Source organism: Bacillus sp. URHA0034 (assembly GCF_056280405.1).
The window spans coordinates 1-115343 of sequence record NZ_JBWCDK010000001.1 but is presented as its reverse complement, the minus strand read 5'-3'; the positions used below and the strand labels follow the sequence as shown (position 1 = coordinate 115343).

Genomic DNA, 115343 nt, shown 5'->3' with positions numbered 1-115343 from the left:
ATACGTTTATCGTTCGCATCATAAAGCAAAACATCTAGACCCAAATAATCTCACTCCTAAGGACTCGTTAATTCTATACTTATTGAGCTGCCTGTTAGTCGATAATAAAGAGCTACTACCAGGACAAACTGGGTATCCTAACAGATCTTCATAAATCATTTGTTTTAGTATAATTTCTTTAGTTCTTTCGACAGGATAATAACATTATCAGGCCGGACCACACCTGGCAAAAGAAGTGTATCCATAAAGTTATCTTTAAAAGGTAAATGGTTCCATGGCTTTATCTTAAAGTACGCTTCTATAAAATCACTGAGTATTGATTCTTGGTAAATCTTCGAACCAATTCCTGGCTGGGCCAGATGATCCATAGGGACCTTTGATTTTTCTATCACTAATGAATGATTACCTATTACTTTCCACTTACCACTGTTTAAATCAAATAAATTCTTTAGCGTCATAATGGATATAACCGTTGAACAAATAATATCCTCTATTGGTTTGATTTCTTGACTGCGACAATCAAATACAGTACATGCAAGAGTTGACTTTTTATTTTGATGAGATGACACTTGTGCATATCCAAATGTACTATCTGATAACGGTATGGTAAATATATCGCCTTCTTGCCATTTTTGAGGTTTAGGGCGTTTCCAAGAAGTTAAGACTTTTTTCGCCTCTTCAATCTGCTCTGAGGTAAGTTCTTGTCGAAATGGTTCTATGGCCAATTGATTAATGATAATTGCCACTTCAAGAATGCTATCACCTAGTTTTGAATTTGCATTTATAAATACACAGCCACTTTCAGCGTCAATTTTAACTTTCTTATAGTCTTTACCTGTGTTTTTTAAAGCGTGGCGTAATTTTTTTTCGGCTTCGTCATTAGTTTCTAGACCAAATTCCTCGCCTAAGCTTTGTGCAATCATAAAGTTGGGATTATTTGCATCGGGAAGATGAATTTTAACTATTCCGATATTTATTGTTAAATTAATATTATCAATCATACTAATCCTCCCAATATAATTAGTTTAGTCCTAAAACATAAAAAAGTAGTAAAAAACAGGGAAGGTTAAGGAGCTTACCGATAAAAAAAGAAAAACTGTCTAGATGACAGCTCTGATCCTTAACTTTGGCCCTTAAAGTAAAGTGTTTTCTAGTATATATCCATTCTCATAAGTTCCTATAAGTAAAAAACGGTCATCAGTGCTGAATTCTCCAAAACTAGCAAACCTGTTAGTACAATTAGAAAGGGGATCGCTGCAGATAGCCCAACCTTAACTATTGTACCCGTTGACGTAAGTATATTTTTCACAATCCTCCCAAAATCTTTTAACATTATTAGATTTTTCTCACTTTATCGTATCTTCTTTTTAATAAGATAAAGATTTCATTAGTATTCAGTTCAGGAAATTTATCAGTTACAGTATTGAAAAAATCTTGGATTGATTTTAACGCTCCATCTAAGAATTCCTCTTTATCGATAATAAAGTTACTCTTTATTGGCATATTTTCTTCAAATAAAATATTCTTACCGTCATACCAATGTACTTTTATATCTTCTTCAACTTCCTCAAAATCGGTGTGCATAAACAATTGAATTTGGTTATTTTCATTTACCAGGACTAGCTTATAAATGTTAGGTGATTCACCTAATTCGTATAAGCCAGGTTTATCTGATTCTGCTAAGAAATACAACAAGTCATTAACTATATTAACAATTAGATACCTCATTTTGGTTTCAAAAGGAATCCTTCCTTCCAAAGGTGTTTGCAAATAATTCAAAAAGAAGTTATTTTCTCTATAAGATATATCTATATATCCATTTAAATGTAAATATGGGTCAAAATCTGGTTCGGTTAACCAACTTCTAAGTGTAGGAGAGTCCTCTATTTGAAAATTAATCCCAAACATTTATTAACCCCTTTTCGACGAACTTCGTTACTTACTGGAACTACTTTCTATATTGTAATTAATTATTTCTTCTTCAACAAATCTGCCCCTTTAGTTGAAGAAGCCATTGAAATAAGAGCTGCGCAGCAACTCATTACGATCTTCAACTCAAGCACCCTGTAGTTTAAGTACAATCTTTCACAATCTTGTCTTTGCGTAGTTTTACAAAAAAAATTCATTCTTTAGTGGAAGTCTTGTTATTCCTGCTTCTAAAATAAAGTGGTAGAACTATAAACAAAATGATTGCACCAATAATGAAAAATACAATCTTTTTTAGCAAAAGCCCAAAAGCCAAGGTTAGGAAAAGAACGATAAATCTTACTAATTTTTCAGCTTTTTGATTAGACATTAGCTATACCTCATAATTTCAATTTAATAAATTTTAACAACTGACTATTATTTTTATCCTGAGCCTTTAGTTCAATACGATAATGAAAAAGGACTGTCGTAAACAGCCAGTTGGTTGCGAAACTTAAGCACCTGTTCGTCTTATAAGGTCAGCCAGATATTTTGGTGGCCAATTATAAATAGGGTGTTACCTAAAATGATGCAACACCCTTTCCCTTCTTAATTTGATTCATGTTTGTACTCTAGCACTTCTACTTTGAAACCATGACTACATCCTATTTTAGGGCTTTCGCAGGAAGGAGATACTCGTACTTTAACTAGGTCTTGTGCATAGTTGCCAGGGATATCTCTTTCGTCAGGAACTTGAAGCCTCACGGAAACATCGTAGGAATGGTTATTGTTATAAACAATACCAACAATCCTTTGTGACTGCCAACTAAATAGTCCATCTCCATATTCTTTTATTACCCTTTTATCAATAGCCGGAAATACAATATCCAATACAATATCTTCTGGTGTAACATACCAGTCTTCTGCATATGGTTTAATTTCTCTTGGCTCTGGAGGCTTAGCATAAGCTAAGTTTCCTGTGAACAAGATCAAAAAAATGGTGAAAAAGGCAATTATTTTCTTCATGATGCGAGCCTCCCATAATTTTATAGTTAGAATTCGCATCCTCAAATAATATTATCCAAAACACCCAATAACTCCGTATAACATGCTAGTTAGTGGAATGAATGATGCGATTACTCTTATTGAACAATCCCTTCGTTATTCAAACCTATTTTTAATAAAAAATGCTTTCACACGTTCCAGTTCCAATCCCTAAAAATGAAAGGAAAGATATTAGGATTATTAATAACCCTAATAGGACCATTCCTCCTTCAGTAGAAATAAGTGAAAGAAACTTCAAATGCTTTGGGTATTCTTTTGTATTGAAATATAGAAATAAACCACCTAGTAAATCAAAAAACAGTCCGATACCGATACCAACTAAATTGCACATTAAAAGCCTCCGAAAATAAGTATCTTATTCGTAGTCTATGTTTTTAATTTCTAAAATAAACTTGTGAAGAATCGCACCCTTTAGTTGAGTAAGGATTTTTTCTGTATCTTCTTACAAAAACTAACATCGATTTCAGAACATTGTTCTATTTCAAAATCATATAAGATATATCCAAATCCAAAATAAACTTTTTACCTTTTACCTTTGCAATAACTGTCAATATATCACGATTAATTCATCTCATCTCATAAATTTTACTTACCTGTCTCGTAAACAAAAAAGACCGCCTCAACAATCACATCTTTAGATCTTGCACCCGTTAGTTATCATGAACGAAACTAGCTCCTTACTCGTAACATCGTAGATTAATTTGGTTACACTGTTTACTGAAAAAAACAAACCAAATCAGAGCTACATTACGGAAGGAGCTAGCTATTATGAAGGATACCATTAAATATGTAGGTTTAGACGTTTCAAAAGAAAAAATTGCCGTTGCCATTGCAGACGAAGGTCGTGATGAGCCAAGGTATTGGGGAATGATTCCAAACACACCGGAATCCATTAGAAAGTTAGTAAATAAGCTGGGAGAAAAAGAGAATCTTCGAGTGTGTTATGAAGCTGGACCAACTGGCTATGGTTTATTTCGACTTTTTCTTAGCCTAGGAATTGAGTGTAAAGTGATCGCACCATCTTTAATCCCTAAAAAACCTGGTGAGCGCATCAAAACTGACCGTAGGGATTCGATTAAACTAGCAAAGTTATTTCGCTCCGGCGAATTAACTTCTGTTTATGTGCCAACGGAAGATGACGAAGCTCTTCGGGATTTAGTTCGGGCTCGTGAAGACGCCAAAGAAGATGAATTAAGAGCAAAACACCGATTAACCAAATTCCTCTTACGTCACGATATTCGTCCCCAAAAAGGTGTGAAAAAGTGGACAACACGATATTGTGAGTGGTTAAATACATTAAAATTTGAGCGCTCTGCTTCAAGAATTGTTTATGAAGAATACATGCATCAATTAACTGAAATTCAACAACGATTAAATCGTTTGGAAGAAGAAATCGAACGGCAAGCTATAATAGGTGTGCACGCACCAATGATTCAAGCCCTTCAAACACTACGAGGAGTAGCTGTGGTTACAGCAGCTAGTTTAGTAGCAGAAGTCGGATCATTCCAACGATTTTCTTCTCCTAAGCAATTCATGGCATATGTAGGTCTTATTCCGAGCGAAAGTTCAAGTGGGGAACTTAGACGACAAGGAAAGATCACAAAAACAGGAAACCGTCATGTCCGAAGATTGTTAATCGAATCAGCTTGGAGTTATCGATATCCACCGGCTGTGAAAGGAAAATTAAAAAAGAGACAAGAAGGGCAACCACCAGAGCTACTTCAGATTTCATGGAAAGCCCAAACCCGTTTGAATAAAAGATATTTTCGTTTACTATCCCGTGGAAAAGTTGCCGGAAAAGCCATAACAGCAGTAGCGAGAGAATTGTCAGGATTCATATGGGCAATTACACAAGAAGTAGAGAAAAAACAAAAAAAGAATATATCATAAATCTATTACCAAACGCTTAGTTAACAAAGAAAATAACCATAAATCCAAACTTTTAAAAAGAAATGTGATAAGAATAGGGCTCGAAGGCAAAGGTTAAAACCGGAAAGGAGAACCCACGGCTTAAACTTGTGCTATGTCTAAATAGGCTAACGCACGTCGTTAGTTAGTGGAAGCTCCTTTATACGGAAAGATAAAATGTGAGAACCCACGAATATCAGAGTGATAACCGTTGTAGAGATCTTTTGCCTTCGTGCCGTGTCCTTATCTATTATCATTAAATGAAAAGGAGGAAATTAATCATTTCTCAGCTTTCAAAAGCATCTCAAATCCTAGAATGGTCGTCAAGGAAAGCACTTGACAACCATTCTAGGATTTGAGGGAAAGTTAGTAAGCTGAGAAGGAGATTCCCTAGCCTTAAAAGGCTGATCTCAAATTAATAATGAAAAGAAGCCGAAATTCGCTTCTCTTCTTAGGGTTGCCCAAAAACCAAAACCAAAATCAAATTGTGTAGGGGGCATTGACAGTTTCGTTCATATCAGTTTAAGTGAATAATCTTTATTAACTAACAAAAAAAAAACCACCTTACCCCTGCTTAACGGGTTCTCCTTTGGGAGAGAAAACAATAAAATAAACAGTTAAAAGACAGACCAATTAGCTTAATATGGGTCTGTCATTTTTATTGCTAAATAAAGGATTTAGTTGAAATTAGAAGGAAAATAACAGAAAATTAGCATATAAAATAACAGTGGACAATAACCATTGTCATTGCCGATTAGAGTGCTGTTTTTATGACGATATGGGGTGTTAGTTTTGATTAAGATGATTAAACAATTCGATGATGAGGTTTTGTATTGGGAAGTTTGGCAAAATGGTAAAACGCTTGTAATTCATTATGGAGCTGTTGGAGATACTGGTGAGAGTGAGGAAAAGAAATTATCACTATTTCAAAAGGCTGCGAAGTTGATGGATGAATTAGCCGAAGAAAAAGCTAATGAGGGATACGATTATCTAGATGAAGAAGAACTATTCGAACTTGTTGTTCAATACAGCTATGAAGAAGACCAGATGGAAGCAACTCTTGAAAAGCGACATCATGTTGAGGACTTAATGAATGAATGTTTAGGTTGGACAGGCAACGGTTCGTGTGATGGCGGAGATATAGGTAGTGGTACAACTAATATTATCAACTATGTTATAGATGTTGAGAAGGCAACACAAACAATAATAGAAGAGTTAAAGAGTAACCACCTTCTTGAAGGTGTCAAAATAGCTTATTTAAACCCTGAAGACGAGGAATATATTGCTCTATATCCAGAAGGAACCAATTTTGATCTAATGTAAAAGCATTGAGACATCTCAATGCTTCTTTGAGTTATTTATTGTGTTAATCGTATTGCTAAAACAGTGTGATTTAAACTATATAAAGTAACTTTCTCTCCGAAAAGAGAACCCGTTAGACCCTGCTCAGATGTCTTTTTTATATTTAATCAGTTGAGTTAGCGATCTTTACTAATATTTCGGGTGTAACTTTGTTTGATACCTTTTTGTCAATGCCGAGAATATATTGCCAATTATCTTTTTCAAAAACTAGAAAATTCATAATTGGAGTATTATCCGTATAAATTGCTTTTTGTCCATTTTGAAGTGTATATACTTTTTGATTAACCTTGTCTTTGAAAACCACTTTATTTTTTAAGGGTCGAATATCAATTTTATAATTATTTTCCAGTGATTTTTCATTCACAAAACGAATTGACAGGAAATCATTCGTGTCATATTCCTTATCTTCATAAAATCTTCCGAATTCATGGGTGAAAGAAATAGAAGGTTTTATTTTGGGAAATTTCACATCTTGTTTAAAGTGATTTTCAAATTCCTTTACTGCATCTTTAACAGGTTTATATCCAACATCAGTGAACTTTTCCTCAAAAGAAGGAGGTGTATCCTTTGGACTTGCAAAGGCTATCTCATTTATTGGTACAAAACAAGCAATACAGAGTATTAAACAAATAAAGTTAATTCTTTTATTCAATGTTACATGCACCCTCTTTATCCTTTTAATAAGTATTCTTCCCGATCTATGAAAGCTTATTTATCGCGAGTGAACTACCCAGTTACTTCAATAAGAAAAAGCATTACCTGTGTACCAGTAATGCCCCCAGTTTGTTTAAGAAGAGAATTGGTTTTTTTCTTCAAAACATTGTTTTCTTAAATAATAAAAAATAATTACTAAAGGGTGTTCTAACTCATTAAGTTGAATTTTGTCAAATCGCCTTTTTCCTAAACGTCGGTCAATCAAAGAAAATGCCTTATATATAGGATTGTTAGAGGAGAGGGCTTCCTCATAAGGAGTATTGATATAATTCCAAATATTATTTGTAATGTGGCTTGTTTCATGAACGCCATATTTCATTATTTCTTCAATTTTTTTTGATTTAATTTGAACGTTATAAAAATCTTCGTGAAAGGCATGATGTTTTGAAAAATCATTAATTGAGTTTGTAGGTATTGGTGTTACATACCAATGATAATAACCGCCTCCGAATATTTTTTTTCCGTCCAACGTTATCCACGCCTCACCATAATCATCATGTGCATCGTGATAACCTGTCATGTGGACATCAATTCTTTTTTTTAATTCAGGCGTAATAAACTCCATAAATTTTTTTCTTAATTTTGACCACTTCATTTTTCATTAAACCCTTTCAAAATGGCTCTATTTTCTATTCTATATGTATTATTATTTCCTGCCCCATTGCATTTCCTTCAAAAGGAGTTTCCTTTTCTCTAAATATAAAATTCAGACCAGAAATATCGTCAGGCAGCCGAGGAGAAACAACGAAGTTATAATTTAGGTGTCCTTCCGTACCTCCTCCGCCAGTTTCTCTACAATCATATTCCTCACCAATCCATAATTTCCAACTATTAAATCTATCTTCTTCTTCTGATAACCAATCAATATTAAAATTAACAACACTGGCATTTGCATATTGTCGAATAAATGTAATTGAATATATACATTGTTCCTTTTCCACTGACTTTAAGACGGGTACATACTTTTGAAAATGGGTTGGTTCAACTTGTGGGCGAAAATGGTCTTCATTTCTTAAAACGCCAAATATTGACCTTAATAGATCTTCATAAAGGTCATACTTTTCAGCCCATTTTAAAATATACTCAAGTGGTGGATAACCTGGGTTATGATCTGATGTGTCTTTTCTTTGCTTTAATAAAGAACATAATTGCTCATCAATTGGGTATAACCGTTCATCATAATGCTCGTTCGGTCGCTCAAATGGTATTTGTTTCATTACATTCCCACCTTTAAGTAATATTAGCTGGATTTATATTAGCATATTTTGGAACAAGAAGTTGTCCATCCTTGTTGAACTAACCCTGCCCAGTTACCGAATAAGAAAAAAGCATGACCGAGTTTCAGTAATACGCCCTTTAGTGAAAGAGCCGAAAATAAAGTGCGATCAGATAATTAACAATTATAAAAATGCAATAAATTTTAAATATAGATGTAAAGACGCCTTTGTCTTTTCGGGTGAAAATTAAGTAGCCCATACACAATATCAGTTGAATAATATACAAGGGAGCTACCGCAAGTTTTGAGTATAGTTCTGGTAAGTTTCCATCAATTTTGTTCCTTCCCGCATATGTTTGTTACCTATATTCTTCGTCATTTAGTACCTTACGACATGCCGCCCAAATGACAGCTTGAACTACAATTATTGCCTCCAAAGTTTAAGTGTAGTATCTCACAAACTGTATTTTCCACAACTATTAGACGGTGCCATAAAAAAGAATGGTCTTTATATAGTCCTAATTTTTGTACTTTAGATATTTTGGTATGGTACTTGGGAGTTATCTATTAATCTGCCAAACTATTCTCGTTTCGAAAGAGGTAAAATGTTTTTTAGCTCTGTTTTAGACAAAATGAAAAATCTTTATATAGGAGGAATTCCATGGTGAATCAAAGTAAAAAAAGGACCCGAAGGCCCTTCTTTATTTACTTTAAATCTGTTGTTAGTTGGTTCAGCAAGACTTCATTAGGATCTTGACTGATCTCCCAAATCATGGCGCCTGCTAGTCCTTTTGATTTTATAAAGGCTGCTTTCTGATCCATCGATTCAGCATCGTCATAACTAATAAAGGTAGATCCGTTCCATAAATAAGGAACTTGGGAATCTTCGTTCCAATAACGGACGAATCCATTTTTTCCGACAAAGCTTTTCTCTATTGTACTATAAGAAACTGAATCAACGCCTGTATAAGATTGACCTAATCCATTATTAACATTATTAACACCGTTATATTCATATCCGTAAAATGGGACACCCATAACGAGTTTATTTGCAGGAACCCCTTTGTCTAAAAATAACTGCACAGCTTGCGCGTCATTCGGCGAATAGGAAGTTTCTCCAGAGCTGGCATTTAGAGGGGAGTTAAAGCCGGTAAGGCTCTCCCATGGGCCATGAATATCATAGGTCATAAGTTGAACATAATCTACGATTTTACTTATTTTATCCAATTCCGTGTTTTCAGCAAAGGAAGCTGAAGCACCGGCAGCAATCGAAATGGTATATTTCTTCCCATCTAAAGCTTGCTGCGCATCCAGTTTTTCACGAACCTTTTGCAAGAGAAGCGTATAATTGGTCTTGTCGATTGGACGAGTAACATTCGTTTTTAATCCTCCCCCAACCGGATACTCCCAGTCAAAATCAACGCCATCAAAACCATACGTTACTAAGAACTTAACAACGCTATCCGCAAAGACAGTTCGGGAGGAGTCGGTCAAAGCCACATCCGAAAACTTACTGGACCAGTTCCACCCACCCACTGAGATGACGGTTTTTAGATAAGGGAATTTTTGTTTTAATTTTTTTAGTTGATTGAAATTCCCTTTAAACGCATCCGTTGAAGAATCTCCTGGGAACGATTTTTGTATATCTGCATAGGGATCTCCTATCTGCATTTTTAGATCGTCCCCAATATTTGCAAAGGCATAGTTGATTTGTGTTAACTTAGAAGCGTCAATGTTAGATACATCAAATCCGCTATAGGTAGACCAGCCTGCATAGTAACCAGAAACCACATAACTTGGAGGCGTAAGCACCGGTGAGCCAGTCGAAACTGTTAACTTTTGACTCGCAGCTGATTCTTGGCCTTTTGCATCCTTTGCCGTAACGTAAAAAGTATATTGGGTATTCGGAGTTAGTCCGCCTACAACAAAGTGGGTACTTGTCGTATCCATAATTTTTACGTTGTTCTGATAAAGGGAGTAACTTGTTACACCATCACTATCTGATAAGCCGTCCCATTTCAAAGAAATGGAATGTTCGGTTTTCCCTGTCAGACTGAAATTCTTAGGTGCATGAGGTCCCATTTGATTATGAACGTATACCGTTTTTGATGTTTCAGTTTTTTGACCTGATTGATCATAGACAATCGCCTTTACGACCTGTTCTCCATCAGGAACCCATGGATTAGTTGCCCAAGTGACGGAATAGGGTTCAGACGTCCTTGTTCCAATCAAATATTGTCCATTTGAACTGTAGAATTCGACCTTTGAAATCCCCGTATCATCTGTGGCTGTGATCGATAAATTAATATTGCCTGATACGGTTTCTCCATCACTCTCTACTGGAGATACCGCTAGAGGACTCACAGATGGTGGCAGGTCCTGGGTAGTCTCATTAAATGTACTGCTTGCAGCTGAAACATTCCCGGCCCCATCTTTTGCTTTTACAGATAAATGGTACGTTGTTCCTGGAGTTAAATCGTTCAGATTTATACTCGTGCTCGTAGAAGTCCCGATTAGAGTCTGATCATTGTAAATGTCATAAGATACCACGCCAACATTATCGGTAGAAGCATCCCAAGCTAACGAAAGGCTTTTATTCGTTTTGGCAGTGGTGTGCAAATTCGCTGGTGCTGAAGGTGCACTTTTATCATTCTGAACGTAAACCTTTTGAGAGGACTCGACTTTTTGCCCCGATTTATCGTAGGCAATCGCCTTTACAACCTGTTCCCCATCAGGAACCAACGGATCGGTTGCCCAAGTAACGGTATAGGGTTCAGATGTTTTCGTCCCAATCAGGTACTTACCGTTGCCACTATAGAACTCAACCTTTGAAATCCCGCCATCGTCATTTGCTTTGACGGAAAGCACCACATTGCCTGATACGGTTTCTCCATCCTCACCTAAAGGAGATATCTCTAGGGAACTTACAGTTGGAGGCAGGTCGTCAGTCGTCACATTAAATGTACTGCTTGCAGCTGAAACATTCCCGGCCCGATCTTTTGCTTTTACAGATAAATGGTACGTTGTTCCTGGAATTAAATCGTTCAGATTTATACTCGTGCTCGTTGAAGTCCCGATTAGAGTCTGATCATTGTAAATGTCATAAGATACCACGCCAACATTATCGGTAGAAGCATCCCAGGCTAACGAAAGGCTTTTATTCGTTTTGGCAGTGGTGTGCAAATTCGCTGGTGCTGAAGGTGCACTTTTATCATTCTGAACGTAAACCTTTTGCGAGGACTCGACTTTTTGCCCCGATTTATCGTAGGCAATCGCCTTTATAACCTGTTCCCCATCAGGAACCAACGGATCGGTTGCCCAAGTAACGGTATAGGGTTCAGATGTTTTCGTCCCAATCAGGTACTTACCGTTGCCACTATAGAACTCAACCTTTGAAATCCCGCCATCGTCATTTGCTTTGACGGAAAGCACCACATTGCCTGATACGGTTTCTCCATCCTCACCTAAAGGAGATATCTCTAGGGAACTTACAGTTGGAGGCAGGTCGTCAGTCGTCACATTAAATGTACTGCTTGCAGCTGAAACATTCCCGGCCCGATCTTTTGCTTTTACAGATAAATGGTACGTTGTTCCTGGAATTAAATCGTTCAGATTTATACTCGTGCTCGTTGAAGTCCCGATTAGAGTCTGATCATTGTAAATGTCATAAGATACCACGCCAACATTATCGGTAGAAGCATCCCAGGCTAACGAAAGGCTTTTATTCGTTTTGGCAGTGGTGTGCAAATTCGCTGGTGCTGAAGGTGCACTTTTATCATTCTGAACGTAAACCTTTTGCGAGGACTCGACTTTTTGCCCCGATTTATCGTAGGCAATCGCCTTTATAACCTGTTCCCCATCAGGAACCCAAGGATCGGTTGCCCATGTAACGGTATAGGGTTCAGATGTTTTCGTCCCAATCAGGTACTTACCGTTTCCACTATAGAACTCAACCTTTGAAATCCCACTATCGTCATTAGCTTTGACGGAAAGCACCACATTACCTGATACGGTTTCTCCATCCTTACCTAAAGGAGATACCTCTAGAGCACTCACAGTTGGAGGCAGGTCCTGAGTAGTCTCATTAAATGTACTTCTTGCAGCTGAAACATTCCCTGCCCGATCTTTTGCTTTTACAGATAAATGGTACGTTGTTCCTGGAGTTAAATCGTTCAGATTTATACTCGTGCTCGTTGAAGTCCCGATTAGAGTCTGATCATTGTAAATGTCATAAGATACCACGCCAACATTATCGGTAGAAGCATCCCAGGCTAACGAAAGGCTTTTATTCGTTTTGGCAGTGGTGTGCAAATTCGCTGGTGCTGAAGGTGCACTTTTATCATTCTGAACGTAAACCTTTTGCGAGGACTCGACTTTTTGCCCCGATTTATCGTAGGCAATCGCCTTTATAACCTGTTCCCCATCAGGAACCCAAGGATCGGTTGCCCATGTAACGGTATAGGGTTCAGATGTTTTCGTCCCAATCAGGTACTTACCGTTTCCACTATAGAACTCAACCTTTGAAATCCCACTATCGTCATTAGCTTTGACGGAAAGCACCACATTACCTGATACGGTTTCTCCATCCTTACCTAAAGGAGATATCTCTAGGGAACTCATAGTTGGAGGCAGGTCGTCCGTTGTCACATTAATTGTATTGCTTGCGGTTGAAATATTCCCAGCATGATCTTTTGCTTTTACAGACAAATGGTACGTTGACCCTGGGGTTAAATCGTTCAGATTCATACTCGTGCTCGTTGAAGTCCCGATTAGAGCTTGATCATTGTAAATGTCGTAAGACACCACGCCAACATTGTCGGTAGAAGCACTCCATGCTAGAGAGATGCTTTTATTCGTTTTGGCAGTGGTGTGTAAATTCGTTGGTGAAGATGGTGCAACCTTATCATTCTGAATGTAAACTGTTCTGGTTGTGCCAGCTTTTTGCCCTGACTTGTCGTAGGCAATAACTTTCAAGATTTGTTCTCCATCGGAAACCCATGGAGCGGTCGCCCATTTTACAGTATAAGGTGGAGAACTTTTCATCCCAATTAGATACTTCCCATCGGCACTGTAAAATTCTACTTTGGATACTCCCTGGTCATCCCCTGCGTTAACAGAAATTTGTACATCCCCTGATAGTGTCTTTCCGTCAGTAGCTAAGGGAGATACCTGTATGGGACTTACCCAAGGAGGATTGTCTGCTGCTTGGGTAACCGGTATAAACACATTAGACAATAATCCTACACATAAAAATCCGATGGAAAAGGGATAAACCTTTTTCGATAATTTCTTAACCTTTCCCTTCACCTCTATCAATCATTCCGCTCTCCTTTTATACTGATTAAGTTGATTCACCTAACAATGAATCACTAATAACTAGTATAATATATCGATATAACAGGAGAATAGTAGGTACTTGTTGGAATTTTTAATCAAAGGTGACTATCAACCGTAAAATTAATATTGCCTTTTAATATCTATTAATTTAACTTCGCCTAAGAGTCTTATGCCATTAACCTGCAAAATTCTCTTTTACTTTTCAACAATATTGCCACGATTTGTGGGAATAGAAAAAAAGTACCGCAGCAACCCTTTGTTCATTTAAGCACCGTTACTATTAGTACATTTTTTCACAATATAATTTATGGTATAGAAAAAGGCGACCATCTTCTGAAGAATCGCCATCGGATATTATTTAATGTTGAATTATGTTTAAACCTAAGCTTTCCAACAACGCAAAATACTGAGGACAAGTTTTAGAAACACATCCTGGATCATTTATTTGTATCCCATCAACTCTTGAACCGATAAGTGCTAATGACATTGCAACTCTATGATCATCATGCGTATTTAGTAAAGTTGGTTTCGGGTTACCTGGATAAATTTTTAGTCCATCTTTAAATTCCTCCACTTTAATGTCTAACCTAGAGAGTGATTCGCATATTACACTAATTCGATTCGATTCATGATGACGAATATGTTCAACATCTTTAATGGTTATTGGTCCATCTGCGAATGGAGCAATTGCTGCTAACGTTAATGTCTGATCAGACATCTCCCTCATAGAGATTTCAAACCCACCTTTTAATTGGGTTACCCCCTCTAATTCAATGAAAGACGAACCCTTTGTTACTTTACATCCCATTTGTTCAAGGACATGAACCATTTTAATATCTGGTTGTTTTGTTTCATAAGTTAAATTATCAATTCGGATTCTACCATTTGTCACTGCTGCAAGGGCTAGAAAGTAACAAGCAGTTGAAACATCCGCTTCTAAATTTACATCTTGCGGAGTGTACCTCGAAGGGTATACTACTATTTTCTTTAGTTGGTTATCATATTGAACTTTTGCACCAAATTTTTTCATTAATTCTAAAGTTAAAAGTACATATGAATGCTGAACTATATGATCCTTAATATTGACCGTGAGCGTATCTTTTAAATAAGGTGCTGCAATCAATAGACCACTTATAAACTGACTAGAAATATTACCCGAAAGGCTAACCGCACCTCCAGTTAATTCTTTTCCTTGTACTACCAAGGGATAGTAACCTTCATTACTTAGATATGTTATTTCAGCACCAAGTTCCCTTAATGCATCTACTAAGGGTGCAACAGGTCGTTTACTCATACTTTCACTGGCTTCTAATTCCCATGTCCCTTCACCAGAAACTACTAACGCTCCAGGCAAAAATCGTGCAATAGTTCCAGCCGCACCAATATACAAATTACCTGATTCCCATTTGCCGTCATTTCCCTCAATGATAACTGTCTCACCCTGGATTTCTATATTTACACCCAACTTTTTCAAGGAATCTAAACACCAAAACGAATCATCGCTTCTTAAAATACCTTTCACTTTTGACTTACCATTAGCTAAAGCACTAATAATTAGTGCTCTATTAGTGAAACTTTTGCTCCCAGGAATAGTAATTGTCCCATCTATTCTCCTTTTACTTGGTGATACACTTATAGTATTTACACCTTTTAATGGTGTCCATGGGCTACGGGCTTTTTCATCAAAATTATACCTTTTCAATACCGAACTCCCCTTATTAACAAAATTACTTTTTATTTTCTGTATCTTTATTATAATTACGATTAGGATATAAATGAAATTAATATAATCCATAACAGTTATAGGTGGTATCTATATCATGCAATTAGATTTGTATCGTGTTTTTTATGTTACGGCTTTGGAAAAGAACTTCAGTAAAGCCGCAAAAAAGTTATATATAACACAACCAAGCGTTAGTCATGCAATCAAACAGTTGGAAGAAAGCCTTGGGATTCAATTATTTGTTAGAACCTCAAAAGGCGTTACAATGACACATGAGGGTGAAACTCTATTTGGATATATTAGCCCAGCTTTTGGATTAATTGATAATGCTGAACAAAAGATTTCAGAGTTAAAGAGTTTAAAAAGTGGCCATGTTTCAATTGGTGGTAGTGATTCAACATGTAAACATTTTTTGCTACCACATATACAAACATTTCAAGACCTTTTTCCAGAAATTCAGATTAAGCTGCAACATGGCTCGACACCACAGATAATAGACAAATTAATCAATGGACTTATTGATATTGGTGTTATTCATTTACCAATTGACGAAAATCAAATAAAAGTAACCGATTATTTAAGTATAAGCAGTACCTTTATAGTGGGAAAAAAATATCACGGGTTGGCTAAAAAATCAGTTTCTCTTGAAGAGATGTTGAATTACCCAATAATCTCTTTCTCTGAAACAAGCAGTTCAAGGAGATTTCTTAATCAAGTGTTTTATAGAAAAGGATTGGAAGTAAAACCTGATATTGAAGTTGGTAGTGTTGAATTGTTAATTGAATGTGCAAAAATTGGAATGGGGATTGCATTTGTCACTAAAGAATTGGTTTTGAAAGAATTATCTGAAGGGGAATTATTTGAAGTGTGTTTAAATGAAAAAATAGAAAACAGAAAAATTGGGCTAATAACAAGACAAGAGATTCCTTTGTCAGTGGCAGCAAATAAGTTTTTTAAACATTTAGTTGATACAACCCATTAAAAGACCTGCCCAGTTAGTGCAATAAAAAGGGATCGCCGTAGTCATCCCAATCTTAACTCTTGGACTCGTTACTACAATAAGCGTTTACCTAGAATATTTCATTGAAGAAGGTGGTATATTGTCAGTGAATAATCTTAAACCAAATTGTTCATCACATTTAATAAATAATCAAGCCACTCGTTTTGAGGAGAAACAATCTGGGGCAGGTTGTCTAATGGAGACCAAAATAATTTAAAGTTGTGATTATCTGTCTCTATTTCCCATTCATCCAGCTGACTATTTGATTGGAGATGATAAAATTGTCTTGTTACTTTTGATGCTAAATTCGATTTTTCCGTCCAACCAGTTATTTGATATGTAATGTAATTGGGTTCTGGAAATTTATCTCCTTCTTTATAAGAAATTTGCACAAATTGTCCTTGACTACGCTCATAAAGGACAGTAATACCTCTTCTTATATCTGCCCATTGGAAACTTGACATGACTGGTCTTGAATATATTTTTGCCTTTTCGTAAATGATGTACTTTCCTTCTAAATTTTGTTCTTGCTTTCCGATAATTTTACATGAAAAAATTCTCTAAGACCAGTTTCTTCCCTCGCTTCTCTAATAGCAGCTTGATAAAAGTCCTCATTTATTTCGACTGTACCAGCTGGTAATTGAATACCTGAATTTGGATGCTGAATAAGAAGAAGTTCTTGATTGTTATCTTTTTTTCTAGTAATAAAGCATGTAACCTTTCCTAGTACGTTCTCCATGGTACCCTCCAAGGAAATATTCAGGTGAACAATCTTATACTCACTCTTAAATTCTATGCTAATAAGCCAATCTCCTTCAATCACGACCCTGCCACGTTACTTTAAGTACATTCCTTCAAATCTTATGCACGGAGAAAAAAATTTCTACGATTCTGTTTAGTGGCGCACAAAAAGATCGTCTTTTCCGACTGTCCTTAGGATTATAATAACCACTAACATTTTAATTGTTTTAATAGCCTTTTGTTTAATTCCCACAATGCAGTTTTATTGCTATCCCACTTCAAAAGTGTTTCTGCATCTGCAAAAGATAACCATTTATAGTTGAGGTGTTCCTTTGATAATGAAATATCTTTTGTAGGAACTTTAACACCAAAAGAATATTCTTTTATTATATAAACCTCTTCCCCCCAAAGGAAATTTCCAACAACATCCTCTACTGGTAGTGAGGCCACAGAATCCAGTTTAATATATGGACATTCTTTTGAAATCCCAGCCTCTTCAAATGCTTCCCGTTTTGCAGATTTGATAGGCGTTTCACCATCTTCTCCACCACCAGCTATTCCTTGCCAATACCCGTAATCACTTCTGTTAAAAATCGCATATTGGATTGATTGGTTAGTTATTATATATGGAAATATCAATACCTGATATGGTGCCCTCATTGCTAATCCTCCCCCTTTTGTAGAATAAGAAATAGGCTGCCGCGACACCCTAAATAATCCTCTTACTATTTATTCTTGTATTTTATATTAATTACACCAGCTACCAAAACACAAACCCCTACAACAATAGGCATAATAATTTGTTTGGCGTTTGATTCTGGGGTTAGGCGACCAATAATTAATACCAATATTCCAACAGATAGTCCGGCATATAAAGCTCGCTTCAAAAAAGAGCCCCCTCAGATAAATTTAATAATTTTTTTATTTTAACTTTGAAAAATCCATGATAAAATTCCACAGAACACAACAAAATACAATGATTCTATAAAATTTTCAGTCCAAGAAATTGAATGGTGCCTAGTATAATCAAAAATACAATGTACGATAAAAACTGCTATAAGTAATATAAAATTAAATTTAAAAATTCTTTTCATGCGATCCCTCAACTCGAATCTATTATTTACCTGACTATTCGATATAACCAACCGTTAGTGTATTTGAAGAATTATTCTTCTGATTACAGTATTATCTTATACAGAGTAAGCACTCGATTAGTGGTCTTACAATACCTACCTTTTTATTAGTTCCTATGCATTTTTCCAGAAAGATCAACTAGTACATTTATTAAGGTTTAGCAATAAAGTCTGTTTTAACTCCTCTGGTAAACCCGACATTCTCATAAAAGTTCAATATACCCTCTTCCTTCGAACCTGTTAGGAGCATTACTTTATAACAATTTTGTTCTTTAGCAATTTTTAAAGCTTCCAAAAGTGTTGTTTTTCCAAAACCTCTTCTTCTGAAGTCCTTATGTGTTACTACGTTTTCAATTAAGCCATATGGGCTGGCATTCCTAGTTAAATTTTGTATGATAACTAAAACACAGGAAGCCACAATTTGCCCTTCATGTTCAACCACTATGTAGTGGTTATTTTTATCATTATATATCTGCTCCCACAAAGCCTTTATTTCTGTGTTATCCCTTAAGATAGGGTCATTACGATGTAAATGAGTATAGAGTTCGAGGAGTTGTTCTAATTCATCTTTTTTTATCAACCTTACATTTGGCTGCATTTGTATCACCGCTTCCAATTTCAATAATAAATAATTCTTTATAATTTTTGATATTCCTTTTGATTCCATAGGCATGATTTATTATTTTTTTTATTACATGAGCCTTTAGTTCTATCACGAAAAAACAGGATCACCTAAGTAATCCTGTTGTAATCTTAAATTTTAGGGAAGGAATCGATCCATTCTTCTTATTTGAATTCAATTTTCGTTTGGTTGACTGCCTCATTTTTATTGTATTCTCTTGTACTAATCGTAACATGTTTATCATCCTGCCAGGTTATTTGGAAAAAGTCCATCTCGTTTTGATATTGATTCGAAGGAATTACTAAAATACCATTCATCTTTATCTAACTTATCTTTCCATCCGACATATATTTCTAATAGCCTACTATCCGTTTTAATCATACCCCAACCTCCACTTTATGCATGTATCCTTAATAAAAATAACCCAAGCATAGATATCGCTTTTCTACAAATTATTCATAAACAATTTCAAGATTGTCCACCTTGTAGCCCTCTGCTATAGCACGAAAATTAAATTGTTTTTTTTGAGGGGGAAGATATTCTTTTGCTAAATATAATTTTCCTTCCTTACCATTAGCATCAATTCTATCTATAGTGTACCCTTTCTCAACATAGATGTACCAATTATCATCTAGATGTAAGAGGGTAGTTTTGTTGGGTTTCTTCTAAGCTTCATCCCATTGCATTTTTAATTCTTCAGGAATTGATTGGTCTACGTCTCCAGTGTTTATTCTTGGTTTGCTGTTGTCCATCTTTGTTAACCCTGCTAAATTGGGTTTGAATTTTGTACTATCAATCGGGACGTTAATTTCAAGTTTCGAAGGATATAAATAATCGACTACTTTTCCAGCGGAATTATAGGTCTCATACTTTACCAAAATTCCTGTATCCTTATCTACCCAAAAACGAAAAGACTTTCGATCTCTTATGTTTATTTTTCCTTTAATAACAAGTGTATTATGTCCTAATAGTTCTTCATTTTGTTTTTCAATATCCCAGGAATTTAAGTTTCTTATATAATCAGAAGCAACTCCATAAAAAGGATATAGTGAAAATTGTGCCTCCCCCATATAAGGTCTTTCCAAATTATCTGATACGGTAAATCCCTCACTATTTACCAAAAATGCGTCCTTAATGGTTAAAGTTTTAGATTGTGTTCCTTTTGTTTCTTGCTGATATGTCCCTTCCCCGTAGATTCTATCGTTTTCATCAATTACCCATTTGGTTCCATCTTTATAATAATAACTTATTGCCTTTTCTGCTCCATCAGTTATTAAAGTATTTTTACTATAACTACCAGCTTTATTGTTTAAACTAAGTTCATACTCTATTAAATTTTCTCCTAGAGTATCCGCGTCCTTTATTTTAAATTCACCTTTTGCAGTTTCAAAATTTGCAACTGTATTAAGCATTTTTGTAAGAATCTCTTCTTTTGTCATATCTTTATAATTTTCTTCCTGTTTAGGTGGTGTATAAATAGTTTCCTGATTTGAGGCTTTTTTAGTTGATTCTTGGGTAGGCTCACTAGCTTGTTTCCTTTGTGAGTCGTTAAATAAATTAAGTTGCGTTCCGACAAAGTATATGATTCCTAAACACATTAAAGAGATGATTGAAAAACTGAGTACAGAATTAAACTTATCTCTAAAAGGAAACTCCTGCTTTTTAAATTTTCCGTTTTTAATGGAGCTAATGACTTGTCGATATTGCTTATCGTCAAAATACACTTCTCTCAAAATGGTTTTATCCATTTTGTCTTTTAAATTGTCTAATTTATTTACCATCAACTGCCCACGCTCCTTCGATTGACTCTTTTAATTTTTTGCGCCCCCTATGCAATCTTGTTTTAACAGTATTAGAGTTAATGTTTAAAAGTGTTGAGACTTCCTCAATTGAAAATTCTTGATAATAATATAAAATAAGGACTTCTCTTAATTTGACGGGGAGTTTTAGTACTTGTTTTGAAATTAATTCATTTTCCTCATATTCCAAAATCTGATGATCGGGAGAAGAAGCTGATGGATTAGGTTTAAAAAGGTCTGTTATCAATAAATTTTTATAAGACCAACTTTTTAATACATCTTTACATCTGTTTACAGTGATTCGTATTAGCCACGTTTTATAAGATGACTCATTTCGAAAGGTATCCATTTTTTCATAGCACTTAATAAATACATCTTGTGCCACATCCTCTGCCAACTGTTTTTGTTTTAAATAAGTATAGGCAATTCGTATAACATCATTGCCATAAGCCTTCATTAACCATTTAAGCTTTTCTTCACGATTTAAATAATTTAGAGGTTCTGCTTTAGAGTCATTTATCATATCAATCATTTTTCTCCTCACTTTCCTTGCGTTTTTAAAATTAGACGATTCGTATTTTTTTAAAGTTCTATTTTGAGCTTTTTACAAAAAAATTTTTAATTTAATCAATCCTCTCTCAAATAAAAAAGCCACCCTTATGGCAGCTGTTTATTTTTGATCAATTCAATTTTACCTTAAGAGAAAGTGTTTGGAATTAGTTTTATTAAACTAAAGGGGTGCAAATAAACTAATCATGAAAATAGAAGAACAATAAGGGATTTCTCAAACGTAATTCCAGCAAAGAGTCCTGCGTTGTATATTAAGCAGATATTGATATTGAACTCTACCACCCGTTAATTAAAGTACTCAATTTACTTTTCTAAACGTGCAGAGACAAAATGGTCATTAAATAATATTGGAACTGTTTCATAAACATTTAAACGACTACAATACTTTACATCTTCTTCAAAACCTTTTTGACGTAATTCTCGTCCACTTCCACATTCCCATATTAATTTGTTGATTTTTTCTTTTGTATTTTCAAAAGCACCAACACATACTTCTGCTTCTGGTGATTTTTCACCATATAAGTAAGAAAGGATAGCACCAGCACCTAAATAATCCTCGATTGATGGTCGGAGACTATTATCATAATCCCTTACATCATTCCACTGTTCACCGCAGGGGACAACTGTTATATTTGTATTAAATTTTATTCTTAACTGATTTGCAATGGAGGCTACTGATGAAGCATTAAGAAGAGATCCAATTAAAAGGGCGGGAACTTTAAATGCAATCCAGGAACAGAAAGCCCCGTTGAGAGACGATAATACATATTTTTTATTAGAGTGTTCTTGTGTAAATGAAACAGGGGATAAAGTTGGTTTTCCTATTTTAGCAGCTTCAGCCCTTCCCAAAATGTATTCAGCACCAACTGTTTCTGCGTATCTTTTTCCGTCTAGATTCGGAGGATACGGATATATAATTGCACCATTACTTAAAGCTGAAATGATGGTTGATGAAAAACTTAGTACATCTACAATAATAATTATGTCTCCACGTTCCGCGGCCTCTCTTGCACCCCGAATTCCCCATTCGACACGACAAATAAAAGGGGATTGACTAAACATAGTGCACCTCTTTTAAATAGATTTCTATAACACTGAACGTAAATCCTTCTTCAAATGCTGCCCAGTTAGATGAACAAGGATAGTTACTCTAAATACTCATCACTTAACATTGGATTTAAGTACCTTGCCATTCCAGTTTTCAGCTTTTTTAATCCAAGTTTCCGATAAAATCCTTCATTACTAGATGTTGATATTAAATGTACACAAGAAACATTACTTAGCTTATTAAGTAAAAACTCCATAATTTGTTTAGCTATTCCTTGCCTTTGAAAGTCTCGATGAACCACAACATCATAAATCGCAGCATTAAAAATACCATCTGTCATCGCTCTACCAATTCCAACTATGCTACCATTGACTGTAACTAATGCTATGACATTACTTGCTTCGAATACTTTTCTAATTATCTCATTTGTATGTTTAGTCCACCCAACAGAAGCATAAACTTCCTTTATTTCATCGAGATTCGCATTGGTGAAATCACTATGAATTTTTATATCCATATATACTCCCTCTTTAAAACGTTTATTTTATTCTACCAATATTTCTGCATTTTTAAGAGTTAAACTGCCACGTTAGCTCAACAAGCGAATAGAACGCCTCAGCGATCCCTCTGTGCTGCACCACAAAAAATGGAATTTAAATCGTTGTTCCATGGTAGTTCAACAAGAGTTATTATTTTAAGAATTCACCTAAACTTCTCATTACCTCTTCCTAAGCTCCAATAGACATTAAGGTATCAAAAGGTTCAATATCTAAAGAGTGATTAGCGTTAGACACTTTTTGAATTTTTATGTTTGTTTTATTTTCAATTGCTTGGATTTTATCAGGAATGAAGTGAGGGTCATTTTCTCCTATAGTAATAAATGCCGAATGATTACTGGTTAATAACGTCTCAAAAATTGAATCAAATTTTAATAAAGGTGTAAGTAGCACCATTTTAGCATTAATAAACATATTATTTTTCATAAATCCATTGATAATAGGAATTGTTCCAAGAGATTTACCTAAAAAAACCTTATCTTCATATTGCTTATTTTCAAGTACCTCGGTAATAATGGAGTTTACCTCATTAGATAACATTATTGTTATTTCTTCTAATGGCAGCTTAAATATATCCTTCACGTAAGAGTAATGAATATGAACAACATCAATGTTATTCTGAAGCATTGTCATTGTTGAATAATAAAGTATAGGTTTATCATATTTGTAACCCATCCCAGAAAACATAAAGCAAACAGTCTGGCTTCCATTTTCGATATGTGTGTATGGAACATCTTTTGCATTAATCACTGCTGTTCTTTCATTTACCTTAATACTAATTCCCCCTCAGCACTATACCTTGAAATTGTATTTCCCTACCCATATTTAAATCCCTAGAAATTCCTCATAACTGTATTGTTCCATATGTTTGTATCACTTTTCTTAAACTTGTTACCTGGTACTAAACAAGAGTCACATAAAATGCGCTGAATGCAGGGCACGTATTGCATCAACAGCGTGACTCCCCCAGTGAGCTTTAATATGAAATTTCCAATGCCAAATCGCCTCTATGTGCTCTTTTTGTTCATACATAAAAATTCCTATCTTAACATCCTTATAAATATCTAAGATGTCATCCGTTAAGCTGCCACAGACAGGTTCCTCTAGGTTGTATGGGTTAAAGACTTCCCAGTAATACTCGTATTGTTCGAAGCTGATTTGAGGAAGAATTAAATTAAAGTCATATGAATCTGCATTTTCAGGTTCAACATCCGGAAGAATCAAGGCTTTGGAATATAAGTCTAATAGGGAAATAACAAGATTGTTTAATTTGTCATTTTCCTGATTGGAATTAAAATTTTCAACTAAGTTGCAATAATGAATAGCTGAATTAAAAAAGTTATCTACTGCTTTATTTTTCATATATTCCCTCTCAGGTTTTAAGTGTTACCTATTAAAGTTCTACATTTTCCAATTGAAAACCTTCTTCAACCATCCTGCCCCATTAATTTAAGTGTATTTCTTCACAAACTCAATTCGTTCAGGTTGATTAATCATTTAATTCATATTTATATATAGGGTTTATACACTCCAAAATGGAAACTATTGCATTATTGTATCCGACATTTTTTCTCTCTGTCTTTCATCCGTAAATTCTTCTTTTTCAAACTGTACTGCAAGTTTGTTTATGATAGTTCGGTACTTGTTTAGAAATTCGCCCTCGTCCATATCCTTAACATCCACTAGCATTTCGTTATAGGCCTGAAGTTCACCCTCATCGATATATTGAAACTCAATTTTATCAAATATGGTATTGGTTTTAGTAAAATGTATTTTCCTTTCAATAATATCGATTAGTGAAAATTGAATCATTTTGTTATTTAAAGTCATCTCTACACCCACTTTCTAAAAAAGATTAAGGTATTTATTCTCCATTGTCTTGATAATACCTTTTTCCACTAAACTGCCCAGTTAGTTCAACAAGAAAAAGACCGCAGCAGCGATCTCTTTTCCGTAACCCCATCTTTAACATAAGCTACCCGTTAGTTGAGTAAGCTATCTTTTTATTAATCCTCGTCATTTAAAAACAACTCTTCTAAGTACCTTTCCCTTCTATTTAAAAATCCCTTCGTTATTTGATATTGTTCTGTGTCTTCATATCTGACACTTTCAATTACTTTGGAATCAAAACTAAAGATTTTTGCGTTTGGGTACCCCAGAAGAATAGGCGAATGTGTGGCAATGATAAATTGAGAATTTCCCCTACTCACCAATTGAAAAATAACCCTCATCAATGCTAATAGGCGAGCTGGCGATAATGCTGCCTCTGGCTCATCTAATATATAAATGCCCCTATCAGAAAAACGGTTTAAAAACAACGATAAAAAGGATTCTCCGTGGGACTGGTGGTGTAATGATCTGCCTCCATATCTTTGATAAATAGTCGGATCTTCCTTGGCTAGTTGATCAAGATAAGAAGCAAAATGATAAAAACTTTCAGCCCTTAAAAAGAAGCCTTGACTGATTTTTGGCAACCAAGACAAACGAATGTAATTTCCTAAAGCAGCTTCGGATGAGTCTAAGTCATATATATGGTTTCTTCCTCCACCAGCGGTATTAAAGCCACACTTGTACGCAATTGCCTCAAGCAAAGTAGATTTTCCAGAACCATTTTCCCCTACAAAAAATGTTACTTCACTATCTAAGTCCAATGTATCTATTCCTCTTATAGCAGGAATAGTGAATGGGTACATATTAAAATCGTGAACTTCTTCTCTCAAAAGAGTAATTCTTTGTAAAAACAACATTGGTTACACTCCTGCTTTTTTATATTTATTATAAGGATATTGAGAGATTCTAAGATAATTTTTTTAAGTAACAGCCACTTTCGTCAATAACAAAAAAGCCACCAAATTGGCGGCTTATATGTAATTTCTTTACTTTGTATTACGATTCCTTCTTCCGGCTAACCTGCCACTTTAGCACAAGAAAAAGAGGATAGCCGTAGCGATTCCTGTTGAAGTTAAGCACCCGTTAGTTCAACAAGGAGTTCCATTTTGTACCTACAAATCTTGAGATAATCGAACCATATCCCGGCATTGTATCCCGTTTTCAAAAATCTCTTCTTGATAGTGCCTAATGAAAAAGTCTATATCAACACCAGTAATTCTAAAACCACATTTTTGATAAAGGGCTAATTGTCAAATGCTTGAATTTCCGGTTCCGATTTCTATTGTTCTATATCCTTTTGACTTAGCCACTTGAATTGCATTTATTACAAGTTGTTTCCCCAAGCCTTTACCGTGCTGGGTTTCTATTACTGCAATATTCACCAGCTCTACGGTTTCAGGTCTTGTCGGCAGTAGTACATAAACCCCAATTATTTGAGCATCAGTTTCGGCTACAAAGCATTCCCCTCTTTGCATATATTCTTTAACGATTACTTTAGAAGGGTCAGCTAATAACAACAAATCCATTGGAGGTTCTTCATCTATATGTAGTTTACGAATAACCATATTACCCTCCCTGCATTACAGTATTTTCTTTCATTTTACCATTTCCTTATTGAACTAACCTGACCGTTAGTTGATAGACGAAAAAAGAGTTGCCGTTGGCAACTCCATCTTCTACTCAAGCACCAGTTAGTTCAACAAGATCGATAAATGTAGGCAACCTTTATAAAAAAGGTTGTTTTTTCGTAAGTAACTTCTTTTTTTTATTCAACAAACCTGCTCGTTAGTGGAACAAGGAAAGCGATTGTTGAACAATCGCACCAGTTACTTGAATTTGAATTCAGGTCTAGTCATCCTCATTGATTGTCTCAGGATAGTATTGATCAAGAAATTCATCTCTTGTAAGGTCTTGTGGTACATCTAAAAAACGAGAATACAATTCTGTTCCTGTTTCTAAGGCTTCATCAATTAAATGAAAGCAATCAATTGCCTCGGCAAAAACATAATTTACCTTTTCGCCATAAAGATTTATATAATCATATTCTTTTTCTTTTGCCTTCGCTTCAGCTATTGAATACGCATCGTCAAAGGAGTCTGCTTTAACAAGCATAATACTTTCCTCAAAATGTTTTTCTTTTTTGTAATCTCTATCAATCTTTGAGGAATCAGGTTCTCCTGTTATTACAAATTCGTAAATTAATTTTACTGCATACCACTCCAAAGTAGCTTTTTCCCCCATATCCTCATCCATTTGTCACCCACTCCAATAAATAGGTCTTTTATTTAATATTCAAAAAGCTGCAGCAACGACACCTCTGATCTTTCTCGTGCACAGTTAGCGTAATAAGACTTTAGCTCTTTACTTTTAATTATTCGTCTACAAAAGCACCCGTTGAAGAGGGTATATCTTATTCAGCCCCTTGTTTCTTTAGAAAGATAGCAACCTCCGTATTTCCATATTCTTCAGCATAGGATAATGCAGTATTACCATCATCTGTACGTGCATTGATATTCGAACCTTTTTGTACTAATAATTTAACAGTATCTAACTGATCATAACAACTGGCAATTATCAAAGGAGTAGTTCGATCATACGTCTGGATTTCAATATCTGCTCCATTATTTATAAGGTAATTAACAATCTGTTCATCTCCTTCTGCTGCAGCCTGGTATAAAGGGGAACATCCATGTTCATCCTTTACGTTAATATCTGCACCAGATGATAAAAGTAACTTAATGACATCCAAATGCCCCTCTTGTGTCGCCCAATGAAGAGGCGTATAACCACGTAGATCTATTTTATTAATATCCACACCTGAATTTATTAACTTTTGAATTTTCTCTGCTTCACCGTAACAAGCAAGATGAAATATATCATTATCTTTTAGTTTGAGTTTTTACAGTTTCTTTCTTAACCTTTTTTTCATTAAAAATTCTCCATTTTGGTTTTATTTGTTAATAATCTCATCTTAATAGAAAAATCCTTCTTCAGCTAACCTGCACGTTAGTGCAACAAGAAAAGAGTCGCCACATGACTCTTGTTTTTGATAAAAGCATTTTGAGCCACTCCGATCACTAAAATGTGGGCCACTTGTCCTTTTGAAAAACTGGAAAATCTGGAATGTCTTGACATGGATCCCCCTGAGGTATGATTTTGTTCGAAAGCCGAGACACCAAGGTGTTTCGATTAGGCGATGAGCCTATCATACCTCTCACTCCAAATCAAGACGTGTTTTATCTGGAAATTGAGTGGCTTACGATCGATTTCACGATCGAAGTGGCTCTATTTAATGATCAAACAACTCTTTATTAAACTCTCGCACCCGTTTGTTTAAGTAGAACTTTTCACAAACTCGTTCTTGCATATAGATTTGTTTTACCTTTACTTTTGTTCAATTAGAAGTATCCTCAACTTCACCATATGAAAGTATATTCACTTCAAATCTAATATTTAAATCAGCAATGTCCCTTAAAGTCTTGGGTTGTAAATCAAACCCTAACTGTCCTAAATTTGAACGTAAACTAAAAAATATATAAGCATCATAAACTTCAGAAATTTCACTGATAAAAGTCTTATAAGGCAATAGTGTGCTTAAAAAAATCTCTAACGCTTCATTTAATTCATCGTAACCTTTAAATTTCACTTGATAATTCCAATAAGAATCCTTCATTTTTATGTCTTTTGTCATTATTTCATCTTTTCTTCTAACTTTTGAAGGTTTAAGGTTTAACTTATTTGTTATTTCATCAGGGTATAAATCTACACCACGAATAATGAAATCAAACGAGCCAGTGACAAAACTCTCTTCCATTCCTAAACACATCCCCAAGAAAACATAATAATTATTTTTCTCCTAACAAACACCAAAATCCTTCCTAAGCTAAACTGCCACGATAGTGGAACAAGAAAAGGCTGCCGAAGCAACAGAATGGTTTCTAAAGTAACGCACCCGTTCAATAAGCACATACCCTATCCAAAAAAAGGTAATAATAAATTAAATGGTTGTAAAGAGGTGTATTAAAAAGAATGAAAAAGATGCTAATCGCTTTTATACTATCCTTTCTTGCTATTACTTCTTTTCAAACAACAAACGTTTCCGCAGATAAACCCACTCAAGATTCCGAAGAACTTCGTTTACAGGATATGCTTATGAATTTGCTTACTCCTTATATCAGAGAAGATTTGAATAAGTATTATTATCCAAAGATTTTAAAGGATTTTTCACCTCAAATCTCTCCATGGTTAATTGAAGTGATTGAAACAAGAAGAGTAAATGGCTTCCGTGGCTTAATGTTGGAGATTACATTTGAAATCGAGCCTGACGATGGCGGACACCATGTTCGAGTAGGGAAGGACCGAATGACATATCGGATTTCTTATGGACCTGAAGTGAAGTTAATAACTCATACGCACTTAAAGACATATAAATACCCTCCTCCTGACTTGCACTTGCAGGGATCGTTTGATTTTAATAGGCTGCCACATTTGTTTAAGGGTATGTTCTTAAGAAACCTTTTTAGGTTAATGTTACTACCAATAAAAGATGCAAACTCGTCTGTTCTTTCTTCGAATCAACTCCCGTTGCTGAACAAGAAAAGCGAATGTTCTTATTAAACAATCGCACCCCGTTAGTGGAAGAACTTAGAAATCTATAAACGCTCTGACATATTTAATAAATTTACAACGTTTAAAGCAACTTTCTCAAAGTCTTCATCCGTTTTTGCATTCTATTCCGTCTTTATCTTCGGATTTTGCCCCCAACCTAAAACGTTTGTTTATATCATGGGCAGTAACTTTGTTTGGTGGTATTTGTTCTCCTTAATCCATTGTTACTCCTTGGGACAATTATATTTTTCAACCTTAGTTCATCCGTACCTCGTTCGTAGTCGATCTTCTCATTATCCTCTATATCTAGTCTCCTTTATTCAGTTATTTATAAAATACCACATTTTCTTCAAGTAACCTGACCGTTAGTTACATAAGGAAAAGATGCTGCCACAATTACACAAATTCCCCCTCAGTCGAATAACAAAAAGTTCCACCCGATTGGCAGCATTCTGAGAGTATGCTATACTGTCCTTTGGATTTTATTAGGGGGATGAAACTTGAAATTCAAGGAAAAGAAAAAGAATGTCACCACCGATGTACCGTACAGAGAACGAGACTTCCTTCAAGAATTTATGAATGAGAAAGCCAAAAAGCAAAGGAATGAAAATATCCGCTATTTCATTCTTATCGTTATTCCATTGATTTTCCTTCTGGGATGGGGACTGAAAGGCTGTGTACATTTGATACACGACGGCAGAATCGCAAAAGCAGGAGAGTTCATCGATAAATGCGAGAATCCTTATGCCTTCTGGCAGGGAGTTAATGGGAAGGATTGTGACGACGCCCGAAAACTATACAACAATTACACCGACGAGGAATGGAGAGAGGAAAAAGAAACTCTCATTATCCTACAAGAAGTAACGGAACATGACCATTTGTACGATGAAATACAAGCTAAAATAGCGAAAGACAGAGAAAAAGAAGCTTCCCAATAAAAAAATCTTTTCTGGGATTCTCAAAAATTTCATATGATATCAAAAGTATTGGTCTTATTTTATTATGGATTTTCGGACCCTTGTTTAACTCAAGCACCCAGTTAGTTGAAGATCAATCATCATTGTTTAATCTATAAATTTTCTACAAACTTCACAATGACCACTTTCGTTTAAAGCTAGTGGCTTGAAATACTTTCTTAGATTTTTAGCGGCAGCAGAAGTTTCATTACCATAAGTAGATAGCTCAAACGGTAATTCAGGTTTATAACCAATATCCTGACAAGCAACACATTGATTAATCCATTTTCTAAGTTGGGGATACATTCTTAAATATTCTTCTCCCTCTGTCATAAAAACTCACTACTCCTTGGTTATTACGAATTTCTATCTTTGTTATCCTAATGAACCGTTAGTTTAAGTGTATTTCTTCACAATCTTACGTGGAACGGGACATACCAATTTAAATAAAATGTTTCTCAATTATTATCTTCGCCCTCTCATCAAGTTGGGAGGGTAATTCATTAACGGAGAAATATTTCAAATCCAAGCTTTCACCATCATCCATAGCTAATTTACCACTTGTCCCCTCTGCTAAGAAAACACATACAACGTTATAGACTTCATCGCCATTAGGATATTTAAAATAAAGGTTTTTTCCTGACAATATATCGACAAACTTATAATTCTTTGCTCTTAAGCCTGTTTCTTCAAAGAGTTCACGTTCAGCAGTTTGCTCCAAACTTTCACCAAGCTCCATTGCTCCACCTGGCAAACCCCATTCTTTAGTATCAGAACGGCGTTGAAATAAAATCTCTTTTTTATGATTCCTAACTATAATAGTTGAACCAACCAAAATAAAAGGTCTGCAACCTATAAGCTCTCTTATTTCCTTTGTATATCCAGCCATATTTCCCCCGTCAATATTTTTTTAGTCTCTAATGCGATTTCCATAGTGTACATGCCAGTGCATATGTTTATTGCTTTGATATTCACCAATATTAGTAGAAACAGTACATGCACCGAACTTAGAATTCATAGTCGTAGCAACTTCCTTTATAACACCAAAGATTTCTACCTTAATTTCCTGCTCATCAGGTTGAACTGTAATTATAGATTGGATATGCTTTTTCGGAATTACCACAATATGTTTCTCATAAAAAGGACGAGTGTGATAAAAGGCAAGCACATTTTCTGTTTCTAACACTGTTTTTACAGGTGTATTTCCACTTAGAACCTCATCACAATAAAAGTCTTCAAGTTTGTTTGTCACCAAAATTAACCTCCATATAATGTTGAATACTTTTAGATATTCTATATGTTGGTAATAATATCCTTCTTCAATTAAACTGCTTCGTTACTTCAATATGAAAAAGCATTACCGCTGTCCCAGTAATGCTCCCGTTACTTTAAGTACAATTATTCACAAACAACTCCTTATTTTAAATTGACTGTAATAGGTTCAAAATCAATCCTATTAGAATTAGTTTCGTCTGGACCAGACGTGGCTCTACTTATCTGAGCAAACGGGTAGAAAGTAATAGAAGTAGCTTTTTTGTCTAATCCATGAACTGTTGCATTCCACATGAGATCTTCACTTGAATCACTGCCAACAATGCCTTGTCCGCCATTGTAAGGTACCTTGTATTCATTACCTAAATTATCGATCGCATATAGCTCTGCTTCAACGTATTCTGATCTGTCTAAAAGTTTAGTGTCAATTATTTGGGAATAATTGATGGATAGATTTACATCCGTTTTTTCTGCATCAATTAAACGAACCGTTACACCACTTTTACTAACCTCTTTATTAATTGGAATATGAATACTTGGGATTTCTTTAAGAGAAAATTTGAACGACCAGTCTCCTTTTATTGTTTTATTACCAAACGAAATCGACTTTGGTTCCCATGCCATGTTAACCGTTTTTCTATTATCTTCAAACATTGATATTGTCATAACTCCTAGATATCCAACGTCTTTTACATACTCTGTACCATAACCCGTATTACTAAAGTTCCCTTGAACAAATGGTAAACTTTCAAACATTGGCCGTTTTTCAAACTCTTCATTTGTTCGTATCACATATGAAAGAGTCACCATATTTCCGTCGTAAATCGCTTGATCAATAACCATTTCTATTCCGTTGCTTTTTTCTACTATTCCCATATCTGTACTAAGGTCTTTATATGTTTTGTAATATGCTTTCTCAAAAGCAAAATAATTAAATACACTGCCGATCACAGGAATTTGGGTAACAAACTTCGCAAAGGTTGGGGATGCCAGAGCTGATGAAAATGTAATCACACTAACTAACACAATAACTGCTATATATTTTACAATAGGAAATATCCATTTCTTTTTCCGAACCTTTTTCCCTTGGAATGCATCATCAATAATTGAATCTAATCTTGAATGCGGCACAGAAATTTGGTTTAATGCCGTTTTAATTTGATTCTTTTGTTCTATCATCTACATACACCCCTTTTAAAAATGGTTTCAGCTTTTCTAAACCCCTTTTAATGTTGGTTTTCACCGTTCCTAAAAGCTCATTTAAATTTATTGCAATTTGTTCTAATGTCAAGTCGTGATAATACCTAAGAATAAGCACGGTTTTGTATTTTTCATCGAGCTTGTAAATTGCATCAAATAAGTCGATTTTTTCTTCAATGGACACGTTCTTACCGACAGTATCTTCTACTTTTATATTTTCGATTGAAATCACCTTTTGATTTTTCCGCAACACATTTATAGATAAATTGATACAAATTCTTGTCAACCAAGTTGAAAAATACTTAGGCTCTTTTAGCTGATGGATTGCTTCCATTGCAAGTAAGATAGTTTGTTGAAACACATCAACTGCATCATCTTCATTTCTTACATATGTAAAAGCAACTCGATACAATTTTTCCTTTTCATCCTTCAGTAAAAGCTGTAAGGCACCTTTATCCCCATTTATTGCTTTTATTACTTGTTTCTCATGCTTTGACAATCAATTCCCCCCTTTATTAATTAGAGAAAGTAATTAACTAAAAAGATTCATTTTTTTATAAAAAAGTATGCAATAAGAAAAGCTGCCAAAATGACAGCTCCGATTTATAACTATTGCACCCGTTAATTTAAGCACAATTCTTCACAAACTGATCATTGAATTAGAATCTTAATGAGTGTCCCCATTTAACATCGACAATGCAGCCTTGTTCTCTGTGTCCACTTTTAAAATTTCTATAGCTATTTTTGTAGCTTCATCTTTACTAAGCAAAGGCTCGGGCATTTCAAAAAAAAGTAATAAATACTCTTTATAACTAATATCTTCTGGAGCTAATTCTACTGCTCTTTTTGCGTGGAAAAATGATGTTTGATATGCACCATCTAAATGATTCAATCCCATACTAAGTAGAAATGACGCTAAGTAATGTAACTCAGAGGTTTCCTTATCAAGTAATAAGTAGTTCGCAAATCCATAGGGAGCAATTGTTTCATCATCATATGCTATAAGGAAAAGTGTTTCTCTTAAAGCTTCCAAATCCATAGTCTTAGAAAGCTGCTTTGCTTTAACAAATTCACCGTTTTTTATTGCTTGTTTAAAATCATCCAAATTAATCCCCCCCTAAATCCTTGTATGTGCAATAAGAAAAGGCTGCTGTAACAGCCATAATATCTTGTACTCAAGCACCCATTACTTTAAGTACAATCTTTCACAAACATACATCTATTGATACCACTTAGGTTTTAATCTACTGAAGTAATCATGATCTTCTAAATACATATAGACTTTTTCTAACATCTCATTCATGTTGTTTGGAACTGTTTTTAGAGTCCAAACCACAGTGGAAAAAACGCACATTGCTAGGTAAAGTGAATACAACCTCCAAAAATCTCTGTCTAATACTAATACATAAAACCTACTATAATATAGTAAACATAAGTCAAATGACTAATTATGACTAAGCAAATTGAACAGATATTTATTAATTTTGAATACCCCGCTTTTTTAAAAAGACGGTAAATTAATAAGAAAAGACTTAGAATAATCAATTGTAATATAAATGTTATATAGAGATATGCATGTAAAGAATCTCCTCCTCCAATGAAAATACCTGTGCCTACTAAAATAATCCCTAATAGTCCAGATATACCAACAATACTTTTTAGGGTACTCCTCTTAATTTCTACTATTTGTGCTGGAAACAATGTTATTCCTAACACCATGAAACTTATCAAAATATGAAGTAAAAATACTAACACGATTAAATCTCCTATCTTCTTCCTAATTGCTCTATAAACGAACGATACCCACCTCTCTAAGTAAAGATCCTATCGTTATTTACATTGAAAACTAAAATTTCTTACCCAATATAATAAGTAAACAAAGTTAATATTAATACGTGTTTCCAATTAAATTGGTTTCAACCCTTATGTTAAATTAACCTGCTCCGTTACTTGAAGAAGGAAAAAGCATTACCGTTGATGCAGTAATGCCCCCGTTAGATCATTATTAAAGGTGTCCAATATACCAAGTTTCACCACCGTATATATCAGCAAAAAAATAGTCCTTATTTATCACTTTAGATTTAGTCCCGATAACATCAAGTCCAGGGGGGATTTTTACATTCCACTCTTTTGCAAAATCCCGAAAATTCTCAAGTTTTACTATCGAAACATTTCCATCGTTCTGTTCAAATTCTACTTCTTCGGGTTCATTATAAATATAGATTTTTGTGCCATACCAATAGTGAAAATCAATCATTAAAACAACTTTCGCTTCTTCTAATTTAGCTGGTTTTAAATCAATTAAATGTTTTGTTCTGTCAATCAAAAACTGAAAACATTCAGATTTTAATTTGTAAGAAACTTTCGAGGAATTTAACCAGTACGCTCCATTATCAGGGAGATGGTACTCATAATATCCCTCAAAGTCTGTTGGAAAAACTCTGGTCTCTTCTTCGAGATTTTTGTAAAATTTTCTAATACTTCTTTTTAACCCTCGAAATTTTTTCATTCTCATTCTAAAATTCTCCTCAATCAAAAGGTTAAATTTCTTCAATAAGGAAAGAGCGATCCCTCTTTATTGAAGAATCGCACCCGTTAGTTCAAGAAGGCTATGAACACTGGTTATTATTTAAAATCAATTTTATCCCATATTTCCTTTCCTTTTTTCGTTTGTTCAAACCAAAAATCCTCAATAGTCAAAGTATTGCTTTTTATGAAAACTTCTTTTGTTTTATTAGGCGGGTAAACGATTTGTATTAACCCATCATATAAAAGTTGAACCATAACATCTTTTATCTCAGTACGATTTGTCCTATAAGTTGTATGCCTAAAATATCCCTCAATTTGAACGATACTTTCACCATCATCAGCAAGTGCATCTAAAATACACTCTTGAAAACTCATTTCTTTGTACAAATCATTTCACCTCTCAAACGAGAATTACATTATAATTTCTTCATCCTTATTGCACTAATCTCCCAGTTACTTCAAGAAGGAAAGCGACTTCTCTTTTAGAACAATCGCATCCGTTAGTTCAAGAAGAAATTCTATTAAGTGGTAGTGTTGCACCAATCAACTCGTCTTCCTGATTTAGATAATCTAAAACACTCTTTATGTCCTCTACATTGTAACTTTTAACAACTATCATATGCTTTATATGGAGTCCTGTTGGATATATATTTGGTTGCTGTAATAAGTTTCTTAATCGTTCTGGAGTGTAGAGAATACACCATCTTTCACTTCCGTCACTCATTTTCATACTTATTTCTATCCAATTTGTTTCGTTAGGGTCATTTGAAACTTCATCATCAAACTTCCAACTTATTAAATCTATAATGTCCTCACCATTTACATTAAAGTGAGATAATGGAAACCATTTTAATCGTCCATTGTCGCATTTTATTCGAATCATATCTTCGTCAGTATTTATATCAATTACTTGGTATGACTTTCCCCTTGTTAAGCCCTCAGAATATACACCTGGAGTTCGACAAACGATATTCTTATTTATCATAAGACCTCCTTATTAAACCTGAAAAACTTATAATTTATCATATCACGTTTTTAAGCTAACCTCCTCGTTGGTTCAACAAGAAAAAGCTGTCGTAATGACAGATCTGATCTTAAACTCAAGCACCCGTAAGTGAAACAAGTAAATACAAATACTGAAAAGGGAAACACTAATTTTTGAGGTGAGTCCAATTGATTATTTTGAAATCGTGCCTTGTTTTAAGTCTTTTAACAGCATTCCAACCTTTCGGGAATCAAAAGGTTGTTCCAGCCCCACCTAACATAATTAGCATTGACACTGATTCCCCAAAAAGAGGAACCTGGATTAAAATACCAAAAGGAACAAAGAAGATAAAATTTAATGTGAAAGCCGAAAACACTGAGACCGTCTTGTTTTGGTTAGTACCAACAGGAACAGAAACCTGGAATCATAGAAAACTTATTGGCTATGGCATAAAAGAGGGCGATAAGGAAATCTATTTACTTTAACTTGGAATATTGACCGCCCATCCCTTCTTGCCCACTTACATATTCAAGCATTAGGTGAAGGAATAGCAGATGATTCTATTAACTTAATAATGGATTAGTCATTCCCTATTAAACTGCCCCTTTACAGCAAAAAGGAAAGGTACCAATCCTGCTTATATCAATTTCCTTGTTCATATTCCCTTCTGTTAATTAGTTATTATTCAATCACAATAGAACTATGAATGATTTTTTCTCTCAATGAGATTTGAAGAACTATTACTTGTAGCAATACATCAACTTGAATTTACTAGGTAAATCTAATTTGTAGGAGGGAATGGCGTGCCAATAAAAATCTTATTAATTATGATACTTTTCCTATTTCCGTTCATTACTGTGACTAAAGCAGAAGTGCCACCATTGAAGGCTGCGTTTGTTCGTGAACACCAGTTATGGATGAAAGAGGGAGATCGAGAAATACAGCTTACAAAAGATAAATATGTCTATCCACCCCAGTGGTCCTACGATGGTAGATTTATTGCATACATCGACGGTGATGAGCAGGGAGAAAAATCAAGCCTTTGGATTTATGACACAAAGAAAAAAGAGAACTTTAAACCGTATCCCCACATTGAGACTTCTTTATTTAGGTGGTCCCCTGTTGCAAATGAGTTAGCATTTTTATCTGGATGGGTTCTAAATGTTACTAAGACAAAGGATGGCAGGCCTTCTGGATTTGAAAATGTGTCGTTAGGTGTTAGTGGATTTGAATGGTATCCAAATGGAAAAGAGTTTATAGTGTCTGCTGGGTCGAATCGACTTCCCACTGGCTGGGAGCCGATTAAATTGTATCGAATCCCAAAGGATATGAATCTTAATGAAAACAAAGCGAAGCCATTGTACTCAATCCCAATCGATGAAAATAATCTATTTGCCGTTAATGTTGGTGATTTTAAATGGAGTCATGACGGAAAATGGGTTAGCTTTCTCGGTACCCCAACACCTTCTTGGGCAATGGACAGTAATCCTTTATGTGCCTTATCCTCAGATGGAAAAGTGTTCAAAGACATCGGCAGGATGTTAGGATTTAGTGACTGGTTTAAGTGGGCACCCCAAGCCAACCAATTAGCTTATATTTCAGGAGAAGGACGGTTTTTTGTTGAAAATAAGATGACTAAAATTGTTGAGCTAGAGGCATCCACCAAGCAGTTAGAATATACACCAAAAGGATACGTAGACCTAGATTTGGAGTGGCTGGCAGCTTCCAAAGTGATCGTCGCACGGTCAGAGGAAAATAAAAAGTGGAAAGAGGGGCCAGCTCCCACAATGTTCACCTCTCTTTATGAAATAGATTTAGCGACAGGTACTCAGAATCGGATCACATTCCCAAAAGAAAATGAGTTAGATGTAGACCCACAAGTCGTTGGATCTTATCTCACATGGGTACGCAGGCAAGACAAAACACATAAAGGTGATGTATGGATAAAGTATGATAAACAGAAAGAAGCGAGCATTTGGATAAAAGATGTAGATTTTTCACCTGTTTTATTTAAAAATCAGTAATTTATCATCAAAATAAAGTATAAATAACGCTTGGATTGTATTACCCAAGCGTTTTTTAATAGTCTGTTAAACTAAACTGCGTCGTTTATTCTTAAAGAAAACCCGCCATTTTGTTGGAAACATTGATCTTCCGCATAAGCACCGGTTACTTTTATAAAAAACAATTATTGACCTTGTTTATTTTTTTCGGAGTCATTATCAAAATCTATAAGCCATTGATTTTTTTCTAATATCAGATGACTAACTATCATAGCTAAAAAAAATGCAATCAAGGAATTATCTGAATCAAATACCTTATTTGCTATCCAATATAGTAAACTTGAGATTAAAATAAGTCCAAATATATAAGAAATTCATTGCTTCATATATCCTCCTTGTAGTAACCGCATTTTTTAATTATTTTACCAAATAATATACGGTTGTTCTTATTCAACTATACTGTCCCGTTTGTTTAAGTACAATGTTTCACAAACTTTCCTTTTTAATAAATAATTACATATATTTCTTCTGCTGTTCCCTAACATAAAAAATTGCTTTTTCAATTGTAAATATTTTTTCCTTAAGCCAATTCTCACCCATTTCTCTTACCATCGGGTGAACCATTCCGATTTTACTTACAATTGCAACATAATCGAGTAACACATATATAACGTCATCTTTTAACCCCAAAAGTTGCAAATCCCTAACAAGCTTTATATCATCTTCGGTAACAGTTCCATAGCGTTCCTTAATAAAATCGTAAGGTGTTGTAGATTTCGCCTCATTAATATACCATTCATCGGGTGTCATTCCAGTCTTAGCATTGAATTGTTGTTCGTTCCATTCCTCTATTGTTATTCCGTGTCTTTCCTTAAAACGTTCTTCTGGTGTCTTACCTTGTACTACTCTATTGTTTGTCTTACTGATACGTTTTTTGTCTTTCATCATCCTTTTCACCCTTAGAATTAGTTTTTAATATATGATAATTCGATACTGCTTTCATCGTTCCCTTCTTAAGTCTTATTGTGCTAAACTGCCCCGTTAGTTCAACAAGAAAAAATGACCGCCGCAGCGATCATTGTCGGAAAGGCATCCTTCACTCAAGCACCCTGAATAAAAATATTTATTTTTCCTTGGAAAAAATCTTCTGAAAAACCATAGAAACAATAATAAATAAAATAAAACTAAGAAATTAAAGTTGGAAATAATAAATGAATTCCACTTACATTCTCCTATTCCTTCTTATGCTAAAATCCATTGGTACAACAAGAAAAAAGATTGCCACAGCGATCTTTTCTTAATCTTATGCCGATAGTTGAAGAGAAATTGTAGTTTTTAATTATTTTCAACCTCACCATATGAAAGAACGTGTACTTCAAATCTAATATTTAAGTCAGCTAATGTTTGTATAATTTTGGGTTTCAATTCGAACCCTAATTGCCCTAAGTTAGAACGTAAACTGAATAATATGTAAACGTCATAAGTATTGGAAATGTCACGAACAAAGGATTTATAAGGAAGAAGAGTGTTTAACAATTCGTCTAAAGCTAAATCAAGCTCATTGTTCCCTTGAAACTTTATTTGGTAACTCCAATAGGTATCCTTCATTTTAATGTGTTCGGCGATTAATTCACCTTTTCTTCTAACCTTTGAAGGTTTAAGGCTTATATTTTTTAATATTTCGTGAGGGTCTAAATCTTCTCCACGAATAACGAAATTAAATGAGCCAGAGACAAAACTCTCTTCCATTTCTAAACACATCCCCAAGAAATCATAATTTTATTTTTGCTAACGAGTACCGAACTCCTTCTTAACACAGATAGGTAATGGTTTGATGTTATCGCTCCCCTTTTCCCGCCTCTTTCCAGTGATAACTACTTACTTGTTAGTGGTACAAGAATGGATTTTCTTATGGTTAATTTTCATATATCTTTATTTGCTAGTCATATTTAAGAATAGCCGAATGTTATTTGCCTACAATCCATCTAGGTGCCCACCAATTTGCAGGACCTAGTAGCTTCATCAAAGCAGGCACCACAATAATTCGTATCAGGGTAGCATCAATGAGAATAGCACAAAATAACCCTACACCGAGTGCCTTTGTAATTTCAATGTTAGTAAAAATAAACGAACCCACTACAACAAGTAAAATTAACGCAGCACTACTTATAAGCCCACCAGTTTTCTGTAGCCCCACGGCAGTACTTTTTTCATTATCTCCTGACCTATCATATTCTTCCTTTATTCTTGAAATTAAGAATACCTCATAATCCATTGAGATACCAAAAACAATACAAAAGATTGTAACAGGCATAATTATACTAACGTATCCAGTAGAAGTAATATGTAGGAAGCCCGCTAACCATCCGTACTGAAAAACGATGACTACAATCCCCAGGCTTGCCCCCAGACTTAAGACGTTCATAAGTAAGGCCTTAAGCGGTAAAAGAACTGACTTGAATGCGGAAAGCAATATGATATAAGTAACAGAGATAATAAATAATATTAACAAGGGTAAACCCGAATTAATTCGATCTAGCATGTCAACTCGGATAGCAGTTTCCCCGGTAACATTTGTTTTTAAGTCACTCATTGATATATTTCTAACCAGATGAACAAGTTTGGATGATTCAGTCGAATCTGGCTTAGACTGTGGTACGATAGTCAGCAATGCATAATTTCCTCGTAATAAATTCCTGTTAACCATTCGTTCATGTGTACCTTTTAAAGCTAATAGATGCGAGGTGTCTTCAGCTGAACGATTTCCAAGAAAATCTATATAGCTTTGAACCTCCAACACACCAGGTAACTGACGAATTTTATCCTCATATTTTTTTATCTCTCTTATGGAGGCCACTCTGGTGACATTTTCCTTTGCCTTCACAACAATATTAATGGGGCTAGATCTCCGTATATCATAATTTGCTTTCAATAATTCTGCACCTGTCCTTGATTCGTATGCGGGTGGGAGTACTTCCGCGGTGGGTACCCCCACTTTCATACGAACAATGGGCATCATAAGCGATAATAAAAAGGTAATGATCAAGATGGCTAGTATCGCTGGTCTTTTCATTACAAAATTGGCGATCCGCTCCCACATGATTGAGTTTTCCAATTTCTTTTGAGTACCAGGAAATACTTTTAAAGAATTGATACGATGCCCCAAAATACCCAATAATGCAGGTAAAAGCGTACATGACAGGAACATTGCTGAAAACACAACCAGGACACCACCGAGACATAATGAATAAATAATTGGCAGCTTAATAAACAACATCCCACACATACCAATTAAAACAGTAATTCCTGAAAAAAATACAGATTGTCCTGCTGTTTGAATGGCCATACCTACAGCTTCCTCAACGGATTTCTGGCTCTTTAATTCCTCTCGAAAACGGCTTACTAAAAAAAGTGCATAATCCACTCCTATCGCCATTCCTAGCATCATCACTATATTTGGAAGAAAATTTGAAAGGGAGTAATATCCAGTTAGAAAGTATGTAATCCCCATTGTTAGAGATACACTGATCATCCCAATCAACAGAGGTAGAATGGCAGCCCAAACAGTACCAAAAATAAATAAAAGTACAAATAAGGCAATGGGAAGTCCAATTTTTTCTGAATGTGCCATATCATGTTTGGTTGCTTGCTGTATTTCATGTAGTGTAGCTATTTCTCCATCAATATACGTATCCATTCCTTTGGGGCGGCCAATTAGCCTTTTCATTTCTGAAAAATGGTTAAGTGCCTCTCGGTTCTTTAGTTTTAATTGAACAACAACAGACTGAATACCCTTATCTTCCTTTATACGTGGTGTGTTGTTAATCTGGATTTTTCTAACATAGTCCTTCTTATATAGTTTATCTAATGATTGCAAAATGTCCTTCTTTGCTTGATCACTAGTTAAGTCTAAATGATTACTCTTATATACAATTGTTAATGCAGACGGGGACGCTTCAAATTCCTTTTTCATTAATGATATACCTATGTCCGACTCGCTACCCTGTGGATTTAATCCGCTATCCTTAAGCGTATTAGGAAGTTTTTGGGCAAATGAGGCTGAAAAAATGAATAATGATATCCAAAAAATTGCTACTGCCCAGCGTAATTTGTACATCTTTATTCCCCAAAGCCAAAATAGACCTTTATTTTCAATTTCTCTCACGTTTCCCTACCCCCCTTTTGTTCCTGTGAGAATAGGATTTGTCATTTCTCATGTTTTTATCAAGAAGAAGAAACGTAACATGTATGTGATTCATCTAAATAGATATAGGAATTATTTGCATTTCTAACGAGTGTGAAAAAGGGAAAATTAATAATGCACCAAATGTTAAGGAGGGTACCAATGGGCTATTTAAAAACCATGCTTGTTTGCTTGCTGACTTTCCAGCTCCTTTTAAATGTTCCTTCAGCTAAAGCTGCTCCGCCAGAAAATGAATTGAACCAATATTTAGCTGGAATAGGATGGACTAAACAGGAGTTACTGGACTATCTTTCCTACTATGAAATCCCTTTAGAAGATTTTAGTACAGTGGAAGAATTAAAAGACGTGCTCGGTACCCCTATCAACTCAAACAATTTGCAGGAGTTGTTAACCAAGTATGATCTAACACAGAAAGAATTTAACGACTTAATGGATCATTTTGGTGATAACTTGAATGATTATAAATTTATTGAGGATTTGGATGCATCAGTTGAATATTACGAAAACTATGATGAATATATGGCAGAAACCGAAAAAGCATTAGCGGATTTTGGCATTACTGAAGAAGAGACAGAAAGATTGTTTAACTATTTAGCTGAGGTGGAGGAAAAGAATAAAAATCAACTTGATCAAATAGCAACAAACGACACTCTTTGGGAAAAGTTCTCCAATGTGGAAGATCCTTCTCAATTAAGCGATGAAGATTTTGATGAAATGGTTAACATTTTGGAGCAAACCATTGGATTATATGAAATTAAAATGAACTTTAAGGTTAACGGTCAACCTGTAGCGTTAAAGGATTTGTTAAAAATGGAGTCACCTCCAAAGGGTAATCTTTCTGGCAGTATCTACAGCACATCAGGGGAGCTTTTGTTCGACTTTAATATACCTAAAGAGTATATGGAATCACTAGAGGCTGTATACGATGGGGAAGATTTGCTTCATATAGGTGAAATTTCAGATGATTATGTAGATCATATGCATGAAAAGAAATATGAACAGGGACGAAAAAATTTAAAATAATACGAAAGCCCTTCTCAATGGGGGAGGGCTTTTGTAAAAGCAAAATCATTCTAATTTAACTGTTAGCCCTCTTAATCATATACTTGTTTTCATAAGCTACATATTCAGACGTGTACTTCAATGTTTTGTTCATTCGTTACTTTGAGTATATTTGTCTATAGATGAAGCCGTGCGGTTTGCATTCAAAATGCATTCCATTATACAAAGAAGTGAACCCACATTATTTATGACATCCATGTAGGGTGTTTTTCAAAATAACCGGTCCTAACTTTTTTGTTTTTGAATTGGAAAGTCGTAATTCTACCCAGGTATTAACAGGAAGCGCCGCGGATATCTCATCAAATTTACCCACCCAAGGAGTACCACCAAACCAACTAGGAACATCCTCCTTCACTGAATACATCTTAAATCGCCAGCTGATTTCACCCATAATCTGTACGAATCCCTCATATTGATCATAGTCCCCAAAGGATGAGGGTGATGGTAGCCAATCAGCATAGATTCCCACACCCTTCCGTTCTCTAACCGGACTCGTCGGAGCGGTGCTATATGGCTTTTTAACTTTTGTAATTAAACCAGTCCCTTTTGCATTGGGAATATCCTTAACCGGTTTAAGAATCACACTACACGGATAGGATACTTCCTTTAAAGGCTGTGCATGAATTACATCTAGATTAAAAAAAAGGAAGACTAGGATTACCGAAGAGATTTTTATCATTTTTATAATGCCACCCCCAAGTTTGGAGATAGTATAACCAATCCATTCATTCAAAATTAGTTCATTTATCAACTGTTTTACATAATGATTATTAATGTTCAAAACAAAAAAGGTTACCGCATTGCAGCAACCATAATTTTAGCCCTCGCGTCTACATTGGATACGACTCTCTTGTCCTGATATACTTTTTTCTACTTTCACCTTATTTATTTTAACTCCATGTTCAGGAGTATCCGTTATAGTGATATGGATCCTATCATCAGGTCCATTATGATGAGTGGAAAAACTCAGTGCACTTGCATGGATGATATGTCTTCTCCCATCACCGTTTATCCTTTCGATTTTATCAATTTTTGGACATGAGATAAAATCAGAATAGGATTGGTCGAGGTAGTTAAAGTATCTGGTATATAAAGTTTCTTCAAGCAGCTCATCTTTGGGAGCGCCAACACTTTCATATTTCCATCCTACCAGGAGCCAATCGTAAAGCTCTAATGATCTCAATCGTATTTTATTATTGTTCCAAGAATATATAACTTCACCGTCTGCTAATGTGCACGTTTTTGTTTGACCCTTAGAAATACAATTATAAGCAGGTTCTATAACAACAACTTCTCCATTCTTCATTTTGATTTTCATTGAGGCCACTAATGGTGTTGTATCTAATCCTGACTCAGCTACTTCTTCAGACGGACTTGATTTGTTAATCCATTTAACAACCTTATTAATAACCACCTCTTCATACCCATCACTTTCTTTAAATGCACGGGATCCCCCGTATAACCGGTTTGCTTGAACATATAAAACCTCTTCTGTTTTTAGTAGTGGCTTCCTTGAAGGAATATTTGCCTTTACTATATTTATGGGGGAGAATAATCCAACAAACACAAGGACCAGCGAGACTAATTGTTTCACGATTTCATGCACCTCTGGTAGTCATAATTGTAGGTATTTTCCCCTTATAATAAGCTTAAATACACAAATCCCAGCAACAAAAAGGCAATGGAGTGAATTCCATTGCCTTTTCTTACACGGTAAAACTATTACGAATCGCGCATCCGAAGCTTTTCTAAACCCAGAGCCGTACTTATTAAAGTGACTGTTGCCCCTTAACTATAACCCTTTATTAATTTTTAACATTGAGTTAGCATTTACCTGAAATTCATATGGAACTTTAACTTCTTCCACAGAACAACCATTTTCAGTTAGATAACTTATTATTTTATCTAAATGTTCATATCGCTTTCCTTCCAAATCCACCAAAGGAAAAATGCGAATTTCATCTTTGGTAACTCTTAATAACTCGTCTAAAGTGTTTATATGAAATTCATAATCTAATCGGTCAGCGTACATAAAAAGAAAATGGGCAGAAAGAAGAACATCAAATTCTCCATCCTTAAAGGGTAATGACGGTAAAGTGACCGGAACGTACCTTTCACTTGATTGTCTCATATCCTTTGCACAATGATTTAAAGCACGTAGGCGATGTTTTCTAAGCCCCTCTATATCATTAAAATAATCCCAAATATAATTAGTTTTTGCTGTTTCCATATGTTCCATCGCATGTTCAACATCCTGTATTCCTTTATCATAAAGATCTTCATTAGAATGATAATATGCGATATCGGCAGCTGTTATATTTAACCCTGATGCATTGCCAACGGCAGTAAAAGAACAGGCCCCAGCCGGACAATCCAGTATCCTTTGCCCCTTCAGTTCTGCTTCCGAAAGTGAAAACATATCCAAATATTCTTCAAACGTTCTTCCAATGAAAATAATTCTCTCTAAATCTAACTTAGTGCTCTGCTCAGCTCTACTCATCTAAACTCACCTCTATAAAAGAATTAAATTCATATTATCATAGTGAGCTGGAAAACTTAACCTTTTTTAAGAGTTTTATATTATTAATTTTCCGTATTACAGAGAAATGAAAAAGATCATGAACTCTTTGCTGAACTTAAAAACCCGTTAGTTTCTTTAGTACAATATAAAAAAGGTACCACAACTTCTAACGGGTTCGATTTTGAAATACAAAAAACGTAATTCATTATGAACGAAGGTTCGAATGCTTACTATGTTAACATATACTTGATGGTTATTGTTTAAATGGTTCTGCTTTCTTAAAAGTAACAGATTCTGCTTTATACATTTTTCCATCCCAAGCATATTTAATTTTTAGGCTGCCTATACCTGCCTCAGGAATAGATACATATACAGTTGTATAGCCATAAAGAACACCGTTTTCAGGCTTATATTCCTCCATTGATCCTGCTCCAGGAGGGTCATCAGAAGATTGATAACCGAATTTTAAAAAGTCCACTGAGTATTTCCTTTTACCAATTAAAACAGTAATTTCATTGCCTTTTCGTTCCATTTTTACAAGTCTTTTGACTGCATCATTAATTGTTTCAACTGGCACTTCTTCGTATCTTCGACTAGGGTCATGTATTTGATTTAATACATGTATTTCTTTAGTAGATACTCCTGACCCTGAACCAGAAATTAAAGCGACTATAACATCTCTTAATCCATCGCCATTTATATCTTCATAAAATAATTCAGGGGCAAACTTGTCATTATACCAATTTGGAAAGTTGTATAATAATTCTCCGCCTACGCTATCAACTCCACCGCCAACTTGAACGGTAAAGTTCTTGGTAGCCATACTATCTACCTTATCAGCAATTAAAAAAATGTTTTCGTACCACACATCAGATGCAATGTGTGATGTTACAACCCTTTGAACGGCATATGCTTTTCTGGTATGACAAACTATAGTCATTATTAATAAAAATATAAAAAATTTCTTCATTGTTTTCACTCCTTTTATTTATAATTACCAAAAGGAATGAATAACTTTACTGGATGTTTATTTTGTTAATTAATTTTTCTTTTCATTAATTTTTGTCAAAGGTCCGTTAAAGAAGTATCATAATATACACGCAGGATTGAATTATGCAGTTATGCTATATAAAGAAGGAAATATGACTATTTGTGAAATAACAAAATGAATAGAGCTTACTCATATAGAACGCTTTCGGAAGGAAACAAATAATCTTTCCTAAATTTTTTAAACTATTCGTGATGGAAGTTAAAAATCATTAGAAATTAATTCGAAACTGGAAAGTTATGTTATTGAAGAGGCAGTATATTTATATAGCTGTCAACTAATAGATTAAATGCAATACATAACAAAATCTGCTTATAAACTAAAGTTGAGTTTAACTACAAAATCGGGGGTCTTTTAAAATGAAGCATATTTTAATAGTAGAAGATGATGGGGAAATTCAACAGTTTCTTAAGCATGCTTTAATAGAGTTAGACGCAGATATACGTCTATCATTCTCAGTCAATGCTACAGATGCCTTAGTTATTGCAAAAAAGGAACAAATTGATATATTCATGGTCGATATTCAGCTGCTGGATTATAAAGGTACAGATTTAGTTAAACAGCTTCGCTCCATAAAGACATATAAATATACACCTATCATTTTTGAAACCGCTGTTGTAACAGAAGAACTACGAGCATACAGAGAATTAAAATGTTATCACTATCTAATGAAGCCATATACAAAAGAGGAAGTGCAGATCATTATTACAGAGGTACTGGACTTCTTGCAGCAACCTAAAACAGATGAAAGAACAGTAAGGATTGAACAAAAAGGATTTATATTCGAATATCGATTGCGGGAGATTTTATATATTGAATCTTTCGGTAAAAAGATGGTTATTCATTTACTAACGCAACAAGGGGATCACCGACAAGAAAAGATTGCAGGCTATTCTTTAAAAGCAATGCTAGAATTATTGGACGATGAACTATTTGTACAATGTCACAAAAGCTATATACTCAATAAAACGCATGTTGAAGTGATTCAGAAAGCGGAAAATCTAATCAAACTTCGCCATTGCTTAGCCCCATTACCGATTGGACATAAATATCGAAGTCAAGTATTGGAGTATTAATAAATGGCACTATTATTATTTGAAACAGCACTAGATGTAGTTTCACTATATTTGATTATGTTTTTAGTAGGTCGTGAGAAGATTAGCCTTAAACGGGGAGCAATCCAATGGATTGGAGTCATCTTGATATTTTGCCTAGTGGATCACACACTACTTAGCTCAGAGAGTAGTTATGCTAATGCAGTAATTTATAGGGATTTTGAGATTTTACCTGTCCAAAGGATTTCAGGACTGATTGGACTGCTTTTTTTGACATTATTAATGAATAGCTTTGTTCTGAAGGCATCACACATTGAAATTATCTTTATTACTATGCTCGGGTTTATTATTTGGTTCTTAATACGACTATTTACTTTTGCAACGGGTGATTTACTCACAATTAGTCACATGGCCATTCGTCCATTAGCACTTATTCTAACAATATGTTGTTGTTGGTTCGTAGGAAAAAAATTCACAGCCTATATACGCAATGAATACAATCATTTTGTTAAATTAATGATTGTCAGTGTATTTACCTTTATCTTATATATTGTTCTGTCAGCAAGAAATAAAAATGTGTTTATGATTGAATCTACTTTTATAGCATTTGTTGTTTTAATAGTGATTGTAATGCTTGGTTTGCTCTTTTATGAACAAAAAAAGTCTCACGTAATGGAAAATCGAATGAAAGCAATCGAAAAATATATTCCAATTATTGATGAATTAGTGGCAGAAGTTAGATCTAGACAACATGAGTTTTCTAATAAATTGTTAGCTATTTCTAGTATTTTGCAATCAACTGAAAATATGGAGGATGCACAGCAGCAAGTTTCAAAATATGTAGAAAACGTAAAACAAACAAATGGACAACATGAGCTGTTGAATATGGATCATAAAGTGATTGCAGGTTTTCTCTATACGAAGATGAAACGAGCAGAGCAGTTAAATATGGAATTAAAGATTGAACGTTCAGTCTCGGTTTCAGCCTTCCCATGTGAAGATTATGATTTAATTGAAGTGCTTGGTATTCTAATCGATAATGCCATTGAAGCTTGTTTCGGAGGCGACACAATTTTTATCCGAATGATGCAATTAAATGAACGATACGAGATAACAGTAAGTAATCCAGCTGAATATATGACGAATGAACAATTTATGCAGTTGTTTACGCTCGGATATTCGACGAAATCCACTTATTTGAACAACAGAGGCTTTGGATTATATAATGTCCAACAAATTGCGAAGCAATATGGTGGGAAAGTTATCGCACGAAACGATCAAATGAACGGGCAAATGATTACGATTGGTATCCAGTTTTAAAAACATAAACAGAGGTTTTAGAGGAACAAAAAAGTATTCATTCCTCTAAAGCCTCTGTTTGTTTCTAGTCTATTGTTTTGGGTAATTGTGTTCGTTATAGTGTAACCAAGGAACGGAGGGTTATGGTGAGAAATTTAATTAAACTAGAATGTCTTAAATTAAGAATGTCTTTTTTACTAACAATCATAGGTGGGACTTTGTTATCAGCTATTTTATGTTGCACAATTTATAAAAATTATGCATTAGAGCACCAGCTAGAAGTATGGGAAGTGGGGTTTGAAATATTTAATTTTATATTTCCACTTATTGCAGTCATACCCACGTGTTGGCTCATGTATTTTGAACGTAAAAATGTCTTTTTAAAATACACCTTACCCAGAGCGAGTAAAAAACAATATTTGTTATCGAAGTGGTTTGTCATCAGTGGTAGTTCATTCTTAACTATGTTCATTATGTCGTTTGCAGGTGTTGTAACGGCTCTTTATGTAGTTAAACCGATTGATGTGATCTATACATGGATTTCTCCTGAAACCGGGGAGGCTGCGCCTAGGTTGTTACTAACTCATTTTGAAGGAGAAATTTTTACTAAAAGACCATTATTATACGGGTTCTTATTAAGTGTTTGGAAGGGGCTGATTTGTGTAATTGTAGCAAATATGGGATATGTGTTTAGTTTATTTAGCAAAAACCTATTTGTCATATTAACAGGCCCCTTTGTATATGTTATTTTGGAAAATTTCATTCTTTCAATTTTACATCTCGAACGTTTACGATTAGCTACAGCTTTTGAACCTACAAGTGTCGCTGTCGAAGCTATTAACCTTTCTTCTTTTATAGTTGGTCCCATGTTAGCCATTATTTTTATGATTCTTTATGTCGTGTTTATGAAATTTAAAGTTAAAGAATCTATTTACACGATATAGGGGGAGAAGTATGATTTCTTTCTTAAAGTACAATATTTGAAAGCATATTGCTGCTCCTCTATTTTTACTTGCGGCTATCTACATTTTACTTTCTACCGTATCTAGAGAAAATACTAGGGATACTTATGAAGTGTTTATATTACGAATGTCAACGGAACATTACTTAATCATTTACTGTATGATACCGATTTTCTTATTTTCGATTTTTAGTAATCTAGATGAAGATACGCCATTTTTAATATCTCGATGCAAAAATTTCACACGTTACTTTTATACAAAATGGCTAGCCATCTTTATTTATGCGATTCTATTTGTTTTATTACATATGGTCATTGTAGCCATAATGGGAATTGGCTTACCACTGGAGAATGTCTATCCCATGAACAATTCATCCGAAAATGAATTGTTTCACTATTTCATAGGTATTTTTTCGACTCCTTTATTGGCTGCGATTAGTAGTAGTGTATATATGATCACAGGCTTAGCTTTTGTTGGTGTGTCTATTTTAACTATTTTTCATTTCTTCGGTAGACGAGTGTTATTGGTTATGATCCTACTAGCCTATGTGATTATGGTTATGGTTCTGAAAATTCCTGAGTTAAGTGCTTTACATTTAATAACATTAAGTCGTTTGATTATACTTCACCATAATTTTACGATAAGAAATGGCCTTTTATGGACTGTTTCATGTATGTTGTTGCTTCTTGTGTTCCAGATCATCTGCATTCGATATGCTTGGTATCGTAAGTTTTCACTTTCTTGGAATGTAAGGGGAAAGGGATTGTTTTTTTATTATGCACGAGCATTTTGGGGACGTAAAATAATTTTATGGGTATTTGGAATGTTGGGAATCTTAACTTTTTGGAAATCGATGAATGGAACGGAAGAGTCATTGCAAGATTATATGCTTCGTTTTTTCTATGGTTATGAAATAGGTGAATTTGATTTGTTAACCTTTTTACAGCAACTCATTTATTATGGCACGCCGCTATATTTATTTGCATTATTTATAGAAACTTGGTGTTCAGATGATAGCTTGCCTGTATATATACGAATCAAGCAAAAAAGGAAATGGTTGTTTGCGATTGTTTCAAATGGACTAATCTTCCATTTCCTATATATAATTCTAACATTTGCCTTGCTTTTTATATGTGGCCTTTTAGCAAATAAAACTTGGTTATCACATACCATTCAAGTTTCAGAAATTATTCAAATAAATTTTTGGCCTCTTTTTATTTGCTTGAAAATATTGGAGTTTAGCGTATTGTTCTTTATGTTTTTCTACTTATTTATTTTGCTAAGAAATGTTTTGACAGCGTATCTCATGGTCATGGCCATACACGCACTCAATTTAGTACCAGTTGGATTACTTTTATATAATCCTGCAGGTCTAGCAACGGTTGCAAGACTAAAAATACTTGAAGGCTCGATAGGCATACCATTAAGTAAGGCATTTACAGTATTCGTAATAGTATTAGTTCTATTACTTAGCTTAATCGCTTGTTCATATAAACGTTTCTTTACTAGGAGGTTCCTTTCGTGACAAATGTAATTGAAGTAAATAATGTGTCAAAGACATTTTCGGGACAAACCATTTTGAAAAGAATTCAGCTCAATATTAAAAAAGGGAAAACAGTTGGTATTGTCGGTGGTAATGGTAGTGGAAAGTCTGTATTATTTAAAACCATTTGCGGATTTATTCGTCCAGACGAAGGGGTAGTAAAAATTCGTGGAGAGATGTTAGGAGCAGGTATTGATTTTCCAGAGAATGTGGGGATCTTTATTAATTCACCCGGATATATTGAGATTTATAGTGGATTTAAAAATCTCCAATTATTAGCTGCGATTAATAATAAAATAACAGATACGCAAATTAAACACACCATGAATCTTGTTGGATTAAATCCAGATAACAAAACGAAGGTGAAAGATTATTCGCTCGGAATGAAGCAAAAGCTGGGGATTGCTCAAGCAATAATGGAAAACCAAGATATCCTAATTCTTGATGAACCATTTAATGCATTAGATTATAAAACATATCATGATATCAAGAAGATTATCAGATCACTCAAAGCTACTGAACGAACAATTTTACTAACAAGTCATCATTTTGAAGATATAGAAGAGCTTTGCGATGAGGTGTATATCATTAATGAAGGTGAACTGAAGCATTTAACAGAAGAATTAAAGTCTATTTATTTTAAACGCTCGAAATAATGTGACTTTAAAAAGTAACTAAAGCCTAATTTCTCGATTATAACACCTTGAAATTAGGCTTTTAGATTTTTTTGTTGTAAATCTCATTTTCCTTAACGTACCCCATGTGTTGAAAAACGACACAACAGGTGGCAATGAAACCAAGGTACCCCGTTTTTAACAAAAAACAAATACTTTAGGAACATATTGAAAAGGTGAGAAGGCATTTAGTTTGCTAGTACCAGGTTTAATAACTACAATGGCAGCTCGTTATCAATAGTCTACTAAGGATTTATATCCCAAGGTGATATAAATAATAATGACCTTTAGATAAACACTCTGCAAATGCAATAATTTTATTAAATTGCTTAATTACTTCATCTCGGTTGATGACAATCTTGTCATAACCTCCATCCAGTTCATTGTCTCCATCCACATAATTGCCTGTAAGGAAAAGGGTATCAGGTGCATTATTGAATAAGTCCCTCCAAGAAGTAATAATACTCTTTAACCTAATTGAAGATTCATTATCAAATAACGTGACACCGTAATAGTTAATTCCTTGACCGATTGGATTTCCTAGCTTAGCTGGATTTTTACTCGGTATCCATTCTAATGTGTCAGATATGTATTGGATGATATCATCATAAATCACAACTTTGTCAATGATGCTGTTATCTTTGTCTTTATTGCTCCAAAAACCCTTTAAATCAGTTGAGATTGGAATTAGATAAAATTCATGTTCTAAGCTCATAAATATCTCCTTACACCTATTCCAAAGGCTTATAGTGATACCACCCTTGTTTAACAAAGCGTTTTGTTAGTAATAAGATAAGAAACAGGATATTAGAGATAAAGTCCTCCTCTAAGGAAAAGTCAGAATTCTAAACCAGAATATAATCTAGCAGATGTAGAAGGAGAAAAACGAACCTTATATTTGGCACCTAGTTCTTTCTTAACTTTTTCTGTAAGCTGTTCACCTAGTTTATTATGCTTGTTCTCCAATTCAATACCGTTGGATCTCAATGTATCTTTATTCCAATCAATCCATTCGCCATACATCATGGCCCATCTCATAACTTCTTCTTTTAAATCATCTGAAATCGGAACTTCCTCAATATCGAAGTTACACCCACATATATTACACCAAATAGGATCTGCCCCCACATCACCTTCAACTTTTAAATCATCAGTCTCCTTGTGTTTACAAAAACATTGCATAGATCATATCACTCCTTTAGTTCAGGGGTATTTAGGTGAAACTCATTAATTTAGTGGATGGTCTCTAATAACACTTCTTCAATTTGTTTCTCCTTATAAAAATAAGGATTCACTATTATATTACTTTCTTTTAGAAAATTTTATCAAAAAAGCATCTTCTATCCTTTATCATCAATTACAAATACTTGATTATTGTAAAGCCAGAAATGAAATAATCCCTACAATGACTTGCTAATAATAATGTTCAGCTCCCAGAAGGAACGCAAAAAATCAGAGATCACAGTAGCAATTCTATCTTATTTCAATCGATCCATGATAATTTCTTTATGTTCTTTTATCTTATATATTAATTATAAGCGTTTTCGTTAAGGAGTGCATAAATAATATGAAAAGTTACCTGTTGGTGTTTCTATTTTGAAATTAGTGAAAAATATAAGCACCTTTAACAGGTGCTTGATGTTCGTACTATTTAATCATAGATATACCACATTACTTTTTGATGAAAATTGTCTCTTGTACCAATATACAAAAAAGTGTTCCACTATAATTACCAATCTATCGATTTCTAATGGCAAGTAAAACTACTAGACAAATTTATTAAACTTTAATACTTATAGAATTTATTATCGAACAACTAACGCACGCTTTCCCATATCTGTATAAATCTTGTTAAAACGAGTTTTGTTGATTGGATAGTTTTTGTTTCCATTTAAAGGATCATTTATGTAAAAATTCATTGGGCTCACTCCAGTTACAACAATGCAGTGCAAGGGCTGAGGCCACCAGTATTTTTGATTGTTTTGATATTTATAATGGTTTAGGTCCGTTACATCCCCATATCCGATTGTATACCATACTAGCACAGGGTTGCCTTTTCTTATTTCATTTTCAAGGATATTGATACTAGCTCCAGTTAGGTCTGTGCTGCCAGGACGATAAACCTTTACCAACTCTTGAAGCTTCACTGGGTTGATCGTGTAACCTGAACGGTTATATGGGCTTCCAACATACCCCTTGTTTGGGTCAAGAGTAGTGGTATAAGGCATCTTTTTAGCTAACGTTATCTTATCTATATTAACCCCTTTGTATTGAAGGGCCATATCTAAACTCGTAACTTCGCACCCAGCTGGCAGCTCTGGATTTTGCAGAACTAATGGAACATTCATTGTAAATGAATTTGAATCATTTACTAGTTCTACATATTTTCCATTAATATATCCTTGTTGTCCACTATAATTAATTTGGTACCAACCATTAGAGAGTTTGGAATGTACAGTTAAAAATGATCCCTTTTTTAGTACACCAAGAATTGGATATGTCACAGAAGCCCCACTACGAACATTCAAGTCGGAGGTTGTAACATATTGATCACTTACTGGGGTTGGAGAATTCGAGACTTTTACATATTGACCGCTTACAAACCCTTTTTTGCCATTATAAATTACATTATACCAACCTGCTGCATTTCCTATAATGTTGAGGTTTGATCCCTTCTTAACTGTTCCAATTATTGCATATTTAGTAGATGGCCCACTGCGAATATTTAGGTTTTCAGTAGCGGAATAATTTAGTGATTCGGCACTTACAAAATTAGGTTGAAACAATTCAATATGCGTACCATTAAAACAAAAAGCTGTAGTCAAAATAGTTGTAGCTAAACCTGTCAGTAGTGGTTTTTTAATAAATCTTCCTTTAGTTATCTTACCTTTCATTTCTTTCCCCCTGTGTTTTCTATGAATATTAGTCTATTTTTCTACTATTTCCTTGTAACTAAATAGTTTTCAAAGAAGGATAAGTATTATCTGATTTTCCCTATGCCATCAGTGTTTCTTTCTATTTTTTTACATTTATTTACCTGAAATTACATCTATTACAAGTAGTTTATAAAATAAAGAAGTTTTTGTCGACTATTAAATTACTAAGGGCCGGATTACAAGTTAAAAATAACATCATCAATATCTGAACTTCTACCCATACCGTAAGAACTGTACAACTTCTATCAAAACAGTACACAGAAAGGAGTACCATATAGCTTGTTTATTGCTCTTTGCCCATTCGAAATAAAGCAGGGCAAATGGGGTAAGCATAAAAGCATTTCCGACAATTTGGAATAATGGAGAAGGATTATTATGAAGAACTTCAATAATGCCTTTAATAGGTATTAAATTCACAGAATGAACTACGAAATACTAAATTATAACAATGATTCTAAGACTTGGTAGCCTTTATAAGAATTAAGTTAAACAAACCTGCCCGAACCCGTCTAGGGTTGACTCAAAGCATTAGATGTAGCTTAATTTAAAACCTTCACTCCGACTACACTATCGAATGCCACCCGTTCAAATTCTCCAGGCTTCACCTCTATCCGCAGCTCATGAGTTATCGGATCAACGTAATGAACACGCCCATTAATGTCGTGTGTAAAACCATCATCCCATACAGCCAGTTTTACCGCATGGTTGTATTCTGTCGCGTAAGCTATTCGTAGGTCAAACTCTTCTTTCTGATTTTCGTCTAAAATTGGCTTAGAAGTCCGTGCTTGATCCTTGAACATTTCTCTGGTCATTTCAAATGCCAACGGAATAAAGGAAGCGGACTGCCATTTCATTTTCCCACGGTCACGAATTGTCATTAATGAATCATCTCCTTTAATATCATTATATGCGAACTAATGTTCTGTATGTAAATAAAAAAATAAGACCAACATTTTTTAGTGGTCTTTAGTATTCTTATTCAACTAACGCACCCGTTAGCTTAAGAAGATTTCCCCTTTTACCCAAGATACATAATTTTATTTTTCTCTTTTTTCGCCCTAATAACTATCTTTGCTGTTAAATGTTCGGGTTGGTCATACGCTGACTGAATCTCAGCAAAAAGTTCGTTAATAATCTCTTCAAGATTCCCCAATGATAGTGTCTTTGGAAGACTTTTTGTTCTTGCAATTTCATAATTTTTATATGAACTATCGTAACCGTTTATTGTCTCTTCGCCGACAGCATTTATTTCAAATTCCACTTTTATTTGACCTTCCTAACTCCATACCTCCTAATATACTGCAACTGACAATCCTTATCTTTCCATCATTCTTCTTTAACTATTATGCCCGTTAGTGGAACAAGAAAAGCTGCCAAAATGACAGCTCCAATCTTCAACTCTTGCACCCGTTAGCTTAATAAACTCCGTATTTCCACAAAACTACACCATTGCTTGATAGAGCCTCTATTTTAAGGGGATCTGGGTCTCCAGGTTCAGGCTCTTCTAACATATCAAAGGTTGCAAACCATACTCTTAAACCTTGTTCGATTTCAATAATTTTTGCCTTTTTTTCCACAGTCTTTTGTTTGATAACTACCTTTTGTATATTATCATCTGAAATAATTCCAGCAAATGTAACAATGGGAACTTCTGGGGCATTAATCATTGTCAAATCAATTCCTTCTTTAGGGTTAAGTTCCGCATTACCGCTATGAAGCCAAATTTTCAAATCATTTGAGAAAAAGGAATGACGAAAACCAGTCTTATCTAGATAAAAATAAATTGTACCTTTTACAATTTTTTCTTTATGGAGCAAAACAGTTGATTTTGGATATGGCACATTGTTAGTGAACTTTTTTGAAGTATTTTTTTCTTCTGTATAAGTACAACCAACTACTATTAAACATAAAAGAAGTATTAATAACTTTTTCAAATCGTCACCCTTTCATTAAGTTCCCTTAACAAAAGATACTACGAAAACCCTTATTTATTCGCTCAAAACCAAACAAGTTTAGTTTTTCCTTGTTCCACTAACCTGCCCGTTAGTGCAACAAGAAAAGCTGCCAAAATGACAGCTCTGTTCTTAAAATCTCGCACCCGTTAGTTTAAGTACATTTCTTCACAAACTATTCATAATAGTAGGAGTTAGTCCATCCATATTCTTTACCATTATCAGCACACCATTTAAGAAGACCTTTTTTACCCTTGCTATTAAAAGCAATCCAGTCACGTAACAGATTTTTGTAATAATTTACACTTTCACTTACATATTTTTTACTTTCAACATTGATGATTTCTGTAGAGAGGTTTTCGATTTTCAAAACTGAGTCCTGATCCTCAGAAATATCACCAAGGTAGGCATCTTCAGAAATGTGATGAAAAGAAAATTCAAGGGAATCAAGATAATAGTTAATGATTGCCATTAATACTCTTTGTTCACTCTTCCCACCAACCCTTAGTGCCGTTTCAAGGTGCTTCAAATGGTTTTCGGATTTTAAGAATAAGCCATACCATCTAACTGGTTGTGGGTCTTTTGGTTCTTCAATCATCCAATCCTCAAGAATCGGTTTTAATATGTTTTCCTCAAGTGGATGAACTAGTACATAATGTATATCTTCTGATTCCTCGAACCATTTAAAAAGCCAATAAGCAAATTCCTTTTTCTTTTTAACTTGCCAACCCTTTACCTCTTTGATAAAAAGGTTTAGCGAACTAAAGGCATCTTTCCTAAGTCCCTTTTCTTTGAAGAGGCAAAACTCTTTAAAAAACGGATAACTATCCAAATTTTTATCTTGGATTAAATTCGTAAGTATATTAGTCAAATCCTCTACACCTTCTCTCCTTTAACAAACTTTTGCCCTAATATGAATCAGCACCTTCATATCTTTCAAACTTGCATAAATACTCTCCCAATGCAATGTTCTTTGCTTCAACTAAACTCCCTCGTTATTCGAATAGAAAAAGAGCGTGCTGCCGCACCCCACTGATTAATTAAAGCACCCGTTAGTGGAATATGAAAAGTATTATTTTTCTTGATTTGAAGCAATACTTATTGGTAGGGAAAATCATCTAAACAAATTAGATTGTTTATTAATTCATTCAATATAGTTTACGTTATTATCTTGGCACCATTTAATCGCAATTTCTTTAAAACACTCGTCACGATAGGAATACCATTGATCCTCGATTTCAAAATCTATTATTTGGTCTTTAAATCTTCTAAAGGCACCTTTTCCCTTAATTGATCTTAATAATATATCCTGCTTTCTCTGATCACTGATAGTTAGGCAAAAGTCTTCCATAATTTCATATTCATTGACTTCATATTTTGTTGGTAACTCTATGTAATTCTCGAAATTTTCGACAACATCATTTGCAACCATTAAATTTTCTTGTTGCCACTCAGGTAAATGATCGAATGGTTCTTCATTTTCAGCAGCTCTCAAGTCCTCCGATGTTACTAACACTATTTCACCAGTAGTAATATTTAGTAATGAACGTGACTCTTCAAACTGTATTTCCATTTCTTCAATTATATCTTTAAGCTTTACTTGAATGCTCATAATATAGCCCACCTTCCATTTTTTCTAGTGATACCATAAGTTAATCAACAATAAGATGTAAGAGTGCCTCACAGAATAGTTTAGCTGGAAATTGCTGCTTATCAACAGTCAAAATTGCATTTGTTTAACCACGTTAAAATTTGATGTTATATTTAATCTTTCTCGTTATCGGATTTCTCTAGCTAAGGTCATCCTTTTTTATAGCTTTCTCAGCTTCAATTTCCTCACTTAACTCTGGGAACTGTTTCTTAAAAGATTTTACTATCTTTGTGGTTTTACTGAATACATATTTTTTTACCTCGCCATAAGGAATCCATATCTCTCTATATTGAATCTGTGCATATAGGGATGAAGTAACTATATCGCGTTGATTAGGAGGTAGTTTCTTTGTTGTACGTCTTTCGTTCATCTTTTTGTGGTAGAGCTTATAAAGTTCTGTTGCAATCCATTCTTTTTGGCTATTTTTCAATTGTGAAAACCGTTTGTTTGTTTGAAGAATCTTTCCGTTTACTTTGATATGATTTTTCATTAAGAACCGTCCTAAAATCATTATTAATAATTTTAAATCTAAGATATTGTAATTGTCTCACAATCACTTTTGACTTTCGAATACTTTAAAATGGTATCTATAAAAATAAAAAGACCAATATCTTATGGTATATCTTATTGAAGTATTGCTGGTTAGTTTAAGAAGAAAAGTCCCTGAATTGGCATCCGGAATAGAAGTAACTACCCATTTAGTTAAAAATGAAATTTAACTTTGTAAAATTTAACATTTCTTTTCCCATTGCTTTAGTAATTCAATAATTTCTGTTTGGATATGATCATCCCAACCTTGTTTTGCTCTTTCTAAACAACCATCGCTCTTTGCTCCGTTTTCTAACAAATATGAAGCAATGTCAATAAAGCCAAAATAACACGCAATTAACAACGGTGTCGTGTCTAAACGGTCACATTGGTTCAAATCAGCACCTTGATGAACCAATTGTTTTATAAATTCAAAATTATTGCTATGAACTGCCCAGTATAAAAGACTTTGACTATGAAATTCCTCATTTACATCGTGTGTCTTTAAAAATTTAGTTAGACCTTCACTATCTTTTCTATGTAATAAATCGGAATAATTCATTAGTAACCAGCCTCTTTTCTTAATTATTGCAGCCCCTTTAAACTAAATCCTACCATAAACTTCACCTTTCTTATTATATTAACCTGCTTCGTTAGTTTAACAAGAAAAAGCTGCCTCAATGACAGCTATGATCTTAAACTCAAGCCCCGTTACCTTAAGTACATTACTTCACAATCAGCTAAAATCTCACTGATTGTTTTGCTTTATTCGTTTAAATAACCAACTAAATAACTTTATTACTTCAACAAGCACGATACCAAACAATATCGCCTTTAAGAAAAATAGGTTATCTGAAGTAAGGGTCAATTTTCCGGTTCTTAAATAGTGGGTCAAATAACCCAATACAGCACCATATATAAGCCATAAAATGTGTTTAAATCTTTCCAAGAGATATGTTTTCATTTGTTTCTCCTAGCTGCTTCTACAGCACAATTGATTTTAAGTTTTATAACAATTAAATAATAATTGATTTTTTGGATAATTATAATGGGAATTCAACCCTATGTAGTTAAATCCTTTTCACTAAACTGCCCCTTTAGTGGAACAAACAAAAAAAGCTTCCATATCAGCTACCATTGTTCAACCAACGCAACCATTAGCTCGATAAGAAAACTTATTATAAGGGGTTACGTTTAGGGAGAGAAAAAACGAATTAATAGATAAATAAGTTGAACAAATAGCCTACTAAATCACACGTAAAAAAAGGGGGTGTTATTCGCCGCCATCATCTCCCCCATCATCATTGTCCTCGTTATCAATACCATCGATGATTCCATCATTATCATTATCATTGAAAAAGTCCTTAATGGTATCTAAAAAGCTTTTTTTCTCACTTTCATTTTCATTAGAATGATAACTACTCATAAAATTTTGTAGTGTGATTACTTGAACAGACTGTTGTTTATTTCTCGAAACAAAGTAAAGAAAAATAATAACTATAATAATTATTAGGAGTAATATTAGAGCCAGTATCACAAATTTATTCAAATTAGCAACAACCCCTTACTTGTCCTATATTAATGAGTATGATATTTTCGTGCTTTGATTACAAATTTTTACAGGCTTAAAAAAAAACGCTGTTGCGTTTAACAACAGCGTTTACCTGCTACCTTAGATATAGAATATCTTCAATCTTAAATTCCTAATCCGTTATACCAAACTGTTGACCAGAAAAATCCTTCTTCAACTAAACTGCTTCTTTAGTTCAACAAGAAAGACCTGCCTTAATGACAGCTCTGATCGTAAACTCAAGCACCCGTTAGCTGAATAAGACGATATTCTACTTTTATGGAACCTCATTTTATCAATGTATCGTTAATTTGAGTGATTACTGTACCTTTAGGTAAATTTGAACATAATCTTTTTACTGTTGAATACTTGTCCTGATTAGAAAACAAATAAAATCCATTTCCATCGTGGAAAATAGTAATAAATGTTGTATTTTCATCTATTTTAAAAATTGGTATTGAACGTTCTCTTTTTTTACCCCATTCAATTACAGTATTCAATTGAAAAGATAAATTTTCAGAGTAAGAAATTGTGTAAAATTCATTTAGGCTTGCTGCAAGCCAAAAGGTTTCTTCTAGAACATAAATTAGTGAACGAGAATCCGTTATTTGTACAGTAAAATATGGAGGATGGTACTTTACTTTTTTAAAAGAAGTCCAATAAGTTTGAACTTCATCTAAAAACCTTATCTTATAATTGATTTCCAAATTATCAAATGCAGTTTGTATTTCTTCATAATCATCAACACAAACAAACGTAAGATATAAGGGATATACATCTTGTGTAATTAAAAATTGCTGTAAGAAATTTAAATTGTGTTTAACATAGTCTTCTTCGGTACCTTCCCCAATGAAAAATACAGATTTAATTTTCCCGTCCATCTTTATATGATGACCGTTTGCATTTAAAAAATCTTCAGTAATTTTTTCTTCCTGTATCCATATTTCTGCCATTTGAATTCTCCCATAAAATAGTGATTTTATATCGTTATTATCTCGTTCTTTCATAAAAAGTAACAGTTCTTGTTCAACTAATCTTCATCGTTAGTACAACAAGCAAAAAGATCGCCGCAGCGACCTCCATCTTTTACTCTTGGACCCGTTAGTTTAATAAGCCAGTTCAATTTTTATTTCTTAAAGAGCCTCCCAATAATGTTTATTGTTTAAGTTTTTAACACACCATTGATAATGACCATCTTCGCAATTATGAGAATAAAAATTGGCAGAAATAAAGCTATATATTAGAACATAGAAAAATAATCTTTTTCTAACATCTTCACCTAATGTTGAAATAATTATGTTTAGGTATCTCTCATATATATTTGCATTTAACTCATTATACATATCAAAACATACCCAACCTATTGCAATATCAAATAAGTTGTCACCGTACATAGTCATCAATCCAAAATCGATTAATCCTGTAACCATCCCACTCTTATTAATTATTAAATTCCCAGGATAAAAATCTCCGTGAATTAAAGAATATTCACCTTCATATCCCAATGACAAAATTTCTACTAATTGATTAACTTTTGCATCGTAATTCACGACATCTCTTTTGAAATAAGACTCCAATTCCTTTTGTTTTCTAAAAATTATTTCTTTCAATAAATCAAACCAATTATTTATTTTTAGTAAAGAAATCTGATTATCATTGAATAGAGTGAAACCTTCCAGATTAGATTTTACTTTTACAGATTTCAATTCAATATTTGCATTAAGATAGGTTTCCATCATTTTATTTTGTTCGTTATAATTCATCTCTGAGAGCATACTTTGCATATTACTACCCTCAATTCGTTTTTCAATAGTTACTAAAATTCCGTATTCCTCAAAGGTATCGTAAATATAAGGAATCTCATAGCTCAAAGAACTTGAATCAATCTTAGAGTAGAAACCCTTTAGGATTTTTTGCTTATTAGAATCGGACATATCATTATACAATTTCAATACTTTATTATTGTCAAAAACATAAACCTCAGCTTCCATTCCCGAACCTAAAAAATCTGTTTTAGAAACATTAAATTTATCCAATATTATAGATTTAGCATTAATTTTTGTCATCTAACACCTCTAAATTTTCTTATTTGCTTATTGTACTAAACTGCATCGTTAGCTAAAGATGAAAAGGCTGCCGCAGCAACCGATCTTTCTTGAATTCAAGTATCAATTAGTTTAATAGACTTAAAATTATTATTAATATCAAAAATACAGAAAAGAATGCAATCATAAAGTATCCAATATATTTTAATGGTTTTGGCAACTTACTAAATTTAGTATTAGCCAGGATTCGTTGCATTTCCTTCTATCTTGTTAAAGTGGTCTATTACATCATTAAATGGTTTATTTTCCTCTTTCATACTACCGCCACTTTACTAAATTTTAACATATTTATTCCTTTATCCTTGAACTTTTCGTGAATTCTTATTGAACTAACCCGTTAACTATTAACAAAAAAGGATCACCACAGCAATCCCAATCTTCAACTCTTGACCCGTAAGCTAAATAAGAAAAGCCGCCAAAATGACAGCTCCAAGCTTTAACTCTTGCACCCGTTAGCGTAAGTACAATCCTTCACAAACTAACTTTGAAATAAAAAAGAGGTGCAGAAGCTACCCCCGTTGTTAATCTATGTTTGTGTCATCTAATCGAATTTCAGCTACTTTTCCGTCTTCTATCAGCCAGAATTCAAGTGTTGCACGAAGTTTATGGTCAACGTAGCCAACGATGTCCACACCTTGTTCTGACCTTGTATAGTATTTTGAACCATACGAATCAATAACATCTTTTTTCGTACTACCAATCAAGATTCCTTTTGCTGTTTTAAGACTGGTTTTCGTCTTTACACATTCTTCGACTTCCCCAATTATTAAACGAACAATATCGCCTTTTTCTTTTCCTTTGATGATAGAAGCCGTTTCTAATCCACCTTCCCAATGATAATAATCGTATAAATTGTTATCTTCCTTGCTAAGAGGTGCTCCATAATGCTTTACAAAAGATGGATTATGAATATTATCGTGTAGTCGTACCTTTCCAAAAGATTCATCCGAAATGTCGGTTGAATCGGTATGTTTAAAGTAATAGCTACGTCCCTCAGTAAAGTGAGAAATTGTTCGAAAGCCGATAATCGCTATTAAGATAATTAATGCAAGTAATACAATATATTTTATTCGCATTTTTCCTCCTAATTTATCTATGTATTATTGAACTTTTTTTACTTAGTTAGGGAGTTTTAAGAGATTATTTGCAAATCAAATAAGATTCTTATGTGTTCTCCCTTTTTTTTATTTGAACAGTTATATTTTACATAGAAATTCTATGTATGTAAATCCAAATTTTAAACAAATCTTGTTTAACTCCCCCCAGTTAGCACAATAAGAAAAGCTGCCAAAATGACAGCACCGATCTTTAACTATTGCACCCTTTAGTTGAATAAGGATATTTCTTTTGAGTTAGATAAATGTAACCAAATCTGGATTTAAAGCTATAAAATGCGGCATCCAACAGTCTGAATTTTCAGTGCCAATTTCGTGGTTTTTGGTACAAACTCTATTAACACCATCTAAGCCATCATAACCACAACATCCATTTAATCTGCTACCATCAGGATGATAATTCGAATTTACTAAATCCTTAATATTAATAATAATGTAGCCTTTTGTTTTTATATCTTCCTGTCCACTATCCACCATAAAAAAGCCCTCAGGAATATAATCTTCACCATCATTTTCATTTAGTAAATTTATGTCTTTCAATTCAGTTACCTGTTTCGAAATTTCTATTTTACAGTTTTGACAAATTAATTTCATATTAAGGACACTCCATCTATACCAATATTAATTTCAAATATAGCACATTTTATAACATTCTTTGTTAAACTAACCTGCTAGTTAGTGCAATTAGAAAAGGGATCGCCGTAGCCATCCCAATCTTAAACTGTTGCTTTCCATTAGATGAAGAAGATTAAACTAAATTTATGATTTAATGAATTACAAACTTCCATAATTTGAACTATCAATGAGTGCTTTATTTTGCTGTGGAAGAGACAGGAGTTTGTTGTTTTTCCCATTCAGTTGGTCCTTCACTTGGAGGCAGATATTTTCTCCAAGATTCTCCACTTTGTTTATCAAACAAAATGATGTTGTTTTGGCTTGATATTATTTCATATCTATATTGGTCATTCTGATTAACTATTTCTTTTTGTTTTGATTTTAACGATTGTGAAATAATCCAAGAACTTAAAACAATACATAGACCCAAAAAGATAACGGAAAACGACATTATGTTTTTATTCATATGTACCCCCTTATTTTTCCATTCATTGTGCTAATTCCACATCATCAACAATAATTCCTTCTTTCACTAACCTGCCCCGTTACTTGAAGAAGAAAAAAGCATTACCGTTGTTTCAGTAATGCACCCGTTAGTTTAAGTGTAATGCTTCACAATATGTATACTGCCTGTCTATCCTTTAAAATAAAGTAATACAATTAGAGAAATGATAAGAAAAATTAAAAAAATAGGACCGACACCCGAAGTATAAACTATGTAAATTCTAACGTGAAGAACAACATTTATTATGACTATTATTAGTAAGCAAAGGAGTAATAAAATTATTATATTTACATTTTTATTCCTATACAAAAAATCAACCCCAATCATTGTTTCAAGGGAGTTAAACTCTGCAATTGCTAATAAAATAGTTCGGTAATTATAAATATGTTGTTAATAGTATATTTATATCAACAAAATACAGATGTTGTTCCAATCACTTGACTGTTATTTGAAAATAAAAAAGGCGATTCTTGGAAAATAAAGAATCGCACTAACATAAGAATTACCTTATTACTAATTTTCAAATTGCATACCTGATAAAACTTGTCCTGCTTTATCATTAATCTCTACAAAATAAGAGAAACTAACCACATCTTGTTTATGTAATTGAATAAGTTTCTCCCATATCTGGTCAGCTAATTTTGCTGCATTATCCACATTTGAACTATCTATTGTTGTTGCTATCAAAACTTTATTCTTCTTGGATTTTATTTCTCTAATTTCCTTGTAATCCTTTAACTCATCCTTCATTACATTAATTAATTGGGTTAAATTCTTGCTTTCCTTTGTACCATTGGATATTTCTCCTGCTTGAGGTATATCTTTTGTAATATTGACTACTATTAGACAAACCGTAATTACACTAATAAAAACGACAATCCTTACTAAAAACTTTTTACTAATTTTGGACACCCCCTCATAATTGAAAGAATGCCAAATGATATTTATTATTCCATTAACATCGGTAAAGGTATAAATATCTTTCTTCAACTAACCTGCCCCGTTAGTTGAAGAAGATAATATTAAAAGGACCATTTAGATCCCTGAATAATTTTGTTTAACAAACCAGTTCGATTAACGATAAATTCCATTTGGATGAAAATGCTTCCTCCAATTTTTAACCTTTTTAAACTTCTTATCATCTGTAACAAAAGATTTTACCTCAATCCCAAAAAGATGCTTATGATATGCCTTAAACTGTTCGCAACCTCTTAAAAGTTCAATTGCTGCATCTTTACCCATTTTATTTGTAGCTCCAACAACAATAAAAGGAACATCTTCTTCATAATGTAGGAGGACTTTTCCACCAAAATAAATGTCATACAGTTCAGGCAATTCTTTTTTCATTGCTACTTCCATTAATACAAGTCGGCTCATTAGATCAACTCCTTTTCTTTTTATTATGAGGCAAATATAATGGTATAAATGGAAAAATTGTGAAATAAAATCGAAATTTGTAGAATAGGAGAGCGGAATAAATTATTTTACTTTATTTATATTTTTTTAAAGGTTTAAAGTTAAATATATAATATTTATACCACTAATAGGGTCGGGCCTCTTAATGTTCGATTTTTTTAATGTTAGTAATTATGGTAAATTTTTCATCCAGCAAATAGAATAGTAAGTGAATGTAGATGTTTTGGGGGTGTCTGTATGGATTTAAATCAACTATTAAGTAAAGTTTATGATACTTTACCTGAACCACTGCAAGAACCAACACAAGCTTTAAGTGAGATTGTCGGAGGAGCAACTCCTTACATAAGTTCAGTAATGAATTATTTGAAGTTTCGAAAAATAAATAAAGAATTGGCAAATCATAACGACCAAATAATAACTGTCGTAGAGAAGCTTGAAGAAAGTAAAAATGAGTTGTTCTTAAAGCAAGAAGTATTTCCTATTATTCTTAATAGGATAATTAATGATGGACAACCTGAAAAGATTAAGATTATGTTGAATGGCTTCGAATATATAATCGACAACGATGTTTTGGATTTAGATAAGATTTTTCATTTTTATGATGTAATGGCAGAAATGAGATTAAGCGAGATTTTTCATCTTACTGAGCAGTACGTTGCACCTATGGAAGCACGTAAAAAACATCCACACAAATTGATGAAGATTCAATTAAAAGTTGATTTCACTGAAGAAGATAGAGATCGGCGAGATATGGAACGCTATATGAATAACAAGTTATTTAGACTTGGAATTCTTGAGTATGCGAAAGAACCAGTAAGGGAACCATATCCTGACCTTTATACAGAAGACAGAGAGTATAGACAACAAATTTATGATGACAAATACGCAACAAATGTAGACAGATACAAATTAAGTAATTTTGGCTTAAAGTTTATCAAGTTTTTCTACGAAGAAGATACAGAAGTATCGAAATAAAGTCGAGCAGATTATTGCTCGATTTTTTTATTATAAAATCAATATTTTATTCCAGAACAAAAAAGGACCCATCAAGGTCCCAAACATTCTTGTTTAACAAAAGCACCCGTTAGTTGAACAAGAACCTCATTCTGAAGGTTGGTAAATAACTAAATCGACACTTTCCTTACAGTCTGAATTACGAATATTATCAAAGTGGTCGTGATAATTTGGGTCTTCCGTGTCGTATTCAGCTAAAGCAATTAAATATCTGCCTAATTCCTTTATAGCTTCACGATTGCCTCTTAAATGTATTTCATACTTGCCGTTACTAACAAATTCATCAGCTTCAAAATCAAATGATTCACCATTAGTTACATCTATGATTAAACCCTCTATATTTGGGTCAACAATTCCCCCCTCATAGATTCCACTGGCTTTATCTGCTTTATTTTGAAAGTATTCAAGTGTTAAAGTTACTTCCTTCTGAACCTTTTTCATTATCCATCACCCTTTAGTAATGCTTTGTTATTTGATTAAATTATAACATCTTTATTCAACTATCCTGCTTACTTTAGTTTAACAATGAAACCGGCTGTATAACAGCCGGATCTTAAACTCAAGCACCCGATAGCTTAAGTACAACGTTTCACAATCTCATTTTTACCAAAGCTTATCAATAAGTTGTGATTCATTTACTTCAAGGATTTCGATGTTATTGCAATAAAAATCAATATCCCTATTTTCAAACCCCCGAACCTGGAATTTAATATTCTCCCAACTCTTATCACGAAAATCCACAACTTCCAACCCTGATAATTGGATTACTGTTCCGCCAGCAATCATCTCAAAGTTTTCCACCCTGTTAAAACGAATTTTCACCTCAAATCTCTGAGCTTCTTTAGTATCATAGATAAAAGTCATATCTACATTTGTCCGATTTCTTTCGTCAAACAAGGCTATGTTATCAAACTCTACGAAGTATCTAATATCTGTGATGTATTCTATATCAAGAAATGAAAATTCGGGAGAAATATCCGTCAATAAATTCATATTTTCAATTTTTAGCAAAGTAATTCCCCCATTTATTTTAATATTGATGTCCTTAACATTTTTCAAAAGGTCGAAGAAATGAATGTAAAAGCTGCCATAATATAACCCAAAAATTATCAGTTGTATTCAATCAAAATACCTCTAACTTTGCTCAATACTTTTATGAATTCGTTGTTCTTCCTTATATCTCCTTCTTGTGCTAAACTGCCCGTTACTTGAAGAAGAAAAAAGCATTACCGTTGTTTCAGTAATGCACCCGTTAGTTGAACAAGGAAAATTTTTTTGCATTGTAAGAAATGTTTCCTTTAATACATCATAATTTAATCAATCGTTTCTCTTGTTGTGACTGGTTTAATATTATAAAATCTCATATGGGTAAGGTTTCCCTTGTAAGCAAAAACTCCATTTTGTATTAAGCAACGAATTCGCCATTCTATAGAAATATCCGTAACTTTCTGTTTTTGGCGACCAATAAATTCACCTACCAACCTTGCAACAGGAAAGAATCCACCAAATTTACTATACATCTTCTCCTTGCAAATTTTATTAGCAAGATTTAGTAACTCTTCATCAAAATATGTTTCAGAAACAGTCTCCACTTGACGATTCTTACGAATTCGAAGAAGCCCATTATCTTCGAGAAGTTGTGTCCAATTTTTCAAGTATCCTTCTCTAACTCGTGAAGAAAGTGACTTAGCATCTTCCATAAGTGGGAACAATTTTTCTGGGATAGTCTCCCCAGCAGAAAGTGGTTTGAATCTCCCATATCTCTTATAGTAAGCAGATGAAACCATAACGATTGACACTGGAATGGTTTTAGGAATATTAGCTAATAAAAACATTAACCCTGTATATTCCGTTGGACTGTCTCCTACCCAAAACAATAATGTTTCTTCACAAGTTAGTGAATTAACCCAATCCAACAAATTGTTATATGTAGACCTAAGATAGGTAGTTGCATAGGATTTATCCTCTTCATTTAAAACTTGTTCCCACCATTTAATTCGTTCTTCATAGTCAATTTTTAACAACAAATTGCCAAGGGGTCCCCACATCAGGTCATCACCTATTACGACAATACTTTCATCTAATTTGTGAATCTTTAAAGCTTCCTTAAGGACGGAACCAGATGAATGTCCAAATAATATGTGTGTTTTCAATGTAGTTAGCCTCCTATAAAAGCTTTCATTAAGATTGTTCGATACAATGATTTTCCCCAATATATTTTCTTTGTCAACTATATTACATCGTTAGCCCGGACAAATTAATAGGATTGCCGTAGCAATCCCAAACTTCATCAACTCTTGCACCCGTTAGTTCAACAAAGACTAGTTGAATTCTTCATCATTAATTATTCTATATAACTTAACGGATTCTTCGGAGATAGATATAAAGTGGTTATTCTCACGGTTACTTAAGCCTCTTACCATTCCATCAATTTTTCCTAGCAATTGCGGTTGTTTCTTTCCAATTTCCCAATAAAACAACTCATCGTTAGAATCATACCTATCAAAAAAATAAGCATACTTTCCTCTAACACATATAGCATTTGAACCGTATAATTTTTCTGGAACTTTATGAAAATTTATTATTTTTGATTCAGGATAAATTTGTAACAAAGGAAATTCGGTGTAGGGGAATAGCCATATGGAGGACCCCTTCCCTTTACAAATAGCATAACAATCTGCTATTAATGGTCTATCCATTAAGTCGGAATGATACCTAAAAATGACTTTACCAGTAAAATCGAATAATACTAAACCTTCTGTTGATATTCCATTTCCAAAAACACCTTCATCAAAATAACTTATCCAAATGCCCTCTTTACCAACTTCAATATCCTCAATTCCATCTCCACCGTTAAATGAACCGAGTATTGTTCCAGTCAAGTTCAAGATAAAAACATTATCTATTCTCGTTTCATTTCTTAGATTGGCAATAAGGAGTTTATCTTTGTCAATCCATCTTACAATTGGATAATGTAATTTAAGAGGGGGAGTGAGAAAATTATCATCATTTAAAATTATCATAAACTGTCGTTTTTCTTTTAAAATAACTATTAATCCAAAATCGTCTTTCCAATCTGCATCAATGATTTCATAAGAATCGAGTTTAGAGGCTACTTTTGAAAACACAACATCATCAAGTATATTTTTATACAAATGAACCCCTCCACGTCACAAAATGAATTTTAAATGTCATTGTTATCTTAACACATTCTTCTTCCACTAACCTGCCCCGTTAGTTGAACAAGCACCTTATTAAATATTGATATGCAATGTTCCATCTGATTTAACTGTAACCAATGGATATTCAGGAGTGTTTTCTCCAGTAAGAATACTTTCTTTACCTAGAATCTTTGATAGGTTTCTCATAAATTTAAATACCGAAATAGCTTCAGTTACACTTTTAACTTCTTTTGGTTCTATGTCAAATTCTATTTCATCTTCTGAAAAGAAATGGCAATTAATCAAAACACCATTAATGTTAATAGACATTAAAAAACGGTGGAGAGATTACGGAAATGATTAGCAAAAAGTGGAAAGTAATGTATGTTGATTTAGAAATCAAAGATGACTTAGGAAATAAATACTCAGGTCAGGGGAATGGAGGCTTTGGCACAGATGCCTTCTATCAAACAAGTAAAACATTCGGAAAATTAGATCCGAATGCATCGAAGCTCATTATTACGCCTCATATCATCTTACAGGATAAGAAACTAGGTAAAGGCAATGATGAATTTGTGGCAAAGGATATCATTATTAATATACAAAAGTAAATAATTTCCCACGATGGCTACCTTAATAAATTAAGGTAGCTATATTTTTATCCTAAAATACTTGTTTGACTGAGCCATATTGATAGCAATTAACTAATTTAACTAAACAAAAAGATCACCTTGCCCCTGCTCGGTGGTGGTCTATTTTTTAATTTTAATCAGTTGAGTTAGCGATCTTAACTAAGATTTCTGGTGTAACTTTGTTTGATACCTTTTTGTCAATTCCGAGCATATATTGCCAATTATCTTTTTCAAAAACAAGAAAATTCATAATTGGGGCATCATCCATATAAATGGCTTTTTGACCACTTTCAAGTGTATAGACTTTTTGATTGCCTCTATCCTTAAAATTTATTTTATTTTTTAAGGGTCGAATATCAACTTTATAATTATTTTCTCGTGACTTTTCATTCACAAAACGGATTGATAAAAAATCATTTGTGTCGTAATCCTTATCTTCATAAAATCTTCCGAATTGATGAGTGAAAGGAATAGAAGGCTTGATTTTTGGCAATTTTACATCTTGTTCAAAGTGATTTTCAAATTCCTTAACGGCTTCTTCCACAGATTTATATCCAACTTGGGTGAACATTTCCTCAATGGAAGGAGGAGTATCGTTTGGACTTGCAAAGGCTATCTCATTAGTTTGTACAAAATAAGCAATACAGAGTATTAAACAAATAAAGTTAATTCTTTTATTCAATGTTCCACGCACCCTCTTTATCCTTTTAATAAGTACTCTTCCCCATTTATGAAAGATTATTTATCTTGACATATGTAACTAGTCGAGTAGAAGGGAGACTTTCTACCTTGCGGTAGATTGTACTCCACCCCCCTCACAGAACCGTGCTTGCACTATTAATGCACACGGCTCCTCCTAGTTACCATTCACAAAATGTATCTATTCTCTTAGATTGAGATTTTACTAATTCTGCTATCCTTAGTAGTTTTGTTTCTATTTATCCTCCCTCTGAGTGTAGTAAATGTTTCCCTAGTAAGGGCGATAACTGGTAGCTAGCCTTTCCTCCATCGGCATTACCCAACTTCATTGGTACTACGCTGCTATCCGACTCCCTACACAGCATTTGGTCTCCTTGCTTTTTATCGCTTGTACACCATACTCTTCTAACAAGAAAAGACCGGTAGGGTCTCCCGAGTTGCCGTATCATATCGATGTGTAACGTGCCAAGGTCTCTGACTCCAGAGAGGTTTTATCCATCTTGCCCTTAACGAAGGATAAAATGTAGCTTTCTGCTGCAGGTAAAGCATCAGCCCTCTCGATTTACTAACATTATGGAGCTCAATCCCTTCAACCATTTGGCTTTCGAACTGTCTACGCTTAAAGACTAAAGTTACCTTTAGCCCTCCAAGACTCGCTACGAGCGAATGGCTAGTTCTTACTCGACGGGAATCCCACCCGTTATATGATACGACCTAGGCTCGGCCGCACACCTGCCCCGTTAGTACAACAGGCAAAAAGATCTCCTTAGTGATCCTCATCTTTAATTACTGCTCACTCTAATTGAAATACAGTAATTTTCCCCCTTTAATCAATAAAAATATGTTAAAAGACATACATCATATAAACCAGAAGAAGAATAATAGAAACTTTTTTATATTTTTTTTATATTAATGGAATATTTGATTATTATTTTCGAAGGGGTGATGAAATGAGATCTTTAATAATAAGTAAACAAGATTTTTTAAATGAAGTACTTATTGAAGATGTTTATATTTTAAAATGGAAGATTCCAAACACTGTACTCTATAAAAAAAGGCTTTATGGAGTAGCAAGAAAGGATATCGAAATTGACACAATTTATATGAATTTTAGTATACGGGGTGCGGCCTTTTCATTTTATACACACAGCTATGTATTCCAAAAATTTGCCCATTCCGAACCGGCATTGATGATGGGATATATAAATTTTAAAAACACTGAAAGGCTACTTTCCAACGATGATTTAGAAAATGTAAAAAAATGTCCTCTTACTGGTCAAGACTATATCCCGTTAAAAAACGTTAAAAAAATACCATTAAATACTTTTACTGATTTCCCATCAAAAATCCCTTATAAAAAAAATCGTTCTAATGCTTTTGTTGAAGAGTTAGACAATTTGGATGGAAAATACCTAGATGAAGAATTTTTCTTTTCTTTATTAATTTCTCGTGGATTTGATATAGATGATGTTCGTTGGATATATTGCACTGATTAACGCAATCGATTTTATATTCGATTGCGTTCTTTATTTTTAGGCCCATTTTGTTGATTTTATACGATTAAGGAAAAGCCCCCATTAAGTTTAATAAGAAACCTGCCCAGATAAATAAAATCCTTGTACCCTTATTAATTCCAACCCTCAAGGTACTGTATTGCCGGAAGACTATTGCAATCTCTTACTAAAAGCAATCAACCAATACTTAAATGACAATATACGAATTAATAGCAACTATTACCTTATATTGATACAATAAGAAGTCAGTTAAATATAAAGAAGGGTAATTATGAAAAAACAAAACCATTTATACTGGGGAAACATCCCTAATAAACCAGGTGCTAATCGACCTTATTTAGTTCTATCAACAGATGAAGCTAACACCCTCAATGTGGTTGTGGCACCTATTAGATCCGATCAATCAAAATACATAACTAACATTCCCTTAAGCAAAGATAACTATCCATTTAATAAAGACAGTTCAATTGATTTAAGTCAAATATTCACTATGGAGAGCAAGTATCTAGAAAAAGAGATTTGTATATTAAATGATCAAGACTGCAAGCACCTTAAACGAGTATTAAGGGAGTTACTTTCTCTTTGATTTACTCTATACTTGTCATCTAAAAGAATTATCCATTCGTACTACAAAAAAGAGCCGGTACCGGCTCTTTATAACTTTTTCAATCCCTACTATGAAAAAAGGAGATCAAAATAGCAATTTGACAAAAGCAAATTCCTCAATCACTTTTTCTTCAATTCAAGCACCTAGTTAGTTGAACAAGGTTATAATTTTATTTTTATTAATCTTGTAACATTTTACAATTACTAAATCATCAAAATTTAGTTCTTTAAAATGAATAAAACAATACTTCTATGAAGATGAACGATGCAATTAAAGTTAACCATCCAATTTTATTTGTTACTGGCTTCTGGAGGAATTGGATTTTTGACAAAATAAACGAAACTCCAAAAAATAATATAATAGAATACAACGTTTTCAGCCAAAACGATTCATCAAGTTTTCGAAGGAAAATTAATATTAACACAAAAGAAATACCTCTAGCTACATTTTCCCATTTTTTCAAGTTAAGTAAACCGCCTTTATTTTTAGAATGTATTTATACTCTATAATAATCGATTTAACCCACCAAAAATATTGGGAATTACCCCCTCTTTTGAGCTAACCTGACCTTTACCCAAATAAGAAAAATGCTTTACTCCTTATTAAAGTAAAGCACCCTTTAGTTGAATAAGATATTAATCATTTATAATATACTTTTCCCATTTGACACTCCGAATTTCTTCATCTGTTGGTATAGTTACTCGATTATCGTTAATTTCCGTTCGTGCTTTCTGTGATTTTACTTCTGTTGGGTTATTCCATTCATTTTCACATTCATCACACATCACAAATAGTTCATTAGTTTCAACATCTTTTACTATTTCCACCCATCCCTGAGAACAAATCGGACACCAAGCAACTTTATTTTTATAATTTTCCATTTTTAAATCACCCTTTAAACATACTACTTATATCGTAATCCTTATTCAACCTGCCCCGTTCGAACAAGAAAAAAGCGATGCCTTCTTAAAGCATCACACACCGTTTGTTTGTTAATAGCGAACATAATAATCTTACAAATTTGTGTACTTGTATTGTGGTTCATCATTCCTATTAATACATATCTCATTTTCATCTAAACCGTTACATACTGCAAAATATCCTTCTTCAAGGTGAAAACCCATTCCAGTTAATTGTGCTATCCATTCAATAATTTCAACTTTAACTATTCGTTTTTTAATACATTTATTAAGTTCCTTAAGCTTATTCTTTTCCCATCTAATTATATAATCGGTACCATAGTAATCAATCTCTTCAGATAAATCAATTTGGTCAAATGTAATAGCATATTCATCAGTTTTATAAGCACATAATTCCAATTGACAATCTTCAAACCTTATTATGACGGGTAAATTATTAAACCACTCATCTTCATTTTGTTCCCAGGCAACCCAAATTTCCTCTATTTGCTTCCCTTTAAGACCCTGTAACCTTGTTTTATGGTCATTTATTATTTGAGAAATATCAGTATAAAATTTAGGATTGTAATTTTTTATTCCTAGCATATATATCATCTCTTTTTCGAGTTACATTTGTAAATATTTTACCATTTCTTGTTCAACTAACCTACCACTTAAGTTAAATGAAAATAATGAAAAAAGGACTGCCGAAAACAGCCCAATTGTTGTGAAACTAAAGCACCCTTTGGTTTAAGTACAATACTTCACAATCTTGTTAAGAAATAAAGAACTCAAGCAACTAATTAACAATGTCAGTACCCTTTTGTATCCGTTTTTTCTTTATTTGTAATGGAATATCCTTTGACAGTTCACTGACGAATTCAAAATGTTTCAATCGAGAAAAATTTGATCCTAATTTTCCCCTAAAATAAAAATTGCTCTTACACTGTCATCAAACGTATTAACCACCAACACAATTTGTTTCGCGAAAGAATAAAAAGAACGGATAGCGATGGAATCCTTTAAATTCTCATCTAATTTCCATCCCACAGGTGTTATTACAAAAGGTTTATTATGCTTGAAATTATTATTCTTCATAAATTGATGAATCCCATCATTCTCTTTTAAAGACAATGGAGTAACATCTTCCTTTTTGATTGAAAAATATTGAATACGTCCAATGGAATCGAGAGGTTGATTATTCCTATATAAATCTGTTACAACAGGATAAAACTTTTGGGAAATCAAACCCTTTGCAAGCTCTTTTGATTCGTCTTTTAGCTCTGACAACTGAATTTCCTTGAATTTATCCTCAATATAAAGTTCTTTTACAACCTTATAATGAGGAACCATTTCCATCATTATTATTTCTAACACCCACGGGGTTACATCTTGAAAAACAAGAGCAGAATGGTGATCCTCGTAAATAACATCAGGTGCAGCGTAAAGGAAACATATTTCACTCATTTCATTTAGGCTATCAGCTGATTTTATAGTTTTAAATTCAAGTCCGTTAATTTGAAACTCACCATCATCGTCACTGTCTTCAAAAAGACTGTCAAATTGTTCCTCATTAAGTTCTTCTATCCATTTAAAAGTGTATTCCTTTGGTTCGGTAACAAAGTCCTGTTCAAGTGGAGCGTATAATGTCCAACCAATTTGTCGTCTCCTTTTATACTTACGTAATAAAAAAAACCCTAACCCCCCTGATAAGACTATCAATAATGTTTTCAGTATATTCCTCATAAGATACCTCTATATTTTATTATATTCATTACTAGCATTGTTCCACTTCTGTTTAATTTCAATCGAAATATGCACAATTATTTTATTATTTTAACAACCTTAAATATGTATTTCCTTCTTACACTAACCTGCCCGTTAGCTGAATAACAAAAAGCCACCAAGAATTTCTGGCAGCTGCTTCAACTATTGCACCCGTTACTTTAAGTGCATTTCTTCACAATAATTAAGTTCAAACCTTTTCAATTCCCATTCCTGAGACAACAAAATGAGGACTATCATCTTTTCGGTTAAAGAACCTCCAGTGTTCGCCTTGATCATCATCCTCCGAACTATCTGGAAATGCTTCTAGTGTGTAACCACCTGATAAAAAGACCTTTAATCCACCAATCTCATCAGATTCAATATTCTTTACCTGTAATCGTCCTTTGTCCTTTATAAAAGCTTTAATTCGTTCATCAAATCTATTCTTACCTTGCATATTCCAATCGAAGTCCTCAATGTCTCCATCCCATTCCGAGCTTGGAGAATAGAAATCCCGTGAGGCTACAACAATTTTGTTGTTTAAGGTAATTCTCCACGAGCATTGAATATGAAGAGCGTATTCTGCTGATTCTTGGGTCTTCCCTCTCCTAATGATTTGAATTATATCCCCAAAACCCAGCCAAATAGGTTAGAAGCTCTACCTGCATCCTGTAATTTTAATCCCACCAATTTGCCTAATTCAGAAACAATGACTTCTTTCATACACATCTCCCTGCTTGGATAATTCTTTAAGGAAAGCACCCCGTTAGTTAAAGAAGAACTACATTTATTTTTCAGCTTGAAGATTCCATAAAGAAATAGATTCCAGAGTCTTTATCGACTTCAGGTTCTACTGTTTGTCCACTTTTCGTTTCAATTAAAATCTTTTGATTTGTTGTGGTGCCACTATACACGGTGAATTTTTTCTTAGATCGTGTTTCGAACTCCATACTTACTTCAGAAGAAGGGTTGTCAATCAGCCAAGATAACTGAATTCCATCCCAAGCGTACTGTTTATCTTTCTTGATTAAGTTGGCTATGCTAACCGCAATCCCCTCTTTTTCCTCTTCCTTGAAAAAAACAAATATTTCGTGGTTCTGTTCGGTTTTACCCAATATATTCTCTTTATTAATTCCTTCTTCTTTAATGCCATAATCAATAGCTTCTTCTTCGGTTTTGAACCATTTCATATTTTTCAATTCATCATTATCTGACGAAGAACAGCCTGAAATAGTAAATAAAATGAGTAATACAGCTAAAATTGACTTCAAGGTTACCTCACCTTTAACTTTTAATTTCTTTTGAATATTTATATTTTACAAAATCCTTCGGTTTATTTATATGGAAGTATAATCCTTCTTCTTCCACTAAACTGCCCGTTAGTTCAACAAGAAAAGGGCTGCCGCAGCAAACCCTATTCTTAAACTCTTGCACCCGATAGTTCAATAAGAAAATAATTAACCAATCCGTAAAATAGTATTAAACATTGTAGGCTTGTTTTTTTCAAAGGCTTGGATTAGTTGCTTACCGAATAAAGTCATCGTCTCCTCCCAAGGATGACCTAACAAGCCCCAGTTAAATTCCTTTTGCATAAAGAAGTAATAATCTCCATTAGGGAGAATAGGGATTATCCACTCATTTAATTCGTCTCTTGGAAAGTCTAAAAAGGGATTAACCCAGTAACAAGAATGTTGCCAATCTAAAGCATAAAAATATTCTTTATCATTTGTTATTTCTTGAAAGGCAAACAATGATTTCTCTTCAAGGTCTTTATAAATCTCTTCATATTCCTCTAAATCTCCTGACCAATTTCGATAAGTTGATATATCATATGTAATGAATGGGCTTGGCACAACAAATGACGGAAATTTAGAAATGCTTGGTTTGAATTGAAATTCTTTTATTACCTTTTTCCTTACAGCATCCTCTTCTGATTCAGACAGTTCAATCTATTATTAATATTAATCCCTCCCAAAAACACCCTTTCTTTATAAGGATAATTATACCATTCCCTATTTAACTAAACTGCCTCGTTAGCACAAGAAGCGACTGCTCTTGTTGAACAATCGCACCCGTTAGTGAAATAAGTTAGTTTCTTATAACTGCAAACTCATAGTAATTGTCCTAATGCTAAATCCCAATTTTTCATACAGTTTAATTGCTTGATTCTCTGCAAATGCACTTAGACGGATTTCTGAATATCCATCTTGTTTTAGATGGTCAATACCTGCTCTCATTAACAGTTTGGAAATTCCATTCCCTCTAAATTCTTCTATAACAAATAGTTCGTAAATAAATCCATTCATCATATCAGTAAATTGGTCTTTGCTAGTCCCTATAAGAATCCAGCCCATTAATTTTTCGTTTTCTGTTGCTATTAAATAATAACTTCCCTTTTCCAAAAGTGGTTTTACAAGTTGGTCAATTTTTTCTTTCGTAGGTTCTACTTCACCTAATGTGCCCTCAAAAACAGCTTGTGGCGAAAGAGATAATACCTTTTTTAGTTCAAAATCATTAGGTTTTCTAATATCCATTAATTGAATCAGTCCTTTAATTTCCTTTTATTCAGTTTAGCATAATATCCCAATAATTCTCCTCTAAAGGCTATTATTAACTTGAATTCTTCTTGTGCTAACCTGCTCCGTTACTTCAATAAGAAAACAGGGCATCCTTGTTAAAGGAAAGCACCCGTTACTTGAATAAGACTTTTGTTTAGTCCTTATCTTCCTTTTCCCTTTTTAGCCTTACTATTACATCTGGTTCAGGAATCTTATTGAACATCTTTATTAGTTCATCTACACACATATCACTTGTAAATCCACCATTGCCATTCTTCACGATGTCTAAATAACTAACAGTCGTCATTAAAACTGTTTTAGCAGATGACTCATCCATAGCGATGATTTTTTCTCTTATTTTCATTAAATCTATCATAATTTTATCTCCCTATTTTGACTGATTGTATATTAAAATTCGCTTTTAAGAAAAAAGTTTCTTTCTTCAAGTAACCTGCCTGTTAGTGCATTAAAAAAGGATTGCCGCAGCCACCCCAATCTTTAACTCTTGCCCATTTAGGAAGAATATACACATCTAATTCTTCCTGCCATTCTCCAGCCTTATTCTCAACATCTAATAAGGTACTTCCAATCCCAATCTCACCAAGGAATATACCCTCAAATGGTTCCTGTACTCTAATTTGAAATACTTCTTCCTGCTTATCATCAAGCCAAAACCAAATACAATCGGTTTTCACTACAAAACAACGACTCCTTTTTTCAATCTCAAATTTATCATTCAAGGCTGTCTTCAATTGTTTGAAAGTCCATCCCAAATGAAACGTCCCGATATTTTTGTTTTTGATAATTTAGTTTTGAGCCACTTTTACAAGATTTGATCGCATAAAAAATGAGCCACCTGATTTCCAATTCTATTAACCTCTCATATGATAGGAAGTGACCAAACTTACTTCTTTGAGAGGACGAACAGGATGATCGATGTGGCTCAATTTCATAATATCAAATTCTTAAAAGAGGTTGAAGGTTTATCGCAAAGGCAAATCGCGACAAAACTTGGAATTTCCCGAAACACAGTAAGTAAATATCTCAAAGAGAATACCGCACCAACTACAGTCTTACGAAAAAAAGTTTACGGAACTAAGGAATATTCTCCGGAAACAAAACGCGTCATTCCAATAATTGATCAGTGGATTGAAGATGATCAAAAGACTTGGAAAAAGCAAAAACATACAGCAATTAAGATTTATAAGAGATTAGTAGATGAATATGATTTCAAAGGATCGGCGTCTAACATCCGAAAGATCGTTGCCAAACGTAGGAAAGAAATTCAGGAAGTATTTATCCCACTTGATTTTCAACTCGGCCACCAATTCCAATTCGACTGGGGAGAGGCGGATATTATTCTACAGGGTCGAACCCAACGCATTTACCTCTTCTGCGTTCAGCTTTCCGCAAGTCGTATGAGGTATGTGAGAGCTTATCTTCATGCAAAACAGGAAGCATTCCTGGATGGTTTCGTCCATGCGTTTGAGTTCTTAGGAGGAGTTCCAACAGAAGGACTACTTGATAATTTAAAAACAGCTGTACTAAAAATCCTTCAGGGTAGAGATCGGCTTGAACAAGAAGCCTTTATTGCACTTCAGGCTCATTATGTGTTTAAAGCTGAATTCTGTAATCCAGCAAGCGGTAATGAGAAAGGGCGTATAGAAGGAACGGTCGGCTATGTAAGAAGGAATGCCTTGGTCCCATATCCAGAAGTTCAATCTCTTAATGAGCTAAATGACTTTCTCTTGAATTGGTGCTTAAAAGAAGCTGGCAGGACTCACGTCCCGAATAAATCTGAAACGGTACTAGAAATGTGGGAGAAGGAAAAGGAATATCTTCATCCCCTTCCTTCAAACAGGTTTGAAGCCTGTAAACTCTTATCCTGCAAGGTTAATAAGACTTCCCTCATAACGGTAGAAACGAACCGTTATTCTGTTCCATGTAGTTTTGCGGGCCAAGCTGTATGGGCAAAAATTTTTGTGGATCGAGTAATCGTAGTGGCTCAAAACCAAGTGATCGCTGAACATCCTCGTTCCTATGAAAGTAATCAAATGATTACTGTTCTTGATCATTATTTAGAGGTATTGCTTAAAAAACCACGGGCAATTAGAGACGCTCACGCATTCCAATCCAATGAAATCCCTGATGTTTTTAAACGATTCCATTTGAAGATGCGCGAGCAGGAAGGATCTGCAGGGGATCGAAAGTTCATTCGTCTTCTCCTCCTACATAGAGATATTGGAATGGACAAATTAACAAGAGCTCTTTTGGAAGCTGAGAAAACGCGAGTTTTCCGTTATGAGAAGGTCCATGAGATTATACAAGAGCTTACCAACCAACACATATCAATCGGTAATCTTCCACCGGATAAAACCCCTGTCAATCTACTCGATTACAAAGTGAACAAATCTAATATCGAACAGTACGCTCAATTGACAGGAGGAAGTAGGAAATGACAACTGAATTACTATTAGATCACCTTACTAAACAATTACGGCTACCCACCATCGCTGCACAATATCGTTCTCTTGCCAGGGAGGCGGAGGATCGTAATCTTAGTTATGAAGAATTTCTTTTGGCATTATTAGAGGCAGAATCCGAATCTAGGGATGAAAATCAAAGACAACGAAGACTTAAACAAGCTGCTTTTCCTGTTCAGAAAACCCTAGATAGCTATGATTTTAGTTTAATGCCAAGTTTGAACAAGAATCGTTTTCTAACTCTCGCAAAGGGAGACTTTGTAGAAAAGAAGGAAAATTTGATTTTCTTAGGAAACAGTGGGACTGGAAAGTCTCACTTAGCTACAGGACTTGGCATTGAAATGATTAAGAATGGCTATAAGGTCAAGTTTATCTCGGCTGCAGAATTGGTTGAAGAACTTCTACTGGCTAATGAGGAACACAAACTTGGTGCATTGGAGAAGAGGTGGCTCAAATTCGATGTGATCATTATAGATGAACTTGGGTATGTACCATTTACAAAGATAGGATCTGAACTATTGTTCCAGTTTTTTGCAGGTCGCTATGAAAGGGCTAGTGTTATGATAACTACCAATCTCGAATTTGCGGAATGGACTTCTATCTTTGGTGATGAGAAAATGACAGCTGCTCTTTTAGATCGACTTACACATAAGGCTCATATCCTCCTACTTAATGGAGAATCTTATCGCTTTAGGCAAAGTATGAAACAAAAAGAGGAGAATGACCAGTAGAAAGGGCGCACGAGGAGTTTAGTTTATCTTGCCCCTCGGGGCAAGATAAACTAAACTCCCAATTCTCCCCCAAATATGGTAATAAAACAGAATGAAGTGGCTCACTTTTGATGTGATCGCTCTGGCTCAAATTAATATTGACAAATACAATTTTTCCCAGGTATTATTTCACCATTTTTTAATTTATCCATTTTCATATAAACCCCTTATGAACAATACTGCTTAATTAGATTTTTCCTTATTATATTCGAACATCTTCTTCAACTTCCTGCAACGTTAGTACAATAAGAAAAGCTGCCTCAATGACAGCTCGGTTCTTAAACTCTAGCACCCGTTAGTTGAAGAAGATATTTTTTTTAATAAATACTAATACCATTTATAGGGGCTGTGATTTGATCCCATTCTTCATCAATATCATCATCCCGTAGTTCGAAACATATTCCTTTATAATCGTGAAGAATATAAACATCTAAATCTTCTTTCCAGCCTCCAATATTATTCTTAACATCTAATAGCGTACTTCCAATGCCGATTTTACCGAGAAATTTACCTTCAAACGGTTCATTTACTCTAATTTGAAATACTTTTTCCTGCTCATCATCAAGCCAAAACCAAATACAATGGGTTTTCACTACAAAGCTTGTGCTCCGTTTCTCTATATCAAATTTATGATCCAAGGCTGTCTTCAATTGGTTAAAACTCCATCCTAAATAAAACATCCCGATATTTTTCCCAGGTATTATTTCACCATTTTTTAATTTATCCATCTACACATCGACCCTTTATAAATAAATGTACCTAATCATACTATAGAATATTTTATTGGAACTCCTCCTTCAACTAACCTGCTACCGTTAGTGGAGCCCAAGAAAAGCTGCCAAAATGACAGCTCTGATCTTAAACTCTTGCACCCGTTAGCTTAAGAACTTTCTCTTTTAGTTTTGCTTCTTAATTGTTTTATCAGTTCAATTACCACAAAAACAAATATAATTGCCCCAAATGTACCGTATACATATCTGTGGTCTGTAAAATTCAATATTGAAACAATCAAAGATAAAATTGCTGAAATCATTAACCTTATTTGCCCCATACTATTACCTCTTTTGTACTCCATTTATATTAAGGTTCCCAACCTCTTCAACAATTCTGCACCTTTAGTTGAATAAACAGTTTATAAAATCAGAACTCCGATAATCACAAAAGCAAGACCAACAATAATGACAAATCCTTTTACAATCCACCAAGGAAAGAAAGTCACCAAACTAAATAGAATTTCAAATATTGAAGACTCCGCAGAACCGTCCCCAGCCCCCAAAAAATCAAACTTTTCTTTAAAACTCTCTCTTTTTAATTTGAAAATGGAGTTAAATATAACGACAATTCCCCAAAAAATACATAATACTGAAAAGAATAAATTCATATCCCTTCACTCCATTTAATTAATAAGCAATGCATTAGTATTCTATGGATGATAATAGTATTCCTTCTTCCACTAACCTGCTCGGTGGAACAAACAAAAGCCGCCGAAGCAGCTGCTGGTGTTCTAAAACTATTGCACCCGTTAGTTGAAGAAAGAGAACCTCATTTTCATTATACCGACACCCAAAATGACATCAATATTGGCAGTCAATTTAGTACTCTTCCTGAATTGTACAATACTTATTGTCCATCATAAAAAATGTTGTCAATTGTAATATCAAAACCCATAAAAAAGGTCTAAGATCCTAGGTAAATATGGAAAATGACGTGTGCCAATTCACACGTCATTTCTTATGTCATTTATAAAGAAAGCACCCAAAAAACGGAACCCTTTAAATGTAACCAGCTTCAGGCTTTTATTTAGCTTTAATGGCTACTTTATCCAACTTGGTAACTTTATTTCAGCAAAGCACACTTCTAAAATCCTTTAAACATAGCATTCAGGATAGCAATAATAAAAATGATAAAAACAATAAATGCCGCCTCTTTTAGACTGCCATTTTTCTCTTCTTCATTCTCTTGTTTTATTTTTCTATACAATCTTTGTACTTTTTTTAGTTTTTGATCTTTATCTTCTAATTTCATATCGGACTCCTTAAAATAAAAATGAATAACCGAAAGAATTAATCATTTTTATTTTACCATAAAAAACCAATATCCTCATTCGATTATTCTGACCGTCAGCACAATAAGAAAAAAGCCACCAATATAGCAGCTGGATCTTCAACTCAAGCCCACTTTAGTTGAACAACCAAAACGGATTCATAAAGGACTAAACTCTCTTTTTTGTATAATAAGCGAGTACAAAAGGAATTAGGGGAAAAAGAACCAGCAGTCTAAACCAATTCTCTGCACCACTGAAATAAAGTGACGGTAAAATAAGTAAAATTCCACTGCATATTAAAACTTTCCAAGATCTTTTCCATAAACCCAATATTAATAATAAGAATGAAGCAATAATTAAAAACCAAAAAATGAAGCCCACCCAATTGAAACTCATTTATACTCCCCCTCTATATTTCTAATAAATTATATTATGGAAGAAAATACAAATTCCTTCTTCGACTAAACTGCCCCTTTAGTTGAACAAGAAAAAAGCCTTACTCCTTATTGAAGTAAAGCACCCGTTACTTTAGGAAGATTGAAGCAATAATAACTCCAATTATGAGTACAAGAATAAGTATTCCCGTACCTTTCCAACCTAAGCTGCCTACTAAATCCACAAGACTGCCACTGTTTGCTCTATTAAAAGCATCGTTCAGACTACCTGTCGGATTTCTTTTTAATTCTTCTTGTCTTAATCTCTCTCTTTTTCGTTCAGGAGTTTCTTTGTTTTCTTGCACTTAAACACCCCCTATAAATTAAACAACCATTCTTTATAGATTTTACCACAAATAACCATTATCTTTGTTGAACTATCCTGCTTCGTTAGCACAATAAGAAAAGCCGCCAAAATGACAGCTGGATCTTCAACTCTTGCACCCGATAGTTTAAGTGCAATATTTCACAATCTTTTTTTGGTATAAGTATTAGAACTTCATTCTCACACTAACCTGACAGTATATTTATGTATTCTGGTTGGATTATAGAAGTTCCCATAGAAAAATTTAGAGATTGTTTGCATCCATAAAAAATAATGAAGCAAATTCCAATTTTTTATTAAATTGACTTAGAAAATTATGTCTTAGTGATTTTACTAATCAAAGTAAGCTGAATTAGTGCATTATAATGGATTCGAAGAAATAAAAATTATTTAACTCTGGAAACATAAAACTCTAAACTAAAATCCTAAATGAAATATTGCCACTGTTTTTCATTTAGGATTGTGTTTTAAATCAATTCTAAATCATACTTTAGTGCTCTTGATTTGAACGCATTAATTCCACCTTCCATAATGGAACAAATGGATTCTTTAATAACAGGTTTATCTATGCTACCATAATTTTGGGGGTTAAATGTAAGTTTCTCAGAATCCATTACATTAACCAAATCAGAGTCAGCATTAACTGGTATATTTGCATTATGTGTTACTATAATTATTTGTCTATTATTTTTTGATTTAATAATTCTATCTACAATTAGTGAATATATTAGCGAGTTATCTAAATCATCTTCAGGTTGATCCAAGATTAATGGACTATCCCCTGTACTTAAAATTAATGTTAAAATTGCAGATGTTTTCTGACCAGCTGAAGCGTTACTTAATGGTTTGAAATTCGCAGTTTCACTTGCTTTGTATAACATCACAACTTCATCTTCAGGTAATAAAATATCCAAAGATTCTATTTTATGTTTTTCTAAGTTTTCTATAACCTTTACAAACCTTCCTGTTAATCGTAATGAATTCTCTCCATTATTACTTAAGTTCTTAAATATGTTTACTAATTCTTTTAGTTTTTGGAGCGTATTTCCCTCTTTGATAAATTCTATAATTGTTTCAAAATCACTATCAAATCCTGTTGGTTTTAATAAATGTTCTCGGAGAAATTGTTCATAATGTTTAAAGTCTCTATAAGGCTTTACATCACCTTTTAACAAATGATTATCTTTTAAAACATAATTTATAAAATTGTGTCTTAAATTGCGTATATCTCTTCTAGTTTCAAGTATAGCCTGAATATTTTCTTGATTTTCTGTTTTTAAATTAACTAGACTGATTTCTACTTCTGTTAATTCTTCTAATATATTTTTTATTTTTTGAATTTCTTCTGTTATATGTTTTCTCTGTGTTAAAAGTTGATTTATATCACCCTGTTCACGCTGTTTTAATTCTAATTTGTCCTTATGTCCTAAGAAATTCCGTGACCATTTAGAGGTATTTAGAGTATGTTCTAATGTCTCTTTAAAGTCTTCTAAAGACTTAATTTCACGTAACAGAAGGTCATTGTGACTTGTTAGAAAACCTTCTATATCAGAATTAATAATATTAATTTCTTCTTCATATTCAGATCTAAATTTTTCTTTATTTAAAGCGTCAATCTTTGAGTTTAAAACATTGTGTAAGGCTTCAATTTTAATATTAATTGATTCTAGTAATGAGCTAAATATATCATTTTCTTCTATAAATTTTTTGTCATTATCCAATATTTCAATGACTTCTGGAACATTAATTTTTTCATTTTCTATTCCTAATTCTTTTAGTCTAACATCTAGACTAGATTTTTTTGATAAACTTCTTTCATATTCAACAATATTGAGTAAGTTGTTATTATAGTTGTTCATTAAATTTTTTAATGTTTGTTTTTTATCTTCTAACTCTGGAATACTTGAATCAATAAAATTTCTTAATGCATCAGATCTTCTGGATATATCATAGATTTGTTTTTGAGAAAATATATTTATGTTAAATCGATCTAAAAATTCAGTTATTTCATCCGATGGTATTTCAGATGTTTCTCCGTTAGAATACTCTACGGTTAATCCATACTTCGGTACTCCACTGTTGATTTCGAAAATTAAAATATATTTTGATTGATCAACTACAATTTCCATCCTTGTTTTTGTTTTATCAGTGAAAACACCTAAATCACCTGAATTTTTACAACAAAATTCATTATGATCCCTCAATATATCTTCGTGTTTTTTTAGATCACCTACCATATTTAGTGTATTTCTCATTAGTCTTAAAATCCCTGATTTACCAGTACCTCTACCGCCTATAATAGTTGTTAACTGCGGGTTAAAATTAATTACATTCGTATTCCCTACGTTATAAATTGTATCTGATATTTCTAATTCCTTAATATATGTATTAGAATGGAATTTTGTTTCTACACTATAAATAAAATCATTAATAATACGTACATCGGGCATTAAAAGAGCTTGCTTTAAGCTTTCAATAGTAATTTCCTCATCCATTTTAATCCAAGTAAACCGACTACCAATACCATATAGTCCGTGTTTTGGATCCTTATCAGCTGCTGGATTATCGGAAAAGGTTAACTTGGCAATAGGTTTATCTTTATAGAATTGAGCAGTTTTAACCCAGGGTTTCCAAACATCTATCCCAACTTGATTATATAAATTATCAAATAAATTTTGTAATTCTTCCTCTGAAGGAAGTGAACTTTGATATAAAAAATCGTGTACAACCTGGACTCCGAAGATATTCTTATCTAGACACACTACTTCTTTATTTTCGTGAGATAAAGGGGATAACCCGGCAAACTGATCGATATGAGCAGCGATGGCTAATCCTCCTCGTTCATTAGCTCTCTCGGCTACTTCAAAAATACTAAGATTCGTACTAGTTGATTCTTTTGCTCTATCTTCTTCAAAGATGCTAATATAGGTTAAAAACTCATTCACGTAAGAACTATTTTTTGAAGGATCAAATAAAATTAATACGTGTTGTTTTGAGTCTCCACAAGTTACTTCAACACCTGGAAATACAACTATTTTCCCTTCAGCTGCAATCTTAATTTCATCAATTCCATCTCCAGTATTATGGTCTGTGACAGCAACACAATGGAGTCCCTGATCTAGACATTTTTGAACCCATTGTTCTGCTGTTACAGTTTTTTCACGAAAGCACTCGCTAGCTGTTGTATGCAAATGCAAATCGCATTTATACCATTTCAAACCTCTGAATTCTTCCACATAATCACCCTCCAATAAAATAATTATACCAAAAATTACCTCGACTATAGATATCTACCTTTTAAAATTTGATATCATACAGCCTCTAATAAACAATTTTTAATATATTTATATATAAATCAAAAAAACAGCGTTGATTTTTTCTCTGTAATAGTAGGTAGAATCATTAGAAAAAGGTTGTATTTCCTCCTACAACTAACCTGCTTTGCTAGTGAAACAACAAAAAGCTGTCGTAATGACAGCTTTGTTCTTCAAATCTAACCAGTTAGTTCAATAACTCTCTCCTAGTGATGATGATATGAGAAAATTACTCGTTTTGCTCTATTGTAGTTAATTAGTGGTAAAATATAGAATATTAGATTTGAAAAATAAGGAGTGTTTGGAGAGATGGGACCAAATTCGTTTGGTTTAAGTATGGTAGATGATTTTACTATTATTCTTAAACAACAACAATTAGAAGAACTACAAAGATTATCAGAAGCTATGAACGCTATTCCTCCATTCCATATTTATATGATAGTAAGGAGACCTCGAATTCTTTTTGATTCAGTAGTTCTTGATAATAAATACATAAGTGGTAAATATAAAATTCAAAATGAAGACAACTTTAAAATCATAGACTTTAAATATGAACACAAATTTAAGGAAAAAAGTTTAAGCGTAGTATGTAAATACCCATATGAACTACTTTTTGTGGTTAATGATAAAGGTGAAAAAATATTTGGTGGTTACGCATCTTTAATTTTGCAAGAATTAACCAAAGATACAGGGCTTTACCAAGATGAGTCTGAGATATTATATATTGGAAAATCATTTGGAGAAGATGGGGAAAGGGAGGCATATGGACGAATTAAAAGTCATTCCACATTACAAAGAATATACTTCGAAAATACCCCAGATAAGGAAATTTGGATTACTCTTTGGAGCTTTACTAGAAATGATTTAATGTTCTTATCTCCTGATGCTGAAAATAGTGAATCCGAGAAATTGTTTAGGATATATATGGACTATATCCATAACAGATATGATAATATTTCCGAAGAACAAGAGATTAGTTTCACTGAGGCCGCACTAATTAGATATTTTCAGCCAAAATATAACGATAAATTTAAATATAATTTCCCATCTAAGACACACAGTACCTATTCTCAATGCTATACTCTCGGCTTAGATTACGTATCTATAGAGTTTGATACAACTCGCTTTAATATGAAATTATGGTCAGAAGCTCGCCCAAATAAACAATTCAAACATAATATTATTTTTGACTTAAATAATGATCTAGCCATAAAGAAATTTTTTGGGATAAATTAAAAAGTCATATGCTGACTTTTTTAAATACAATATAAAAGAGTCAAAAATAACAAAGTAATAAAGACTTGCTTATTTTTGGCTATTCAATCCTATGCGAAGCTTAAATTTAATAAAAAAGACCTGATAAACCTACATTTTTACAGTAAATGAAAAGAATCCATTATAAAAAGTTTGATAAAAATGGATTCTTTCTTTGTAATTTAGAATTCACTTTTCATAAAAAAAGTTTGATAATTTTATCCCTTCGTTCTTTAATAATAGCACCCGTTAGTTTAAGTGCATTGGTTCACAAACTCAGAATTTCTTCTATATAATCGACATTTTAATACTACCTTAATTATTGGGGAAAATATCTTTGAGGTGATTAGAGTGATTAAAAAGGTTTTAATAATTTTTTGTATTTTTATACTATACACAACCAATGCTATGGCTCAAACTAATCATCAAATACAAATTATCGATATAAAAAAAGGTAAAGTTATAAAAAATGTTCAAAAAACCCCCGATTTACAACAAGAAGTAGAGAAATTTCTTGAAGGAATATCAGGGGTTTACGTGAAATTGAACCCATATCCTAATAATGGGTTTGTGATAAAAATCCCTTTAGAACCTAATGTTACGGTTAAAAATCAATGGTTCAATGACCTAGTAGATGAAGTAATGATTATTTTTCCTGTTCAGGAAAAGCCATATTTATTAGTTTTTGACAATGAGAACCAACCACGTTTCTATAAATTTCAAGGCAATACAAAAAAATTCTTGGGATTATTGAATTTTAAGCCATAAACCTCAGAAATGAGGTTTATTTTATGTAATAATTAAACTGAATCGTTAGAGCTCGATAAGAAAAAGGCTGCCGTAGCAACCTAACCTTTTTTGGCTCAAGCACCCGTTACTTTAAGTAGATTTATTCACAATCTTAGCTTTTAATGTTACTTTCACTTTCTTCTTATACAGAAATCTACACCTTTAGTTTAAAAAAGAAACAGCTGCCTTTTACGGCAGCAAAATTTGAATTTTCATTTTAATTATTTTATTGGAATTGCTTCTTTAATTAGCTCGTTGTCATTAGAATCATACGCCATCAGGAAGTATTCCCCCCTGTTTAAAGTAAATCCATTAAACCGTGCATAGGACAAATCCCCTGGCTTATTTGAATTAAAAGCCGAGCTAAACTCCCCCATTACACCCTCTTGAGATTGGATTTTGAAGCGTATATCTTCACTATTGCTTTGGGATAAATCATAATAAACGGTTGTTGACATTGGTGTTGTGACTACTTTTTGGAGAGTAACGATTTCCCCATTATTCAGCGTTATTTGCTTATTCAAATCGAACACTTTTTTCTCTTTCATTAACCTTGATTGGCTTACTTCAACTTTAAAGGTCCAAGGTTGTTCAATGTCTTTAAAATCCCATCTATCATAACTAATTTCAATTTCAACTTGCTCTGTTTTGATTGCCTGGCTTAACTCTATATCGTTAAATATGGTGAACATCCTATTGTTTAATTCAATCGTTTCTCCCCCTGTTGTAACTGTAAAATCTTGCCCATTTATTTTTACTTTGGGTGTGATAGCCGTTTGGTAATCTATATGTACATTCCCAGCTGGCTCGAAAGTGGAACTTACATATATTCGCTGATCGTCTAGAATCACTTCATTTAATGTTAATTTGCCAAGCCCATTTTCCGCCGTACTTCCTATAGCTGTTTTATATGAGGAGTAATCAAGATTCTCATTAGTATTTATATATTTTTCTATCCTTTCTCCAATAAAAGGCATATCTGCAACAGTTTCTTTATCAATTGTTAATAAAGCACTTAGCATAACAGCAGCCACACCAACGCTTATCGTTAACCATTTTTTTCGAGATCCTGTTAAAGAAATGTCTTTTTTAACTTTCTTCAAAATTCTTTTCTTTTCTAATTTTGAAAGTTCAATTTCTTCAAATTCATTTAAATCGACCTTTATGTCATTTAGCTCGTTATAAATAGTCAAATTTTTACACCTCATTTCTTATTAATAGACTTCTTAACTTTTTCCTCCCCCTGGAGAGCTTATTATGCACCCAGGATTCTCTTGCATTAAACTCCGTTGCAATCTCCCTTGAAGGAACCCCTTCCAAATAATATTTTTCGAATATGGACCGTTCTACATCTGGGAGTTCATCTAACAAACTCTCCATATCAACCTTGTTTCTATCCGAAACGATTTGTCCCAAATTTTTCTCCGTTAATTCAGCTTTGCTTAAATATTGCTTTTCCTGTTCTGATTTCCTTAGATAATCAATTGCTTTGTACTTAGCAATAGCTGCAATCCAATTCTTAAATTCGTTTCTTGAAGGGTCGAATGAATCGATATGGTACCAGATCGAAACCAGAACGTCTGCCATACACTCCTCTGTGTCTTGACAATTTGCCTGAAGATATTTTTGAATTATTGCATTTAGCAATCCGCCATACTTATCAAGTATTTTAGAGATGCTTTTTTCATTTTTTAACTTTATTTGTTCAACCAGACTTAGTTCTTCAACACTCAACTTTACCCCCCTTTATTTATTTTTTGTATTCATAAATTAATACGTAATTAGATTTAAAATCCTATCACTGATAAAAAAATAAACCGATAGAAATATCTATCGGCAAATCATAAATAGAAAAACACCTATAATACAAGTTCGACTTTTTCAAAAAAACACCTTCTTCTTCAACTAACCTGCCCCGTTAGCTTAAATACATTATTTCACAAACTCATAATAAACTGCTATATAATCGACATTTTAATACTGCCTTAATTATTGGGGAAAATACCTTTGAGGTGATTAGAGTGATTAAAAAGGTTTTAATAAGTTTTTGTATTTTTATACTATATACAACCAATGCTATGGCTCAAACAAATCATCAAATAAAAATAATCGATATAAAAAAAGGTAAAGTTATAAAAAATGTTCAAAAAACCCCCGATTTACAACAAGAAGTAGAGAAATTTCTTGAAGGAATATCAGGGGTTTACGTGAAATTTTACCCCATATCCTAATAATGGGTTTGTGATAAAAATCCCTTTAGAACCTAATGTTACGGTTAAAAATCAATGGTTCTTTGACTTTGTAGATGAAGTAATGATTATTTTTCCTGTTCAAGAAAATCCATATTTATTGGTTTTTGACAATGAGAACCGACCATATTTCTTTAAATTTCAAGGCAATATTAACAAATTGTAAGCGTCAAGTACATTTGAACAATTTTGCTTATTAATTTTGAACACTTTCTTCTTTAAAAATTGTCTCGCGATGTTTCATTCTATAACTTGAATCATTAAAGTGAACGATTTCTGCTCGATGTATAAGACGATCCAAGATAGCTGTCGCAACACCTACGTCACCCAAGAGCTCGGTCCATTCTTTTGGGGAACGGTTGGAAGTCAATATAATCGATGAGTTGTTGTACAAGTCATTTATCAATTGGAAAAATAGATTCGCTTCCCTTGGATCCATCGCTGCGTACATCAAATCATCAATAATGACTAATTGTGATTCTTTTATTCTCTTAATCCTAGTTTGGGACTTCCTCGTTATGTCCATAGTTTTCAAGGTATGAACCAAGTCACCCATCGTGATAAAGGAGACCCTGTAGCCTCGTTTAATGGCTTCTAATCCTAATCCAACCGCCATGTGTGTTTTCCCCACACCTGGCGGTCCCAATAGAATAAGATTAAATAATTGCTCAATCCATGCTAATTCTTTTAATTGATTAAACTGCTTTAAGCTTAAGGATTCTTGTTCTTCTAAATTAAATTGCTCCAACGGAGTGATACATGGAAATGCTGCGAGTTTCAAGCGTTTTTCCATGTTTTTCTCATCTCTCATTTTTCGTTCGTATTCTACTATATTGTTCAGAAAAGCTATATAACTAAGCTGCTCCTCTTCAGCTTCTTCCAGAAGAGTAGGGAGCTTCTTTGATGTTTCCATCAACCGAAGTGAAATGAGTGAGTCCTGAAGATTTTTTATTTGCTTCATTTTGTGCTCTCCATGATTGTGTAATAATGTTCTAATGGACGCTGATTTGCCTCAGTATTTGTTAGTGTTAACTCAGCGATGTCGTTATGATCTTTATCAGCCTGTTGATCGCTGACGTTTACACTGTTCACTTGTCGTTGTCGTTTAAAGAGGGCTACTACATCATGAAAGTCATTCGCACTAAACAGTTGCCTCTCCAAACAGAGTGATAACGCATCATCTATTAATTCTAATGTACTAAGTTCGATACACTTTTTTATTAAGCTTAGCTGGTCCCGAATATAACGTGGATACCTATTCCGTAACTCATTTAGGTAATCGATAGCTTGTGATTTATTTGTAAAATGCTCACTAGTGACTTCGATAAGCTCCTTTATTCCTTTTGATCTATCCCTTTTATGGGAAGTATTTTGAATGAGTTTTCCTTTATCAGGGTTAATGTAATGTGTTGCCAGTAATTCCCCTGAATCCTGGACGTAGATTACTATCTTATTATCATCGGTCACATAATAATGTACTTCTGGATACTTTTGAAATGTTCCTAACGGAACAGAGTATCTGTTCGAGAGATACAGGATTGTATTGTCCTTTCGGACACTTCTTGCTATACTAGTTTTGTGAATATCATTTACAGAGTTGACCTGTCGCATGTGTTGCTTTTCGAGGAGAAACACATCGGCGGGTCTTCTTTTTGTGCCGTTATGAATTTTGCCATTACCTGTTCTTTTTAACCATTTCTGAGACTGCTCGTTCCAGGAATCAATGTTATAAAAAATTCTATTATTAATGAAGTTATTCTTGATAAACTTAACCGCATTTTCTACTTTTCCTTTACTCTCTGGATCAGCCTTTCTGCAGAGTTTAACTTCAAATTTAACTTCATTTACAAATTGTTGAAATTCTTCAGTGAGTAAAATATCCCCCTCATTCTCAGATACAACAATTAGTCGATCCTGATCATACAAAATCTCTTTTGAAACACCCCCAAACTCCTTAAATGCATTCCTATGAGCCGAAATTACATCCTTTGTTGTGAAAGGCCGATTTTGATATTCAACATATTTGTATCTAGAATGGGCTAACACAAATACAATAAAAACTAATTTTACTGGTTTACCAAATTGATTCCTTACCGTTTTAAATCCAAAGTCTGCTTGCATTTGTTCACCCATTGGAGGGTCAGGGACTGCCTGATAATCCCTAGTGCTTGATTCTTTTGGAATTTGATAATCCTCTCGAAGACACCTTACATAGCTTCTTACTGTACTTTCTCCAACGTTGAATTCAGGATATTTTTCTTTAAGCCAGTCTTGTACTTGAGCTGCAGTTAAATCTGGATATTCTCTTAGCCAAAAAAGGATCAATTCCTTATGAATATCTAACTTTTTACTTCTAGTCATTGTTGATGCTGTCCATTCTGCCATTTCCTCTGGTGATTTACGGATATACTTATAAACAGTATTTCTTGATATATCTAGTTTCCTAGCGATAGTAGAAATACTGTATTTTTGATTTAGCATTCCTCTTATTTCTATATACATTTCAAACTTATCCACCTTTTCAATTCCTCCGCCTAATCATAGAAGTATAAAAATCTATCATAAGGTGGAGAACGATTTTAGTAAATAAGTGTTCAATATTATTCATCGCAAACTGTTCACTTTAGTCTAGCAGTTACACAAATTCTTGGGATTATTGAATTTTAAGCCATAAACTTCAGAAATGAGGTTTATTTTATGCATCTTATTAAACTGAATCGTTAGAGCTCAATAAGAAAAAGGCTGCCGTAGCAACCTAACCTTTTTTCACTCAAGCACCTAGTTAGTTCAAGAGGTTGTGATTTTATTTGATTAATGACCAATAGACTGTAAAAACAACAAAAAAAATCATTAAAGACAATGATTGCCAAAAATTCAAAATATAAATCCGATTTTCCCTATTATTTCGATATTGCTTTATTCCCTGCCATATTTCCGTAGGGATAATGAGTCCTGCAAAACCATTAAGCTGATTTAAAATTCCTTTTAAAACCAATATTGATATCAAACCAAACCAACAAAAACCAAAGATAATGACATATTTATTTTTAGACAATCGCCATCTTCTTGTGTCTTCACCAGTGATATGATACTTCTTTTTTAATACCGCACTTCCGCCACTATATAAAACGAAAAAGCCCAACAGCATCAAAAAAACTACCATAAAATCATCCTTTCTTCGAGGTAATTCTAACAGAAAAAAATCCTTTTTCTAGTGGTCGATTTTTCCTTACTCTTCTTCCACTAAACTGCCCAGTTAGTGAAAAAGCGTTCCTGCTTTTTGCAGAAACGCACTGTTAGCTAAATACCTTTTACTTTTTCCTACTAATTAAATAGAGAGTATATCCTATGAGTATTGATGCTATTGCCCCAATTAAAACTTTTATACCTGAGACTCTAGCTATGAATGTATCCTCGCTTGTTTGTTCAATATTTAGGACTGTCAACCACTTTTCTCCAGTAGAAACATAAATTCCCCAAAGAAGCCAAGCTAAAAAGAGAAACAAGGAAAATAAAGATATAGCTATTTTTCTATTCAATATTGATTCCCCCTTAAAATTATATATTCGATTTTTGTAAGGGTAATCCCTGTTTCTTCTTAAATTAACCTGTTTCGTTAGTGTAATAAGAAAAGGCTACCAAGAATGGTAGCAGGATCTTCAACTCTTGCACCCTTTACTTTAAGTACAATTATTCACAAACTTTAAATTTACGACACGTTAGCACAGGCGATTGTTCTTTATGAACAGTCGCCCTTGTAGCTCGTTTTATTTACTGTCTTGTTTCGAAATAATTTTAGTATCTGTTATGAACTTTGAATATGGAAGGTAATGAATCACAAACCATTCATCAGATTTTGAGTTTGGAATGCTTAATGGCAATTTAAGTTCTACATTCTGAATTTCAACGTGTAGATAACGCCCAGCTTTGTAAGGGCTTCTGTACTCAAATTCAGTCGGTACACCTTCAACAACTTCATAATTATTTGTTAAATAAGCAGGAATATCTAACCAATGAGGATAAACAAACATTAAAACTATAGTGGCAATTGTATAAAGAATACGTTCTGCTAATTTTATGTTGGTGTTAAATAGGATGATGCCACAAGAAAAAGCAAGGAGTAGTGTGCTTATAGCGATAATCCAAAAAATTTCCTTTATCTCAAATTTGTATTGCAATATCAAACCAACAGAACCGATAGCAAGGGAAACATACCAAATACGTCTAATAAGTTTACTAAATGGTTTTAAGGGTAACTTTTCTTGCTTTTCGGATTGATTGTTCATTACTTTTATCCTTTCTTTTTTCCTTACCTTCCCATAACTTTTATGTATTTATTCTTTGCTCAACTAATCTGCATCGTTAGCTGAATAAGGTCTTATATTTTTCTAACTTGAATTACCAATCTATATCCATATAAATTTTTGAAAGAAGTTTTCCCTCTATCGTTCCATTTTCAAAAAGAGATTCAGAGGTATCAAACTCTTGAGTAAATGAATCTTTAACTCGTGTAAGATAGTATCGATCTGGATTTTGACTTATCCAATATTCATCATTTTTATAATTAAAACTAAATTCTTCTCCAATTGCTACACGTTCTTTGAGTTCAATAAACTCATTTAAAGACATCCTTTAAACCTACCTTGTTAGGTTTTATTTAAAATATAACTCTTATTTCACTAATCTGCCCCGTTAGTTGAAGAACAAAAAGAGCTGCAATAGCAGCCCCATTTTAGTTAATTTTTTTATTATCCTTGCTCTTTATAATAATCTCATATGGATCATTCTTCAAAATCGACGAAATTTCCTTCGAATTTAAAAACTCTACTATCATCTGATCAAGTTTATTTCCAAGTTCCTTTGACTTTGAATCAGTACTTTGGACAGAGGTTTGAATAATGAAGGTTAAAGGTTTACTTTTATACCCTACTTCTGTAACTTTGAACTCTTTTTTGGACATCAACCCCTCGGCAAGGGGACTAATTATTTGGGATCCTTTGTCCGGTTTACTAACTATTACGGTACTATTGGTTACATTAATTTTGTATCCCTTATAATGATTTGCTCGAACGATTTCGAGTGCTGCTTTCTCCACTTCGTCCTTAACAGAATTGTAGTAATCCTTTGATGCACCGATATTAATAAAAATCGTAGGTTCCGTTGGATCCGTTTGAATATGATCAAATTTAATATGCAACTGCTTTAGCTTATTGGAGACCTCTTGATTTAGGAGTGCGATTTCTTTCTTTTCTTCTTCGCTTGGAACATATTCCTCCTTCGGTTTAAATTTACTGACTCTAATCGAATACGCATCATAGCCTCTTGATTTTAAGATGCGTCTTACACTCCTTTCGACATCAGGTTTTGCTTGCTTAAACTCTTCGTCTGACAAATCCAAACTTACTGAAACAAATTTCTTCGGACTGTAACTGATTCCCGCCGAAATATTCTTGTAACCTTTACTTTCTAATTCCTCAGTAATTACCTCACCAACTGATTTCGAATGGAAAATTAAATTTAAATACGGGATTTTAGATGCAATTGCTTCCATCGTGGGTGAAATAAAAGCTGACCCGATAAACAATCCACAAAATAGTACCGCTACCCCACTAAATAAGGTTATTATTTTTCCAATGCTCCAACTTTTCTTATCCCTATTGATTTCCCGTTCAGTCCTCGCTTGTTCAATTCCTAATAGAACCCTCTCTCGCAGCTCCTGGGGTAACTCGATTTGATTGAGTTCTTTCTTAATGTTATTGTCCATAAAGGTCTTCCCTCCTGGTCCGCTTTCGAAGCTTTTCCAATGCACGATACAAAACTGACTTGACCGTACTGACAGGTTTATTGATAAATTCTGATATTTCCTGAAAGGTATAGCCTTGATAAAACTTTAATAACACAATGGTCTTTTCATCTTCATCTAATAATTCAAGTAAATCTTGTAATGATAAGGACAAAGGAATGTCTCCCATTCTAGTGGAGAGAAGTTCGGTATCTGTCGTCTGCAAATGGACCACTTTCTTCTTCTTTCGTAATAAATCCACCGCACAGTTTATGGTAATTTTGATGAGCCACGTTTTAAAATACTGGACTTGCTTCAATGTTCCGAACTTCAAAAAAGCTCGATACGCTGTTTCCTGCACGACATCCAGTGCGTCGTCTTTGTTTTTTACATACACATAGGCAATGCGGTAAATATCTTGTTCGTATTGCTGAAACAGTTCTAAAAATACTTGTTCGTTTCTTTTTTGTTTTTTACGTTTAAAGTCAATGATGTTCATCACCTTCTTTTTTCCTTTTATCTATTAGACAAAAAAACATTCATTTTAGACGAAGAAAGATTAATTTATTTCGCACAATTGTCCAATTAAACTATGAAGTACTCCTTTTGTACCAAAAGGACAGGGACTTCTCTAACATAAAAAAGCCGATTTCTTATGGGAATAAAAGGAATCGACTTTTTTTATTTATCATTTTTCAAGAATAGCACCCGTTAGTTCGAGTATAATAATTCAGGAAATTTGAAAAATGGTTCAATTTTCTATTCTATATGCATTATTATTTCAAGACCCGTTGGATTTCCTTTAAAAGGAGTTTCCTTTTCTCTAAATATAAAATTCAGACCAGAAATATCATCAGGTAACGGAGGAGAAACAACGAAGTTATAATTTATGTGTCCTTCCGTACCTCCTCCGCTAGTTTCTCTACAATCATATTCCTCACCAACCCATAATTCCTAAAAACTATTAAATCTATCTTCCTCTTCGGATTCCCAATCAATATTAAAATTAACAACACTGGCATTTGCATATTGTCGAATAAATGTAATTGAATATATACATTGTTCCTTTTCCACTGACTTTAAGACTGGTATATACTTTTGAAAATTGGTTGGTTCCACCTGTGGTCGAAAATGGTCATCATTTTTTAGAACACCAAATATCGACCTTAATAAGTCTTCATAAAGGTCATAGTTTTCTGCCCATTTTGAAATATCTTCAAGTGGTGGAAAACCTGGGTTATTATTTGACGTAACTTTTCTTTGTTTTAATAAAGAACATAATTGCTCATCAATTGGGTATAACCGTTCATCATAATGCTCGTTCGGTCGCTCAAATGGTATTTGTTTCATTACATTCCCACCTTAAGTAATATTAGCCTGTCTTAATATTAACATATTTTGGAACAAGAGTTGTCCATCCCTGTTGATCCGTTACTTAAAGAAGAAAAAAGAATTACCGTTGTTACAGTAATGCACCCGTTACTTTAAGAGCAAATTTTCACAAACTTTATCCATCCACTCTCATAGTTATTCAAATATCCAGTTATAGATTGGGTCACCTATCCAGTGAAAGAATACGTAAGCTCCAATTACTTCAAAAATAATAATAAATATTAAGATTGATATAACCCCAACTGAAACTAATTTATCTTTTAATGTATATTCGGATTCTTGTAACAATTTTTCTTTCACTTTATTTTTGATAGGGGAAAATTCCCCGTGTAATTCCAGTCTTTTTAAAATTTCATTATCACCTTTATACTTTAGGGTTCTAGCAATTCTATTCGGGTCATTTCCCATAGATTTTTCAAACTCATTACACGCTTTTACCATTTCTGGAGTTTTGTTTTCTTCTAAATACCAGAATCGACCAGCCATTGAAGGATATTTTAATTCAAAATAAATGTCTCCTAATCTTTTACGGAGTTCTAATTCATCAGGATAGGTTGAAATTAACCCGTGTAGTCTATCCCTCGCTTTCCCTAAATCATTATTCTTAATGTCTTCTTCTATTTTTTTTAGCGTCTTTATAGGTATCTTTTCTATAAAAAACACCTCATTTATCTTTATTCTTATACATCTTTATTTCTGGATAGTTCATATTAATTCCTTCTTTAACTAAACTCCTTGTAAGCACAACAAGAAAAGAAAGACCGCCGCAGCGGTCCCATCCATCTTAAACTCTTGTCCCCGTTAGATACGGTTCTTCTCAATGGTAATCTCTAAATCATCTTCACCTTCATCTTCTTCGTATGTATAAAAAATTGCAGAAATACCTTCCTTCAATGCTTCATCAAAGCATTCGAGTAATTCCTTATCTTCTTCGGTATCTCCTAAGTACATATCTCGACTCGCTATGAATTGGTCCTCAATACTTATTACTTCCCAACCTTGATTGACGACGTAGTTTTTGGCTGTATTCAAAGCTAATTTAATATTTTTTGATTTAACCAAACAGTTTACAAAAGCACCGACACATTCTTCACTCTCTGGATTATCAATAAGCGGTATTGCCTCTAACTGAATTAAATAAATAGTCATAATGTCCTCCAAGGGTTATTCAATTGTTATTCCTATAGCGAACTTTATTCTAAATTCAACAAAAATCATAACAATCCTTCTTTAACTAAACTGCCCGATAGTTCAACAAGAAAAAATGACCACCGCAGCGATCATCATCCTTAAAGTACCCGTTAGTTGAATAAGGATCTATTGCTTTCGCTTACGAATTAATCTATAAACGATATATATAAAACCGAAAATTAGAAATGATTATGCTATAACAATAGACTCTTCGACTTCTTTAAAGTCCCTTATCCTGAGTAATCATTAAAAGCACGATACCTGCAATAATCATTACAATGCCGATAATATATCTACCCATTTTATCACTCCTAACAAATAGGGTTTATTTAATAAATCTTTCTTATGCTAACCTGAGATTTAGTTGAATAAGAAATAGCTGCCCAAGGTGGCAGCTACGGTGATTAGGCGAAGGATTTGTTTTTAGTTGGAACCAGTTTTAAAAACTTCCGATAACAGACAATCGTTAATACAAACGGTAATAAACTCCATAGATAAAAATATGTTCCAAACTGATTCCAAGTTTCTGTTGTCGAAATATTTTCGGAAATCTTTATTCCTAAGAAGTTTAATTGCATAGTCCCATCAATGTGACTATTTACTAACCCATTGCCTTCCCCAGCCATCAAAATAAATAACAAGCCAAAGCATCCAGCAAGCCCTAAAAATAACCATCCTAATCTGTTTTGGTACAAAAAGGTTCCTCCTCCTCAACATCGTATTAATATGAATAATTCTACAAATATTGGAAAAATCCTTCTTGAGCTAACCTGCCCGTTAGTGGAACAAGAAGGCTTTACTTCTTCTTGAAGTAAAGCACCCGTTAGTTGAACAAGAACATCTTATTTTTCTTTCACGTTCACAATCACATTTCCAAACAGTTTTTCACCGAAATAAGCCTCTAATCGCCATAATCCTGGGCTTGGTAGCATCATCGACGAAGGAAGATGATGATCTGCTCCATTATTAGGAGCTAGGTTTTGTCCTTGTACTTGATATACCGTTATTTTGTTGCCTGTTTCTTTACTGACGCCGATGACTTTAAAGGGTTTTGTCAATGTTTTTTCATCGCCCCAAAAGTGCCACATATACTTCTGTGGTTGATCAGCAATAAACGGTCCGTACTCTCCAAATCCTAATTTCCCATTATCTCCAATACGAAAAACTATATCATCTTTTTGTCCATCATCAGTAACAATAGATTCTCTAACAAATCTCGCACTTTCTTCCCATTTTACTTCTTTTTCTTCTTTAGCTGTTTGTTTTGTATTTGAGCAACCAATTACCAAAACACTTAACATTAAAATCCAAATAGTTTTTTTCACTACTTATTCCCCCAATCATCTATTTTCCTTTACATAACTTTACCATATTTTCACTATTCCTTGTTCAACTAATCTGCCAGTTAGTTTAGGTGAAGCATTTCACAATCTCTACTCTATAATTCAACATAAATATACAGGTATTATAGGGGAGTTATTGGCATGATTTAAGATGTTCTATAGAAGTTAATCATAACTTTTATTTATAATCATCAATAATTTATAAATTAATAGCGAATATGATGTTGTCATTATAACTACAAATAACATATTTTATAATATATTATTTATTATATATGTTGAAACATATGATATTATATTAAATACCTTTTAAAATAAATTAACTTTAAGAAAAGTCTTTTTTATTTATGAAAATTGGTGTGTTCTCTATTTTAAGTAAAGAATGATAATAAACTTTTTCCTATATCCTTTTACTAAATCTCTATGTGTAGCAAGCTCCTTTCTCCCATCATATATCTACCAAATAATTATTAATCCCAGTAACCGGCGTTTGCTTATTAAATCAATTAAAAAACTATTTAAGTGCGTCTGAAATTTACCAATTCTATGTTAGGAATAATCTAACCTAGTTACTCCAAACTAATAGTGTAAATAAATTACACCTAGGAGATGATACACATGGCACGAAGCAACAATAACAATCAGCTTTTAGTTTCAGGAGTAGAGCAAGCACTTGAACAAATGAAGTATGAAATTGCACAAGAATTTGGTGTACAGCTCGGGGCCGATACATCTTCAAGAGCCAACGGTTCTGTCGGTGGTGAAATAACAAAACGCTTAGTAAGAATGGCTGAACAACAATTCGGTGGAACTTTCCGTTAATACAAAATGCTCAGTAAAATTAAAGGCTAGTGATGATAAGGAATTACGACACCTCTTATATAGTGGTGTCCTTATTTGGTTTTAAGAACTATTAATATTGTTCTCTTTTTGAAATGTTAGATTATGGGGATCACTGAACTTTTGGTTGATCTACAATAGGAACAGGTTTATTTTTTGAATTTTCTAATATGTTTTACACAGCGAAATTAGATGAACTACTATACATAAAACGAAAAATAAATTTGTTAGAATGTAAATCTCCAACACACTAAAAAATGGTAACTTTTCTTTTTCTATTCGTAATATATTTTCACTTTTCCAATCAGAATCTCCCTACCCCTAGCCGTAATTTTTTGATTTAAATTAAATATATCTTATTGGAACTAAGATAATAGATAGAACGGATATTCTATGTTATTATTAAGTAAAGATAATTAGGTATTATCTTTACTTTACATAATATAATTATTATTTAACACTAATCCTTAGGAGGTCAATTATGAATTACTTGACTCTTCTTCAAAATATGAATGGTGAACAGTACTTAACCCATTTACAGGAAAATCTAAAAGCTCGTCATCTACTTGATGATAATCGTAACCTCACTCTTGAAAATAGTACGGAACAGGATTTTCTTGAATTGTTTTTTCTAGAGAAACTCTTCCCACAAGATAAGCGGCTTTCGGCACATACGGTTAAAGCCTATCGTTCAGATGCCAAAACGCTGCTCACATTTTTAACAGATCATTCCCTTTCCTTTCGGGATATTGGATTCCCGGAAGTAAAGGCTTATAACCAATTTATTAATGAAAAGTATGCAGCTAAATCTGCTATACGAAAATTGGAGTTTTTCAGAAGGTTATTGGATTTTGGTTATGAAACACAATTTTATAAAGCCTACCTTTCCACTTGGATCTCGAAGCCGGTGTCTAAAAAAGGACACTATATAATAGAAGAAACTCGTCAAAAAGAAGCACAAACTCGTGTACAAATCCGAGAATTGGATCAAAGAGAAGCTGAATTTCTTATTTCGTTCTTTCCTAAAATAGTCAAGGCAACAAGAAATCGAGAACAATTGGAGAAGAGGAATTTGCTGATTGGCTACCTACTCTATACCACGGGGCTTCGTGCAAGTGAGCTTTTAAGCTTGAATTGGGGAAGTTTTCGATATAACCGAAAAGGATTTTTATTTGTAGATGTGATTGGAAAAGGGAATAAACCTCGATCGATCCCTTTAAGAGAGGAAACTAAAGAAATTTTATTTAATTATCGAAAAAGTATGGGCGAAACTGTTGAAATAAATATGCAGGATCCCAGCCCGCTCTTTTTCGCCTTATACAATAAAAATGAGCCCTTAATTAATAAAAAACGGTTAACCTACCCTGCCCTGTATAAAATTGTTAAGGAAGCTGTACAACTTGCTGGAAAAAATTTAAGCGTAACGCCTCACTGGTTCCGTCATACATTTGTCACTCTTCTACTTGAGAACGACGTTCCTCTTGCGGTAGTTAAGGATTGGGCTGGCCATTCGGATATTTCTACAACCAATATATATTTAGAACGTATCAATCAAGATGACTCATATCTTCATTTAAATAAAGTTAACTTGTTTTAGAGACATCAGTTGTTCAGTAACCTTCGATTAGAGAAAGAGTCCTTTTAAAACTTGTTTTTTAGGAAAGCTGAAAAAAGAATTATGATTGGCCATTTTTTTCAGCTTTTATTTATCTATATCTTGCATTTGATCAAGGTGGTATGTGATTCCTTAACGGCCAATTGCCATCAATTTTCATAATATTAGGGTACGTTCGTACCCTTTTTATTAGCGGAAAAAACCTTTGATGAACTTCTTTTTAATAAGTGAATGGGGATGAAAAAATGCCTTATGGATTTATTAGACATATTGAAGATAAAGGATACAGTTTAGAGACAGTAAAAAGTTATGATAAGGTAGTTAACCAATTTTTTAAGTTTATAAATAAATCGTACCCTTTTAATAAGGAGCCTTTTCAAATTTCTCCTACTGATATTAAAAGTTACTTAGAAGAACAATTAGAACGCGATAAGAGTATTTCTACTGTTAACAAAGAGCTGGCGATCATAAAGACATTTTTCCATTTCCTTTGGGAGATTAATAAAGTACCCATTGATCCAGCTGTGAAAATGAAACGTTTGAAAGTTGAAAAGGAGCTTAAAGTAATTGTTACTTATGATGAAATACTTTCAATCTTGGAAAATGTGTTGTTGAACCAGGAGTATTCTAAATTGAGAAAAATCGTATTCCTTTTAGCTATAAAGGGATTAAAGACAGCAGATTTTCGTTTTAAAAAAGAAGATATTTTTGATGATTTCCACAATAATAACATTGTCATACAACTTAAGAATCGTTCAATTTCTTTAAGAGGTACTGAAGCCACATGCTTTCGAGAGTACTATGTGGAAACAAGGTATAATGAAAGTGATTTTGTCTTTACCACTAGACCACATGGAGAACGTTCTGGGGGACCTATTCAGGTTATGTCTATTCTTAACCATTTAAGAGCAATATCTTCAGATTATCTAGGGGAAAACGATCCAGCATTGACTCTGATATCTATACGTAGAGCAATGGCCTTACATCTGTATATAAAAAAATATTCCCTACAAGACATAGCAAAAGAACTTGGAATCGAGGAAAATTCAGCATCTAATTACTTAAAATACATTTTACTTGGAAATATAACCCCAAAATCTTAATTCGAACAAAGTGATTTAAAGAATTAATTTAAATTGTGGTTAGACCGTTATTTAATTTTTTGATGATAAATATTTTATATGCGTCTTGTTTCCTTATTTTGGTGTGTTGGAGTTTTGCATTCTAGCGCATTTATCTTTTCTTTTATGTACAATCTTACATGTAATTTCGTTGTAGGTTAATTGTTTGAGAATTCAAGAATAAAGATTATATAAACAAATATTTGTCTCTTCTATTAAAAAGATCATTTATTGTTAAAGATACACTATCGGCTTACCTTTTATTTCTGAGTTTTAATATTCATATTAATTTGATGTATATTTAAAAGTAATGATACAATATACAATATAATCGAAAATAATAACAATTTTATAATATATGAAGTTAATAACATATATGTCGAAATATATATTATTAATTTTGTGAGAAAACTAATATTCCTATCGTCCCTTAGCTTGAATAAATCAAAAAAGTATAGAAAAGTATTTACGAGACTTTTTTGATCTATTATGAATGAGTAAAATTTTTTATAGACACACACAGTTTTGAAGACTGTTTTAGGTATATCAGAAAATTCTGTATACTTGTGAAGCCTTGCTATGTATGGGCTTAACCCCGATTTGTCCTAACAATTGATTCAAAAAAACTCACTGTATCCACACAGTCTCTTGGGATCCATGCGCTACAGTTTAAAGTAATTTTACCGAAACAAAAATCGTTTGTGTAGTGAACAAAAAAAAGAAATGATAAGCATACCCGCTTTTCATTTTTTTAAATAATCATCCCTAATAAGAAAATTATGCTTAATTAGCTGTCCTAATTGATTACAGCCATAAGAATGTACCACCTCTGTCATGTTTTTTACCAGAGATTGCCACGGTATTTACCACTTGTTGCCAACGTGTTTACCAATGGGGGAATTTCAAGAAACTGCATTTAAAACATTAAGGATTTAGAAAGATAAAAAAGCCTAATTCCTCCGTATTTTTAGCGAGAAATTAGGCTTATGATCTTCAACAAACGCACCCTTTAGTTTAAGTGTATTTGTTCACAAACTCCCTTTAAAAGTTTCATTTATTACAGGAATGCTGTCACTATAGAGATATAAGAAAGGAAAGCCCCGCTATTCTTTATACTTTGATGCAATTGGTGGAAAAGACACCAATCATAGAAGAAATAAAAATATTTAGTTTAGTGAAATTTGTGGATTGATTCATCATATAAAATAAGAACTTCTCAAATATAAATAAAATTGAGAGGTTCTTATTTTTTTGATTATTATTTCAATATTAATTTTTCAACTCTAATTACCATTTGAAAAAATAATTAAATGATATTTTTTTGAAAGAATTCTGTAATTTCCTCAAATGGTATAATATCAGTCTTGTCATACAAATCTGTATGAGAAGCATTCGGAATCACCGTAAGTTTTTTATTATCACCTGTTAATTTTTTAAATGCGTCTTGACTAAAGTATAAAGAATGAGCTTTTTCACCATGTATCATGAAAACCGCATTACGAATTTCGTTACTGTATTGTAAAATCGGCATATTCATAAATGATAAAGAGGAAGTAGTGTTCCATCCATCATTAGAATTTAATGAGCGCTCATGATACCCACGGTTTGTTTTATAGTAATCATGATAATCTTTTACGAAGTATGGCGCATCTTCTGGAAGAGGGTCTACTACTCCACCCGCTCTTGCGTAATCTCCATTTTTATAATCCACAATTCTTTGTGCATTCAAGCTTTTTCGCGCTTCATATCGCGCATCCTCGTCCATTGCATTAAAATATCCTTCCGCATTCACACGAGACATATCATACATAGTAGATGCCACTGTTGCCTTGATTCTTGTATCAATAGCCGCAGCATTTAAAGCCATTCCACCCCAACCACAGATGCCAATAATGCCTATTTTGTCAGGATTAACATTCTCTTGAACGGATAAGAAGTCTACAGCGGCTTGAAAATCCTCTGTATTAATGTCTGGTGATGCAACATAGCGTGGTGTTCCTCCACTTTCGCCTGTAAAAGAGGGGTCAAAAGCAATTGTTAAAAATCCTTTCTCAGCCATCGTTTGAGCATATAAACCCGATGATTGTTCCTTAACTGCTCCAAATGGTCCACAGACAGCGATTGCTGGAAGTTTTCCTTCAACATGTTTCGGTTCATATAAATCAGCTACCAATGTGATTCCATAACGATTATGGAAAGTTACTTTACGATGATTGACTTTTTCACTTTTTGAGAAAACTTTATCCCATTTTTGTGTAATAGTTAAATCTTCTTTCATTTTTTTATTATTCTCCTTTTAGCTATTTGATGTGAATACACTATTAGGATAATCCCTAAACCTAGCTTTAGGTCAAGTGTGATTCTAAGAAAAATTTAATGATATGCAAAAAATAACGTACTAATCAGAAATTGTTAAAAGCCGTAGGCTATTCAACACATAATGAATCGATTAGTCTACGACTTAATTATTTCATTTTTTAAAGAGTTAGTCCTGGGTTAGACATATTCTCTCTAACGATTTTTTCGGTTCCGTCCGCTACGGCTTTAGTATAGTATTCAACCTTGAAATTAATGTAATTCAATGTACTTTCTAATTCTTTGATTTGAGATTCGAGTGCCACTTTACGGTCCAAAAACATTTCTAGACGAACTTTCAATGATTCATCTCCTTCTTGGCACCAATCAATAAATGTTTTAATGTCCTTTATAGACATTCCGGATTTTTTCAGGCATTCGATTGTAATAAGTCCTGAAATAGCTTCATCGTCGAAAATTCGATTACCACTTTCATTCTTTCCTAGATTAGGAATTAAACCCTCCTTATCGTAATATCTAAGGGTTGAGATATTCATATTGAATTTCTTAGCTACTTCTCCTATTGTATACTGCATTCTGTCCTCTCCTTTTTTCGAGCTAGAACCGACCTCAATCTAAAGTTCAGTTTATGTCTATCATATCATTTATTCAATTAATATTTTTTCGAGTTCTTTTCCCCAATAGGAGTTGCATCCAACGGTTCTAATCAAACAGTCTTGAAGACAAGGGTAATTAATTAGGTTTAATGACAACCGATTGACTAGATAAAAATAATTAAGCTGATTTTTCTAACTTTGTGAAGGAATATACTTAAACTAAACTGCCACGTTAGTGCAACAAGAAAAAGGACCCCGCACCCATTCCAATCTTAAACTGTTTCTTCCCATTAGATGAAGAAGATTAAACTATATTCATCATCTAATGAATCACAAACTTCCATTATTTGAACTTTGTAAGGGGTGCTTTATTTTACTGTGGAAGAGACAGGAGTTTGTTGTTTTTCCCATTCAGTTGGTCCTTCACTTGGTGGTAGATATTTTCTCCAAGATTCTCCACTTTGTTTATCAAACAAAATGATGTTGTTTTGGCTTGATATTAACTCATATCTAAATTGGTTATTCTGATTTTAAAGATTGTGAAATAATCCAAGCACTTAAAACAATACATATACCCAAAAAGATAACAGAAAGCGACATTACGTTTTTATTCATATTTACCCCCTTATTTTTCCAATACATCTAACACCCGTTAGCTTAAGTATATTTCTTCACAATCTCGCTTATTTCTTTTTTCGTTTCTCCTAATCCGTAGTCATCTGTAATGTAGTTTTTTGTCCACCCCAGTTTCCCGGAAGGGTCTACTGCAATGGCATAACCTTTCGCATCTTTATTTGCAACGTAATCAGTTCTGGGAATCGCATTAAAGTTATCTTGTTTTAAATCTAATTGATGTCCGAAAGTGAAGTGTTCTTCCATGGTAATCCTGCCACACATCCATGCTCTACATCCATAACGTCCATGAATTTTTTCGTATTCGTCGGTAAAATAAGCAGCTCGTTCCTCTTTCAAATAATCTCCAATGATTTTCCCATCCAATGAAGTTAGCATGTGGCAGATTATATATGGTCTATCCAATGTTATTACCCCTTTAAACTGTAAAATACTACCTCAAAGTTGCATCAGTGGGGCAGATTAATCCATTATTTTAACCTACTTTTAATCGATATTTTCAATTGTAACTTTGAAATTACCTTTCATACTTGCAAGTTTTTCAATACCGGATTCAATCTTCCCTAATTTAATCAGTCCATTTGCAAAACCAAAATCCCTATAAAATATAGCTAAATTTCCCCAAGGAGCATAATACGTAATATCTCCAATAGAAGCTTTGGTACCATCTGGGGAACCGGTAGTAGACAATCTTTTAGGAAGATTGCTAATCTTTTCCGTTCCTGCATAGTCTTCAAGTGTTAACCTAAGAGGAAGAAGTGCTATAAAATCACTTGCTGCTTTACTGTCATTCAAAATAGCAGTATATACGTCTTCACCAACAGTTAATTTTATTTTCATTTATTTCACGCCTTCTTTTATTTATTTTACCGATTTTGTTGGACGAATTAGGATTTCACTTATAGCAACAGATTCCGGGGTGCTAATTGCATAAGCAACTGCGTCGGCAATGTCACTTGACTTTAATCCCAAACCTTCTATTTTAGCATTATTCTTTACCCGTTCACGGTTTTCAGGCTCGTTAATCGTCGTATAAAGTTCTGTATCTACTAATCCTGGAGAGATAATGGTGCTTCGAATATTGTTTTCACGCTCTTCTTGGCGTAATCCCTCCATGATAGCCCGAACAGCAAATTTTGTGCCACAGTATACAGCAGAACCAGGATAAACAACATGACCTGCAATAGAGTCAGTCGCAATGATATGACCGGATTGCTGTTTTTTCATGATCGGCAAAACGGCAGCAATACCATTTAACACACCCATAATATTAATGTCTAACATTTGTTTCCATTCATCAAATCGTGTTTCGGAAAGTGGAGCAGTTGGCATAACTCCAGCGTTGTTGTAAAGTACATCCACACGACCATATTTTTCGATTGCTAAATCTACAACAGCTTGAACTTCCTCTTTGTTTGTTACATCTGCAACAGCGTATGTTACCTCAGTATTTGGTAATGATTCAACAAGTGATTTTAAGCGGTCTTCACGGCGAGCTGCAATGACTAATTTCGCTCCTTCTTGTGCAAGTTTTTTGGTAGTCGCTTCACCAATCCCACTTGATGCACCCATAATAATGACAACTTTTCCTTCAATTTTCGACATGGAAATTACCTCCATAAATTTTTATATGAATTATTATTTTCTTGATGGATTACTTAAATGTTGAAATGCTTCAATTCCTTTTTTTAAACGCTGTAATCCATCTTCAAGCCTCACCTTAGGACAAGCATAGTTTAGTCTAATGAAGTCATTACCGTTACCGCCAAAAATGGCACCTTCTGAAACGTACAATCCTGTTTCTTTCCTAATAAATTCACATAAATATTTGGTATCATTCGTTACCGCGCTACAATCAATCCAAGCCAAATAGGTTGCTTCTGAATGAATGGATTTAAGATCCGGAAGCTGGCTTGCGATAAAGTGTTCAATCAATTGTTTATTTCCCATTAGATAATCCAACAATGCTTCAAGCCAAGGTTCGCCTTCTGTAAACGCTGAGATTGCAGCTTCAATCGCAAAAACATTTGGTTCAGCCACTTCATCGGTGTTGATTCCACGATTCACCAGCTTCCTTAGCTCTGGATTTGGCACGATAATACTCGATGTTTGAATCCCAGCAAGATTGAATGTTTTCGTCGGTGCTACGCAGGTAATGCTATTTTGAGCAATCTCTTCTGAAACAGAAGCAAATGGAATATATCGATATCCTGGATGCGCTAAATCACAATGAATTTCATCAGAAAGGATAAGAACATTATGTTTGATACAAAGGTTTCCTATTTTTTTAAGAGTTTCTTTATCCCATACTTTACCGATTGGGTTATGAGGGTTACAGAAGATCATGAGCGATGTGTCAGGATTGGATAGTTTTTCTTCTAAGTCACCAAAATCAATCGAATATTGATTGTCTTTATAAATTAATTCGCTTGTAAGAACTTTTCGTTGATTGTTGACGATTGAGTTGTAAAAGATATTGTAAACAGGTGAGAGCACCAACACATTGTCTCCAATGTTGGTCATTTTGCGAACAATGGAAGAAATGGCTGGCACTACACCGGTACAAAACATAATCCATTCTTTTTCAACTTGAAATTGATGTCTATTTTCCCACCACTGAGCAACTGTATGATAATAGGCATCTGGCACGCTTGTATAACCAAAAATATGGTGGTTTAATCTCTTTTGCATTGCCTTAAAAATGGCTGGGGATGTTTCAAAGTCCATATCTGCAACCCACATTGGGAGCTCTTTGTATCCAACATCCCACTTATAAGAGTTTGTGTTAAAACGATTCGTCATTTTATCAAAATTAAAGGTCACAGGGTTCACCTGCTTTATCTAGTTCATACTGGGTATTGGATGAGATGATTTCCTTGTCATCAAATATTAATTCACTAATGTCCTTAGCCTTGATTTTTCCGGCAATTGGATTCTTCACACTGTTAATCACTGTTGTTGCTTCCACGTCTACTGTTGAATATTCAAATGCTAAATCTGTATTGATGATTTTCCCATTTTCAATCACCAAATGTTCCATGTAGCACATGCCTTGGTTGCTTTCAATGGTACAGTTTATAAACGTGATATTTTTTGAATTCCAACCTAGATATTCACCGATAATTAAAGAGTCGTAAACAGTGACATTTTCACAATTCCAAAAAGCGTCTTTTGAAAGTAACTTTGCATTTCGAATTTCAATGTTTTTAGCCCCGTCAAAAGCGTAGTTCCCTACCAATCTGAAATTATCGATTTTAATATTTCCACTATTCATTCCAAAGTAATCGCCTCTTGCGGTCACGTTTGTTAAGTACACATCTTTACAGTTCCAAAAGGACTCTTGCGCATTTGGCATATCAACATTGGTCAGATGTATATCGCTTGCACGTCGAAATGTTTTAGGTGCTTCTATGATACTGTCACTGATTGAAATATGATGAGTATACCAAATTCCCGAACGTGCCATTTCAAGAAAACTGCTATTCTTTACGTTGATATTTTGGCAATACCATAAAGGATATTTCCACTTGAAAATACTATTATCAATGAAAATATCGTTACTTTCTTTTAGCGGTGATTCGCCATCTGCAAAAACCGAATCTTTAATCATAAGATCTCGACTTTTAAAAAGAGAGCGTTCTCCGGTTAGTAATTGTTGATTAATTGCTTCCATGGTTTCTCCTCCAATTTCATTAATAGCTATATCCGGGTTTTTTATACAACGTTTTCTCTTTACCTAAAATTTCAGGCTGATATACTTCTTTTTGCCATTTCTCACTCGGAACTTCTTCAAATGATACAGAAATACTAGACTCTCCAGCATTTACTGTTTCCATAACAGCTTGCACAATCTTATCTGTAAGTTCTTTCTTTTGTTCCTCGGTTCTGCCTGGTATAAGTTTTACAATAATGTGGGGCATAGTGTATCCTCCTCTCAAACTAAAAACTTCTTTGTTGGACTTTGCTCATTTTTGCCTTTTTAAGAACAACTCCAAAAACAATGAGGGAAATCAAAAAAATGATAATTGAACTTGAAAGGAACAAAGACTGAACAGTATGAACGTGGAATAACTTTGAAAAAACTGTCCCTTCATAAGGGGATAGGGTAGCACCAATGTTATAAGCAACTAACACCATTGTTGTTCCAAGCTTTGCCACTTTTTTGCTTTGTTGCGTAAAGGTATGAAACAAATATGGCATCATACAACGCAAAGAAAAGCCAATAGCCATTGAACAAAATGTCGTGAGTATGATATTTTCTGAAATAGTCGTAATATAGATAGAAATTCCGAGAAATAAAAGTGCAACTGGCATGATATAATCCTTCAGTAGTTGAAAAATTCGACCAAATGAAAAACCTGCAATAAATGCTCCTAAACCAATGAAGGCGAGATTGTTGCTGCCAATCGTTGCATTGCCAATGTGTTTTTCTAAAAGCAGTGGGGTAACCTGAATATTGTAATTAATAAAAATGGTTACAATCACAAAAAGCAAAATGCCATAACCAAAGACCGAGCGATAGGATCCTGCGTCGTTGTGACTGTCCGATACGGTTCTGTTTGGCTCTGCTTTTCTTTTTGCCATTTTCTTCTTGTCATTCGGAACAAAGAAGAGGAATCCCAGAAAAATTGGAAGCGCCAGAGCATAAATAAGAAACGAAGTATACCAGTTGATTTTCAACAACTGCCCTACAATAAACGTCAAACAAATGGCACCTAATCCTTCAAAGGCACTTTCTAACCCAATTACGGCTGCTTTCCTGCGGGGATCATCCTGAAATATATCACTAATCATTTGAATGATTAAACGGTTGAATAAACCGATTCCTAAACCAAAGAAACACGCGAAAGAAATAAAAACGAAAAGATATCATGTTTTAGTACGGGAAAAACCCCAGCAAGAAAAACAAGCGTTAAACCAATCAATATCGTCCTTTTCTTACCAATCCATAGTTCCAAACGGTTCGCAACTAAGATACCTAGAATGACAAACAGTGAAGGAATGGTTGTTAACAGCCCTACATGCGTTGGATTTACTGTCGGAAATTCCTTTTCGATTGCTGGTATGTTTGCGGCAATCAATGGACCGGATGAGATC

135 protein-coding genes and 4 pseudogenes are annotated in these 115343 nt (G+C 33.7%); 28 read left to right on the top strand and 111 right to left on the bottom strand.

Annotated elements, in window-relative coordinates:
• Positions 1 to 164 precede the first annotated feature (164 nt).
• From ACZ9EE_RS00695 to ACZ9EE_RS00675, 5 genes are all read right to left on the bottom strand, one after another.
• Positions 165 to 1001 carry an Imm26 family immunity protein gene (locus tag ACZ9EE_RS00695; protein WP_476024769.1) on the bottom strand — a complete coding sequence of 279 codons (837 nt, stop codon included), beginning with the start codon at positions 999 to 1001 and terminating at the stop codon, positions 165 to 167.
• Positions 1002 to 1335: 334 nt separating this feature from the next.
• The gene (locus tag ACZ9EE_RS00690) at positions 1336 to 1908 is read right to left on the bottom strand and encodes a hypothetical protein (RefSeq protein ID WP_476024768.1); all 573 of its coding nucleotides are present in this window, start codon (positions 1906 to 1908) and stop codon (positions 1336 to 1338) included.
• Between the two features lie 214 nt (positions 1909 to 2122).
• Positions 2123 to 2296 (bottom strand): hypothetical protein, encoded by a 174-nt coding sequence (locus ACZ9EE_RS00685; protein WP_476024767.1) that lies wholly within the window; start codon positions 2294 to 2296, stop codon positions 2123 to 2125.
• 218 nt (positions 2297 to 2514) lie between these two features.
• A complete protein-coding gene (locus ACZ9EE_RS00680) occupies positions 2515 to 2931 on the bottom strand; it encodes a hypothetical protein (protein WP_476024766.1) in 417 nt (138 codons plus the stop codon).
• A 151-nt stretch (positions 2932 to 3082) separates the two neighbouring features.
• Positions 3083 to 3301: a hypothetical protein gene (locus tag ACZ9EE_RS00675; RefSeq protein ID WP_476024765.1), complete on the bottom strand. Its 219-nt coding sequence runs from the start codon at positions 3299 to 3301 to the stop codon at positions 3083 to 3085.
• 437 nt (positions 3302 to 3738) lie between these two features.
• On the opposite strand from ACZ9EE_RS00675, the gene ACZ9EE_RS00670 reads away from it, so the two are divergent.
• Both ACZ9EE_RS00670 and ACZ9EE_RS00665 read left to right on the top strand, forming a co-directional pair.
• Complete coding sequence (locus tag ACZ9EE_RS00670; protein ID WP_476024764.1) at positions 3739 to 4860, top strand: IS110 family RNA-guided transposase; 1122 nt, start codon at positions 3739 to 3741, stop codon at positions 4858 to 4860.
• 810 nt (positions 4861 to 5670) lie between these two features.
• Positions 5671 to 6201 (top strand): WGR domain-containing protein, encoded by a 531-nt coding sequence (locus ACZ9EE_RS00665; protein WP_476024763.1) that lies wholly within the window; start codon positions 5671 to 5673, stop codon positions 6199 to 6201.
• A gap of 142 nt (positions 6202 to 6343) precedes the next feature.
• Here ACZ9EE_RS00665 and ACZ9EE_RS00660 read toward each other — a convergent pair whose 3' ends face one another.
• The 5 genes from ACZ9EE_RS00660 to aroA all read right to left on the bottom strand — a co-directional run bounded on the left by ACZ9EE_RS00660 (position 6344) and on the right by aroA (position 15209).
• On the bottom strand, positions 6344 to 6892 hold the full coding sequence (locus ACZ9EE_RS00660) for a carbon monoxide dehydrogenase (protein ID WP_476024762.1): 549 nt from the start codon (positions 6890 to 6892) through the stop codon (positions 6344 to 6346).
• 135 nt (positions 6893 to 7027) lie between these two features.
• Positions 7028 to 7549 (bottom strand): SF0329 family protein, encoded by a 522-nt coding sequence (locus ACZ9EE_RS00655; RefSeq protein WP_476024761.1) that lies wholly within the window; start codon positions 7547 to 7549, stop codon positions 7028 to 7030.
• Positions 7550 to 7583: 34 nt separating this feature from the next.
• A complete protein-coding gene (locus tag ACZ9EE_RS00650) occupies positions 7584 to 8171 on the bottom strand; it encodes a hypothetical protein (RefSeq protein ID WP_476024760.1) in 588 nt (195 codons plus the stop codon).
• 704 nt (positions 8172 to 8875) lie between these two features.
• Positions 8876 to 13477 carry an Ig-like domain-containing protein gene (locus ACZ9EE_RS00645; RefSeq protein WP_476025042.1) on the bottom strand — a complete coding sequence of 1534 codons (4602 nt, stop codon included), beginning with the start codon at positions 13475 to 13477 and terminating at the stop codon, positions 8876 to 8878.
• A 388-nt stretch (positions 13478 to 13865) separates the two neighbouring features.
• Entirely contained in the window at positions 13866 to 15209 is a 1344-nt protein-coding gene (gene aroA / locus ACZ9EE_RS00640; protein WP_476024759.1) for a 3-phosphoshikimate 1-carboxyvinyltransferase, read from the bottom strand.
• A gap of 118 nt (positions 15210 to 15327) precedes the next feature.
• Here aroA and ACZ9EE_RS00635 point away from each other — a divergent pair, with 118 nt between their 5' ends.
• Complete coding sequence (locus ACZ9EE_RS00635; RefSeq protein WP_476024758.1) at positions 15328 to 16212, top strand: LysR family transcriptional regulator; 885 nt, start codon at positions 15328 to 15330, stop codon at positions 16210 to 16212.
• 134 nt (positions 16213 to 16346) lie between these two features.
• On the opposite strand, the gene ACZ9EE_RS00630 is transcribed toward ACZ9EE_RS00635, so the two are convergent.
• From ACZ9EE_RS00630 to ACZ9EE_RS00550, 17 genes and pseudogenes are all read right to left on the bottom strand, one after another.
• Positions 16347 to 16694, bottom strand: coding sequence for an NUDIX hydrolase (locus ACZ9EE_RS00630; protein WP_476024757.1), 348 nt, complete (start codon positions 16692 to 16694; stop codon positions 16347 to 16349).
• Positions 16695 to 16744: 50 nt separating this feature from the next.
• Positions 16745 to 16969 (bottom strand): NUDIX domain-containing protein, encoded by a 225-nt coding sequence (locus tag ACZ9EE_RS00625; RefSeq protein WP_476024756.1) that lies wholly within the window; start codon positions 16967 to 16969, stop codon positions 16745 to 16747.
• Between the two features lie 212 nt (positions 16970 to 17181).
• Positions 17182 to 17631 carry an NUDIX hydrolase gene (locus tag ACZ9EE_RS00620; RefSeq protein WP_476024755.1) on the bottom strand — a complete coding sequence of 150 codons (450 nt, stop codon included), beginning with the start codon at positions 17629 to 17631 and terminating at the stop codon, positions 17182 to 17184.
• A gap of 65 nt (positions 17632 to 17696) precedes the next feature.
• Positions 17697 to 17858: a hypothetical protein gene (locus ACZ9EE_RS00615; RefSeq protein ID WP_476024754.1), complete on the bottom strand. Its 162-nt coding sequence runs from the start codon at positions 17856 to 17858 to the stop codon at positions 17697 to 17699.
• A 397-nt stretch (positions 17859 to 18255) separates the two neighbouring features.
• Positions 18256 to 18771, bottom strand: coding sequence for a GNAT family N-acetyltransferase (locus tag ACZ9EE_RS00610; RefSeq protein ID WP_476024753.1), 516 nt, complete (start codon positions 18769 to 18771; stop codon positions 18256 to 18258).
• A 119-nt stretch (positions 18772 to 18890) separates the two neighbouring features.
• Positions 18891 to 19043, bottom strand: a complete 153-nt coding sequence (locus ACZ9EE_RS00605) for a hypothetical protein (RefSeq protein ID WP_476024752.1) — start codon at positions 19041 to 19043, stop codon at positions 18891 to 18893.
• A 348-nt stretch (positions 19044 to 19391) separates the two neighbouring features.
• The gene (locus ACZ9EE_RS00600; RefSeq protein ID WP_476025041.1) at positions 19392 to 20507 is read right to left on the bottom strand and encodes a sigma-E factor regulatory protein RseB domain-containing protein; all 1116 of its coding nucleotides are present in this window, start codon (positions 20505 to 20507) and stop codon (positions 19392 to 19394) included.
• The gene (locus ACZ9EE_RS00595; protein ID WP_476024751.1) at positions 20497 to 21057 is read right to left on the bottom strand and encodes a sigma-70 family RNA polymerase sigma factor; all 561 of its coding nucleotides are present in this window, start codon (positions 21055 to 21057) and stop codon (positions 20497 to 20499) included. Before ACZ9EE_RS00595 ends, ACZ9EE_RS00600 begins: the two co-directional genes overlap by 11 nt.
• A gap of 341 nt (positions 21058 to 21398) precedes the next feature.
• Complete coding sequence (locus ACZ9EE_RS00590; RefSeq protein WP_476024750.1) at positions 21399 to 22157, bottom strand: 2-phosphosulfolactate phosphatase; 759 nt, start codon at positions 22155 to 22157, stop codon at positions 21399 to 21401.
• 83 nt (positions 22158 to 22240) lie between these two features.
• Positions 22241 to 22660, bottom strand: coding sequence for a GNAT family N-acetyltransferase (locus tag ACZ9EE_RS00585; RefSeq protein WP_476024749.1), 420 nt, complete (start codon positions 22658 to 22660; stop codon positions 22241 to 22243).
• Between the two features lie 211 nt (positions 22661 to 22871).
• Complete coding sequence (locus ACZ9EE_RS00580) at positions 22872 to 23474, bottom strand: alpha/beta hydrolase (RefSeq protein WP_476025040.1); 603 nt, start codon at positions 23472 to 23474, stop codon at positions 22872 to 22874.
• A 138-nt stretch (positions 23475 to 23612) separates the two neighbouring features.
• Complete coding sequence (locus ACZ9EE_RS00575; RefSeq protein WP_476024748.1) at positions 23613 to 24062, bottom strand: DUF5063 domain-containing protein; 450 nt, start codon at positions 24060 to 24062, stop codon at positions 23613 to 23615.
• A 180-nt stretch (positions 24063 to 24242) separates the two neighbouring features.
• Positions 24243 to 24530 carry a hypothetical protein gene (locus tag ACZ9EE_RS00570; protein ID WP_476024747.1) on the bottom strand — a complete coding sequence of 96 codons (288 nt, stop codon included), beginning with the start codon at positions 24528 to 24530 and terminating at the stop codon, positions 24243 to 24245.
• Positions 24531 to 24706: 176 nt separating this feature from the next.
• The gene (locus tag ACZ9EE_RS00565; protein WP_476025039.1) at positions 24707 to 25444 is read right to left on the bottom strand and encodes an AAA family ATPase; all 738 of its coding nucleotides are present in this window, start codon (positions 25442 to 25444) and stop codon (positions 24707 to 24709) included.
• A gap of 258 nt (positions 25445 to 25702) precedes the next feature.
• Positions 25703 to 26155, bottom strand: a pseudogene (locus ACZ9EE_RS00560) (GNAT family N-acetyltransferase).
• Between the two features lie 283 nt (positions 26156 to 26438).
• The gene (locus ACZ9EE_RS00555; RefSeq protein WP_476024746.1) at positions 26439 to 26843 is read right to left on the bottom strand and encodes a DUF4288 domain-containing protein; all 405 of its coding nucleotides are present in this window, start codon (positions 26841 to 26843) and stop codon (positions 26439 to 26441) included.
• 157 nt (positions 26844 to 27000) lie between these two features.
• Positions 27001 to 27465 carry an ankyrin repeat domain-containing protein gene (locus ACZ9EE_RS00550; protein ID WP_476025038.1) on the bottom strand — a complete coding sequence of 155 codons (465 nt, stop codon included), beginning with the start codon at positions 27463 to 27465 and terminating at the stop codon, positions 27001 to 27003.
• A gap of 275 nt (positions 27466 to 27740) precedes the next feature.
• Here ACZ9EE_RS00550 and ACZ9EE_RS00545 point away from each other — a divergent pair, with 275 nt between their 5' ends.
• Complete coding sequence (locus tag ACZ9EE_RS00545; protein WP_476024745.1) at positions 27741 to 27905, top strand: hypothetical protein; 165 nt, start codon at positions 27741 to 27743, stop codon at positions 27903 to 27905.
• 79 nt (positions 27906 to 27984) lie between these two features.
• Here ACZ9EE_RS00545 and ACZ9EE_RS00540 read toward each other — a convergent pair whose 3' ends face one another.
• On the bottom strand, positions 27985 to 28404 hold the full coding sequence (locus ACZ9EE_RS00540; protein ID WP_476024744.1) for a DUF4279 domain-containing protein: 420 nt from the start codon (positions 28402 to 28404) through the stop codon (positions 27985 to 27987).
• Between the two features lie 215 nt (positions 28405 to 28619).
• Here ACZ9EE_RS00540 and ACZ9EE_RS00535 point away from each other — a divergent pair.
• Positions 28620 to 29030, top strand: a pseudogene (locus ACZ9EE_RS00535) (DUF3888 domain-containing protein); the annotation flags it as partial.
• Between the two features lie 668 nt (positions 29031 to 29698).
• Complete coding sequence (locus ACZ9EE_RS00530) at positions 29699 to 30136, top strand: hypothetical protein (protein WP_476024743.1); 438 nt, start codon at positions 29699 to 29701, stop codon at positions 30134 to 30136.
• A gap of 126 nt (positions 30137 to 30262) precedes the next feature.
• Here the strand turns inward: ACZ9EE_RS00530 and ACZ9EE_RS00525 are convergent, their stop codons facing one another.
• The 10 genes from ACZ9EE_RS00525 to ACZ9EE_RS00480 form a co-directional block, all read right to left on the bottom strand.
• Entirely contained in the window at positions 30263 to 30487 is a 225-nt protein-coding gene (locus tag ACZ9EE_RS00525; protein ID WP_476024742.1) for a hypothetical protein, read from the bottom strand.
• Positions 30488 to 30596: 109 nt separating this feature from the next.
• A complete protein-coding gene (locus ACZ9EE_RS00520; protein ID WP_476024741.1) occupies positions 30597 to 31043 on the bottom strand; it encodes an NUDIX hydrolase in 447 nt (148 codons plus the stop codon).
• Positions 31044 to 31064: 21 nt separating this feature from the next.
• Positions 31065 to 31406 (bottom strand): HIT family protein, encoded by a 342-nt coding sequence (locus tag ACZ9EE_RS00515; RefSeq protein WP_476024740.1) that lies wholly within the window; start codon positions 31404 to 31406, stop codon positions 31065 to 31067.
• Between the two features lie 164 nt (positions 31407 to 31570).
• A complete protein-coding gene (locus ACZ9EE_RS00510; protein WP_476024739.1) occupies positions 31571 to 32605 on the bottom strand; it encodes a DUF4179 domain-containing protein in 1035 nt (344 codons plus the stop codon).
• Positions 32580 to 33125, bottom strand: coding sequence for a sigma-70 family RNA polymerase sigma factor (locus ACZ9EE_RS00505; protein WP_476024738.1), 546 nt, complete (start codon positions 33123 to 33125; stop codon positions 32580 to 32582). Before ACZ9EE_RS00505 ends, ACZ9EE_RS00510 begins: the two co-directional genes overlap by 26 nt.
• 168 nt (positions 33126 to 33293) lie before the next feature.
• The gene (locus ACZ9EE_RS00500) at positions 33294 to 33731 is read right to left on the bottom strand and encodes a hypothetical protein (RefSeq protein WP_476024737.1); all 438 of its coding nucleotides are present in this window, start codon (positions 33729 to 33731) and stop codon (positions 33294 to 33296) included.
• Positions 33732 to 34024: 293 nt separating this feature from the next.
• On the bottom strand, positions 34025 to 34381 hold the full coding sequence (locus ACZ9EE_RS00495; RefSeq protein WP_476024736.1) for a hypothetical protein: 357 nt from the start codon (positions 34379 to 34381) through the stop codon (positions 34025 to 34027).
• A gap of 250 nt (positions 34382 to 34631) precedes the next feature.
• Positions 34632 to 35141 carry a DUF3916 domain-containing protein gene (locus ACZ9EE_RS00490; protein ID WP_476024735.1) on the bottom strand — a complete coding sequence of 170 codons (510 nt, stop codon included), beginning with the start codon at positions 35139 to 35141 and terminating at the stop codon, positions 34632 to 34634.
• Positions 35142 to 35251: 110 nt separating this feature from the next.
• Positions 35252 to 35542 carry a hypothetical protein gene (locus ACZ9EE_RS00485; RefSeq protein ID WP_476024734.1) on the bottom strand — a complete coding sequence of 97 codons (291 nt, stop codon included), beginning with the start codon at positions 35540 to 35542 and terminating at the stop codon, positions 35252 to 35254.
• 118 nt (positions 35543 to 35660) lie between these two features.
• Positions 35661 to 36140: a hypothetical protein gene (locus tag ACZ9EE_RS00480; RefSeq protein ID WP_476024733.1), complete on the bottom strand. Its 480-nt coding sequence runs from the start codon at positions 36138 to 36140 to the stop codon at positions 35661 to 35663.
• Positions 36141 to 36499: 359 nt separating this feature from the next.
• On the opposite strand from ACZ9EE_RS00480, the gene ACZ9EE_RS00475 reads away from it, so the two are divergent.
• Entirely contained in the window at positions 36500 to 36625 is a 126-nt protein-coding gene (locus ACZ9EE_RS00475; protein WP_476024732.1) for a hypothetical protein, read from the top strand.
• A gap of 318 nt (positions 36626 to 36943) precedes the next feature.
• Positions 36944 to 38164 carry a translocation protein TolB gene (locus ACZ9EE_RS00470; protein WP_476024731.1) on the top strand — a complete coding sequence of 407 codons (1221 nt, stop codon included), beginning with the start codon at positions 36944 to 36946 and terminating at the stop codon, positions 38162 to 38164.
• A 492-nt stretch (positions 38165 to 38656) separates the two neighbouring features.
• Here the strand turns inward: ACZ9EE_RS00470 and ACZ9EE_RS00465 are convergent, their stop codons facing one another.
• The 3 genes from ACZ9EE_RS00465 to ACZ9EE_RS00455 form a co-directional block, all read right to left on the bottom strand.
• Entirely contained in the window at positions 38657 to 39091 is a 435-nt protein-coding gene (locus ACZ9EE_RS00465; RefSeq protein WP_476024730.1) for a hypothetical protein, read from the bottom strand.
• Between the two features lie 387 nt (positions 39092 to 39478).
• Entirely contained in the window at positions 39479 to 39892 is a 414-nt protein-coding gene (locus ACZ9EE_RS00460; RefSeq protein WP_476024729.1) for a DUF4279 domain-containing protein, read from the bottom strand.
• 217 nt (positions 39893 to 40109) lie between these two features.
• The gene (locus tag ACZ9EE_RS00455) at positions 40110 to 42308 is read right to left on the bottom strand and encodes an MMPL family transporter (RefSeq protein ID WP_476024728.1); all 2199 of its coding nucleotides are present in this window, start codon (positions 42306 to 42308) and stop codon (positions 40110 to 40112) included.
• A gap of 180 nt (positions 42309 to 42488) precedes the next feature.
• Between ACZ9EE_RS00455 and ACZ9EE_RS00450 the strand changes: the two genes are divergently transcribed.
• The gene (locus ACZ9EE_RS00450; RefSeq protein WP_476024727.1) at positions 42489 to 43370 is read left to right on the top strand and encodes a processed acidic surface protein; all 882 of its coding nucleotides are present in this window, start codon (positions 42489 to 42491) and stop codon (positions 43368 to 43370) included.
• 220 nt (positions 43371 to 43590) lie between these two features.
• Here ACZ9EE_RS00450 and ACZ9EE_RS00445 read toward each other — a convergent pair whose 3' ends face one another.
• From ACZ9EE_RS00445 to ACZ9EE_RS00430, 4 genes are all read right to left on the bottom strand, one after another.
• Positions 43591 to 44088, bottom strand: a complete 498-nt coding sequence (locus ACZ9EE_RS00445; protein WP_476024726.1) for a YoqH family protein — start codon at positions 44086 to 44088, stop codon at positions 43591 to 43593.
• Positions 44089 to 44226: 138 nt separating this feature from the next.
• Entirely contained in the window at positions 44227 to 45015 is a 789-nt protein-coding gene (locus tag ACZ9EE_RS00440) for a hypothetical protein (protein WP_476024725.1), read from the bottom strand.
• 186 nt (positions 45016 to 45201) lie between these two features.
• Positions 45202 to 45909 carry an SAM-dependent methyltransferase gene (locus ACZ9EE_RS00435; protein ID WP_476024724.1) on the bottom strand — a complete coding sequence of 236 codons (708 nt, stop codon included), beginning with the start codon at positions 45907 to 45909 and terminating at the stop codon, positions 45202 to 45204.
• 274 nt (positions 45910 to 46183) lie between these two features.
• Positions 46184 to 46900 carry a hypothetical protein gene (locus ACZ9EE_RS00430; protein ID WP_476024723.1) on the bottom strand — a complete coding sequence of 239 codons (717 nt, stop codon included), beginning with the start codon at positions 46898 to 46900 and terminating at the stop codon, positions 46184 to 46186.
• A gap of 97 nt (positions 46901 to 46997) precedes the next feature.
• Here ACZ9EE_RS00430 and ACZ9EE_RS00425 point away from each other — a divergent pair.
• The 6 genes and pseudogenes from ACZ9EE_RS00425 to ACZ9EE_RS00400 form a co-directional block, all read left to right on the top strand.
• Positions 46998 to 47143, top strand: a pseudogene (locus ACZ9EE_RS00425) (recombinase family protein); the annotation flags it as partial.
• Positions 47144 to 47337: 194 nt separating this feature from the next.
• A complete protein-coding gene (locus ACZ9EE_RS00420) occupies positions 47338 to 48054 on the top strand; it encodes a LytR/AlgR family response regulator transcription factor (RefSeq protein ID WP_476024722.1) in 717 nt (238 codons plus the stop codon).
• Between the two features lie 3 nt (positions 48055 to 48057).
• Entirely contained in the window at positions 48058 to 49353 is a 1296-nt protein-coding gene (locus ACZ9EE_RS00415; protein WP_476024721.1) for a sensor histidine kinase, read from the top strand.
• 164 nt (positions 49354 to 49517) lie between these two features.
• Complete coding sequence (locus tag ACZ9EE_RS00410; protein ID WP_476024720.1) at positions 49518 to 50276, top strand: hypothetical protein; 759 nt, start codon at positions 49518 to 49520, stop codon at positions 50274 to 50276.
• A gap of 145 nt (positions 50277 to 50421) precedes the next feature.
• Entirely contained in the window at positions 50422 to 51819 is a 1398-nt protein-coding gene (locus ACZ9EE_RS00405) for a hypothetical protein (protein ID WP_476024719.1), read from the top strand.
• Positions 51816 to 52493: an ABC transporter ATP-binding protein gene (locus ACZ9EE_RS00400; protein WP_476024718.1), complete on the top strand. Its 678-nt coding sequence runs from the start codon at positions 51816 to 51818 to the stop codon at positions 52491 to 52493. Before ACZ9EE_RS00405 ends, ACZ9EE_RS00400 begins: the two co-directional genes overlap by 4 nt.
• A gap of 271 nt (positions 52494 to 52764) precedes the next feature.
• Here the strand turns inward: ACZ9EE_RS00400 and ACZ9EE_RS00395 are convergent, their stop codons facing one another.
• From ACZ9EE_RS00395 to ACZ9EE_RS00300, 20 genes are all read right to left on the bottom strand, one after another.
• Positions 52765 to 53226, bottom strand: coding sequence for a hypothetical protein (locus tag ACZ9EE_RS00395; RefSeq protein WP_476024717.1), 462 nt, complete (start codon positions 53224 to 53226; stop codon positions 52765 to 52767).
• A 122-nt stretch (positions 53227 to 53348) separates the two neighbouring features.
• Positions 53349 to 53693, bottom strand: a complete 345-nt coding sequence (locus tag ACZ9EE_RS00390; RefSeq protein ID WP_476024716.1) for a hypothetical protein — start codon at positions 53691 to 53693, stop codon at positions 53349 to 53351.
• Between the two features lie 623 nt (positions 53694 to 54316).
• Positions 54317 to 55405, bottom strand: coding sequence for a C39 family peptidase (locus tag ACZ9EE_RS00385; protein ID WP_476024715.1), 1089 nt, complete (start codon positions 55403 to 55405; stop codon positions 54317 to 54319).
• A gap of 255 nt (positions 55406 to 55660) precedes the next feature.
• A complete protein-coding gene (locus ACZ9EE_RS00380; RefSeq protein ID WP_476024714.1) occupies positions 55661 to 55864 on the bottom strand; it encodes a VanZ family protein in 204 nt (67 codons plus the stop codon).
• Between the two features lie 122 nt (positions 55865 to 55986).
• The gene (locus tag ACZ9EE_RS00375; RefSeq protein WP_476024713.1) at positions 55987 to 56325 is read right to left on the bottom strand and encodes a YolD-like family protein; all 339 of its coding nucleotides are present in this window, start codon (positions 56323 to 56325) and stop codon (positions 55987 to 55989) included.
• A 140-nt stretch (positions 56326 to 56465) separates the two neighbouring features.
• Positions 56466 to 56708 (bottom strand): hypothetical protein, encoded by a 243-nt coding sequence (locus ACZ9EE_RS00370; protein ID WP_476024712.1) that lies wholly within the window; start codon positions 56706 to 56708, stop codon positions 56466 to 56468.
• Positions 56709 to 56862: 154 nt separating this feature from the next.
• A complete protein-coding gene (locus ACZ9EE_RS00365; protein WP_476024711.1) occupies positions 56863 to 57381 on the bottom strand; it encodes a hypothetical protein in 519 nt (172 codons plus the stop codon).
• 193 nt (positions 57382 to 57574) lie between these two features.
• Positions 57575 to 58270 carry a hypothetical protein gene (locus ACZ9EE_RS00360; RefSeq protein WP_476024710.1) on the bottom strand — a complete coding sequence of 232 codons (696 nt, stop codon included), beginning with the start codon at positions 58268 to 58270 and terminating at the stop codon, positions 57575 to 57577.
• Between the two features lie 273 nt (positions 58271 to 58543).
• Positions 58544 to 59011, bottom strand: coding sequence for a UPF0158 family protein (locus ACZ9EE_RS00355; RefSeq protein WP_088088099.1), 468 nt, complete (start codon positions 59009 to 59011; stop codon positions 58544 to 58546).
• Between the two features lie 178 nt (positions 59012 to 59189).
• Positions 59190 to 59540, bottom strand: a complete 351-nt coding sequence (locus tag ACZ9EE_RS00350) for a transposase (protein WP_476024709.1) — start codon at positions 59538 to 59540, stop codon at positions 59190 to 59192.
• A 240-nt stretch (positions 59541 to 59780) separates the two neighbouring features.
• Entirely contained in the window at positions 59781 to 60140 is a 360-nt protein-coding gene (locus tag ACZ9EE_RS00345; RefSeq protein ID WP_476024708.1) for an ankyrin repeat domain-containing protein, read from the bottom strand.
• Between the two features lie 186 nt (positions 60141 to 60326).
• The gene (locus ACZ9EE_RS00340; RefSeq protein WP_476024707.1) at positions 60327 to 60542 is read right to left on the bottom strand and encodes a hypothetical protein; all 216 of its coding nucleotides are present in this window, start codon (positions 60540 to 60542) and stop codon (positions 60327 to 60329) included.
• Between the two features lie 309 nt (positions 60543 to 60851).
• Positions 60852 to 61004 (bottom strand): hypothetical protein, encoded by a 153-nt coding sequence (locus tag ACZ9EE_RS00335; RefSeq protein WP_476024706.1) that lies wholly within the window; start codon positions 61002 to 61004, stop codon positions 60852 to 60854.
• A gap of 431 nt (positions 61005 to 61435) precedes the next feature.
• On the bottom strand, positions 61436 to 62155 hold the full coding sequence (locus tag ACZ9EE_RS00330) for a hypothetical protein (RefSeq protein ID WP_476024705.1): 720 nt from the start codon (positions 62153 to 62155) through the stop codon (positions 61436 to 61438).
• Between the two features lie 126 nt (positions 62156 to 62281).
• Positions 62282 to 63214: a phosphotransferase gene (locus ACZ9EE_RS00325; RefSeq protein ID WP_476024704.1), complete on the bottom strand. Its 933-nt coding sequence runs from the start codon at positions 63212 to 63214 to the stop codon at positions 62282 to 62284.
• A 560-nt stretch (positions 63215 to 63774) separates the two neighbouring features.
• The gene (locus ACZ9EE_RS00320) at positions 63775 to 64329 is read right to left on the bottom strand and encodes a hypothetical protein (RefSeq protein ID WP_476024703.1); all 555 of its coding nucleotides are present in this window, start codon (positions 64327 to 64329) and stop codon (positions 63775 to 63777) included.
• A 276-nt stretch (positions 64330 to 64605) separates the two neighbouring features.
• Positions 64606 to 64962 carry a hypothetical protein gene (locus tag ACZ9EE_RS00315; RefSeq protein ID WP_476024702.1) on the bottom strand — a complete coding sequence of 119 codons (357 nt, stop codon included), beginning with the start codon at positions 64960 to 64962 and terminating at the stop codon, positions 64606 to 64608.
• A gap of 217 nt (positions 64963 to 65179) precedes the next feature.
• Positions 65180 to 65449, bottom strand: a complete 270-nt coding sequence (locus tag ACZ9EE_RS00310; protein WP_476024701.1) for a hypothetical protein — start codon at positions 65447 to 65449, stop codon at positions 65180 to 65182.
• A 552-nt stretch (positions 65450 to 66001) separates the two neighbouring features.
• Positions 66002 to 66478: a hypothetical protein gene (locus ACZ9EE_RS00305; protein WP_476024700.1), complete on the bottom strand. Its 477-nt coding sequence runs from the start codon at positions 66476 to 66478 to the stop codon at positions 66002 to 66004.
• An 84-nt stretch (positions 66479 to 66562) separates the two neighbouring features.
• Positions 66563 to 66847, bottom strand: a complete 285-nt coding sequence (locus ACZ9EE_RS00300) for a hypothetical protein (RefSeq protein WP_476024699.1) — start codon at positions 66845 to 66847, stop codon at positions 66563 to 66565.
• 294 nt (positions 66848 to 67141) lie between these two features.
• Here ACZ9EE_RS00300 and ACZ9EE_RS00295 point away from each other — a divergent pair, with 294 nt between their 5' ends.
• Complete coding sequence (locus ACZ9EE_RS00295; RefSeq protein ID WP_476024698.1) at positions 67142 to 67879, top strand: hypothetical protein; 738 nt, start codon at positions 67142 to 67144, stop codon at positions 67877 to 67879.
• A gap of 126 nt (positions 67880 to 68005) precedes the next feature.
• On the opposite strand, the gene ACZ9EE_RS00290 is transcribed toward ACZ9EE_RS00295, so the two are convergent.
• The 5 genes from ACZ9EE_RS00290 to ACZ9EE_RS00270 all read right to left on the bottom strand — a co-directional run bounded on the left by ACZ9EE_RS00290 (position 68006) and on the right by ACZ9EE_RS00270 (position 71409).
• The gene (locus ACZ9EE_RS00290; protein WP_476024697.1) at positions 68006 to 68359 is read right to left on the bottom strand and encodes an Imm32 family immunity protein; all 354 of its coding nucleotides are present in this window, start codon (positions 68357 to 68359) and stop codon (positions 68006 to 68008) included.
• Between the two features lie 162 nt (positions 68360 to 68521).
• Positions 68522 to 68929 carry a hypothetical protein gene (locus tag ACZ9EE_RS00285; RefSeq protein ID WP_476024696.1) on the bottom strand — a complete coding sequence of 136 codons (408 nt, stop codon included), beginning with the start codon at positions 68927 to 68929 and terminating at the stop codon, positions 68522 to 68524.
• Between the two features lie 302 nt (positions 68930 to 69231).
• Positions 69232 to 70071, bottom strand: a complete 840-nt coding sequence (locus ACZ9EE_RS00280; RefSeq protein ID WP_476024695.1) for a DUF1835 domain-containing protein — start codon at positions 70069 to 70071, stop codon at positions 69232 to 69234.
• Positions 70072 to 70239: 168 nt separating this feature from the next.
• On the bottom strand, positions 70240 to 71073 hold the full coding sequence (locus ACZ9EE_RS00275) for a TetR family transcriptional regulator (protein WP_476024694.1): 834 nt from the start codon (positions 71071 to 71073) through the stop codon (positions 70240 to 70242).
• Positions 71074 to 71172: 99 nt separating this feature from the next.
• Positions 71173 to 71409: a hypothetical protein gene (locus ACZ9EE_RS00270; protein ID WP_476024693.1), complete on the bottom strand. Its 237-nt coding sequence runs from the start codon at positions 71407 to 71409 to the stop codon at positions 71173 to 71175.
• A 26-nt stretch (positions 71410 to 71435) separates the two neighbouring features.
• Here ACZ9EE_RS00270 and ACZ9EE_RS00265 point away from each other — a divergent pair, with 26 nt between their 5' ends.
• Entirely contained in the window at positions 71436 to 71690 is a 255-nt protein-coding gene (locus tag ACZ9EE_RS00265; RefSeq protein ID WP_476024692.1) for a DUF5643 domain-containing protein, read from the top strand.
• Between the two features lie 154 nt (positions 71691 to 71844).
• Here ACZ9EE_RS00265 and ACZ9EE_RS00260 read toward each other — a convergent pair whose 3' ends face one another.
• Positions 71845 to 72393 carry a carbon monoxide dehydrogenase gene (locus ACZ9EE_RS00260; RefSeq protein ID WP_476024691.1) on the bottom strand — a complete coding sequence of 183 codons (549 nt, stop codon included), beginning with the start codon at positions 72391 to 72393 and terminating at the stop codon, positions 71845 to 71847.
• 967 nt (positions 72394 to 73360) lie between these two features.
• On the opposite strand from ACZ9EE_RS00260, the gene ACZ9EE_RS00255 reads away from it, so the two are divergent.
• Entirely contained in the window at positions 73361 to 73906 is a 546-nt protein-coding gene (locus tag ACZ9EE_RS00255; protein ID WP_476024690.1) for a hypothetical protein, read from the top strand.
• 289 nt (positions 73907 to 74195) lie between these two features.
• Positions 74196 to 74510, top strand: coding sequence for a type II toxin-antitoxin system PemK/MazF family toxin (locus ACZ9EE_RS00250; protein WP_476024689.1), 315 nt, complete (start codon positions 74196 to 74198; stop codon positions 74508 to 74510).
• 656 nt (positions 74511 to 75166) lie between these two features.
• Here the strand turns inward: ACZ9EE_RS00250 and ACZ9EE_RS00245 are convergent.
• From ACZ9EE_RS00245 to ACZ9EE_RS00205, 9 genes are all read right to left on the bottom strand, one after another.
• Positions 75167 to 75412, bottom strand: coding sequence for a hypothetical protein (locus ACZ9EE_RS00245; RefSeq protein ID WP_476024688.1), 246 nt, complete (start codon positions 75410 to 75412; stop codon positions 75167 to 75169).
• Positions 75413 to 75544: 132 nt separating this feature from the next.
• A complete protein-coding gene (locus tag ACZ9EE_RS00240; RefSeq protein WP_476024687.1) occupies positions 75545 to 76036 on the bottom strand; it encodes a hypothetical protein in 492 nt (163 codons plus the stop codon).
• Positions 76037 to 76342: 306 nt separating this feature from the next.
• The gene (locus tag ACZ9EE_RS00235) at positions 76343 to 77176 is read right to left on the bottom strand and encodes a hypothetical protein (protein WP_476024686.1); all 834 of its coding nucleotides are present in this window, start codon (positions 77174 to 77176) and stop codon (positions 76343 to 76345) included.
• 229 nt (positions 77177 to 77405) lie between these two features.
• Positions 77406 to 77654, bottom strand: coding sequence for a hypothetical protein (locus ACZ9EE_RS00230; RefSeq protein ID WP_476024685.1), 249 nt, complete (start codon positions 77652 to 77654; stop codon positions 77406 to 77408).
• Between the two features lie 337 nt (positions 77655 to 77991).
• Positions 77992 to 78468, bottom strand: coding sequence for a hypothetical protein (locus ACZ9EE_RS00225; protein WP_476024684.1), 477 nt, complete (start codon positions 78466 to 78468; stop codon positions 77992 to 77994).
• A gap of 186 nt (positions 78469 to 78654) precedes the next feature.
• On the bottom strand, positions 78655 to 79146 hold the full coding sequence (locus tag ACZ9EE_RS00220) for a DUF2716 domain-containing protein (RefSeq protein WP_476025037.1): 492 nt from the start codon (positions 79144 to 79146) through the stop codon (positions 78655 to 78657).
• A gap of 147 nt (positions 79147 to 79293) precedes the next feature.
• Positions 79294 to 79731 carry an N-acetyltransferase family protein gene (locus tag ACZ9EE_RS00215; RefSeq protein WP_476024683.1) on the bottom strand — a complete coding sequence of 146 codons (438 nt, stop codon included), beginning with the start codon at positions 79729 to 79731 and terminating at the stop codon, positions 79294 to 79296.
• Positions 79732 to 79909: 178 nt separating this feature from the next.
• On the bottom strand, positions 79910 to 80131 hold the full coding sequence (locus ACZ9EE_RS00210) for a hypothetical protein (RefSeq protein ID WP_476024682.1): 222 nt from the start codon (positions 80129 to 80131) through the stop codon (positions 79910 to 79912).
• An 82-nt stretch (positions 80132 to 80213) separates the two neighbouring features.
• Positions 80214 to 80450: a hypothetical protein gene (locus ACZ9EE_RS00205; protein WP_476024681.1), complete on the bottom strand. Its 237-nt coding sequence runs from the start codon at positions 80448 to 80450 to the stop codon at positions 80214 to 80216.
• Positions 80451 to 80684: 234 nt separating this feature from the next.
• On the opposite strand from ACZ9EE_RS00205, the gene istA (ACZ9EE_RS00200) reads away from it, so the two are divergent.
• Complete coding sequence (gene istA / locus ACZ9EE_RS00200) at positions 80685 to 82214, top strand: IS21 family transposase (protein WP_476024680.1); 1530 nt, start codon at positions 80685 to 80687, stop codon at positions 82212 to 82214.
• Positions 82211 to 82969: an IS21-like element helper ATPase IstB gene (gene istB, locus ACZ9EE_RS00195; protein ID WP_476024679.1), complete on the top strand. Its 759-nt coding sequence runs from the start codon at positions 82211 to 82213 to the stop codon at positions 82967 to 82969. The genes istA (ACZ9EE_RS00200) and istB (ACZ9EE_RS00195) overlap by 4 nt, the downstream gene beginning before the upstream one ends.
• Before the next feature lie 356 nt (positions 82970 to 83325).
• Here istB (ACZ9EE_RS00195) and ACZ9EE_RS00190 read toward each other — a convergent pair whose 3' ends face one another.
• From ACZ9EE_RS00190 to ACZ9EE_RS00180, 3 genes are all read right to left on the bottom strand, one after another.
• Positions 83326 to 83736 carry a hypothetical protein gene (locus ACZ9EE_RS00190; protein WP_476024678.1) on the bottom strand — a complete coding sequence of 137 codons (411 nt, stop codon included), beginning with the start codon at positions 83734 to 83736 and terminating at the stop codon, positions 83326 to 83328.
• A gap of 152 nt (positions 83737 to 83888) precedes the next feature.
• Positions 83889 to 84083: a hypothetical protein gene (locus ACZ9EE_RS00185; RefSeq protein ID WP_476024677.1), complete on the bottom strand. Its 195-nt coding sequence runs from the start codon at positions 84081 to 84083 to the stop codon at positions 83889 to 83891.
• Between the two features lie 57 nt (positions 84084 to 84140).
• Positions 84141 to 84389: a hypothetical protein gene (locus tag ACZ9EE_RS00180; protein WP_476024676.1), complete on the bottom strand. Its 249-nt coding sequence runs from the start codon at positions 84387 to 84389 to the stop codon at positions 84141 to 84143.
• A gap of 48 nt (positions 84390 to 84437) precedes the next feature.
• On the opposite strand from ACZ9EE_RS00180, the gene ACZ9EE_RS00175 reads away from it, so the two are divergent.
• On the top strand, positions 84438 to 84644 hold the full coding sequence (locus tag ACZ9EE_RS00175) for a hypothetical protein (RefSeq protein ID WP_476024675.1): 207 nt from the start codon (positions 84438 to 84440) through the stop codon (positions 84642 to 84644).
• A gap of 221 nt (positions 84645 to 84865) precedes the next feature.
• Here the strand turns inward: ACZ9EE_RS00175 and ACZ9EE_RS00170 are convergent, their stop codons facing one another.
• From ACZ9EE_RS00170 to ACZ9EE_RS00160, 3 genes are all read right to left on the bottom strand, one after another.
• The gene (locus ACZ9EE_RS00170; RefSeq protein WP_476024674.1) at positions 84866 to 85033 is read right to left on the bottom strand and encodes a hypothetical protein; all 168 of its coding nucleotides are present in this window, start codon (positions 85031 to 85033) and stop codon (positions 84866 to 84868) included.
• A gap of 542 nt (positions 85034 to 85575) precedes the next feature.
• Positions 85576 to 85791 (bottom strand): DUF6366 family protein, encoded by a 216-nt coding sequence (locus ACZ9EE_RS00165; RefSeq protein WP_476024673.1) that lies wholly within the window; start codon positions 85789 to 85791, stop codon positions 85576 to 85578.
• 487 nt (positions 85792 to 86278) lie between these two features.
• On the bottom strand, positions 86279 to 89047 hold the full coding sequence (locus ACZ9EE_RS00160; protein WP_476024672.1) for a TrlF family AAA-like ATPase: 2769 nt from the start codon (positions 89045 to 89047) through the stop codon (positions 86279 to 86281).
• A 375-nt stretch (positions 89048 to 89422) separates the two neighbouring features.
• Here ACZ9EE_RS00160 and ACZ9EE_RS00155 point away from each other — a divergent pair, with 375 nt between their 5' ends.
• Both ACZ9EE_RS00155 and ACZ9EE_RS00150 read left to right on the top strand, forming a co-directional pair.
• Positions 89423 to 90361: a hypothetical protein gene (locus tag ACZ9EE_RS00155; protein ID WP_476024671.1), complete on the top strand. Its 939-nt coding sequence runs from the start codon at positions 89423 to 89425 to the stop codon at positions 90359 to 90361.
• 369 nt (positions 90362 to 90730) lie between these two features.
• Complete coding sequence (locus tag ACZ9EE_RS00150) at positions 90731 to 91147, top strand: hypothetical protein (RefSeq protein WP_476024670.1); 417 nt, start codon at positions 90731 to 90733, stop codon at positions 91145 to 91147.
• A 242-nt stretch (positions 91148 to 91389) separates the two neighbouring features.
• Here ACZ9EE_RS00150 and ACZ9EE_RS00145 read toward each other — a convergent pair whose 3' ends face one another.
• Positions 91390 to 92361, bottom strand: a complete 972-nt coding sequence (locus ACZ9EE_RS00145) for a DUF4179 domain-containing protein (RefSeq protein ID WP_476024669.1) — start codon at positions 92359 to 92361, stop codon at positions 91390 to 91392.
• A 4-nt stretch (positions 92362 to 92365) separates the two neighbouring features.
• The gene (locus tag ACZ9EE_RS00140) at positions 92366 to 92902 is read right to left on the bottom strand and encodes a sigma-70 family RNA polymerase sigma factor (RefSeq protein ID WP_476024668.1); all 537 of its coding nucleotides are present in this window, start codon (positions 92900 to 92902) and stop codon (positions 92366 to 92368) included.
• 287 nt (positions 92903 to 93189) lie between these two features.
• Here ACZ9EE_RS00140 and ACZ9EE_RS00135 point away from each other — a divergent pair, with 287 nt between their 5' ends.
• Positions 93190 to 93399, top strand: coding sequence for a hypothetical protein (locus tag ACZ9EE_RS00135; protein ID WP_476024667.1), 210 nt, complete (start codon positions 93190 to 93192; stop codon positions 93397 to 93399).
• Positions 93400 to 93613: 214 nt separating this feature from the next.
• Here the strand turns inward: ACZ9EE_RS00135 and istB (ACZ9EE_RS00130) are convergent, their stop codons facing one another.
• From istB (ACZ9EE_RS00130) to ACZ9EE_RS00070, 13 genes are all read right to left on the bottom strand, one after another.
• Positions 93614 to 94378 carry an IS21-like element helper ATPase IstB gene (gene istB, locus ACZ9EE_RS00130; RefSeq protein ID WP_476024666.1) on the bottom strand — a complete coding sequence of 255 codons (765 nt, stop codon included), beginning with the start codon at positions 94376 to 94378 and terminating at the stop codon, positions 93614 to 93616.
• The gene (gene istA / locus ACZ9EE_RS00125) at positions 94375 to 95934 is read right to left on the bottom strand and encodes an IS21 family transposase (RefSeq protein WP_476024665.1); all 1560 of its coding nucleotides are present in this window, start codon (positions 95932 to 95934) and stop codon (positions 94375 to 94377) included. Before istA (ACZ9EE_RS00125) ends, istB (ACZ9EE_RS00130) begins: the two co-directional genes overlap by 4 nt.
• A gap of 286 nt (positions 95935 to 96220) precedes the next feature.
• Positions 96221 to 96580 carry a hypothetical protein gene (locus ACZ9EE_RS00120; RefSeq protein ID WP_476024664.1) on the bottom strand — a complete coding sequence of 120 codons (360 nt, stop codon included), beginning with the start codon at positions 96578 to 96580 and terminating at the stop codon, positions 96221 to 96223.
• 148 nt (positions 96581 to 96728) lie between these two features.
• On the bottom strand, positions 96729 to 96956 hold the full coding sequence (locus tag ACZ9EE_RS00115) for a hypothetical protein (RefSeq protein WP_476024663.1): 228 nt from the start codon (positions 96954 to 96956) through the stop codon (positions 96729 to 96731).
• A gap of 228 nt (positions 96957 to 97184) precedes the next feature.
• Positions 97185 to 97703, bottom strand: coding sequence for a hypothetical protein (locus ACZ9EE_RS00110; protein WP_476024662.1), 519 nt, complete (start codon positions 97701 to 97703; stop codon positions 97185 to 97187).
• Between the two features lie 112 nt (positions 97704 to 97815).
• A complete protein-coding gene (locus tag ACZ9EE_RS00105; protein WP_476024661.1) occupies positions 97816 to 98046 on the bottom strand; it encodes a hypothetical protein in 231 nt (76 codons plus the stop codon).
• Positions 98047 to 98149: 103 nt separating this feature from the next.
• Complete coding sequence (locus tag ACZ9EE_RS00100; protein ID WP_476024660.1) at positions 98150 to 99181, bottom strand: DUF4030 domain-containing protein; 1032 nt, start codon at positions 99179 to 99181, stop codon at positions 98150 to 98152.
• Complete coding sequence (locus ACZ9EE_RS00095) at positions 99171 to 99698, bottom strand: sigma-70 family RNA polymerase sigma factor (protein WP_476025036.1); 528 nt, start codon at positions 99696 to 99698, stop codon at positions 99171 to 99173. Before ACZ9EE_RS00095 ends, ACZ9EE_RS00100 begins: the two co-directional genes overlap by 11 nt.
• A 455-nt stretch (positions 99699 to 100153) precedes the next feature.
• Positions 100154 to 100549, bottom strand: a complete 396-nt coding sequence (locus ACZ9EE_RS00090) for a hypothetical protein (RefSeq protein ID WP_476024659.1) — start codon at positions 100547 to 100549, stop codon at positions 100154 to 100156.
• A gap of 177 nt (positions 100550 to 100726) precedes the next feature.
• Positions 100727 to 101245 carry a DUF6584 family protein gene (locus tag ACZ9EE_RS00085; RefSeq protein ID WP_476025035.1) on the bottom strand — a complete coding sequence of 173 codons (519 nt, stop codon included), beginning with the start codon at positions 101243 to 101245 and terminating at the stop codon, positions 100727 to 100729.
• A 147-nt stretch (positions 101246 to 101392) separates the two neighbouring features.
• Complete coding sequence (locus ACZ9EE_RS00080) at positions 101393 to 101740, bottom strand: hypothetical protein (protein ID WP_476024658.1); 348 nt, start codon at positions 101738 to 101740, stop codon at positions 101393 to 101395.
• A 446-nt stretch (positions 101741 to 102186) separates the two neighbouring features.
• Entirely contained in the window at positions 102187 to 102477 is a 291-nt protein-coding gene (locus tag ACZ9EE_RS00075) for a hypothetical protein (protein ID WP_476024657.1), read from the bottom strand.
• 147 nt (positions 102478 to 102624) lie between these two features.
• Positions 102625 to 103107 carry a DUF4871 domain-containing protein gene (locus ACZ9EE_RS00070; protein ID WP_476024656.1) on the bottom strand — a complete coding sequence of 161 codons (483 nt, stop codon included), beginning with the start codon at positions 103105 to 103107 and terminating at the stop codon, positions 102625 to 102627.
• A 636-nt stretch (positions 103108 to 103743) separates the two neighbouring features.
• Here ACZ9EE_RS00070 and ACZ9EE_RS00065 point away from each other — a divergent pair.
• From ACZ9EE_RS00065 to ACZ9EE_RS00055, 3 genes are all read left to right on the top strand, one after another.
• Positions 103744 to 103947, top strand: a complete 204-nt coding sequence (locus ACZ9EE_RS00065; protein ID WP_335575466.1) for an alpha/beta-type small acid-soluble spore protein — start codon at positions 103744 to 103746, stop codon at positions 103945 to 103947.
• A 499-nt stretch (positions 103948 to 104446) separates the two neighbouring features.
• On the top strand, positions 104447 to 105562 hold the full coding sequence (locus tag ACZ9EE_RS00060) for a tyrosine-type recombinase/integrase (protein ID WP_476024655.1): 1116 nt from the start codon (positions 104447 to 104449) through the stop codon (positions 105560 to 105562).
• A 245-nt stretch (positions 105563 to 105807) separates the two neighbouring features.
• Positions 105808 to 106683 carry a tyrosine-type recombinase/integrase gene (locus ACZ9EE_RS00055; protein ID WP_476024654.1) on the top strand — a complete coding sequence of 292 codons (876 nt, stop codon included), beginning with the start codon at positions 105808 to 105810 and terminating at the stop codon, positions 106681 to 106683.
• A 1324-nt stretch (positions 106684 to 108007) separates the two neighbouring features.
• Here ACZ9EE_RS00055 and ACZ9EE_RS00050 read toward each other — a convergent pair.
• The 10 genes and pseudogenes from ACZ9EE_RS00050 to ACZ9EE_RS00005 form a co-directional block, all read right to left on the bottom strand.
• On the bottom strand, positions 108008 to 108979 hold the full coding sequence (locus tag ACZ9EE_RS00050) for an alpha/beta hydrolase (RefSeq protein WP_476024653.1): 972 nt from the start codon (positions 108977 to 108979) through the stop codon (positions 108008 to 108010).
• A gap of 199 nt (positions 108980 to 109178) precedes the next feature.
• The gene (locus ACZ9EE_RS00045; RefSeq protein WP_476024652.1) at positions 109179 to 109592 is read right to left on the bottom strand and encodes a MerR family transcriptional regulator; all 414 of its coding nucleotides are present in this window, start codon (positions 109590 to 109592) and stop codon (positions 109179 to 109181) included.
• 678 nt (positions 109593 to 110270) lie between these two features.
• Positions 110271 to 110624, bottom strand: a complete 354-nt coding sequence (locus tag ACZ9EE_RS00040) for a hypothetical protein (RefSeq protein ID WP_476024651.1) — start codon at positions 110622 to 110624, stop codon at positions 110271 to 110273.
• 108 nt (positions 110625 to 110732) lie between these two features.
• Complete coding sequence (locus ACZ9EE_RS00035; protein WP_251571291.1) at positions 110733 to 111086, bottom strand: cyclophilin-like fold protein; 354 nt, start codon at positions 111084 to 111086, stop codon at positions 110733 to 110735.
• Positions 111087 to 111107: 21 nt separating this feature from the next.
• The gene (locus ACZ9EE_RS00030) at positions 111108 to 111851 is read right to left on the bottom strand and encodes an SDR family oxidoreductase (RefSeq protein ID WP_251571290.1); all 744 of its coding nucleotides are present in this window, start codon (positions 111849 to 111851) and stop codon (positions 111108 to 111110) included.
• A gap of 33 nt (positions 111852 to 111884) precedes the next feature.
• Positions 111885 to 113069: a MalY/PatB family protein gene (locus ACZ9EE_RS00025; protein WP_476024650.1), complete on the bottom strand. Its 1185-nt coding sequence runs from the start codon at positions 113067 to 113069 to the stop codon at positions 111885 to 111887.
• Positions 113059 to 113919, bottom strand: coding sequence for a DUF3737 family protein (locus tag ACZ9EE_RS00020; RefSeq protein ID WP_476024649.1), 861 nt, complete (start codon positions 113917 to 113919; stop codon positions 113059 to 113061). Before ACZ9EE_RS00020 ends, ACZ9EE_RS00025 begins: the two co-directional genes overlap by 11 nt.
• A 19-nt stretch (positions 113920 to 113938) precedes the next feature.
• Positions 113939 to 114166, bottom strand: coding sequence for a tautomerase family protein (locus ACZ9EE_RS00015; RefSeq protein WP_476024648.1), 228 nt, complete (start codon positions 114164 to 114166; stop codon positions 113939 to 113941).
• A gap of 19 nt (positions 114167 to 114185) precedes the next feature.
• The gene (locus ACZ9EE_RS00010) at positions 114186 to 115040 is read right to left on the bottom strand and encodes an MFS transporter (RefSeq protein ID WP_476024647.1); all 855 of its coding nucleotides are present in this window, start codon (positions 115038 to 115040) and stop codon (positions 114186 to 114188) included.
• Positions 115041 to 115072: 32 nt separating this feature from the next.
• Positions 115073 to 115343 (bottom strand): annotated as a pseudogene (locus tag ACZ9EE_RS00005) (MFS transporter); the annotation flags it as partial.

What these genes read in the sequence shown, in the direction of transcription:
- ACZ9EE_RS00420 (WP_476024722.1), top strand. Translation starts at nt 47,338, where the DNA reads ATGAAGCATATTTTAATAGTAGAAGATGATGGGGAAATTCAACAGTTT.
- ACZ9EE_RS00090 (WP_476024659.1), bottom strand. Translation starts at nt 100,549, where the DNA reads ATGAAACAAATACCATTTGAGCGACCGAACGAGCATTATGATGAACGG.
- ACZ9EE_RS00050 (WP_476024653.1), bottom strand. Translation starts at nt 108,979, where the DNA reads ATGAAAGAAGATTTAACTATTACACAAAAATGGGATAAAGTTTTCTCA.
- ACZ9EE_RS00035 (WP_251571291.1), bottom strand. Translation starts at nt 111,086, where the DNA reads ATGAAAATAAAATTAACTGTTGGTGAAGACGTATATACTGCTATTTTG.
- ACZ9EE_RS00015 (WP_476024648.1), bottom strand. Translation starts at nt 114,166, where the DNA reads ATGCCCCACATTATTGTAAAACTTATACCAGGCAGAACCGAGGAACAA.
- ACZ9EE_RS00555 (WP_476024746.1), bottom strand. Translation starts at nt 26,843, where the DNA reads ATGGATGAGGATATGGGGGAAAAAGCTACTTTGGAGTGGTATGCAGTA.
- ACZ9EE_RS00210 (WP_476024682.1), bottom strand. Translation starts at nt 80,131, where the DNA reads ATGATAGATTTAATGAAAATAAGAGAAAAAATCATCGCTATGGATGAG.
- ACZ9EE_RS00065 (WP_335575466.1), top strand. Translation starts at nt 103,744, where the DNA reads ATGGCACGAAGCAACAATAACAATCAGCTTTTAGTTTCAGGAGTAGAG.
- ACZ9EE_RS00040 (WP_476024651.1), bottom strand. Translation starts at nt 110,624, where the DNA reads ATGCTAACTTCATTGGATGGGAAAATCATTGGAGATTATTTGAAAGAG.
- ACZ9EE_RS00390 (WP_476024716.1), bottom strand. Translation starts at nt 53,693, where the DNA reads ATGCAATGTTTTTGTAAACACAAGGAGACTGATGATTTAAAAGTTGAA.
- ACZ9EE_RS00290 (WP_476024697.1), bottom strand. Translation starts at nt 68,359, where the DNA reads ATGAAAAAGGTTCAGAAGGAAGTAACTTTAACACTTGAATACTTTCAA.
- ACZ9EE_RS00180 (WP_476024676.1), bottom strand. Translation starts at nt 84,389, where the DNA reads ATGAATTTATTCTTTTCAGTATTATGTATTTTTTGGGGAATTGTCGTT.
- ACZ9EE_RS00170 (WP_476024674.1), bottom strand. Translation starts at nt 85,033, where the DNA reads ATGAAATTAGAAGATAAAGATCAAAAACTAAAAAAAGTACAAAGATTG.
- ACZ9EE_RS00510 (WP_476024739.1), bottom strand. Translation starts at nt 32,605, where the DNA reads ATGATAGAACAAAAGAATCAAATTAAAACGGCATTAAACCAAATTTCT.
- ACZ9EE_RS00465 (WP_476024730.1), bottom strand. Translation starts at nt 39,091, where the DNA reads ATGATGAAAGACAAAAAACGTATCAGTAAGACAAACAATAGAGTAGTA.
- ACZ9EE_RS00620 (WP_476024755.1), bottom strand. Translation starts at nt 17,631, where the DNA reads ATGAGGGCACCATATCAGGTATTGATATTTCCATATATAATAACTAAC.
- ACZ9EE_RS00185 (WP_476024677.1), bottom strand. Translation starts at nt 84,083, where the DNA reads ATGGAGTACAAAAGAGGTAATAGTATGGGGCAAATAAGGTTAATGATT.
- ACZ9EE_RS00235 (WP_476024686.1), bottom strand. Translation starts at nt 77,176, where the DNA reads ATGAGGAATATACTGAAAACATTATTGATAGTCTTATCAGGGGGGTTA.
- ACZ9EE_RS00215 (WP_476024683.1), bottom strand. Translation starts at nt 79,731, where the DNA reads ATGGATATTAGAAAACCTAATGATTTTGAACTAAAAAAGGTATTATCT.
- ACZ9EE_RS00010 (WP_476024647.1), bottom strand. Translation starts at nt 115,040, where the DNA reads ATGATTAGTGATATATTTCAGGATGATCCCCGCAGGAAAGCAGCCGTA.
- ACZ9EE_RS00255 (WP_476024690.1), top strand. Translation starts at nt 73,361, where the DNA reads ATGAGATCTTTAATAATAAGTAAACAAGATTTTTTAAATGAAGTACTT.
- ACZ9EE_RS00520 (WP_476024741.1), bottom strand. Translation starts at nt 31,043, where the DNA reads ATGGCTGGATATACAAAGGAAATAAGAGAGCTTATAGGTTGCAGACCT.
- ACZ9EE_RS00525 (WP_476024742.1), bottom strand. Translation starts at nt 30,487, where the DNA reads ATGACAGAGGGAGAAGAATATTTAAGAATGTATCCCCAACTTAGAAAA.
- ACZ9EE_RS00415 (WP_476024721.1), top strand. Translation starts at nt 48,058, where the DNA reads ATGGCACTATTATTATTTGAAACAGCACTAGATGTAGTTTCACTATAT.
- ACZ9EE_RS00265 (WP_476024692.1), top strand. Translation starts at nt 71,436, where the DNA reads ATGATTAGCAAAAAGTGGAAAGTAATGTATGTTGATTTAGAAATCAAA.
- ACZ9EE_RS00120 (WP_476024664.1), bottom strand. Translation starts at nt 96,580, where the DNA reads ATGGTAGTTTTTTTGATGCTGTTGGGCTTTTTCGTTTTATATAGTGGC.
- ACZ9EE_RS00045 (WP_476024652.1), bottom strand. Translation starts at nt 109,592, where the DNA reads ATGCAGTATACAATAGGAGAAGTAGCTAAGAAATTCAATATGAATATC.
- ACZ9EE_RS00310 (WP_476024701.1), bottom strand. Translation starts at nt 65,449, where the DNA reads ATGAATAAAAACATAATGTCGTTTTCCGTTATCTTTTTGGGTCTATGT.
- ACZ9EE_RS00695 (WP_476024769.1), bottom strand. Translation starts at nt 1,001, where the DNA reads ATGATTGATAATATTAATTTAACAATAAATATCGGAATAGTTAAAATT.
- ACZ9EE_RS00345 (WP_476024708.1), bottom strand. Translation starts at nt 60,140, where the DNA reads ATGAATTATTCCGATTTATTACATAGAAAAGATAGTGAAGGTCTAACT.
- ACZ9EE_RS00110 (WP_476024662.1), bottom strand. Translation starts at nt 97,703, where the DNA reads ATGAACAATCAATCCGAAAAGCAAGAAAAGTTACCCTTAAAACCATTT.
- istA (WP_476024680.1), top strand. Translation starts at nt 80,685, where the DNA reads ATGATCGATGTGGCTCAATTTCATAATATCAAATTCTTAAAAGAGGTT.
- ACZ9EE_RS00675 (WP_476024765.1), bottom strand. Translation starts at nt 3,301, where the DNA reads ATGTGCAATTTAGTTGGTATCGGTATCGGACTGTTTTTTGATTTACTA.
- ACZ9EE_RS00295 (WP_476024698.1), top strand. Translation starts at nt 67,142, where the DNA reads ATGGATTTAAATCAACTATTAAGTAAAGTTTATGATACTTTACCTGAA.
- ACZ9EE_RS00625 (WP_476024756.1), bottom strand. Translation starts at nt 16,969, where the DNA reads ATGGAGAACGTACTAGGAAAGGTTACATGCTTTATTACTAGAAAAAAA.
- ACZ9EE_RS00545 (WP_476024745.1), top strand. Translation starts at nt 27,741, where the DNA reads ATGATTTTGTTCGAAAGCCGAGACACCAAGGTGTTTCGATTAGGCGAT.
- ACZ9EE_RS00020 (WP_476024649.1), bottom strand. Translation starts at nt 113,919, where the DNA reads ATGGAAGCAATTAATCAACAATTACTAACCGGAGAACGCTCTCTTTTT.
- ACZ9EE_RS00410 (WP_476024720.1), top strand. Translation starts at nt 49,518, where the DNA reads ATGTCTTTTTTACTAACAATCATAGGTGGGACTTTGTTATCAGCTATT.
- ACZ9EE_RS00430 (WP_476024723.1), bottom strand. Translation starts at nt 46,900, where the DNA reads ATGAAGAAATTTTTTATATTTTTATTAATAATGACTATAGTTTGTCAT.
- ACZ9EE_RS00080 (WP_476024658.1), bottom strand. Translation starts at nt 101,740, where the DNA reads ATGACTATTTATTTAATTCAGTTAGAGGCAATACCGCTTATTGATAAT.
- ACZ9EE_RS00650 (WP_476024760.1), bottom strand. Translation starts at nt 8,171, where the DNA reads ATGAAACAAATACCATTTGAGCGACCGAACGAGCATTATGATGAACGG.
- ACZ9EE_RS00230 (WP_476024685.1), bottom strand. Translation starts at nt 77,654, where the DNA reads ATGCAAGGTAAGAATAGATTTGATGAACGAATTAAAGCTTTTATAAAG.
- ACZ9EE_RS00570 (WP_476024747.1), bottom strand. Translation starts at nt 24,530, where the DNA reads ATGACTTTAAATAACAAAATGATTCAATTTTCACTAATCGATATTATT.
- ACZ9EE_RS00335 (WP_476024706.1), bottom strand. Translation starts at nt 61,004, where the DNA reads ATGAGTAGTTATCATTCTAATGAAAATGAAAGTGAGAAAAAAAGCTTT.
- ACZ9EE_RS00445 (WP_476024726.1), bottom strand. Translation starts at nt 44,088, where the DNA reads ATGATAAAAATCTCTTCGGTAATCCTAGTCTTCCTTTTTTTTAATCTA.
- ACZ9EE_RS00100 (WP_476024660.1), bottom strand. Translation starts at nt 99,181, where the DNA reads ATGGACAATAACATTAAGAAAGAACTCAATCAAATCGAGTTACCCCAG.
- ACZ9EE_RS00300 (WP_476024699.1), bottom strand. Translation starts at nt 66,847, where the DNA reads ATGGAAGTAGCAATGAAAAAAGAATTGCCTGAACTGTATGACATTTAT.
- ACZ9EE_RS00350 (WP_476024709.1), bottom strand. Translation starts at nt 59,540, where the DNA reads ATGAAAAATCATATCAAAGTAAACGGAAAGATTCTTCAAACAAACAAA.
- ACZ9EE_RS00105 (WP_476024661.1), bottom strand. Translation starts at nt 98,046, where the DNA reads ATGTCTTTAAATGAGTTTATTGAACTCAAAGAACGTGTAGCAATTGGA.
- ACZ9EE_RS00355 (WP_088088099.1), bottom strand. Translation starts at nt 59,011, where the DNA reads ATGAGCATTCAAGTAAAGCTTAAAGATATAATTGAAGAAATGGAAATA.
- ACZ9EE_RS00330 (WP_476024705.1), bottom strand. Translation starts at nt 62,155, where the DNA reads ATGAAAGAACGAGATAATAACGATATAAAATCACTATTTTATGGGAGA.
- ACZ9EE_RS00320 (WP_476024703.1), bottom strand. Translation starts at nt 64,329, where the DNA reads ATGCGAATAAAATATATTGTATTACTTGCATTAATTATCTTAATAGCG.
- ACZ9EE_RS00095 (WP_476025036.1), bottom strand. Translation starts at nt 99,698, where the DNA reads ATGAACATCATTGACTTTAAACGTAAAAAACAAAAAAGAAACGAACAA.
- ACZ9EE_RS00315 (WP_476024702.1), bottom strand. Translation starts at nt 64,962, where the DNA reads ATGAAATTAATTTGTCAAAACTGTAAAATAGAAATTTCGAAACAGGTA.
- ACZ9EE_RS00250 (WP_476024689.1), top strand. Translation starts at nt 74,196, where the DNA reads ATGAAAAAACAAAACCATTTATACTGGGGAAACATCCCTAATAAACCA.
- ACZ9EE_RS00385 (WP_476024715.1), bottom strand. Translation starts at nt 55,405, where the DNA reads ATGAAAGGTAAGATAACTAAAGGAAGATTTATTAAAAAACCACTACTG.
- ACZ9EE_RS00245 (WP_476024688.1), bottom strand. Translation starts at nt 75,412, where the DNA reads ATGGAAAATTATAAAAATAAAGTTGCTTGGTGTCCGATTTGTTCTCAG.
- ACZ9EE_RS00605 (WP_476024752.1), bottom strand. Translation starts at nt 19,043, where the DNA reads ATGAATGGTATTTTAGTAATTCCTTCGAATCAATATCAAAACGAGATG.
- ACZ9EE_RS00685 (WP_476024767.1), bottom strand. Translation starts at nt 2,296, where the DNA reads ATGTCTAATCAAAAAGCTGAAAAATTAGTAAGATTTATCGTTCTTTTC.
- ACZ9EE_RS00575 (WP_476024748.1), bottom strand. Translation starts at nt 24,062, where the DNA reads ATGAAAAATAAAGCAGTAGATAACTTTTTTAATTCAGCTATTCATTAT.
- ACZ9EE_RS00585 (WP_476024749.1), bottom strand. Translation starts at nt 22,660, where the DNA reads ATGGATATAAAAATTCATAGTGATTTCACCAATGCGAATCTCGATGAA.
- ACZ9EE_RS00240 (WP_476024687.1), bottom strand. Translation starts at nt 76,036, where the DNA reads ATGCTAGGAATAAAAAATTACAATCCTAAATTTTATACTGATATTTCT.
- ACZ9EE_RS00325 (WP_476024704.1), bottom strand. Translation starts at nt 63,214, where the DNA reads ATGACAAAAATTAATGCTAAATCTATAATATTGGATAAATTTAATGTT.
- ACZ9EE_RS00670 (WP_476024764.1), top strand. Translation starts at nt 3,739, where the DNA reads ATGAAGGATACCATTAAATATGTAGGTTTAGACGTTTCAAAAGAAAAA.
- ACZ9EE_RS00610 (WP_476024753.1), bottom strand. Translation starts at nt 18,771, where the DNA reads ATGGAATCAAAAGGAATATCAAAAATTATAAAGAATTATTTATTATTG.
- ACZ9EE_RS00435 (WP_476024724.1), bottom strand. Translation starts at nt 45,909, where the DNA reads ATGAGTAGAGCTGAGCAGAGCACTAAGTTAGATTTAGAGAGAATTATT.
- ACZ9EE_RS00635 (WP_476024758.1), top strand. Translation starts at nt 15,328, where the DNA reads ATGCAATTAGATTTGTATCGTGTTTTTTATGTTACGGCTTTGGAAAAG.
- istB (WP_476024679.1), top strand. Translation starts at nt 82,211, where the DNA reads ATGACAACTGAATTACTATTAGATCACCTTACTAAACAATTACGGCTA.
- ACZ9EE_RS00655 (WP_476024761.1), bottom strand. Translation starts at nt 7,549, where the DNA reads ATGAAGTGGTCAAAATTAAGAAAAAAATTTATGGAGTTTATTACGCCT.
- ACZ9EE_RS00460 (WP_476024729.1), bottom strand. Translation starts at nt 39,892, where the DNA reads ATGGAAGAGAGTTTTGTCTCTGGCTCATTTAATTTCGTTATTCGTGGA.
- ACZ9EE_RS00600 (WP_476025041.1), bottom strand. Translation starts at nt 20,507, where the DNA reads ATGGTAAATAAATTAGACAATTTAAAAGACAAAATGGATAAAACCATT.
- ACZ9EE_RS00630 (WP_476024757.1), bottom strand. Translation starts at nt 16,694, where the DNA reads ATGTCAAGTTTCCAATGGGCAGATATAAGAAGAGGTATTACTGTCCTT.
- ACZ9EE_RS00540 (WP_476024744.1), bottom strand. Translation starts at nt 28,404, where the DNA reads ATGGAAGAGAGTTTTGTCACTGGCTCGTTTGATTTCATTATTCGTGGT.
- istB (WP_476024666.1), bottom strand. Translation starts at nt 94,378, where the DNA reads ATGAAGCAAATAAAAAATCTTCAGGACTCACTCATTTCACTTCGGTTG.
- ACZ9EE_RS00680 (WP_476024766.1), bottom strand. Translation starts at nt 2,931, where the DNA reads ATGAAGAAAATAATTGCCTTTTTCACCATTTTTTTGATCTTGTTCACA.
- ACZ9EE_RS00030 (WP_251571290.1), bottom strand. Translation starts at nt 111,851, where the DNA reads ATGTCGAAAATTGAAGGAAAAGTTGTCATTATTATGGGTGCATCAAGT.
- ACZ9EE_RS00190 (WP_476024678.1), bottom strand. Translation starts at nt 83,736, where the DNA reads ATGGATAAATTAAAAAATGGTGAAATAATACCTGGGAAAAATATCGGG.
- ACZ9EE_RS00340 (WP_476024707.1), bottom strand. Translation starts at nt 60,542, where the DNA reads ATGAAAACATATCTCTTGGAAAGATTTAAACACATTTTATGGCTTATA.
- ACZ9EE_RS00375 (WP_476024713.1), bottom strand. Translation starts at nt 56,325, where the DNA reads ATGACAATTCGTGACCGTGGGAAAATGAAATGGCAGTCCGCTTCCTTT.
- ACZ9EE_RS00490 (WP_476024735.1), bottom strand. Translation starts at nt 35,141, where the DNA reads ATGAGAATGAAAAAATTTCGAGGGTTAAAAAGAAGTATTAGAAAATTT.
- ACZ9EE_RS00480 (WP_476024733.1), bottom strand. Translation starts at nt 36,140, where the DNA reads ATGATAAATAAGAATATCGTTTGTCGAACTCCAGGTGTATATTCTGAG.
- ACZ9EE_RS00590 (WP_476024750.1), bottom strand. Translation starts at nt 22,157, where the DNA reads ATGTTTAGTCAATCCCCTTTTATTTGTCGTGTCGAATGGGGAATTCGG.
- ACZ9EE_RS00405 (WP_476024719.1), top strand. Translation starts at nt 50,422, where the DNA reads ATGTCAACGGAACATTACTTAATCATTTACTGTATGATACCGATTTTC.
- ACZ9EE_RS00450 (WP_476024727.1), top strand. Translation starts at nt 42,489, where the DNA reads ATGGGCTATTTAAAAACCATGCTTGTTTGCTTGCTGACTTTCCAGCTC.
- ACZ9EE_RS00395 (WP_476024717.1), bottom strand. Translation starts at nt 53,226, where the DNA reads ATGAGCTTAGAACATGAATTTTATCTAATTCCAATCTCAACTGATTTA.
- ACZ9EE_RS00175 (WP_476024675.1), top strand. Translation starts at nt 84,438, where the DNA reads ATGATAATAGTATTCCTTCTTCCACTAACCTGCTCGGTGGAACAAACA.
- ACZ9EE_RS00595 (WP_476024751.1), bottom strand. Translation starts at nt 21,057, where the DNA reads ATGATTGATATGATAAATGACTCTAAAGCAGAACCTCTAAATTATTTA.
- ACZ9EE_RS00060 (WP_476024655.1), top strand. Translation starts at nt 104,447, where the DNA reads ATGAATTACTTGACTCTTCTTCAAAATATGAATGGTGAACAGTACTTA.
- ACZ9EE_RS00270 (WP_476024693.1), bottom strand. Translation starts at nt 71,409, where the DNA reads ATGTCTATTAACATTAATGGTGTTTTGATTAATTGCCATTTCTTTTCA.
- ACZ9EE_RS00690 (WP_476024768.1), bottom strand. Translation starts at nt 1,908, where the DNA reads ATGTTTGGGATTAATTTTCAAATAGAGGACTCTCCTACACTTAGAAGT.